103 protein-coding genes, 1 tRNA gene and 1 pseudogene (1 of these 105 running past the window's edge) are annotated in these 113,827 nt (G+C 63.8%); 44 read left to right on the top strand and 61 right to left on the bottom strand.

The genetic code is table 11. The features are described 5' to 3' along the window. Positions 1-54: 54 nt before the first annotated feature. Entirely contained in the window at positions 55-198 is a 144-nt protein-coding gene (locus EOD29_RS35950) for a hypothetical protein (protein WP_164763753.1), read from the bottom strand. A 173-nt stretch (positions 199-371) separates the two neighbouring features. Between EOD29_RS35950 and EOD29_RS13300 the strand changes: the two genes are divergently transcribed. Next, entirely contained in the window at positions 372-1,451 is a 1,080-nt protein-coding gene (locus EOD29_RS13300; RefSeq protein WP_067000691.1) for a substrate-binding domain-containing protein, read from the top strand. Between the two features lie 9 nt (positions 1,452-1,460). Here EOD29_RS13300 and opgC read toward each other — a convergent pair whose 3' ends face one another. After that, positions 1,461-2,633, bottom strand: coding sequence for an OpgC domain-containing protein (opgC, locus tag EOD29_RS13295; RefSeq protein WP_127246934.1), 1,173 nt, complete (start codon positions 2,631-2,633; stop codon positions 1,461-1,463). Between the two features lie 203 nt (positions 2,634-2,836). Between opgC and EOD29_RS13290 the strand changes: the two genes are divergently transcribed. After that, positions 2,837-3,499, top strand: a complete 663-nt coding sequence (locus EOD29_RS13290; protein ID WP_127246933.1) for an alpha/beta hydrolase — start codon at positions 2,837-2,839, stop codon at positions 3,497-3,499. 25 nt (positions 3,500-3,524) lie between these two features. Here the strand turns inward: EOD29_RS13290 and sthA are convergent, their stop codons facing one another. Beyond that, a complete protein-coding gene (gene sthA / locus EOD29_RS13285; RefSeq protein ID WP_067330000.1) occupies positions 3,525-4,913 on the bottom strand; it encodes a Si-specific NAD(P)(+) transhydrogenase in 1,389 nt (462 codons plus the stop codon). Positions 4,914-5,112: 199 nt separating this feature from the next. Here sthA and EOD29_RS13280 point away from each other — a divergent pair, with 199 nt between their 5' ends. The 3 genes from EOD29_RS13280 (at position 5,113) to EOD29_RS13270 (ending at position 7,504) form a co-directional block, all read left to right on the top strand. Beyond that, the gene (locus EOD29_RS13280; RefSeq protein WP_127246932.1) at positions 5,113-5,583 is read left to right on the top strand and encodes an RDD family protein; all 471 of its coding nucleotides are present in this window, start codon (positions 5,113-5,115) and stop codon (positions 5,581-5,583) included. Positions 5,584-5,722: 139 nt separating this feature from the next. Continuing rightward, on the top strand, positions 5,723-6,487 hold the full coding sequence (locus tag EOD29_RS13275; protein ID WP_095815147.1) for an arginyltransferase: 765 nt from the start codon (positions 5,723-5,725) through the stop codon (positions 6,485-6,487). 120 nt (positions 6,488-6,607) lie between these two features. Then, positions 6,608-7,504 carry a DMT family transporter gene (locus EOD29_RS13270; protein ID WP_095824752.1) on the top strand — a complete coding sequence of 299 codons (897 nt, stop codon included), beginning with the start codon at positions 6,608-6,610 and terminating at the stop codon, positions 7,502-7,504. Here the strand turns inward: EOD29_RS13270 and EOD29_RS13265 are convergent. Beyond that, a complete protein-coding gene (locus EOD29_RS13265; protein WP_067329987.1) occupies positions 7,492-8,691 on the bottom strand; it encodes an AI-2E family transporter in 1,200 nt (399 codons plus the stop codon). The two genes, EOD29_RS13270 and EOD29_RS13265, sit on opposite strands and share 13 nt — an antisense overlap. Before the next feature lie 243 nt (positions 8,692-8,934). Beyond that, entirely contained in the window at positions 8,935-11,190 is a 2,256-nt protein-coding gene (gene parC / locus EOD29_RS13260; protein WP_127246931.1) for a DNA topoisomerase IV subunit A, read from the bottom strand. 391 nt (positions 11,191-11,581) lie between these two features. On the opposite strand from parC, the gene EOD29_RS13255 reads away from it, so the two are divergent. Then, positions 11,582-12,772 (top strand): hypothetical protein, encoded by a 1,191-nt coding sequence (locus EOD29_RS13255; protein ID WP_127246930.1) that lies wholly within the window; start codon positions 11,582-11,584, stop codon positions 12,770-12,772. A gap of 309 nt (positions 12,773-13,081) precedes the next feature. Here EOD29_RS13255 and aspS read toward each other — a convergent pair whose 3' ends face one another. Continuing rightward, entirely contained in the window at positions 13,082-14,869 is a 1,788-nt protein-coding gene (gene aspS, locus EOD29_RS13245) for an aspartate--tRNA ligase (RefSeq protein ID WP_164763764.1), read from the bottom strand. A 117-nt stretch (positions 14,870-14,986) separates the two neighbouring features. After that, a complete protein-coding gene (locus EOD29_RS13240) occupies positions 14,987-15,268 on the bottom strand; it encodes a hypothetical protein (protein ID WP_245475333.1) in 282 nt (93 codons plus the stop codon). Between the two features lie 111 nt (positions 15,269-15,379). On the opposite strand from EOD29_RS13240, the gene EOD29_RS13235 reads away from it, so the two are divergent. The 3 genes from EOD29_RS13235 (at position 15,380) to rnd (ending at position 18,605) form a co-directional block, all read left to right on the top strand. Beyond that, a complete protein-coding gene (locus EOD29_RS13235; RefSeq protein WP_245475332.1) occupies positions 15,380-15,808 on the top strand; it encodes an MFS transporter in 429 nt (142 codons plus the stop codon). A gap of 238 nt (positions 15,809-16,046) precedes the next feature. Then, entirely contained in the window at positions 16,047-17,285 is a 1,239-nt protein-coding gene (locus EOD29_RS13230) for an MFS transporter (protein ID WP_127246928.1), read from the top strand. A 168-nt stretch (positions 17,286-17,453) separates the two neighbouring features. Then, entirely contained in the window at positions 17,454-18,605 is a 1,152-nt protein-coding gene (rnd, locus tag EOD29_RS13225; protein ID WP_127246927.1) for a ribonuclease D, read from the top strand. Between the two features lie 105 nt (positions 18,606-18,710). On the opposite strand, the gene EOD29_RS13220 is transcribed toward rnd, so the two are convergent. The 5 genes from EOD29_RS13220 to EOD29_RS13200 form a co-directional block, all read right to left on the bottom strand. Further along, positions 18,711-19,130: an MAPEG family protein gene (locus EOD29_RS13220; protein ID WP_067000646.1), complete on the bottom strand. Its 420-nt coding sequence runs from the start codon at positions 19,128-19,130 to the stop codon at positions 18,711-18,713. Between the two features lie 14 nt (positions 19,131-19,144). Continuing rightward, complete coding sequence (locus tag EOD29_RS13215; protein WP_245322393.1) at positions 19,145-19,693, bottom strand: hypothetical protein; 549 nt, start codon at positions 19,691-19,693, stop codon at positions 19,145-19,147. Between the two features lie 43 nt (positions 19,694-19,736). After that, entirely contained in the window at positions 19,737-21,239 is a 1,503-nt protein-coding gene (guaB, locus tag EOD29_RS13210) for an IMP dehydrogenase (protein ID WP_127246926.1), read from the bottom strand. Between the two features lie 142 nt (positions 21,240-21,381). Continuing rightward, positions 21,382-21,831 carry a PIN domain-containing protein gene (locus EOD29_RS13205; protein ID WP_127246925.1) on the bottom strand — a complete coding sequence of 150 codons (450 nt, stop codon included), beginning with the start codon at positions 21,829-21,831 and terminating at the stop codon, positions 21,382-21,384. Then, complete coding sequence (locus EOD29_RS13200) at positions 21,828-22,073, bottom strand: type II toxin-antitoxin system prevent-host-death family antitoxin (protein ID WP_127246924.1); 246 nt, start codon at positions 22,071-22,073, stop codon at positions 21,828-21,830. The genes EOD29_RS13205 and EOD29_RS13200 overlap by 4 nt, the downstream gene beginning before the upstream one ends. Positions 22,074-22,283: 210 nt before the next feature. Between EOD29_RS13200 and EOD29_RS13195 the strand changes: the two genes are divergently transcribed. Further along, positions 22,284-23,705: an MFS transporter gene (locus EOD29_RS13195; RefSeq protein ID WP_095801253.1), complete on the top strand. Its 1,422-nt coding sequence runs from the start codon at positions 22,284-22,286 to the stop codon at positions 23,703-23,705. Between the two features lie 45 nt (positions 23,706-23,750). On the opposite strand, the gene EOD29_RS13190 is transcribed toward EOD29_RS13195, so the two are convergent. Together EOD29_RS13190 and EOD29_RS13185 are read right to left on the bottom strand one after the other, a co-directional pair. Further along, entirely contained in the window at positions 23,751-24,446 is a 696-nt protein-coding gene (locus EOD29_RS13190; protein ID WP_067329957.1) for an RlmE family RNA methyltransferase, read from the bottom strand. Beyond that, complete coding sequence (locus tag EOD29_RS13185) at positions 24,443-25,777, bottom strand: Ppx/GppA phosphatase family protein (protein ID WP_067329955.1); 1,335 nt, start codon at positions 25,775-25,777, stop codon at positions 24,443-24,445. The genes EOD29_RS13190 and EOD29_RS13185 overlap by 4 nt, the downstream gene beginning before the upstream one ends. Before the next feature lie 248 nt (positions 25,778-26,025). Between EOD29_RS13185 and EOD29_RS13180 the strand changes: the two genes are divergently transcribed. Continuing rightward, entirely contained in the window at positions 26,026-26,958 is a 933-nt protein-coding gene (locus EOD29_RS13180) for a YbhN family protein (protein ID WP_095824756.1), read from the top strand. 143 nt (positions 26,959-27,101) lie between these two features. After that, a tRNA-Gln gene (locus EOD29_RS13175) sits at positions 27,102-27,175 on the top strand. Positions 27,176-27,865: 690 nt separating this feature from the next. On the opposite strand, the pseudogene EOD29_RS37155 reads toward EOD29_RS13175, so the two are convergent. From EOD29_RS37155 to EOD29_RS13145, 6 genes and pseudogenes are all read right to left on the bottom strand, one after another. Further along, positions 27,866-27,985, bottom strand: a pseudogene (locus EOD29_RS37155) (PilZ domain-containing protein); the annotation flags it as partial. 569 nt (positions 27,986-28,554) lie between these two features. Further along, positions 28,555-28,944 carry a hypothetical protein gene (locus EOD29_RS13165; protein ID WP_127246923.1) on the bottom strand — a complete coding sequence of 130 codons (390 nt, stop codon included), beginning with the start codon at positions 28,942-28,944 and terminating at the stop codon, positions 28,555-28,557. Positions 28,945-29,451: 507 nt separating this feature from the next. After that, on the bottom strand, positions 29,452-29,697 hold the full coding sequence (locus EOD29_RS13160; protein ID WP_067000612.1) for a hypothetical protein: 246 nt from the start codon (positions 29,695-29,697) through the stop codon (positions 29,452-29,454). Between the two features lie 100 nt (positions 29,698-29,797). After that, positions 29,798-31,267, bottom strand: a complete 1,470-nt coding sequence (locus tag EOD29_RS13155) for a winged helix-turn-helix domain-containing tetratricopeptide repeat protein (protein WP_245475331.1) — start codon at positions 31,265-31,267, stop codon at positions 29,798-29,800. Positions 31,268-31,441: 174 nt separating this feature from the next. Further along, complete coding sequence (locus EOD29_RS13150) at positions 31,442-33,397, bottom strand: HWE histidine kinase domain-containing protein (RefSeq protein ID WP_245475330.1); 1,956 nt, start codon at positions 33,395-33,397, stop codon at positions 31,442-31,444. A gap of 384 nt (positions 33,398-33,781) precedes the next feature. After that, the gene (locus tag EOD29_RS13145; protein WP_095824759.1) at positions 33,782-34,027 is read right to left on the bottom strand and encodes a hypothetical protein; all 246 of its coding nucleotides are present in this window, start codon (positions 34,025-34,027) and stop codon (positions 33,782-33,784) included. A gap of 155 nt (positions 34,028-34,182) precedes the next feature. On the opposite strand from EOD29_RS13145, the gene EOD29_RS13140 reads away from it, so the two are divergent. Both EOD29_RS13140 and EOD29_RS13135 read left to right on the top strand, forming a co-directional pair. Continuing rightward, positions 34,183-34,551 carry a hypothetical protein gene (locus EOD29_RS13140; protein WP_127246920.1) on the top strand — a complete coding sequence of 123 codons (369 nt, stop codon included), beginning with the start codon at positions 34,183-34,185 and terminating at the stop codon, positions 34,549-34,551. A 266-nt stretch (positions 34,552-34,817) separates the two neighbouring features. Further along, a complete protein-coding gene (locus tag EOD29_RS13135; RefSeq protein WP_067329930.1) occupies positions 34,818-35,711 on the top strand; it encodes a lipid kinase in 894 nt (297 codons plus the stop codon). A gap of 10 nt (positions 35,712-35,721) precedes the next feature. On the opposite strand, the gene EOD29_RS13130 is transcribed toward EOD29_RS13135, so the two are convergent. The 3 genes from EOD29_RS13130 to EOD29_RS13120 are packed head-to-tail and all read right to left on the bottom strand — an operon-like array spanning position 35,722 to position 37,014. After that, positions 35,722-35,943 carry a hypothetical protein gene (locus EOD29_RS13130; protein ID WP_127246919.1) on the bottom strand — a complete coding sequence of 74 codons (222 nt, stop codon included), beginning with the start codon at positions 35,941-35,943 and terminating at the stop codon, positions 35,722-35,724. Positions 35,944-35,987: 44 nt separating this feature from the next. Continuing rightward, positions 35,988-36,503: a metallophosphoesterase gene (locus EOD29_RS13125; RefSeq protein ID WP_067329925.1), complete on the bottom strand. Its 516-nt coding sequence runs from the start codon at positions 36,501-36,503 to the stop codon at positions 35,988-35,990. 46 nt (positions 36,504-36,549) lie between these two features. Further along, positions 36,550-37,014, bottom strand: a complete 465-nt coding sequence (locus EOD29_RS13120) for a hypothetical protein (protein WP_067329922.1) — start codon at positions 37,012-37,014, stop codon at positions 36,550-36,552. 1,375 nt (positions 37,015-38,389) lie between these two features. On the opposite strand from EOD29_RS13120, the gene EOD29_RS13115 reads away from it, so the two are divergent. Continuing rightward, on the top strand, positions 38,390-38,623 hold the full coding sequence (locus EOD29_RS13115) for a hypothetical protein (RefSeq protein WP_127246918.1): 234 nt from the start codon (positions 38,390-38,392) through the stop codon (positions 38,621-38,623). Between the two features lie 109 nt (positions 38,624-38,732). On the opposite strand, the gene EOD29_RS13110 is transcribed toward EOD29_RS13115, so the two are convergent. Both EOD29_RS13110 and EOD29_RS13105 read right to left on the bottom strand, forming a co-directional pair. Continuing rightward, positions 38,733-40,166 carry an aldehyde dehydrogenase family protein gene (locus EOD29_RS13110; RefSeq protein ID WP_127246917.1) on the bottom strand — a complete coding sequence of 478 codons (1,434 nt, stop codon included), beginning with the start codon at positions 40,164-40,166 and terminating at the stop codon, positions 38,733-38,735. A 122-nt stretch (positions 40,167-40,288) separates the two neighbouring features. Further along, positions 40,289-40,786 carry a GAF domain-containing protein gene (locus EOD29_RS13105; RefSeq protein WP_127246916.1) on the bottom strand — a complete coding sequence of 166 codons (498 nt, stop codon included), beginning with the start codon at positions 40,784-40,786 and terminating at the stop codon, positions 40,289-40,291. Positions 40,787-40,977: 191 nt separating this feature from the next. Here EOD29_RS13105 and EOD29_RS13100 point away from each other — a divergent pair, with 191 nt between their 5' ends. Further along, a complete protein-coding gene (locus EOD29_RS13100) occupies positions 40,978-41,874 on the top strand; it encodes a GlxA family transcriptional regulator (protein WP_245475342.1) in 897 nt (298 codons plus the stop codon). A 2-nt stretch (positions 41,875-41,876) separates the two neighbouring features. Here the strand turns inward: EOD29_RS13100 and EOD29_RS13095 are convergent, their stop codons facing one another. Next, entirely contained in the window at positions 41,877-42,224 is a 348-nt protein-coding gene (locus tag EOD29_RS13095) for a hypothetical protein (protein ID WP_067329908.1), read from the bottom strand. A gap of 198 nt (positions 42,225-42,422) precedes the next feature. On the opposite strand from EOD29_RS13095, the gene EOD29_RS13090 reads away from it, so the two are divergent. The 4 genes from EOD29_RS13090 to EOD29_RS13075 all read left to right on the top strand — a co-directional run bounded on the left by EOD29_RS13090 (position 42,423) and on the right by EOD29_RS13075 (position 46,873). Beyond that, a complete protein-coding gene (locus EOD29_RS13090; protein WP_127246915.1) occupies positions 42,423-43,718 on the top strand; it encodes a Xaa-Pro peptidase family protein in 1,296 nt (431 codons plus the stop codon). A 322-nt stretch (positions 43,719-44,040) separates the two neighbouring features. Beyond that, the gene (locus EOD29_RS13085) at positions 44,041-44,718 is read left to right on the top strand and encodes an isochorismatase family protein (protein ID WP_127246914.1); all 678 of its coding nucleotides are present in this window, start codon (positions 44,041-44,043) and stop codon (positions 44,716-44,718) included. 273 nt (positions 44,719-44,991) lie between these two features. Continuing rightward, on the top strand, positions 44,992-46,629 hold the full coding sequence (locus EOD29_RS13080; protein ID WP_127246913.1) for an ABC transporter substrate-binding protein: 1,638 nt from the start codon (positions 44,992-44,994) through the stop codon (positions 46,627-46,629). A gap of 43 nt (positions 46,630-46,672) precedes the next feature. After that, entirely contained in the window at positions 46,673-46,873 is a 201-nt protein-coding gene (locus tag EOD29_RS13075; protein ID WP_348630423.1) for a hypothetical protein, read from the top strand. A gap of 45 nt (positions 46,874-46,918) precedes the next feature. On the opposite strand, the gene EOD29_RS13070 is transcribed toward EOD29_RS13075, so the two are convergent. Further along, a complete protein-coding gene (locus EOD29_RS13070) occupies positions 46,919-47,701 on the bottom strand; it encodes a hypothetical protein (RefSeq protein ID WP_127246912.1) in 783 nt (260 codons plus the stop codon). A 255-nt stretch (positions 47,702-47,956) separates the two neighbouring features. Further along, positions 47,957-48,733 (bottom strand): hypothetical protein, encoded by a 777-nt coding sequence (locus tag EOD29_RS13065; RefSeq protein WP_127246911.1) that lies wholly within the window; start codon positions 48,731-48,733, stop codon positions 47,957-47,959. Positions 48,734-48,876: 143 nt separating this feature from the next. Between EOD29_RS13065 and EOD29_RS13060 the strand changes: the two genes are divergently transcribed. From EOD29_RS13060 to EOD29_RS13030, 7 genes are read left to right on the top strand one after another with little or no spacing between them, the layout of a single operon-like run. Next, complete coding sequence (locus EOD29_RS13060; protein ID WP_127246910.1) at positions 48,877-49,509, top strand: DUF4129 domain-containing protein; 633 nt, start codon at positions 48,877-48,879, stop codon at positions 49,507-49,509. After that, positions 49,506-50,720, top strand: coding sequence for a DUF4350 domain-containing protein (locus EOD29_RS13055; RefSeq protein ID WP_127246909.1), 1,215 nt, complete (start codon positions 49,506-49,508; stop codon positions 50,718-50,720). The genes EOD29_RS13060 and EOD29_RS13055 overlap by 4 nt, the downstream gene beginning before the upstream one ends. Next, positions 50,707-51,663: a MoxR family ATPase gene (locus EOD29_RS13050; protein ID WP_067000979.1), complete on the top strand. Its 957-nt coding sequence runs from the start codon at positions 50,707-50,709 to the stop codon at positions 51,661-51,663. Before EOD29_RS13055 ends, EOD29_RS13050 begins: the two co-directional genes overlap by 14 nt. Then, a complete protein-coding gene (locus EOD29_RS13045) occupies positions 51,660-52,964 on the top strand; it encodes a DUF58 domain-containing protein (RefSeq protein WP_127246908.1) in 1,305 nt (434 codons plus the stop codon). The genes EOD29_RS13050 and EOD29_RS13045 overlap by 4 nt, the downstream gene beginning before the upstream one ends. Then, positions 52,961-53,977 (top strand): stage II sporulation protein M, encoded by a 1,017-nt coding sequence (locus EOD29_RS13040; protein WP_127246907.1) that lies wholly within the window; start codon positions 52,961-52,963, stop codon positions 53,975-53,977. Before EOD29_RS13045 ends, EOD29_RS13040 begins: the two co-directional genes overlap by 4 nt. After that, entirely contained in the window at positions 53,964-54,827 is an 864-nt protein-coding gene (locus EOD29_RS13035; protein WP_067329877.1) for an RDD family protein, read from the top strand. The genes EOD29_RS13040 and EOD29_RS13035 overlap by 14 nt, the downstream gene beginning before the upstream one ends. A gap of 15 nt (positions 54,828-54,842) precedes the next feature. Further along, a complete protein-coding gene (locus EOD29_RS13030; protein ID WP_127246906.1) occupies positions 54,843-55,196 on the top strand; it encodes a hypothetical protein in 354 nt (117 codons plus the stop codon). Positions 55,197-55,205: 9 nt separating this feature from the next. Here the strand turns inward: EOD29_RS13030 and EOD29_RS13025 are convergent, their stop codons facing one another. Continuing rightward, positions 55,206-55,892 (bottom strand): D-lyxose/D-mannose family sugar isomerase, encoded by a 687-nt coding sequence (locus EOD29_RS13025; protein ID WP_067329872.1) that lies wholly within the window; start codon positions 55,890-55,892, stop codon positions 55,206-55,208. A 206-nt stretch (positions 55,893-56,098) separates the two neighbouring features. Between EOD29_RS13025 and EOD29_RS13020 the strand changes: the two genes are divergently transcribed. Further along, a complete protein-coding gene (locus EOD29_RS13020; RefSeq protein ID WP_127246905.1) occupies positions 56,099-57,157 on the top strand; it encodes a D-TA family PLP-dependent enzyme in 1,059 nt (352 codons plus the stop codon). A gap of 236 nt (positions 57,158-57,393) precedes the next feature. On the opposite strand, the gene EOD29_RS13015 is transcribed toward EOD29_RS13020, so the two are convergent. From EOD29_RS13015 to hutI, 8 genes are all read right to left on the bottom strand, one after another. Beyond that, a complete protein-coding gene (locus EOD29_RS13015) occupies positions 57,394-58,152 on the bottom strand; it encodes a heme ABC transporter permease (protein WP_067000549.1) in 759 nt (252 codons plus the stop codon). Between the two features lie 198 nt (positions 58,153-58,350). Further along, a complete protein-coding gene (locus tag EOD29_RS13010; RefSeq protein WP_067000546.1) occupies positions 58,351-60,120 on the bottom strand; it encodes a glucan ABC transporter ATP-binding protein/ permease in 1,770 nt (589 codons plus the stop codon). 376 nt (positions 60,121-60,496) lie between these two features. Continuing rightward, entirely contained in the window at positions 60,497-69,076 is an 8,580-nt protein-coding gene (locus EOD29_RS13005; RefSeq protein WP_127246904.1) for a glucoamylase family protein, read from the bottom strand. A gap of 270 nt (positions 69,077-69,346) precedes the next feature. Beyond that, positions 69,347-69,934, bottom strand: a complete 588-nt coding sequence (locus EOD29_RS13000) for a HutD family protein (RefSeq protein WP_095801236.1) — start codon at positions 69,932-69,934, stop codon at positions 69,347-69,349. Positions 69,935-69,938: 4 nt separating this feature from the next. Continuing rightward, positions 69,939-71,609 carry a urocanate hydratase gene (gene hutU, locus EOD29_RS12995; protein ID WP_127246903.1) on the bottom strand — a complete coding sequence of 557 codons (1,671 nt, stop codon included), beginning with the start codon at positions 71,607-71,609 and terminating at the stop codon, positions 69,939-69,941. Between the two features lie 37 nt (positions 71,610-71,646). Next, positions 71,647-72,462 (bottom strand): N-formylglutamate deformylase, encoded by an 816-nt coding sequence (gene hutG / locus EOD29_RS12990; protein WP_127246902.1) that lies wholly within the window; start codon positions 72,460-72,462, stop codon positions 71,647-71,649. A gap of 220 nt (positions 72,463-72,682) precedes the next feature. Further along, positions 72,683-74,218 (bottom strand): histidine ammonia-lyase, encoded by a 1,536-nt coding sequence (gene hutH, locus EOD29_RS12980; protein ID WP_127246901.1) that lies wholly within the window; start codon positions 74,216-74,218, stop codon positions 72,683-72,685. Then, entirely contained in the window at positions 74,215-75,444 is a 1,230-nt protein-coding gene (gene hutI, locus EOD29_RS12975) for an imidazolonepropionase (protein WP_164763751.1), read from the bottom strand. Before hutI ends, hutH begins: the two co-directional genes overlap by 4 nt. A 98-nt stretch (positions 75,445-75,542) precedes the next feature. Here hutI and EOD29_RS12970 point away from each other — a divergent pair, with 98 nt between their 5' ends. Both EOD29_RS12970 and hutC read left to right on the top strand, forming a co-directional pair. Continuing rightward, positions 75,543-76,898, top strand: a complete 1,356-nt coding sequence (locus tag EOD29_RS12970; RefSeq protein ID WP_127246899.1) for a formimidoylglutamate deiminase — start codon at positions 75,543-75,545, stop codon at positions 76,896-76,898. 5 nt (positions 76,899-76,903) lie between these two features. Beyond that, a complete protein-coding gene (hutC, locus tag EOD29_RS12965) occupies positions 76,904-77,650 on the top strand; it encodes a histidine utilization repressor (RefSeq protein WP_095824772.1) in 747 nt (248 codons plus the stop codon). Positions 77,651-77,701: 51 nt separating this feature from the next. Here the strand turns inward: hutC and EOD29_RS12960 are convergent, their stop codons facing one another. Continuing rightward, on the bottom strand, positions 77,702-78,046 hold the full coding sequence (locus EOD29_RS12960; RefSeq protein WP_095778583.1) for a RidA family protein: 345 nt from the start codon (positions 78,044-78,046) through the stop codon (positions 77,702-77,704). Between the two features lie 229 nt (positions 78,047-78,275). Here EOD29_RS12960 and aztA point away from each other — a divergent pair, with 229 nt between their 5' ends. From aztA to EOD29_RS12940, 4 genes are all read left to right on the top strand, one after another. After that, complete coding sequence (aztA, locus tag EOD29_RS12955; RefSeq protein ID WP_067330176.1) at positions 78,276-79,094, top strand: zinc ABC transporter ATP-binding protein AztA; 819 nt, start codon at positions 78,276-78,278, stop codon at positions 79,092-79,094. Continuing rightward, positions 79,094-79,969 carry a zinc ABC transporter permease AztB gene (gene aztB, locus EOD29_RS12950; protein WP_067000522.1) on the top strand — a complete coding sequence of 292 codons (876 nt, stop codon included), beginning with the start codon at positions 79,094-79,096 and terminating at the stop codon, positions 79,967-79,969. The genes aztA and aztB overlap by 1 nt, the downstream gene beginning before the upstream one ends. Positions 79,970-79,994: 25 nt before the next feature. After that, entirely contained in the window at positions 79,995-80,936 is a 942-nt protein-coding gene (aztC, locus tag EOD29_RS12945) for a zinc ABC transporter substrate-binding protein AztC (protein WP_127246898.1), read from the top strand. A 146-nt stretch (positions 80,937-81,082) separates the two neighbouring features. After that, on the top strand, positions 81,083-81,421 hold the full coding sequence (locus tag EOD29_RS12940; RefSeq protein ID WP_127246897.1) for a TIGR01244 family sulfur transferase: 339 nt from the start codon (positions 81,083-81,085) through the stop codon (positions 81,419-81,421). Positions 81,422-81,499: 78 nt separating this feature from the next. Here EOD29_RS12940 and EOD29_RS12935 read toward each other — a convergent pair whose 3' ends face one another. Next, positions 81,500-81,967: an Lrp/AsnC family transcriptional regulator gene (locus EOD29_RS12935; RefSeq protein ID WP_059187534.1), complete on the bottom strand. Its 468-nt coding sequence runs from the start codon at positions 81,965-81,967 to the stop codon at positions 81,500-81,502. A 138-nt stretch (positions 81,968-82,105) separates the two neighbouring features. On the opposite strand from EOD29_RS12935, the gene hppD reads away from it, so the two are divergent. Further along, positions 82,106-83,221, top strand: coding sequence for a 4-hydroxyphenylpyruvate dioxygenase (gene hppD / locus EOD29_RS12930; RefSeq protein ID WP_127246896.1), 1,116 nt, complete (start codon positions 82,106-82,108; stop codon positions 83,219-83,221). A gap of 29 nt (positions 83,222-83,250) precedes the next feature. On the opposite strand, the gene EOD29_RS12925 is transcribed toward hppD, so the two are convergent. The 4 genes from EOD29_RS12925 to hmgA form a co-directional block, all read right to left on the bottom strand. Next, the gene (locus tag EOD29_RS12925; RefSeq protein ID WP_095801227.1) at positions 83,251-83,571 is read right to left on the bottom strand and encodes a BrnA antitoxin family protein; all 321 of its coding nucleotides are present in this window, start codon (positions 83,569-83,571) and stop codon (positions 83,251-83,253) included. A gap of 321 nt (positions 83,572-83,892) precedes the next feature. Continuing rightward, positions 83,893-84,429 (bottom strand): DinB family protein, encoded by a 537-nt coding sequence (locus tag EOD29_RS12915; protein ID WP_127246895.1) that lies wholly within the window; start codon positions 84,427-84,429, stop codon positions 83,893-83,895. Between the two features lie 4 nt (positions 84,430-84,433). Then, on the bottom strand, positions 84,434-85,459 hold the full coding sequence (locus tag EOD29_RS12910) for a fumarylacetoacetate hydrolase family protein (protein WP_095824778.1): 1,026 nt from the start codon (positions 85,457-85,459) through the stop codon (positions 84,434-84,436). Between the two features lie 106 nt (positions 85,460-85,565). Further along, a complete protein-coding gene (hmgA, locus tag EOD29_RS12905) occupies positions 85,566-86,879 on the bottom strand; it encodes a homogentisate 1,2-dioxygenase (RefSeq protein WP_095801224.1) in 1,314 nt (437 codons plus the stop codon). 135 nt (positions 86,880-87,014) lie between these two features. On the opposite strand from hmgA, the gene EOD29_RS12900 reads away from it, so the two are divergent. Beyond that, complete coding sequence (locus EOD29_RS12900) at positions 87,015-87,458, top strand: MarR family transcriptional regulator (protein ID WP_164746692.1); 444 nt, start codon at positions 87,015-87,017, stop codon at positions 87,456-87,458. Positions 87,459-87,540: 82 nt separating this feature from the next. Here the strand turns inward: EOD29_RS12900 and tdh are convergent, their stop codons facing one another. The 3 genes from tdh to EOD29_RS12885 are packed head-to-tail and all read right to left on the bottom strand — an operon-like array spanning position 87,541 to position 90,274. Then, a complete protein-coding gene (gene tdh, locus EOD29_RS12895; protein WP_127246894.1) occupies positions 87,541-88,575 on the bottom strand; it encodes an L-threonine 3-dehydrogenase in 1,035 nt (344 codons plus the stop codon). A 40-nt stretch (positions 88,576-88,615) separates the two neighbouring features. Then, positions 88,616-89,059, bottom strand: coding sequence for an SRPBCC family protein (locus tag EOD29_RS12890; protein ID WP_095801221.1), 444 nt, complete (start codon positions 89,057-89,059; stop codon positions 88,616-88,618). A gap of 27 nt (positions 89,060-89,086) precedes the next feature. Then, on the bottom strand, positions 89,087-90,274 hold the full coding sequence (locus tag EOD29_RS12885) for a glycine C-acetyltransferase (protein ID WP_095801220.1): 1,188 nt from the start codon (positions 90,272-90,274) through the stop codon (positions 89,087-89,089). A 299-nt stretch (positions 90,275-90,573) separates the two neighbouring features. On the opposite strand from EOD29_RS12885, the gene EOD29_RS12880 reads away from it, so the two are divergent. Beyond that, a complete protein-coding gene (locus tag EOD29_RS12880; protein WP_095801219.1) occupies positions 90,574-92,643 on the top strand; it encodes an EAL domain-containing protein in 2,070 nt (689 codons plus the stop codon). On the opposite strand, the gene EOD29_RS12875 is transcribed toward EOD29_RS12880, so the two are convergent. Continuing rightward, complete coding sequence (locus EOD29_RS12875; protein ID WP_095801218.1) at positions 92,640-93,068, bottom strand: MarR family winged helix-turn-helix transcriptional regulator; 429 nt, start codon at positions 93,066-93,068, stop codon at positions 92,640-92,642. The genes EOD29_RS12880 and EOD29_RS12875 overlap by 4 nt on opposite strands. A gap of 168 nt (positions 93,069-93,236) precedes the next feature. Here EOD29_RS12875 and EOD29_RS12870 point away from each other — a divergent pair, with 168 nt between their 5' ends. Continuing rightward, on the top strand, positions 93,237-93,644 hold the full coding sequence (locus EOD29_RS12870; RefSeq protein WP_127246893.1) for a hypothetical protein: 408 nt from the start codon (positions 93,237-93,239) through the stop codon (positions 93,642-93,644). A gap of 123 nt (positions 93,645-93,767) precedes the next feature. Here EOD29_RS12870 and EOD29_RS12865 read toward each other — a convergent pair whose 3' ends face one another. Then, on the bottom strand, positions 93,768-94,505 hold the full coding sequence (locus EOD29_RS12865; RefSeq protein ID WP_127246892.1) for an HD domain-containing protein: 738 nt from the start codon (positions 94,503-94,505) through the stop codon (positions 93,768-93,770). Positions 94,506-94,609: 104 nt separating this feature from the next. Beyond that, a complete protein-coding gene (locus tag EOD29_RS12860; RefSeq protein ID WP_127246891.1) occupies positions 94,610-96,655 on the bottom strand; it encodes an NADH:flavin oxidoreductase in 2,046 nt (681 codons plus the stop codon). 199 nt (positions 96,656-96,854) lie between these two features. On the opposite strand from EOD29_RS12860, the gene queF reads away from it, so the two are divergent. Continuing rightward, complete coding sequence (gene queF / locus EOD29_RS12855) at positions 96,855-97,316, top strand: preQ(1) synthase (protein ID WP_067330169.1); 462 nt, start codon at positions 96,855-96,857, stop codon at positions 97,314-97,316. Between the two features lie 209 nt (positions 97,317-97,525). Here the strand turns inward: queF and EOD29_RS12845 are convergent, their stop codons facing one another. The 4 genes from EOD29_RS12845 to EOD29_RS12830 form a co-directional block, all read right to left on the bottom strand. Then, the gene (locus tag EOD29_RS12845) at positions 97,526-98,113 is read right to left on the bottom strand and encodes a hypothetical protein (RefSeq protein ID WP_067329810.1); all 588 of its coding nucleotides are present in this window, start codon (positions 98,111-98,113) and stop codon (positions 97,526-97,528) included. 4 nt (positions 98,114-98,117) lie between these two features. Beyond that, entirely contained in the window at positions 98,118-98,591 is a 474-nt protein-coding gene (locus tag EOD29_RS12840; protein WP_067000473.1) for a DUF3828 domain-containing protein, read from the bottom strand. 100 nt (positions 98,592-98,691) lie between these two features. Beyond that, on the bottom strand, positions 98,692-100,341 hold the full coding sequence (locus EOD29_RS12835; RefSeq protein ID WP_127246890.1) for an ABC transporter substrate-binding protein: 1,650 nt from the start codon (positions 100,339-100,341) through the stop codon (positions 98,692-98,694). A gap of 217 nt (positions 100,342-100,558) precedes the next feature. Next, entirely contained in the window at positions 100,559-101,599 is a 1,041-nt protein-coding gene (locus EOD29_RS12830) for a proline racemase family protein (protein ID WP_127246889.1), read from the bottom strand. Between the two features lie 247 nt (positions 101,600-101,846). Here EOD29_RS12830 and EOD29_RS12825 point away from each other — a divergent pair, with 247 nt between their 5' ends. Next, positions 101,847-102,530 carry a GntR family transcriptional regulator gene (locus EOD29_RS12825; protein WP_067000956.1) on the top strand — a complete coding sequence of 228 codons (684 nt, stop codon included), beginning with the start codon at positions 101,847-101,849 and terminating at the stop codon, positions 102,528-102,530. Between the two features lie 52 nt (positions 102,531-102,582). On the opposite strand, the gene EOD29_RS12820 is transcribed toward EOD29_RS12825, so the two are convergent. Further along, positions 102,583-104,133 (bottom strand): trimethylamine methyltransferase family protein, encoded by a 1,551-nt coding sequence (locus tag EOD29_RS12820; RefSeq protein WP_127246888.1) that lies wholly within the window; start codon positions 104,131-104,133, stop codon positions 102,583-102,585. A 90-nt stretch (positions 104,134-104,223) separates the two neighbouring features. Between EOD29_RS12820 and EOD29_RS12815 the strand changes: the two genes are divergently transcribed. Further along, a complete protein-coding gene (locus EOD29_RS12815; protein WP_067000463.1) occupies positions 104,224-105,126 on the top strand; it encodes a LysR substrate-binding domain-containing protein in 903 nt (300 codons plus the stop codon). 45 nt (positions 105,127-105,171) lie between these two features. Then, positions 105,172-107,049 (top strand): DNA mismatch repair endonuclease MutL, encoded by a 1,878-nt coding sequence (mutL, locus tag EOD29_RS12810; RefSeq protein ID WP_127246887.1) that lies wholly within the window; start codon positions 105,172-105,174, stop codon positions 107,047-107,049. Positions 107,050-107,233: 184 nt separating this feature from the next. Here mutL and EOD29_RS12805 read toward each other — a convergent pair whose 3' ends face one another. Beyond that, a complete protein-coding gene (locus EOD29_RS12805; RefSeq protein WP_095801347.1) occupies positions 107,234-108,127 on the bottom strand; it encodes a DMT family transporter in 894 nt (297 codons plus the stop codon). A 90-nt stretch (positions 108,128-108,217) separates the two neighbouring features. Here EOD29_RS12805 and EOD29_RS12800 point away from each other — a divergent pair, with 90 nt between their 5' ends. Further along, positions 108,218-109,144 carry a LysR family transcriptional regulator gene (locus EOD29_RS12800; RefSeq protein WP_127247007.1) on the top strand — a complete coding sequence of 309 codons (927 nt, stop codon included), beginning with the start codon at positions 108,218-108,220 and terminating at the stop codon, positions 109,142-109,144. A gap of 10 nt (positions 109,145-109,154) precedes the next feature. On the opposite strand, the gene EOD29_RS12795 is transcribed toward EOD29_RS12800, so the two are convergent. Further along, entirely contained in the window at positions 109,155-109,736 is a 582-nt protein-coding gene (locus EOD29_RS12795) for a hypothetical protein (RefSeq protein ID WP_127246886.1), read from the bottom strand. Between the two features lie 113 nt (positions 109,737-109,849). Here EOD29_RS12795 and EOD29_RS12790 point away from each other — a divergent pair, with 113 nt between their 5' ends. Then, complete coding sequence (locus EOD29_RS12790; RefSeq protein ID WP_067000947.1) at positions 109,850-110,083, top strand: DUF2093 domain-containing protein; 234 nt, start codon at positions 109,850-109,852, stop codon at positions 110,081-110,083. Between the two features lie 6 nt (positions 110,084-110,089). On the opposite strand, the gene lpxK is transcribed toward EOD29_RS12790, so the two are convergent. The 5 genes from lpxK to EOD29_RS12765 form a co-directional block, all read right to left on the bottom strand. Beyond that, complete coding sequence (lpxK, locus tag EOD29_RS12785) at positions 110,090-111,127, bottom strand: tetraacyldisaccharide 4'-kinase (RefSeq protein WP_127246885.1); 1,038 nt, start codon at positions 111,125-111,127, stop codon at positions 110,090-110,092. A gap of 62 nt (positions 111,128-111,189) precedes the next feature. Continuing rightward, positions 111,190-112,506, bottom strand: coding sequence for a lipid IV(A) 3-deoxy-D-manno-octulosonic acid transferase (gene waaA, locus EOD29_RS12780; RefSeq protein ID WP_095824794.1), 1,317 nt, complete (start codon positions 112,504-112,506; stop codon positions 111,190-111,192). Continuing rightward, complete coding sequence (locus EOD29_RS12775) at positions 112,503-113,279, bottom strand: lysophospholipid acyltransferase family protein (protein ID WP_095831408.1); 777 nt, start codon at positions 113,277-113,279, stop codon at positions 112,503-112,505. The genes waaA and EOD29_RS12775 overlap by 4 nt, the downstream gene beginning before the upstream one ends. A 5-nt stretch (positions 113,280-113,284) precedes the next feature. Then, entirely contained in the window at positions 113,285-113,530 is a 246-nt protein-coding gene (locus tag EOD29_RS12770) for a DUF4170 domain-containing protein (protein WP_040973997.1), read from the bottom strand. Between the two features lie 75 nt (positions 113,531-113,605). Further along, on the bottom strand, positions 113,606-113,827 hold the end of the coding sequence (locus tag EOD29_RS12765) for a 3'(2'),5'-bisphosphate nucleotidase CysQ (protein ID WP_095824796.1). The gene runs 573 nt beyond the window's last position; only the last 222 of its 795 coding nucleotides appear in the window; its start codon lies off the right edge, out of view; its stop codon occupies positions 113,606-113,608.

Genomic DNA, 113,827 nt, shown 5'->3' with positions numbered 1-113,827 from the left:
CTACTTCCTTGAATTGAATCGATCCAATAGACCGACGCGAAAAAGACGGGCTGCTCAGGCGCGCTTGCGCTCCACGATGAAGCGGGGCTGACGCTTCCACGGGCCTGTCTTGCCGCGGCGCCGCTCACCCTGCTCGGCCGAAGCAATGCCCCAATCGTTGCGGTAGACGTCCTCGAACAAAAAGTTGACCGGATGCACGGCACCCTCCTTCTCGAATCTTGCTTCATGTCAGAGACTTGGATCGATTCAAATCATAACCCCTGCACCGCCGTAGTCAAGCGAAAATTTGAATCGATCCAGTAAAAGTAGTAAGTGGACCGTCAGACATTCCGCGTCCATGTTCGACATTAGACCGGATTCGGAGAACAGACATGGCATCACTTATCGAAGGCCAGGCACGCCCCATCCGGCTGGCGGATATTGCCAAGGCGGCGGGCGTCTCGCATGGGACGGCCTCCAATGTCTTCAGTCGCCCGGAGGTCGTGCGCGCCGAGGTGCGCGAGCGGGTCAGGGCGGTGGCGGAGGCGATGGGTTACGCCGGGCCTGATCCGAAAGGCCGTCTGCTGCGCGCCGGCAAGGTCAATGCCATCGGCGTCGGCACGACCGAGCCCCTTTCCTACTTCTTCGAGGATCCCTTCGCCCGCGTCATGATGGCGGGCATTTCCGAGGCCTGCGACGCCACCGGCGCCGGGATCGCATTGGTTTCGGCGGCCAACCAGGAGAAGCTCGCCTGGAACATCCAGAGCGCGCTGGTCGACGGTTTCATCCTGTTCTGCATCGAAGGTGGCTCGCGTCTCGTCGAGCTGACGCGCGAACGCAGGCTGCCCTTCGTGGCGTTGGAGCTCGGCTTTCACGACGAGACGATCTCGGCGATCGGCGTCGACAACATCGCCGGCGGGCGGCTCGCCGCGCGGCATCTTGCCGAACTCGGACATCGCCGTTTCGCCGTGCTGTCGCTTACTCTCGGTGATGACCGCACCGGCTTCGTCACACCCGAAATGGTCCGCTCGGCCGTCTACACGGGAACGCGCGACCGTCTGGCCGGCTATTTCGAGGAACTGTCCGGCTTCGGTGTCGACACGAAGAGCATCCCGGTCTTCGAGACCGAGAACGAGCAAAGGAGCACCTGGGCGGGGCTCGAAGCGATCTTTGCCGGCGGCGAGCGGCCGACCGCCATCCTGGCAATGTCGGACAGGATGGCCATGATCGCCATCGACTGGCTGACTGCGCGCGGTCTGAAAGTGCCGGAAGACGTTTCCGTTGTCGGCTTCGACGGCGTGCCCGACGGCGCGCTCTGCGACCCGCCGCTGACCACGATCGCGCAGCCGATCACCGAGATCGGCCGGCGGGCCGCGCGCATGATCCTCGACTATGACGGCGCGGTGCGGCGCGAGACGATGGGCGTTGAGCTCGTCGTCAGGGCCTCAACGGGCCCTGCTCCCATATCCTAGAACCACATCTCAATATCCGCCGATCCGCGCCGGCATGGGCGGCGCAGCGAACCAGATGCGCGCCGGCTCCGCACGCGCCGGTTTGATGCGGGTCGGGCCGAGACCGGCGAGCCATTCGAGATAGAGCGCCAGTGCGAACTGCATGGCGATGCCGGCAGCGATCAGCAACGTGTCATAGGCGAGGCCGCCCGGATTGATCAGCTTGAGCACCTGAGCGGCCATGGCAATCAGCGTGCCGGCAACGAAGACGGGCAGCGAACGCTTGCCGAGTATCGCCAGCGGATTGTCGGGCTTGGCGCGGAAAAGGTTCGATACGGCCGGCAGGGCGACTACCAGATAGCTGACGGCCAAGATATGCAGCAGCCGCGGCAGCGACAGGAAGGTCTTGTCGAAGCCGCCGATCACCACTGGCAGATTGAACCAGGTGATCTGCCCCCAGAGTGGGCTGTGCACCCAGATCGCCGCGCCCACCACATAGACGCCGGCGAAACCCACCAGCCACCGGTTTACGGGGATGGTGCCGCCGCGCTTGACATGCAGCATGGCGGCAAGGCCGATGTTGAACAGGAACTGCCAGGACAGCGGGTTCAAGAACCAGAGACCCGGCTCGGGATAATTCGGCGGAGCGATCTGCCAGATGCCGGCGACCAGCCACAGCAGCCCGGACACGGTCAGTGCCGCCACGGGCCTGTAGCTGACGAACAGAACGAAGGCCGGCGCCGCCAGAAGCAGCGCCGCATAGACCGGCAGGATGTTGTTGTAGCCGAGCTGATGGCCGAGGGTGACGATGCCGAAAAGCACCTCCGGCGTGTCCTTCATCAGCGGCTCGATGTTGATCATCTTCAACAGCTCCGGGCGGTGGGCGAACACGGCCGTGGCGGAGAACAGGGCGATCACCAGCATGGTGATGACGATGTGGGTGACGTAGAGCACGCCGGCGCGCCGCCACATCTTGAGGGTCGCCAGCAGCCTGCCCCCCGGCTTGAACTTGGTGCCATAGGCGAGCGCCACCGAGATGCCGGAGATCAAAACGAAGGCCTCCGCCGCATCGGAAAAGCCGAGGTTCTTGTAGGTCAGGTTTTCGAAGACGGTACCCGGCACGTGGTCGACGAAAATTGTGAGCAAGGCGAGCGCGCGCAGCACATCGATACGCGTATCGCGTTGAGAAACGGGGATGGTCATCGACAAAAGGCCTCAGAGCTGGTGTTTCATGTCCAGCAATGCGACCCCCGACGCACCGCTTCGATTCCTCCCGTTCGGGAGTGTATCGGCGCAGAAACGGTCCGAAATGCGCCGGGTTCAATCAACTTTCGCGGAGCTTGAAAACATTCCGTTTTGAAGCCGGCAAATCAGCGAAATCACCGTAGAATCAAAAGGATCTGATCATGTCCGAACATGTCAGCAAAAACAGCGAGCTGCAGCATGATCTGCCTTTTTCCTATCGTCTGATCAGGCCGGCAAATGCGAGCGGCGGATGCCTTTTCGTGCTGCATGGATCGGGCGTGGACGAAACGACACTTTTGCCGCTGGCGAGGCAGATCGCGCCGCGCGCGGTGGTTGTCGCAGCACGCGGCCGCATCCGCCAGGAGGACGGTTTTCGCTGGTTCGAGCGAATCACGCCGATCAGCTTCGAGCAGTCGAGCATCCGCGCGGAGACGGCCGCTTTCGCCCAATTCGCAGTGGAAGCCGCACGGCTCCACCAGCTTGATCTCACCCGCGCGACCTTCCTGGGTTACTCAAACGGCGCCAATCTGGTTTCCACGCTGATGCTGCTTCATCCGGGCCTGGTCAGGCAGGCGGCGCTGCTCAGGGCGATGCCGGTGCTCGACGATGCGCCGGCGACGAACCTTGCCGGAACGCGGGTGCTGATCATCGCCGGCGCGGCCGACCAGACCTACGGCCCGTTCGCGCCAGCCTTGGTGACGCTCTTCAGCCAGCGCCGTGCCGAGGTCGATGCGCGCATCGTCGCCTCCGGCCATGAGTTCGGCGAAGCGGATGCCGCGATCGCCCGGCAGTGGCTTGCCGCGACCTCGAGGCCGGCCGCCTGACGAGACATAGACGCTGCTGCCAAGGCTAGCCCTGCCCCATCCGGTTCCAGGCATCCAGCCCGGCGATCTTGTAGGCTTCGGCCAGCGTCGGATAGTTGAAGGTGTTGTTGACGAAGAAGTCGACCGTGCCGCCGAGATTGATCACCGCCTGGCCGATATGGATGAGCTCGGTCGCACCCTCGCCGACGATATGGGCGCCGAGCAGGCGGCGCGTGTCGACCGAGAACAGGAGTTTCAGGAAACCTGAGTTGACGCCCATGATGTGGCCGCGCGAGGTCTCCCGGAAGCGCGCCACGCCGACCTCATAGGCGATCCCGCTCTCGCGCACCTGCTCCTCGGACTGGCCGACGGTGGAGATTTCCGGCACGGCGTAGATGCCGTAAGGAAACGTTTCCGGCGGCGGCGGCAGCGCCACGCCGAAGGCATGGCAGGCAGCCACCCTGCCCTGCTCCATCGAGGTCGAGGCCAGACTCGGAAAGCCGATGACGTCGCCGGTGGCATAGATATTGGGCGCGCTGGTCTGAAATGTCTGGGGATCGACCTTGATGCGGCCGCGGCTGTCGGCCTCGATGCCGACCATGTCGAGCCCGAGGCTGCCAAGATTGCCGCTGCGGCCTGCAGCGTAAAGCACGATTTCGGAGCGGATGGTGCGGCCGTCGGCAAGGGTCACTTCGGCATGATCGGGCTTGGAGGCGATTTCTTTTACCGTGCTGCCGAGGCGAATGGTCATGCCGCGGTCGCGCATCTGATGGATGAAGTCGTCGACGATTTCGCGATCGACGAAATCGAGGATGGTGTTGCGCGGCTCGACCAGCGTCACCGGCACGTCGAGCGCCGAAAAGATGGTCGCGTATTCGACGCCGATGACGCCGGCGCCGATGACGGTCAGCGTGCGCGGCAACCGGTCGAGTTCCAGCATCTCGTCGCTGTCGAAGACGCGCGTCTTGTCGAACGGCACGTCGCGCGGGCGGTGCGGCCTGGTGCCGACGGCGATCAGCGCATTGGCGAAACCGATCTCGCTATAGTCGCCATTGTCGGTGGTCAGGCTGACCTTGTTTGCGCCGATGAATCTGGCCGTGGCCCGCGCGCTTTTGACCGCGTTGCGCATGAACTGATGCTGCAGCACCTCGACTTCGTGATCGAGCGTCTTGTGCAGGCGCTCGACGAGGTCGCTGACCGAAATATCCTGCTTGACCCGGTAGCCGCGCCCGTAGAAGCCGCGCTCGCGCCAGCCGGAGAGATTGAGCACCGTTTCGCGCAGCGTCTTGGACGGAATGGTGCCGGTGTGCACGGAGACGCCGCCGAGACGCCGGCCCCTATCGACGACCAAAACCGACTTGCCGAGCTTGGCCGACTGCACCGCGGCGCGGCGCCCGGAGGGGCCGCTGCCGATGACCAGCATGTCGTAGTCCATATTCCCCATCCCCTCGGCGTCTTGTTGCGCCGCAGCAGGCTAACGCGATCCGCGCCATGAATTCAATCGCCGCAGCGCCGCTCGCCACAGCCTGCCGCGCCGGCGTCACGAGCAGTCCATCTTGATTCCGCCACCGGCTTTCACCATTTCAGTGGCGAATGGCCGAGACTTGTTTCCGGCCTGTTGCGAGGCATGACACATGAACACGCGCGTGCTGGACGGCGAGATTATCACCACAAGGCTCGAGGATACACGCGCCTACCGCGGCGTGCGCACCAGGCGCATCTTCGCCTTCATCCTCGACTATTTCTTCGTGGCGCTGCTCACCATCCCCTTCGCCATATTGGTCGCCCTACTCGGGCTTTTGACCTTCGGCCTGGGCTGGGCCCTGTTCTCCGTCCTGCTTCCGGCGGTTGCCATCCTCTACATCTGGAACACGCTGGGCAGCCGCGACCAGGCCACAACCGGCATGAAGATCATGGGCATCCGGCTTGAGAGGCTCGACGGCGCGCGCATCGACGGCCTGACCGCCGTCGTGCATTCGGTGCTGTTCTGGGCCGGCAACGTCATCCTGACGCCGCTGGTGCTGCTGGTCACGCTGTTTTCCGATCGCAAGCGCACGCTGCACGACCTGCTTCTCGGCACCGTCGTCACCCGCACCGATAGCTGACGCTATGTGCGGCCGCCGTCGCCGCGCCGGTTGTGCTAGATATGAACAGCTTGAGCCGGCCGCGACAGCACAATCCTGTTGAATTTTTCGCCGGCCGGGCCAAAGGTAGGGCGATTCGCAGGAGCGTGTCCAAGAATCGATGACGCAGCATCCGACCCAGTCGCCGCAGTTCTTCCTGACCGCGCCGTCCCCGTGCCCCTATCTGGAGGGCCAGTTCGAGCGCAAGGTGTTCACGCACCTTGTCGGCGACAAGGCGCCCGAGATGAACGATCTGCTCACGCAAGGCGGCTTCCGGCGTTCCCAGAACATCGCCTACCGGCCGGCCTGCGAATCCTGCCGCGCCTGCGTGTCGGTGCGTATCCTGGCGCAGGAGTTCACCGCCAGCCGCAACATGCGCCGCGTCACCCAGCGCAATGCCGACCTCATCGGCGCCATGCACGACGCGCAGCCTTCCACCGAGCAATATTCGCTGTTTCGCGCCTATCTCGACGCGCGCCATCGCCGCGGCGGGATGTCCGACATGACAGTGCTCGACTATGCGATGATGGTCGAGGACACGCATGTCGACACCAAGATCATCGAATACCGGCGCCGCGGCCCCGACACCTTCATCACCGGCAAGGGCCAGGGTGAATTGATTGCGGTGGCGCTGACCGACAAGATGGCCGACGGCCTGTCGATGGTCTATTCCTACTTCAATCCCGATTTCGAGGACCGCTCGCTCGGCACCTTCATGATCCTCGATCACATCGCCCGCGCCAAGGCGATGGGACTGCCCCACGTCTATCTCGGCTACTGGGTCAACGGCTCGCGCAAGATGAGCTATAAGATGCGTTTCATGCCGCAGGAGCATCTCGGTCCGAAAGGCTGGGAACGCTACGACCACGAAGCGGTCATTCGCTGACGTTTTTCCAAAGCCCGTTCTTAAACTGTTTCAAGGGGCAGGAAGCTGGTGTTTCCGCCACTCGCTGGAAGAGTGCGCCATCGATCCAGCCGCCGCCTGCAAATCATTGCGAGACCAATCATGTCTTCCCACCACGACCATCAGAAAGGCCTGCTGATCACCGCGATCGGCGGCCTGGTGCTCACCTTCGACATTCCCCTGATCCGGCTCGCGGATGGCAGCCCGTGGACCATCATGGCGCTGCGGACCGGGACAACGCTCGTCGCCACCCTGTTGATTTGGGTCGTCTGGCGAGCGGTGCGCGGCAACGTGCCGAAGCTCATCCCCGGCTGGTCGGGCCTGGCGGCGGCGATCTGCTACGGCCTGACTTCGATCACCTTCGTCACCGCCGTCTATCATACCTCGACCGCCGACCTCGTCTTCATCCTGGCCTTCAACACCGTCTTCGCGGCGCTGCTCTCCTGGCTGTTCCTCAGAGAACGACCGCGGCTGAGCACCGTGATCGCAATGCTGGCGATGATCGTCGGCGTGCTGATCATCGTCGGCGGTTCGGTCGGCACCGGAAAACTGTTCGGCGATTTCATGGCGCTCTGCTCGGCTTTCTTCGTCGCACTCGCCATCACCATCTCGCGCGCCAGCGGCAAGGACATGGGCTTCACCGCGCTGGTCGGCGTCGTCTTTCCGCTGGCCCTCGCCGCATTCATGGTCTCGGGTGAAGGACTGCACGTCAACGCGCCGTGGTGGATCATCTTCAACGGCGCGGTGATCATGCCGATCTCGTTCTTCTGTCTCGCCGCCGGCCCGAAATATATTTCAGGGCCGGAGGTGGCGATGTTCTACGTTCTGGAGACGGTGCTCGCGCCTGTCTGGGTCTGGCTGGTCTTTGCCGAGGCTCCGACACGAAACAGCCTGATCGGCGGCGCGATCCTGATCGTGGCGCTGGTAGCCCACTCGCTCTGGCAATTGCACGAAGGCCGCAGGCGCCGCGCGGCGCTCGCCGTCGCCTACCCGGCCTGAATTTTCCTGGTCTCAGGCGCCGTCTCGATCCGTGGCGGCCCGTTCCCTTCTTCAGCGGCAGGTGGAAGCTCATCCATCAGCTCGACCTCGCGCAGCCATTCGCGCCAGATGGCGACGAGCAGCGCCATCAGTACAGGGCCTATGAAGAGGCCGAGGAAGCCCATCGTCTTGACGCCGCCGATCAGGCCGAAAAAGGTCGGCAGGAAAGGCAGCTTGATCGGCCCGCCGACCAGCTTCGGGCGCAGCGTCTTGTCGACGATGAAAAGCTCGACCGCGCCCCAGACGAACAGCGCGAGGCCCGCAAACAACTTGCCGCTGGCCGCGAGGTAGATCGACACCAGCGTAAAGGAGAGCGGCGCCCCGCCCGGGATTAGTGCCATGATGCCGGTAAGCGCGCCGAGCGTGACCGGCGACGGCACGCCGGCCAGCCAATAGGCGACACCCAGCACCACGCCCTCGCCGATGGCGATGACGGTCATGCCGGTGACGGTCGATGAAATGGTAGCCGGCACGACGCGCGAGATGCGCTCCCAGCGAGTCGGCAGGATGCGCTCGCCGAGGCGATCAACCTGCGCCGCGAAGCCCTCGCCGTCGCGATAGGCAAAGAACAGCGCGATCAGCATGAAAAGCAGCGTGAGCAGCAGCCCGAAGGCGCTGCCGCCGGCGGCCAGCGCGCCGCGATAGATGGTGCCGATGTTGGAGCCGCTGACCATCTGGATCAATTCGCCGATGCCGCCGGGATGGCCGAGATTGGCCGTCCACTGCTGGTTCAGCCATTCGCCGACGACCGGCATGGTGGCGATCCATTGGGGCGTGGCAGAGCCGTGGCGGTTGGTCTCGATCGCCCAGACCACCCACTCGCGAAGCTCGTTGATGGCGTAAGTGCCGGCGAGCGCTATCGGCACCACCAGGAAGGTCAGGATGAACAGGATCGCGAGGGTCGCGGCGATCGTGCGGTTGCCGCCGACCCCGGCGAGCAGCCGGCGGTAGAGCGGCCAGCTGGCGAAGGCGATGACGAGCGCCGCCAGCACCGGGAACAGGAAGCCGTGAAAGAAATAGACGCCGGCGGCGACGATCAGCACCAGGAGCCAGCGCGCCGCCGACAGCGGCGGGATGACGGCAGCCCTCAGCGGCGCCGACAGACCGAACAGTCGCTGCCCTGGTTTCTGGATCTCAGCCCGCTTCAACGCGGCGGTTCTCCCCTGCCAGCTCCGATGGTTGCTTATGCACCATCATAGTGCAGCAATCGTGACGATAGTCCAAATGTTTGCGCCTAGCCTCCTCCCCGTGTGGGAGAAGGTGGATCGGCGCGTAGCGCCGAGACGGATAAGGGGTGTTCCAGCGGAGTGTGAGACGTCTGTGTTCCCTGGAACACCCTCGTCCGTCGCCTTCGGCGACACCATTTCCCACAGGGGAGAAGGGGAGCCTCGCTACCCGAACTTGCCCGTCCTCGGGAAACCCTTCGGCACCATGCGACCGGCGGCTGCGCGAGCGCCGATCCACTCGGCCAATTCCTCGCGCGACTTGGTGAAGGTGCGGTCGGCCGAATCCTGCCAGGTCAGCCCCGTTGCAATCGTGAAGGTCTTAAGGTCCAGCACGCCGCCGTCCTTGTATTTCTGCAGGCGCACACCCTTGCCTCGCGCCATTTCCGGGATTTCGGACAGCGGGAAGATCAGCATCTTGCGATTCTCGCCGACGATGGCGAGATGGTCGCCGGCAACCGGAATGCAGCGTTTGGCCTCGTCCGGCGCTTTGACGTTCATCACCTGCTTGCCCTTGCGGGTGTTGGCGATCACCTCTTCCTCGGAGACGACGAAGCCGTTGGCGTCGTAGGAAACCAAGAGCAGCTTGCGCTTCGGGTCGTGGACAAAGGCGGTGACGATGTCCTGGTCGTTCTCCATGTCGACGATGATGCGGATCGGCTCGCCATGGCCGCGCCCGCCCGGCAGCCGATCGGCGCCGATGGTGTAGAACTTGCCGCCGGTGGTGAAGACCAGGATCTTGTCCGTCGTCTGCGCGTGGAAGGCGAGCTTCAGGCTGTCGCCTTCCTTGAAGGCAAGCTGCGAATAGTCGGTCAGGTGACCCTTCATCGCGCGGAGCCAGCCCTTTTCCGAAACCACGACGGTGACAGGCTCGCGCTCGATCATGGCGTGCGCGATATCGGTGAGGTCATGCTCGGGCGCGTCGGCGAACTGGGTGCGGCGTTTGCCGAGCTCGGTCTCCGGACCGAACTTCTTACGAACCTCAGCGACTTCCCACTTGATCGTCGCCCATTGCTTGGCGTCGGAGGCAAGCAATGCCTCGATCTGCTTCTTCTCCTCGGTAAGGCCGTCGAACTCCTTGCGGATTTCGATCTCTTCCAGCTTGCGCAGGGCGCGCAGCCGCATGTTCAGGATGGCTTCGGCCTGATTGTCGGTGAGCGACCAGCGGGCCATCATCACCTGCTTGGGCTCGTCCTCCTCGCGGATGATCCTGATCACCTCGTCGATGTTCAAATAGGCGATCAGATAGCCGGCCAGGATTTCCAGCCGCTTCTCGATCTCGCCCAGCCGATATCTCGAGCGGCGGATCAGCACGTCGCGGCGGTGATCGAGCCATTCCTTCAGCACGCCCTTCAGCGACAGGACGTTCGGCACCTTGCCGCGCGACAGCACGTTCATGTTGAGCGGGAAGCGGCTTTCGAGCTCGGTCAGCTTGAACAGCGATTCCATCAGGATGCCTGGATCGACGCTGCGGCTCTTCGGCACCAGCACGATACGGATATCCTCGGCGCTTTCGTCGCGGACGTCCTCGAGCAGCGGCAGCTTGCGCGCCATCAGGAGCTCGGCGATCTTCTCGATCAGCCTGGCCTTCTGGACGCCATAGGGGATTTCGGTGACGACGATGCTCCAGGTGCCCCTGCCCTGGTCCTCCTGGCTCCATCTGGAGCGCACGCGGAAACCGCCGCGGCCGCTCTCATAGGCTTCGAGGATCGAGGCGCGGCTGTCGACGATGATGCCGCCGGTCGGGAAATCCGGCCCTTGGACGAAATCCATCAGCTTCGCCACCGGCGCGTCCGGATGCTCGATCAGATGAAGTGCCGCGTCGCAAAGCTCGGCGGCGTTGTGCGGCGGGATCGAGGTCGCCATGCCGACCGCAATCCCGGACGAGCCGTTGGCGAGCAGGTTCGGGAAGGCGCCGGGAAGAACGGAGGGTTCCTCGTCCTCCTCATTATAGGTCGGCCGGAAGTCGACGGCGTCCTCGGTGATGCCGGCAAGCAGCTCGGTCGCCACCTCCGTCATGCGCGCCTCGGTGTAGCGCATGGCGGCGGCGTTATCGCCGTCGATATTGCCGAAATTGCCCTGCCCGTCGACCAGCGGGTAGCGCATCGAGAATTCCTGCGCGAGCCGCACCAGCGCGTCGTAGATCGACTGGTCGCCATGCGGATGGAACTTACCCATCACCTCGCCGACGATGCGGGCGCATTTGGCGAAGCCCTGATCCGGGTTGAGCCGCAAGAGCCGCATGGCATGCATGATGCGGCGATGGACCGGCTTCAGTCCGTCCCGCACATCCGGCAGCGCCCGGTGCATGATGGTCGACAGCGCATAGGCGAGATAGCGCTTCTCGAGCGCTTCCTTCAGATCGACCGGTTCGATGTTGTCGCCGCCGCCACTGTCTTCAGGCGGCAAATGCCTTTTGCCCATGGATTTGGACTAGCCGAGCGGGTGATTCGCGGCAAGCGCCGGGTTGGCAGTCGGCGGATTCGTCGCAAATGGCGACGTGAAGGATTTCACGGAAGCGGCAAGTTGAACATTCCAGTTTGCCCATTCTGCAACCGGCCCCGGCAGCAAGCGGGCTAACCGGCCAACATCAATCTGTTACATGCGCCCTCTATCTGGGCAGGCAACGCGCCGGCGCAGGAGAGCCGCGGTCTTCATGACAAATTCACCGCATCATGCAATGCGTGCCGGCCGGGTTTGCTTTTCATCGCCGTTTTCGACAAATGTGCCGGGAAACGCCTTGTTCCCGACCCGTTCGTCGCGGAATGGTGATGGAGTAGAATTCAAAAACACTTTTCAGGACAGGGAACTCGCCATGAAAATTCAACGCTCAATGCTCAAGAAACTGGCTTTTTCAACCATTCTGCTGGCCCTGCCGCTCAACACCGCCTTCGCCGCCGATCCGGCGGTGGCCGACCGCGTCAAGGCGGCCCTTGCCGCCCAGGGCGTCGACATTTCCTGGACCGGCGTCTCCGGCGACAATTCGAACGCGGTGCTGCAGGGCGTCTCCATCAAGCCGGCAGCCGAGAAGCAAGCCCTGCCGATCGGCGACGTGAAGCTGGAGGGCATCACCGAGGCCAATGGCGGCTTCCAGATCGCGACCGTCTCGAGCTCGGCCTTCGAGCGCAGCCAGGACGGCGTGACGCTCAACCTCAGCCCCGTTGTCATTCACGGCATGAAGGTGCCGGCCGAAGGCAGCACCGACCCGCTCGGCTCGCTGATGATGTACAAGTCGGCCGAGCTCTCCAACATGACCGTCAAGGTCGGCGACAAGACGGCCTTCTCGATGGACGGGCTGGCCGTCCAGATCACCCCGCCGGCCGACGGCAAGGCGATGGACTTCACCGCCAACACGGAAAAGTTCAACGCCGACCTGACACTGGTCGAGGACCCGAAGTCGAAGGAGGCGATCCAAGCGCTCGGCTACCAGAATATCTCCGGTACGGTCTCGATGGCCGGCACCTGGCAGCCCAGCGACGGCAAGATGGAGCTGTCGAAATACGACATCTCGGTCGAGAATGCCGGCACGCTCGGCATGACCTTCAATCTCGGCGGCTACACCCTCGACTTCATCAAGTCGATGCAGGAGATGCAAAAGAAGTTCGCCGCACAGCCGGAGGGTGCCGACAATTCCGCGCAGGGCATGGCCATGCTCGGCCTCTTGCAGCAGCTGTCCTTCAACGGCGCCTCGGTGCGCTTCGACGACGATTCGCTGACCGGCAAGGTGCTCGACTATGTCGGCAAGCAGCAGGGCATGTCCGGCAAGGACGTCGCCAACCAGGCCAAGGCGATCGTGCCGTTCGGCATGGCGCAGCTCAACAATCCCGAACTGACGGCCGAGGTATCGGCCGCGGTCAACAAGTTCCTCGACGACCCCAAGAGCCTAGAGATCTCGGCCGAACCGCCGGCGTCGGTGCCGTTCGCGCTGATCATGGCCGGCGCCATGTCCAACCCGCTCGACCTGCCGAAGACGCTGGGCGTGAAGGTCAAGGCGAACGAGGACTGATCGGGGCGCTTCGCGCCTGCCAGCATTATCCAACGGCGGTTCGGATGATCCGGATCGCCGTTTTCGTAAGATCAGGGCCTGACCTCCTCGACGAAGGCGTTCGTCGCTCTTTACAAAGAGTATGTCGGACCACACCGGCCCGCCGTGACCCTCCTCGGGGTCTCGGGTTTGGCATTCCCGCAGCAATTGGTGGAAACCCGGGCGGTTGCCCACACGCTCTGACCCAATCCTTGAGAAAATGGCTCTGGGAGCGATGGCCAGCCGCCAATCGCTCCCAGGGCTACCATCGATTCAGGATGAGCCCCCGCGTCAGTCCTTCTTCGCGACGGCGACGCGCAGCGACAGCTCCCGAAGCTGCTGCGGGGTGGCCTCCGAAGGCGCGTTCATCAGCAGGTCATAGGCCTGCTGGTTCATCGGGAACATGGTCACTTCGCGCAGGTTCTTGGCGCCGACCAAAAGCATGACGATGCGGTCGATGCCGGCCGCCATGCCGCCATGCGGCGGCGCGCCATACTGGAAGGCGCGGTAGAGGCCGCCGAAGCGCTCCTCGACCGTCTGGCGATCGAGGCCGACCATCTCGAAGGCCTTGACCATGGTCTCCGGCAGGTGGTTGCGGATGCCGCCGGATGCGATCTCGAAACCGTTGCAGACCATGTCGTATTGGAACGCCTTGATGCCCAGCGGCTCCTGGCCGCCGAGCGCGTCGATGCCGCCCTGCGGCATGGAGAACGGATTGTGGGCGAAGTCGATCTTCTTCTCATCCTCGTTCCATTCGAAGAACGGAAAGTCGACGATCCAGCAGAGTTCGAAGCGATCGCGGTCGACGAGGTTCAATTCCTCGCCGGCGCGGGTGCGCGCGGCGCCCGCGAAAGAAACGAACTTCTTCGGGTCGCCGGCGACGAAGAAGGCGGCATCGCCATCGGCAAGGCCAAGCTGCTGGCGCACCGCCTCGGTGCGTTCCTCACCGATGTTCTTGGCGATCGGTCCGGCGCCTTCGAGCTTGTCGCCCTCCTTGCGCCAGAAGATGTATCCGAGGCCTGGCTGGCCCTCGCCCTGCGCCCAGGAGTTCATGCGATCGCAGAAGGCGCGGCTGCCGCCGGTCTTGGCGGGGATAGCCCAGACTTCGGCCTTCGGATCGTTGGCCAGGATGTTGGCGAAGACCTTGAAGCCGGAATCGCGGAAATGATCCGAGACCGCCTGCATCTCGATCGGGTTGCGCAGGTCCGGCTTGTCGGTGCCGTAGGTCCGCATCGCCTCGTCGAAGGGAATGCGGCGGAATTGCTGAGTCACCGGCTTGCCGGCGGCAAAGGTCTCGAAGACGCCGCGAAGCACCGGCTCCATGGTGGAGAGCACGTCATCCTGCTCGACGAAGCTCATCTCGAGGTCGAGCTGGTAGAACTCGCCGGGCAGGCGGTCGGCGCGCGGATCCTCGTCACGGAAGCAGGGCGCGATCTGGAAGTAGCGGTCGAAGCCCGAGACCATGATCAGCTGCTTGTACTGCTGCGGCGCCTGCGGCAGGGCATAGAAGGTGCCGGGATGGATGCGCGACGGCACCAGGAAGTCGCGCGCGCCTTCGGGCGACGACGCGGTCAGGATCGGCGTCGAGAACTCGGTGAAACCGACCTCGCCCATGCGCTTGCGCATCTCGGCGATGATCTTGGTGCGCGCAATAATGTTCCTGTGCAGCGTCTCGCGGCGCAGGTCGAGGAAGCGGTATTTCAGGCGGATGTCCTCGGGGTATTCAGGCTCGCCGAACACCGGCAGCGGCAGCTCCTTGGCCGCCGAGAGCACTTCGATCTCGCGCGCGAAAATCTCGATCTCGCCAGTCGGCAAATTGGCGTTGACGGTCTCCGGCAGGCGCGCTTTGACCTCGCCGTCGACGCGGATCACCCATTCGCCGCGCACGGTCTCGGCGACCTTGAAGGCCGGCGAGTCCGGATCGGCGACGATCTGGGTCAGGCCGTAATGGTCGCGCAGATCGATGAAGAGCAGCCCGCCATGGTCGCGCACGCGATGCACCCAGCCCGACAGGCGGACGGAATTGCCGACGTCGCTCTTTCTCAACTGGGCACAGGTGTGGCTGCGGTAACGATGCATTGTCATTGGTGGAGTCCGGAATTGCGGGCGAAAGCCCGGCTCGAAAATTGGCGCGAAAAGCGCATGAGAGGCCGGCTTTGTCAAGGCAAGCGGTCACACGCAGGCGGGTGCCGCAGATCAGGCAAAGTGGATTTCGACACCCAGGCGCTCGAAATCGGCAAGGATGGCTGAAGGCGCCGTCTTGTCCACCACCAGATGGCTTATCGCGTCGGGCGCGGCGACGCGATAAGGCGCCGCGGTGGCGAGCTTGTCGTTGGTGACGGCGATCACGATGCCGGCGCTATTCCTGGCCATGGCGCGCTTGACCTCCGCTTCCGCCGAATCGAAGGCGGTGACGCCACGCGAGGCATCGAGGCCGCAGGAGCCAAGGAAGAACAGATCGGCGCCAAGCTGCGCCACGGCGGCCAGCGTATCGCCGCCGACGCAGGTGCCGCGATCTTGGCCCTGGTCGCCGTGACGCTTTCGGCGATGCTCCTCGAAGGCGCCAGCATCGACTGGTCGGCGATCTACATGCGCACCGTCTTCGACTCCGGCCCCTTCGTCGCCGGCTTGACCGTGGCGCTGTTTGCCTTCTCGCAGGCAACCACACGCTTTTTCGCCGACTCCTTCGTCGACCGCCACTCGCCAAGCGGGGTCGCGCGCGTGCTCTTGGCAGCGATGGCGGCCGGCGTGCTCATCGTCTTCTTCTCGCCGCTGCCGGCCGTTTCGATGCTTGGCTTTGCCCTGTTGGGCATTGGCAGCAGCGCCCTCTTCCCGCTGGCGATCTCCGCCGCCGCGCAACGGACGGATCCCCGGCGGCGATCAACGTCGCGGCGCTCTCACAGATTTCCTTCATCGCTTTCCTGCTCGGCCCGCCGCTGCTCGGCTTCGTATCGGACCATTGGGGCATCCGCTCCGCCTATGGCATCGGCATCCCCTTCATCGCGCTCAGCCTGCTGACGGTAGGTTCACTTGGCCGGAGGCCGGCCGCGGAGGACATCCATGCGTTTCCGGGCGAGACACCTGCTACGGTCGAGCTGGAGATAGAAATACGGGCCGGCAAGGCTTAGGACACCCTACCCCAATTGGCAGCCCATCTCCTCGGCCGGGTGCAAGGATGTGAAGTTGCATTTGCCGCTGGCGTTGACAGGATCTATGGTCCAAGAAGAGGTCACAGATCCGTGATTGCCTCTCTTTAATGTCGTCCATCCGTCCGCTTATTCCGCTCCTGATTGCCGCAGGCATCCTGCTTGGCGGCAACGGGCTGCAGGGCACGCTGATTGCCTTGCGCGGCGCGCAGGAAGGCTTTTCCGCTTCCGATATCGGCCTGATGGGCACGTTCTATTTCGCCGGTTTCCTGCTCGGCTGCCTAGCCGTCACGCGTATCCTGAAGGCGGTCGGCCACGTCCGGACTTTTGCCGCGCTGGCCGCGATCGCCTCGGTCGGCACGCTGCTTCTGGTGCTCGTCATCGACCCCGTCATGTGGTGCGCGGTGCGCTTTGCCGGCGGCTTCTGCTTTGCCGGCCTGTTCACCGTCATGGAAGCCTGGCTGAATTCCGGCGTCGGCAACAAGGACCGCGCGCGGGTGCTTGCCATATATCGCATGGTCGACATCGGCTCCGTTACCGGCGCGCAATTCCTGATTCCTATCTTCGGCGCCGGCGGTTTCGCCATCTTCGCCGTCATGTCGATGATGATCACCTTTTCGCTGGTGCCGGTCTCGCTCGGGGACCGCTCGAACCCGGCGCCTCCGGAAGACGTCAAGCTCGACCTGCCGCGCGTCTGGCGGATCTCGCCGCTCGGCTCGATCGGCTGCATCGCCGTCGGCCTCACAAACAGCGCCTTTCGCACGCTGTCGCCGGTCTATGCCGAGGAGATCGGCATGTCGGTTGCCGATGTCGTGACCTTCGTCAGCGTCGGCATTTTTGGAGGCGCCCTCATCCAATATCCGCTTGGCTATCTCTCCGACCGCCGAGACCGGCGCTCGGTGCTGTTGGCGACGACGTGCTGCGCATTGCTTGCTGCGCTGGCGCTGGCCTTCGTGGCGCGCGCCGACCCGTTCCTCAACTTCATCATCGTTTTCATCTTCGGCAGCTTCGCCATGCCGCTCTATTCACTATCGGCCGCGCATGCCAACGACCGCGCCGGCAAAGGTGAGTTCGTGCTGATCAACGCGGCGTTGATGCTGTTCTACTCCTTCGGCGCGATCGGCGGTCCGATTGCGGCCTCGGCGGTGATGCAACATTTCGGGCCGAGCGCGCTGTTCGTTTTCAACGCCCTCGTCTATGCCGTTCTCATCATTGTGATCCTCTACCGCATGCAGGTGCGGTCGAGTGTGCCGGCCGGCAGCCGCAGCCGCTTCACCGCGCTTTTGCGCACGTCGACGCTATTCGCGCGGCTGGCGCGGCGGGGTGGCGATTCAGACAAGCAGGATTAGGCGTTTCAGCGTTTCGCGGACACGCCGAACCGCTCTATCTCTTTGATTTTACGCAATTACGGACGGAAAACTGTTCGTCACTTTTCCTGGAATTGCTCTAACTGCGGCTTGACGAAAGCGCTTGCGGCTGAAATTGAAGAGGCCTGATATGATGCCAAAAGCGAATTGATGCACGTCATCACCACCCAGAAAGAACTCGATAGCGTCATCGCGGCGTTCGAAAAGTCCGAATTCGTAACCGTCGACACCGAATTCATCCGCGAAACGACCTTCTGGCCGATCCTCTGCCTCATCCAGATGGCCGCGCCAGGCGTGACGGCGCTGATCGATCCGCTTTCGCCCGACATCGACCTCAAACCCTTCTTCCGGCTGATGGCCAACGAAGCGGTGGTCAAGGTTTTTCACGCCGCACGCCAGGACATCGAAATCATCGTTCATCTGGGCGACCTGGTGCCGCATCCGGTGTTCGACACGCAGGTGGCGGCCATGGTCTGCGGCTTCGGCGACAGCGTCTCCTACGATCAGCTGGTGCAGCGCATCACCGGCGCGCGGCTCGACAAATCCTCGCGTTTCACCGACTGGCGGCACCGGCCGCTCTCCGACAAGCAACTCGAATACGCGCTCGCCGACGTCACCCACCTGATCAAGGTATATGAGCACCTCAGCGCCGAGTTGAAGCGCGAGGACCGCGCCCATTGGCTCAATGAGGAGATGGACGTCCTCACCTCGCGCCAGACCTACGATCCGCATCCGGAAGATGCCTGGAAGCGGCTGAAGATGCGGTTGCGCAAGCCGCAGGAGCTGGCGATCGTGCAGGCGGTGGCGGCATGGCGCGAACGCGAAGCGCGCGAGCGCGACGTGCCGCGCGGCCGCGTGCTCAAGGACGATGCGATCTACGAAATCGCGCAACAGGCGCCGCGCGACGCGACTGCGTTGGGGCGGCTGCGGACGACGCCGAAGGGCTGGGAGCGTTCGGCGACGGCAACCGCGCTGCTCAGCGCCGTCAACACCGCCCTTTCCCTTCCGAAGGAAGCGATGCCCAAGCTGCCGAAGACGTTCCAGCCGCCGGAGGGCTCGAGCGCGGCGGCGGAACTGCTCAAGGTGCTGCTCAGGATCGTCGCCGAGAAGGAAGGCGTCGCCTCCAAGGTGCTCGCCTCGAGCGACGACATCGACCGCATCGCCGCCGAGGGTGATGCCGCCGACGTGCCGGCGCTGCAAGGCTGGCGGCGTGCCGTGTTTGGCGAACAGGCGCTTAGACTGGTGCGCGGCGAGATCGGCATCAAGTTCGACAAGCGCAGGATAGCGGTGTTCGACCTTTAAAGCGCGTCGCGCCGAAACGCATTCCGGCAACCGCTTCAAATACTTGAATTTCATGGCGTGTCGTTGTCCCAGAACCGCGCACGCTTCTGGGCGACATGCATCAATCTACACCGCCCCAAGCAGGTGCAGCGCGAACCAGATCCAGGCGACGAGAAGGATGCCCGCGCCGAGGAAGAAGGCGCGGCTGCGGTGCAGCAGATAGTTTCTGGTGAGATGCACCCAGGCGTGCACATAGCGCGTGACGACGAAGAGCCACATCAGCGTCAGCGTCAGGTAATTCACGCCATTGGTAACGAACAGCGCCAAGCATAGCACGTGAAAGAGGACCGGCAGCTCGAACTGGTTGATGAGGTTGTTGGCGACGGTAACGCTTGAGGCCGGCTCGGTCGAGCGGACCTTGTACTGGCTGATCTTGGCCTCGCCGGACTTCACGGCAAGATAACGCCGCTTCAGCATCACCAGATAGACGATGTAGACCAGCAGCACCTGCGCCAGCATCGGCCAGAAGATGGCGGTCTGGTTCATCTTGCCCCTACCGTTTAACGCCGCCGCTGCCCGGCAAGCGCCAGGACCGCAACGACCGCGAAGGGGATCGCCAGAAGCGTGAACTTTGTCACGGTCAGCGACGAGGCGAAGGCCAGCGAGTCGGGATTGGCCGACTGGAAATCCGACAAAAGCCGCGCCACGGCGAAGTTCTGCGCGTAGTCGGCGATCGTATAGGGCAACACCAGGACCAGTGCCGACAGCGCCTTCAATTGCGCGGGCATGGAGCGGAAAGTGCTCAGCCGCCTGCCGAAGGCCAGGATCAGGCTGAGCAAGGTGAGCGACAGCAGCGCCGGGAAGAGCAGATCAAACGTCAGATAATGCCAAACGATGATGATCTCGCTGCCGCGCCGGCCGAGCGCCGTCAGCCATGCCATGCCCTCATCCGGCGTGAAGCCGGTAACACGCATGTCGAGCGAAGGAAGCCCGCCGCTCAGGTGGCGGAAATAAAAGAACTCGAGCGCCGTCATGGCGATGAAGATCGCCGCGGACCCAATCGAGAGCGCCGCCGCGTGACGCGACAGGCGCAACACCGTGACGATCAGGTTGCGCCATAGCCCCAAGCGATCCGGCCGCTCGTCCGCCTGATCAAAGTCCGCCCGGATAGTTCGGGCTTTCGCGGGTGATCGTGACGTCATGGGCGTGGCTTTCACGAAGTCCGGCGTTTGATATGCGCACAAAGGTGGCGCGTTCGCGGAACTCGGCAAGATCGCGCCCACCGACATAACCCATAGCGGCTTTCAGGCCGCCCGCAAGCTGGTGCAGCACGCCAGCCACAGGTCCTTTGTAGGGAACCTGGCCTTCGATGCCCTCCGGAACCAGTTTCAAGGTGTCGCGCACCTCGGCCTGGAAGTAGCGATCGGCCGAGCCACGCGCCATCGCACCGACCGAACCCATGCCGCGATAAGCCTTGAAGGAGCGGCCCTGGTGCAGATAGACCTCGCCCGGGCTCTCGTCGGTGCCGGCAAGCAGCGAGCCGATCATGGCGGCACTTGCGCCGGCGGCGAGCGCCTTGGCGAGATCGCCCGAATATTTGATGCCGCCATCGGCGATGACGCTCACGCCCGACTTCTCAGCCGTCTCAACCGCCGACATGATCGCCGAGAGCTGCGGCACGCCGACGCCGGCGACGATGCGGGTGGTGCAGATCGAGCCCGGACCGATACCGACCTTGACGGCGTCGGCGCCGGCATCGATCAGCGCCTGCGTGCCCTCGGCGGTGGCCACGTTGCCGGCCAGGATGCGCACCGAATTGGAGAGCTTCTTCGCACGCGTCACCGCGTCCAGCACGCGCTGCGAATGGCCGTGCGCGGTGTCGATGACCAGAAGGTCGACGCCGGCATCGATCAGGCGCTCGGCGCGCTCGAAGCCGTCGTCGCCGACGCTGGTGGCGGCCGCGGCGCGCAGCCGCCCCTGAGCGTCCTTGGTGGCGTGCGGGTTGAGCTGCGACTTCTCGATGTCCTTGACGGTGATCAGGCCGACGCAATTGCCCTTGCGGTCGACCACCACCAGCTTCTCGATGCGACGCTTGTGCAACAGGCGCTTGGCCTCGTCCTGGTCGACATTCTCTTTCACCGTGATCAGGTTCTCACGGGTCATCAATTCGTAGACCTTCTGCGACGGATCGGAGGCGAAGCGCACGTCGCGGTTGGTGAGGATCCCGACCAGCCGGCCGACCGTATGACCGCCGGTGCCGCCGTTCTCGACCACCGGAATGCCGGAAATGCCATGAGCGCGCATCAGTGCCAGGGCGTCGGCGAGCGTGGCGTCGGGGCCGATGGTAACGGGATTGACCACCATGCCGGATTCGAACTTCTTCACCTGCCTGACCTGCTCGGCCTGCTCGGCCGGCGAGAAATTGCGGTGGATGACGCCGATCCCGCCGGCTTGCGCCATGGCGATCGCCAGCCTCGCTTCGGTGACCGTGTCCATGGCGGCCGAGAGGATCGGCACGTTGAGGTCAATGTCGGTGGCGATGCGGGTGCGGATATCGGTCTCGCCGGGCATGACCTCCGAATGGCCGGGCTGCAACAGCACGTCGTCGAAGGTCAGCGCCAATGCGCCGGTGGACGTCTCGATGATTTTTGCCATGGCCAGTCCTTTTTGAATGCGGAAAAGGCGCTGGGCCGAAATGGCCAGCGCCGACTCTCATCTTCCCTTTCAGGATTGGCGCTGGCTGGTAACACGTCCCGCAGGCGATGAAAAGCCGATCGTTGCGAGACGCTTCAGGTTCCTATTCCGCACCTAGGAGAGCATCCAGCAGAGCGTGCCGCGGCGATGCAAAAGGATTGACGACGGTTACACCGCCCCAGGTAAAGCCATCCTGCAGATCTTCCGACAGGAGTAGCCGGCAACCCGTTTGCGAAGCAGTCGAAAGAATGACAGCATCCCAGATGCCGAAACGATGGTCTGCCGCAAGATCGACAGCCTTCATCATCACTTCCGGCGTCGTTCCGGCAACCGCGAAGGCGTCGCTCCAGCTAAGCAGCTTATCCCGAGCTTCCTGGGAATGTCTTCCGGCCTTGCGGACGAGAACATTGAACAGTTCGCCCAGCACCTGGACCGGAATGACCGCGGCCTCTCGTGGAACGTTGCGTAGCAGTTCGATAACGGCGTCGCGCTTCTCCGCGTTGTTAACGCCCTCAGCATAGGCCAGGACGTTGGGGTCGATGGCGACCTTCACCGATCGTCCTCATAAAGTTCATCGCGGATCCAGTGTCCGGCATTGAGGATCGGCTGCCGTTCGAGGCGCGACAGCAATGCTGCGTGCGAGCGGGAGGCCACGCCCTCGTGCTTCTGCGCAGGCACGATCCGCGCCACCGGCCGCCCATGGGTGGTCACGACGTAGCTGTGGCCCTCGCGTACATCACGCAGGATGTGGGAGAACCTGCGATTGGCATCGGCTGCCGAAACGGTTTCGTCCATGGCTGCATAACCTGTAGTTATTTTCACTACAATAACCCAGAGGCTCTGTTTATCAAGCGGCGCGCGCGATGATTCCCAGCGAGGGTTGCGGTCGCACAAAAGTGACAGCAAATTAATGCGACATCCGGGCCAATTGGTGGTACCGCCCCGGCGTGCCGGCTCGCCCCCAAAGCCAGGCCCGGAATCGCGAAGTCAAATCAGGGCGTCCCCTTGAACCGCATCATCCCGCTCATCCTGGCGGTCGCACTTTTCATGGAGAACATGGATTCGACCGTGATCGCGACCTCGCTGCCGGCAATCGCCATCGACATCCACACCAGCCCGATCGCGCTGAAGCTGGCGCTGACGGCCTATCTCGTGTCGCTGGCAATCTTCATTCCGATTAGCGGCTGGATGGCGGACCGGTTCGGGGCCAAGAACGTGTTTCGCGCCGCGATCGCCGTCTTCATTGCCGGCTCGGTCGCCTGCGCCTTCTCCAATTCGCTGCCGGCCTTCGTGGTGTCGCGTTTCCTGCAAGGCATGGGCGGCGCCATGATGACGCCGGTCGGGCGCCTGGTGCTGGTGCGCGCGACGCCAAAAAGCGAGCTCGTCGCGGCGATGTCATGGCTGACGGTGCCGGCGCTCGTCGGGCCGTTGGTCGGCCCGCCGATCGGCGGCTTCATCACCACCTATTTCACTTGGCACTGGATCTTTTTGATCAACGTGCCGATCGGGCTTTTGGGCATCTGGCTTGCCACCCGCTATTTGCCGGAAACCGACCCCGCCAAAACGCCGCCGCTCGACTTCCCGGGCTTCGTGCTCAGCGGCCTCGCGGCGTCCGGCATCGTCTTCGGCCTCTCGGTGGTCAGCCTCCCCGCTTTGCCGCCGATCGCCGGCTTCATTACCGTTGCCGTCGGCCTGGTTTCGGGCGTGCTTTATCTGCTGCATGCTCGGCGCGCCAGGAACCCGCTGTTGGCGCTGGAGCTCTTCAGAAACCAGGTGTTCCGCTCCTCCGTGCTCGGCGGCTCGCTGTTCCGCATCGGCATCGGCGCGGTGCCTTTCCTGCTGCCGCTGATGTTCCAGATCGGCTTCGGGCTGACGCCGTTCCAGTCCGGTATGATCACCTTCGTCTCCGCGGTCGGCGCCATCGGCATGAAGTTCGTCACCGCGCTGCTCTTCAGGCTCGCCGGGTTCCGGCGGGTGCTGATCTGGGGATCGCTGATCGCCGCCGGCTCGATTGCCATCTACGGCCTTTTCACCCCCGCAACCCCCTATGCGCTGATGCTCGCGATCCTTTTGGTCGGCGGCTTCATCCGCTCGATGTTCTTCACCGGCGTCAACGCGCTGTCCTACGCCGAAGTATCGACCGCCGACACCAGCAAGGCGACGCCGATCGTTGCCGTGTTCCAGCAGTTGTCGATCGCGCTCGGCGTGGCGCTGGCCGGCGGCATCCTCGAAGTGTCGACTTCGATCCATGGCGGCCCGCTGACGCTTGGCGATTTCCACATCGCCTTCTTCATCGTCGCGGCGGTTTCGGCGGCGGCATCGCTGACCTTCATGCGGCTGGCGCCGGACGCCGGCAATGCGGTGTCGGGACATGGCAAATTGTCGACGCCGAAGACGCTGGAGGCGGTGGGGACCGCGGGGAAATGAGCGCCACCTTTCCCTTCTCTCCTGACAAAGGGAGAAGGTTAGGCGCTACCCCTTGAACTCCTTCGCCAGCAGGTAAAGCTCCACCGACTCGTCGCGCGAGGCCGGCGGCTTCACATGATGAACCGAGCGGAAATTCTGCTTGAGCCGCGAGAGCAGCTCGTTCTCGGCCCCGCCCTGAAAGGTCTTGGCGAGGAAATGGCCGCCGGGCTTCAAAACCTGCAGGGCGAAATCCGCTGCCACTTCGCACAAATGCATGGTGCGCAGATGATCGGTCCGGCGATGCCCGGTGGTGGGGGCAGCCATGTCCGACAGCACGACATCGGGCTGACCGCCGAGCGCCTCTGACAGCTTTTGCGGCGCGTCGTGATCGAGGAAATCCAACTGCAGGATGACAGCGCCCGGCACCGCGTCCATCTCAAGATAGTCGATGCCGACGACATGCGGGTTTTCCGCGCTCGATTTCGTGCGGGCCGCCGCCACCTGGCACCAGCCGCCGGGCGCGGCGCCGAGGTCGATCACCTTCATGCCGGGTCTCAAAAGATGATGCTTGTCGTCGATCTCGGTGAGCTTGTAGGCGGCGCGCGAACGGTACCCATCGGCCTTGGAGCGCTGCACATAAGGGTCGTTCATGTGCCGCTCGAGCCAGCGGCGCGAGGATTCCTTCAGGCCGCTCTTCTTCTTGATCCGGGTCTTCAACACGCGCATGCCGGCCGAGCCCGGCTTCTCTGGCTTCCTGCTCATTGTCGGCCGCGCCCGTCATGACGCCAGACGCCGTCATCGGCCATCAGTTCGCTCAATATGCCTTCGCGCAAGCCGCGGTCGGCGACCCGCAGCCGCTCCGACGGCCACACGCCGCGGATCGCTTCCAGGATGGCGCAGCCGGCAAGCACCAAGTCGGCGCGGTCGGCGCCGATGCAGGGATTGGCGACGCGCTGCTGGAAATCCCAGCCGATCAGTTTTTCCACCATGCGGTCGACGCTCTGACGGTCCATCCACAGCCCGTCGACGCGGCGGCGATCGTAGCGCTCGAGGTCGAGATGGACGCCGGCCAGCGTCGTCACCGTGCCGGAGGTGCCGAGCAGATGGAAATTCGGACTGGCGAGCACATGCGCGAGCCGGTCGCGCCCGTCGAAGGCTTTGAGCCGCACCGCAACGTCATCGACCATGGCGGCGAAGGTCTCGCGCGTCACCGTGCGACCGCCGAAACGTTCGGCGAGCGAGACGACACCCACGGGCAGCGACGTCCAGGAGACGATGTGGTTGGCAAGCTGCGGCGAGCGTTGGCCGCGCGTGAGGTCGATCAATGCGATCTCGGACGAGCCGCCGCCAATGTCGAACAGCACCACGCCGCGCGTTTCGCGCTCGACCAGCGAGCCGCAGCCAGAGACGGCCAGCCGGGCCTCGGTCTGGCGATCGATGATCTCCAGCTTCAGACCGGCCTCGCGCTCGACCCGTTCGAGGAAGTCGACGCCGTTTTCGGCCGAGCGGCACGCCTCGGTGGCGATCAGTCTCGCCTTCCTGATCTTGCGGTTGCGCAGCTTGTCTCCGCAGACCTTCAACGCCTCGACGGCACGGTCCATGGCCGCCTGGCCGAGCCGCCCGCTGGCCGAAAGCCCCTCGCCCAGCCTGACAATGCGCGAGAACGCATCGATGACGCGGAACTGGCCGTGGCGGGCGGGCACCGCGACCAGCAGCCGGCAATTGTTGGTGCCGAGATCGAGCGCTGCGAATACCGGCAGTTCCTGATGCGACGGGCGCGCGCCATTTGGAAGCGACGGTCGCGGCTGGGGGACGATCGGCGCGGGTTCAGGCGCAAGGCTGGCGGGAGCGGCGACGGGCCCCGGCGAGGGTATTCCGCCGTTCTCATCACGTGCGAAAACCTTGCGGCCTCGCCTGCGCTTGCGGCGCTTGCGCGTTTTGCCTTTCGGGTTCTCGCCTTGATTGTCGGCATGTCTTGCGTGCGCGCCCGCATGGCGGCTGAAACGCCCCGCGGGCGGGCCCGCCGGTACCGCCGGCGATGCCCCGGACACGCCCACTGCCGACGCGCCCGCGCCGGTATCGTGGTCTTCCACTTCAATTCCTTTCGGCGCCGCGCGAACCAGCAAGGACGCAGCAGGCACCTCGATTTGTTCAAGTTGAGAACAGACTAGCAGCGCGCTTTGCAATCACCAAGAGCGCATGGCCCGATTTTTGGCGCCGTCACGCAGGGGCCATCTCATGCCGGTTGAATAGCCGGCTTCAATCAGGCATGTCTCAATGAGACTTGGAACGGGTTTGGGCGACATCATAGCAATGAGCTTAATCGCATGACGACGACGCCATGAACTGGACGCGCTATTTCTGGCCGGTCATCGGCGTAGCGGCCGTGGTGTTCTCGCTCTGGCTGCTCATCCATGAGTTGCGCGGCATCTCACTCGACGATGTTTGGGCCGGTATCGTCGCCATCCCCCCGCGCGCCTGGGTGCTGGCGGCGCTGAGCTCGGTCGTCGCCTATGCCTCCCTCGCCGGCTACGACCACATTGCGCTGCTCCATATCGGCAAGAAAGTTTCGTGGCTGTTCGTCACGCTCTGCTCCTTCACCACCTATGCGCTGTCGCACAATATCGGCGGCTCGGTGCTGTCTGGCGCGGTGATCCGCTACCGCGCCTATGGCACCCGGGGGCTGACCGGCCAGGATGTCGGCGTGCTGGTGGCGATCTGCTGGATCACCTTCGTGCTCTCCAGCCTGCTTGTCGGGGGTCTCGTGCTGGTGCTGGAGCCGGAGATCGTCGACCGTTTCACCACGACCCCGCACCACGAGTTGGCAACAGCCGCCGGCCTCGCCATGCTGATCCTGGTTGCGGTCTATGTGTTCTGCAGCTGGCTGCATCTGAGGCCGCTCAAGGTCGGCAGCTTCCAGCTGCATTACCCGGCACTGCCGATCGTGGCGCGGCAATTGCTGATCGGCCCGGTCGAGCTGCTCGCGGCGGCGGCCATCATCTACTTTGCCTTGCCGGCGGCCGGCAATCCCGGCTATTTCGTCGTGCTCGGCGTCTTCATGATATCCTTTTCGGTCGGGTTGCTGTCGCATGCGCCGGGCGCGCTCGGCGTCTTCGAGGTGGTCTTCCTGGCCGGACTGTCGCACATGGATCCGGTCGGCGTGCTCGCCGCACTCCTGGTGTTCCGCCTGTTCTACCTGATCATCCCGCTGCTGATCGGGCTCGGCGTGGTGCTGTTCTTCGAGCATTCGCAATACAGCCGCGGCGAAGGCTGAGCGTCCCCGTGCGGCCCGCGATCGAATGAGAAAAAGGCTGCGGTTGAACTGCGGCGCGGGGTTGACTATTTTCGGATGGCGGCTACAAGGCAGCGCTCGCGGCGCTTGAGCCGCCCGCTTCGCGCGATACCGACCGCGCCTGCTGGGGAATAGGTTAACGGTAGACCAGCGGACTCTGACTCCGTTAGTCCTGGTTCGAATCCAGGTTCCCCAGCCAACGAAATATCCAAGCAGAACAATGCCTTAGATGAAAACATGGTCTCCGGACCGTGGTTACATCACATTTGCAACACGCTCTCACCTAAGCCCTTGTTTTCCGTGCATTGCAAAACATTCCCGCTCACACGGAATGGCGGTGATGTTCTCGGCACGTTCTTGAATTAGCAGGCACTAACGGGTCTGTGAATCCTGTCACAGACGCTCCTGGCGCATCGGCCTAGCTTGTGCAGCGGTGAAGGGAGTGCCCTGATGCTTGTGAACCTTCCTATGCTTATGAACCTTCCTCTAGTCGTAGCTGGTCCCGTTGTCGATTGGTTTGGTCGCCGAGCCGATCAGAGGGCGCTATTGAAGGCAACTGACGATCTGAGCGACTCACCGGACGACATGCTCAGCGACATGGGGATTTCCCGCGACGACATCGAGACCGCGCGCTGGCGGTCCAGCCGGAGAGTGAGCTGACAGAAAGCCCGGAAGCCGGATGCTAGCCCTGCTCTGGTGCACATCGCCATCGCTCCCATGCGAAGCGCCCGCTGCGTTGCCGCAGCGAGCGCTCCAGTGGTCCCCGCATCCCTCGCAGCCAAGACGGTACGCCTCGGTAAGAGGGATCATAAGCGCGCCCTAGTTGAAGCGCTGCATATTCAGATTGCGTGACATTTCTGCCACTAGAGACAGGAAGGCCGGCCGGCATTCAACCGTAATGGAACTTCGGCTTTGGCTCGGTGCCCTTGAATTCAACGCCTACGCGATCACTCTTGCGCCATCGAACAACAGTCCTGTAGGCGATCCCATCAACTGGTACGCAAAGCAGGCATTTATGGTCTGGCCCGAGCCGTTTCACCAGTGCGGCAACGTCCAATACCGCCGACCGCCGGCAAGTGAGGCAATAGACAGAAAGACCCGTCCCGGCCTCCAGCTTTTGCCGAGTGTGTCTTCCGTGAAGGGAAATTTCATTGTCATGGCGATCCTCGCAAATTGGGGTCGCCGCACCGGTGAGGATTATTCCTGATCGCCAGGGCGATTGCCAAAGAGGTTACGCGATCACACGATGTCCTTTTGAGGTAGAAATTAGCTATCTTGCATATGCGGCGGACCACTAGTCGCTAGGCCGGCGCCGGGCTCTCAGGCAATTCTCCCCCACGAGAAAAGGCGCCGGTCACCTTAGCCCGCCGCTGGGTGTGGGGGCACACCGAGCGCAGGGCCACGAGCGGCCGATGATCAGGATCAGCAGCGCCAACACGATGAAGGTGTAGGGCCGGCTGAGGGCAATGCGAACGAGTGCAATCATGAAATAATGCCTCAGGCGAACCAATGACGCGTGTAGGTCGCCTCAACCCTTCAGGTTTTCTTACTCACACCATTCGGCAACCGAACGGCTGCCTAGGCCGGCTCAGCGTAGATGCCACCAGGCGGAAGGGCCTTGAGCTTGGTTGCGTCGTATGTGTCGTCAAACGCAACGTAGAAGGTTCCAGACAGGATCGTCGCGAAGCGGGAATCGAGGTGCGACAGCGGCATGACGTGTTTGTGCGGCTCAAGCCGCAGCAACACGGCATGCAATCCAGGCTTCGTCGCATTCACATGGAGCACCGTACCGCTCTGGCCGTTGACCCGGGACATGCCGGTCGTCTCGGACGTGCTCGTGGTGATGGAGGGTTCCCGGGGCCTCGCAACAACGAGTGGCATTTGAGCGTCCGCTGCCTGGACTGCATTCATTCCCCCTGGCGACAGCAAGGCCATGGCGAACATCAGGTACCGGAAAGCCGACTTCATCGATCGCTCCTTGGTCGAAAGGCAACTCTTAGGGGAGCCGACCAACTCCCTATTCAACTTCCCTGGGCAAGCAGTGCCTTCTGCCTCCAGCCCGCAATCGAGGTCCGCTGCAGCGTGGGCCCGATCGCGCGTTCCCGACAGGCATCGATGTCTGCTCCATCGGTCGTCAGGCACGCAGCCCTGCTTCGCTGGTGGCGTTGAGAGCAGAGGCGTTCTGAACGAACCATCGCCCAAAAAGGTTGTACGCGGCCAATTTGGAAAACGCAGAAACACTCATCACCACGGTGAATAATGTGCGGCTTCAGGCTCAACCGGCTGGTCGGTCTTCCAAGCCAATATGCTGCAGAGGAACGCCACTCGCGTGCGCAGGGCGGCGAGCGGCCGGTGGATCAGCAGCAGGAAAGGCTCTCTTCCGCTGCCGTCTTTCCCCCACACTCATCAAACTACCAGTTCCGGCTTCGCTGCGACCGGGCGCGTTCCTGCCGCTGGAGGATGAGCGGACGACTCCTAGCCGTTGAAGGCGGGCAACGGCTGCGAGACGGTGAGACTTGCGGAATATACCGGCCTGCCGGCTTCGTCATGAACGGCAACGGTCACAGTCTCATCCAAGTCGCTTGAGGCGATTTCGTCTGCAGCGATATCGTGAAGCGCCTTCAGCGCTTCTCGTCGCAGGTCGGTGAGATTGCCGAGGTCGACCCAAGCATCGCCGAGGCTTTGCCCATTTCGGAAGACTTCGAACAGATAGTTCGGCATGCATTATTGTGGGCCGCACGAGCTGCACCCGCATTCAAATTTGAGAGATGGGAAAGCATCCACCCCTCCGAGTGTGAACGTAGCCTTCCCTCGGGTGCGTTCAGGCGGGAAAACCCGCCTTTCTGAAGCCTGATGTGAAAAGCCCGAGCGCGACATGGTCGGCGAACGGGAGATTTGAAATCAGCCGGAGAGTCAGGTCGTGTTTCCTGGTCAGTGCCTCCTCGACTTCAGCGCGCGCCTTCTCCGTCTCGCCCAAATGTGCGTAAGACGCTGCGAGGAAAGCATGGACGAAGAATTGGTCGCCAGCCTTCTGATACGAAGCGACGGCTTCGGAGTACCTTCCAAGCAGGAACAGGGAGCTACCCTTCACCTCCCAGAACCACATCGGTGGTACCGGGTCGCGCAGGAGCGCTGTTTCGAGCACGTCGAGCGCCGTCTCGGCCCGTCCGCCGTAGTTGAGCCAGCTTGCGTAATCCCCCGCTATGTTCACGTCCAGCGGGTTCAACGAGCGCGCTCGCTCGAAATGCACTCCCGCATCGCTGTGTTGGCGCATGTGGGTGAGCACCAGCCCCATGCTCTGATGACAGACGCCATCGCTCCTGTCGAGAGCGAGCGCCGTTCGAGCGGCGTCCCAGGCCTTCTGTAGCGTCCGCAGATCGTTGTCGTACCAAAATCTGCCGACGAGGGCCTGCGCCAGGAAGGCGTGACCTTGAGCGAATGCCGAATCGAGCTTGATACACTGCGCGAAGAGGGGCTCGGCCTTGTCCAGTTCATATCGGTAGAAGTGCGCGCGCCCCTGCAGGTAGTAGTCGTATGCGTCCCAATCGGTCGGACCCTTGCGTCTGCTGCGGCTCGCAGAATCGGCCTCGGCTTGGCCTTCGACCATCGAGGCGATAAGAGCCGCAACCTCGTCTTGCAATGCGAAGATGTCGTTGAGGGCCCGGTCGTACCGTTGGGCCCAAAGGTGGGTGCCGGTGGCGGCATCAATCAATTGTGTGGTGATCCGAATGCAATCACCGAGCTTTCGTATGCTGCCTGCGACGAGGTAGCGAACTCCGAGCTTGCGGTGGGCTTCGGCAGTGTCCAATGCGGGGTGACGGAACTGAAACGATGAATTGCGTGCGATGACGAGCAGGGAGCGGAACCTGGCCAGCTCCGTAATTATGTCCTCGGTTATGCCGTCGCTGAGATACTGCTGGTCCGGATCGCCGCCCGAGTTGACAAAGGGCAGCACCGCGATCAACGGCTTGCCGGGCGGTGGGATCGCTCCGTAGGACGCGCTCGCCACCGGCTCGACAGTCCCCGTGAAGCGGTACCCGAGGCGAGGCACTGTGGCGATCCACTCACCGCCGTTATCAGCCGGACCGAGTGCCTTTCTCAGCGTCGCGATTTGGACGGTAAGGTTGCCTTCCTCAACGGCGGTGCCCGGCCAGGCAGCGTCCATCAGCTCGGCCTTCGTCAGGATCTCACCGGGCCGTGCGGTAAGCGCAGCAAGCAGCGTCAGCCCACGATGCCCAACAGTGATCGGGATCTGGTCTTTAAGAAGCGTCCCCATGTCGGGATCGAGCACGAACGGACCGAAGGCGATGCGACACCGCTGCATTTGGGCATATTAGACGTTTGGAAGTTGTCGGAACAGGCAACCCCCTAAATTCCCGGGCCAAACTCTCCATTCTTCCTAGGTGGTAGTGCTGAAAGACGTCGCGGGTCTCGTCGCCGTCTGGTGTTTGCGTCGGCACTTATGCTACTTGCTGCGGTCCAATCCCACCTTAAAAATGCAACGCAGCCCGGAGCGATCGTAGACCAGCTCAACCCCGCCCGTTCTTTCGCTGTCGAACACTCGCTGCAGGAGTTGCGTACCAAAGCCGTGTTTGCCAGGCACGACCGGCGGGCCGCCTTCCTCGCACCATTCGAGGACCAGAATTCGGCCCCTATCTGCGTATTCCAACCGCCACGAGATCGAGACCGATCCGGTAGGATTGGAGAGCGCCCCATACTTGATGGCGTTCGTGGTAAGTTCATGAATGGCCAGCGCGAAGGAAAGCGCCACGTTCGAGGGCAACCAAACCGGCTCGCCTGTGAGATCGAACCGATCGAGAGAGGCATGCGGGTCGATCGAGGCGGCAATGAGCGTGCTGAGATCGGCACCGCTCCAATTCTCCCGGGTGAGGATATCATGCGCTTGTGCCAGCGAAACCAGCCGGGCCGAAAGCGCCTCCTTTGCGAGCGCGAGGCTGGTTGCGCTGCGCATGGTCTGGCTCGCGATTCCCTGAACTACGGCCAGCGTGTTCTTGACCCGGTGGTTTAGTTCATTGACCAACAGTTGGCGCTGCTCCTCACTCCGTTTGCGCTCGGAGATGTCCAGACTGATCTGGACAGCGCCTATTACCGCGCCTGCCGCATCGCGGACGGGCCGCGCGCTGGAAAGCAGGTAGCGTTGCACCCCGGATGGCAGCGTATAGGCGAATTCCTCACTGTCCGTTTCCTCGCCGCGCATGGCTCTGCTCAGCGGACGGTCTTCCCGGCTGATGGTCTGGCCGTCCTTGTACGCCAGCGTTTCGATCACCAAGTCGGGCGTCCCAAAGGATCTCCGGGACTCCGTCGATAGGCCCATCAGTTCCGCCGCGAACCGGTTGCGGATCACCTGTCGCGCTTGCGGATCATAGGTGAACCAGACCGCCACCGGCGCCGTATCCAGAACGGTTTCCAACTCGCGCGTGCGTTCCGCGATTGCACGGCCGGCTTTGATCATGGCTTGGGCAATCGTGTCGAACTCGGCGACAGACGTCGACATAGGTTTGACCTCGCTCCCTTTGCCGAGCGCATCGGCGCGCGCGGCGAGGTCGACTGTCGCCTTGGTGAAGGTTTTACCGACCACGTAGCCCAGAGTGAGCGAAAAAAGCAGCGCAGTTAGGCCTGTTGCGCCAATCTGTGCGAGAGACCACCAGAGAGGTGCCTGAACATCAGAAAGCGGAACATTGGCGGTGTAGAACCAGTCCGAATAGGGCGATCGATAGTACCCGGCCAGCAGCGTGGTGCCTTCGAAATTGCGAGATCGGAACGTACCGGAGCGGCCGACGACCTTTGCTAAATATTCCGGCAAACCGGGCTTGCCGGTCACCTCACCATGCAACTTGGACCTTGCAACGTAGTTGCCCTCACGATCACCGACAGCGACCGTCCACCCCGCTGGGACCGCGGGCAGCATAGCAAGGCGAATGCGTTCCGTCGGGACCGACATCGAAAGCAGCAACGACTGGCCTTTCGAGCCCGACACTTGTCTGGTGACCGCGATCCGGTATGCGTTCGATCGCGGCGCGGCGAACACGTTGCTGACCAGCACGCCAGCAAGATCCAGGTGCTCGCGCTCCTCGGGCGTCAGCGGTTCGGCCGAAGGCTCGGAGCCCTTGGCGGATTGAGTGCTTGCCAAGGCGCGGCCACCGAGATCACGCAGCGTGATTACCTGATCCGTACCCTGGACGAGGCGGCTCGCCTCGTTGCTAAAAGCCTGCAGATCATCATTGGCGAGAGCAGGCGACTTGGAGAGCCCTTCCAGAAGGGTCTTGAGATTGACGAGTTCGCCATCAACGACCAGCGACACCTGACGAGCAATCCAAAGCGCCTCCTGCTCGATACGAGACTGCTCATGCAGGGCGTAGGCAACGAACAGATAGGCAGCAAACAGCCAGACCGGCAACACGGCCGCTGCGATTAGTCCAAGCAGATGGGCTCGTACCGATCGACGAGGCAAATCTGTTTCCCTGTCTTCCCCAATACTGCAAGCTTAGCCGCAAGCTGGCGAACGACAAGCTTGGATTAACACTGCTGAACATGGCCAAGTTCGAAGGCAGCTTGGCGCCAGACAATGCGGCTAAGCGAAAATCACTGAGTTGCAAAGAGTCCCGCCCGAGGGGTGGACAGAGGAGCCACGCGGGAACCAGAGCTTGGTTTTGCCGTCATTTCCGGCTCGGCGGGCCAGCGTATCTCGTCGCCTTTCATTCGAGGGACGAAAAGGTGACGTACCCCTTCGCCGGCAAGACGGTACGCCTCCCTAGATGGATAATAAGCGCGCCCGAGCGCGGGGTCAGCCCGAGCGGTCTGCGCTACAGCGAACGCGATACCGTCGGGATGGCGGCAGACTGACAATTGCCGGCTTGGTCTTGCATGCGCCGCTGCGCTGAACCAACAGGAGTTTTCTGGATTGCTCGACCAGTCTGGAGCTCTTGGCAATCATCACTCGCGTCTGGTCGATCAGCTCTAGATAGCGCATCTCCTGCTGGCGGAGTTGGATCAGCAAGCGGCGACGATTTTCCCTCTTCATTGCCTTCATCAGATTCCCTTCTCATCATCCGACCGGCACCGACAAGCTTGAGCAGACTGCGGCCTTGCTGCATGTAAGCGGGCAAGAAACTCGCTGCATTAACCTTTGTGATTTGCGCCTCAAAACCACAACGGAACGACGCGGGGGATTTCGCGTTGTGGGCAATGCTTCTCCACGACCACATCAGCATGGCGCGGCGCCACGTCCGACAGGGCGAGCGGCGCATCGCACGTCAGCACGAGCGGATTGCCTGCCTCAGAACCAGCAGGCTGCCGATCGAGGATGCATTGAGGCTCCTGAGCCTGTTGGAAGAGGTTCACGCATTGCAGCGGCAGCACCTGTCGCGACTGCTATCGAAATCGGCCGGTAAAGCAGTCTCGGAGCTTTCGGCCGAGACGCAAGTGGTGGCGGGCCGGAATGACGTGATTGCGATTCCCGAGCCCATTATCGGGCTCGGGCTGGAGCTGGAGCAAGCGCTTAAAGAAATCTTGAGCGAGTCGGCCGCCAAACCTTCCAAGGACAAACTTCACTAGCCAAGGCGGCTCTCTCGCTCCTCGGGAGTCCTACTGCAAAAAGCGGATCGCTTCAGCCCGCCTTCTCAAGAAAGCGCTTCGCCATAGCCAATGTGGACCTTTTGCCCGCGAATTATCCGACGCCGCAGGCGCGCTACGCTCTCCGTCGCTTAGAAACCGCGCGCCATAGGCGGGGCAGGTGTGACGTTTCGCGTCGGTTTGCGGTCGAAATCCGGAAGCAGCCACCCTATTTGCGTTGAGCCATGATCAGTCGGACCGATCTTTGAATGAGCGAAGCAGCCAAAAGGCGCGCGTTGCTGCTCCTCAATCCCAAGGCTCGGCGCGGCCAGGAGATGCTCGCGCCAATTGTGGAGCGGCTGGGGCGAGGTCGGCTTTCCGTCACCGTTGAGATGTTCGAGGCGTTGCCTGAAATCGCTCGAGACATCGTTCGCTTACGCCATATGGCCGATCTTGTGGTCGTGTGCGGTGGCGATGGTTCGGTGTCCTCGGCGGCGACGGCGATCATGGAAAGCGGCCTGCCGATGGGCATCATTCCTATGGGGACGGCGAATGACCTTGCTCGTACGCTCAACATTCCGATGGATCTCCTGCAGGCCGCCGATGTGATCGCGCGAGGCCGAACCCGACTGATCGATGTCGGGACGGTCAACGGTCATGCCTTTTTCAATGTCGCAAGTATCGGACTCAGCACCGAACTGGCGCAGGGTCTTGACCCCGCACTGAAGAAGCGCTTCGGCAGGCTGGGCTATGCGCTGGCGGCGATGAAAGTGTTGACCCGGGCCGCGCGGTTTCACGCGAAGATTACCGAGAAAGGCGCGGCGATCGAGGTGGAAACCTACCAGATCGCGGTTGGAAACGGTCGGCACTACGGCGGCGGCAACGTCGTGGAAGAAACGGCCGAGATCGATGACGGACATCTCGATCTCTATAGCTTGGAAATGACGAACCTCTGGAAGCTGGCGCTGATGCTCCGCTCTTTCCGTTCTGGAACGCATGGCGCATGGCGTGAGGTGCGCACGGCCAGGTGCGTCGAGTTCGACATCGAGACGCGGAAGGCGATGCCGGTCAACACCGATGGCGAGATCGTCACGTCGACACCGGCCCATTTCAAGGTTCACCCAAAGGCGATCTCGGTCTTCGCGCCGGATCGCGCCGTGTGAGCGCCCCGTCTTACGGTTTGATCAGTTTCCAGTGCCTCGCCTTGCGCTCGATCAGCGGCAGAGCACGAATGTGCTCGCCGTTGAGGAGAGAAGGTCGAAAGCGACGAAGGCGAGCCTGGGCGTTCCAGGTCATGCGCGAATGGATGGCATGGAAGTTCGGCCGTCCGTCGGGATCCCGCGTGATCATCTCGCCGTCGATGAAGGACTCGGGTGTTCGGTTAGCGCGGTCCAAAAGAACGGCCGCCCCTGATGCTCTCGCTGGCCGGCTGACCTACTTTAAGCTAGCGAAGCTTGCGCCCGGGCACCGCCTTTTTGGATCAATGCTGGAAGCGGGACCGGCCGAAAGTTCCAAGCATCTACGCCAACGTCGTACTGGCGTGGAAGCGGCTTAAGCTTCCCATGCGAGTGACCGTGCAAATTGATCGACTTCTTGCCCATCTGATTCCAGGTGCGGAACGGATAGTGGCACAGGATGAGAAGCACCCCATTGAACCTGAGTTCCGCGTAATGCTGAATACTGGCCCATCCGTCGGCGGCGGTCGTTTCGTCCGGGTCATTGTTGCCGATGATCAGGTTCTTGCGCCCATTGAGGCGCGACAGAAGTGCCTCCCCGCCTGCTTTGCCGTGGCGCGCGAAGTCGCCAAGATGCCAGACCTCGTCGTCAGGCGTGACGGTCTCGTTCCAGAAAGAGATCAGCGCTTCGTCATGTTCGGCAAGCGATGCGAAAGGCCGCCGGTCAATCCGTAGGATGCGGGCATCATTGAAATGCGTGTCGCTCGTAAAAAATAGCATCAGGGCATGCCGGCAATGCAGATCGAAACCCACCCTGGGCCTAAGGCTAGCAGCCTTCGGCCCTTAAGGATCTTACCATTCGCACAATGATCCGATCATAAGGCGTTTTCTCCGATCTGCTGTAGTTGATCGTGAAAAGCGCGGCGCGGTCATCACAGACCCTGATGGCGCGAACATATCGGATCTCGCCGTTGTTGATCCCTGAATAGCTGGCCCAGGTCGATGTCAGGCGCCGGTACGTCAACTTCCAGCCGGCCTTTTCGTCTTCCAGCATGCGATGCTCGATCTCGGCCCGAAAGCTGGCTCTTCCAAGTCTGGCGCCCCACACGGCAAGAAACGCGTCTTGTTCGCCTTGGAATGCAGCACCCTGATCCGAATGCTGGGTGAGGACGAAACCAGGCGGAACATCGAATGTGAAGCCCAGTTGCCGGACCCCAAACGGCTGCCACTCCTGGGCCTGAAGAGAGGCGGTGCAAAAAAGAAAAGTAAATATACTGAACGCAACCCGCATCGGCTTGATTTAGCGCCGCTTCATAGGGCGTCCAGATCAGTTGGGGCCCCCCGGCCCACCATCTGGTGATCCATCGCAGAGCTGCAGCGGCGTTCGGGCCATGATCTCGACGGACAAGCCTGGCTTGGCGCAAGTGTGTCGCCGGACTTTGCGGGAAGCTGCCGTGGACCCGCAACCGTCGATGCGGCACACCAGCCGCCAAGCTAACTCCAAGCCTGAATCGGCCGCCGTTCAGGCCCGAGCGGAAAAACTGGGGCGCAGGTCTGCTTCAGGAAAAGCTGGGCGTATACGTCCCGTTCTTCGGCTGTGATGCCTTGCTCGCGAGTCAATTGCTTGAAGGCTTCTCGCAACTGATCGAGGTCGAACGTTGAAATGTGTTTGGAGGTAGTCATTGCGCACCTAGGGGTGATGTTCCACTCATTTCTTGGCAGCTCGCGAGAGGCCTTGCGAAGGCTTGGCTTCCTGTCGGGTTCGCTTGCGCTGCTGTCTCCCAATGCGACGGCAATAGCCGACGCCACGTCGCACCGAACTGCGTTCAGCGAGGCTTGTTCCGCTGAACGGCTTGTCTTCTTTCTAATATTAGCAAAGTCCTTATGAAGGTCCCGCCGGCCCATGACTCGTTAACCATGGCAAAGGGCTTGAGCATTTGGCGACGAAGTGCATCGATGCAACTATCATCAGGACCATCGACGGCCGGGCTGGTCTGTCGACCCGGGCATCGCCATCCCCATTCGATCCCATCGCCCCGCGAAAGAAGGCCAGAGACATGGTGGATCTTATCTGGGAGCCGGCAGCGTTTGCTGGTGATAGGAACGGGTAGACCAGCGGACTCTTAACTCCGCCGGTCCTGGTTCGAATCCAGATTTGCAGCTAGAACTTCGTGTGAGAATTCAATTGCTTGGGATATGTCGTTTGCCGGTATCGCTGTCCGCGGGCTTCGCCTATAGGACGATATATTAGCGAATTAACGAATCGTAGACCGCGCTGTCCTATTCTGGGACAGCGCGGACACTACCCATCGGCCGCGCAGGCGGCTCCGGCTTTCAGGCAACCCTACCCCTGGCCGGAGCCGCCACCTTTTACATACCAGCAAGGGTTGAATCAACCCTTACCAAGCATCCTTACTGGTGCATTTTGCCGATCGTTAGATTTTGAAATGCCGAGAACGTTAGCCGTACCGCGCGGGGATGATCTGCCTCCGCCGCATCCGATGGCATCCGGGAATCCGCCCAAAGGCTTCGCCGATCATATTAGCGATCAACGATGTATTAACGACTAAGGCGCAGCCTTGCCGGATCGGGGACGAGAACCGCCCCCTGATCGACGATCCGGCACTTTATGTGCCGAGACGTTCGACCGATGCGGAGCCAAACGCATGAGCGTCGAAACAGCGCTGGCGCAGCTGTTGCGCATGCTTCACCGTCGAGCCTTGAACCTGGCGGCGTTGCCGGACGATGAAAGACTTGCTCATTACGACCTCATCCGCCGCACGTGCTGCGGAGCAGCCGAGCAAATCGGCCAGAGCCCCGACAATGCTGCCATCACGGCAAACAGCGTGGTCGAATTCACCCGCGCCATGGTGGGCATCATCGAGGCAAGACGCGGGTAAGAAGGCGGCGAGGAAGAGCTGATCGGCTGTCGCGGCAAGCGGCTCATGGCAAATGGCGAAGCCGAGATCGCGCCCTTTCTCTATCCGCCTGCGCCGGCCTCTGCTCCGCCTACTCCGCCGCCGCGTATCCCGCGATGCCCTTGATCTCCAGAAAATCCTCGAGACCGTATTCGGCATATTCGCGGCCGTTGCCGGACTGCTTGTAGCCGCCGAAGGGCAGGCCGGCGTCCCACGTCGGATAGTTGATATAGACGTTGCCGGAGCGCATGCGGGCCGCGGCCTGGCGCGCCTTCTCGATGTCCTTGGCCTGGATGTAGGAGGCGAGGCCGAAGACGGTGTCGTTGGCCAGCTCGATCGCCTGCTCGACCGTGTCGTAAGGCATGATCGACAGCACCGGCCCGAAGATTTCTTCGCGCGCGATGCGCATGTCGTGCGTCACGTTGGCGAAGACGGTCGGGCGGACATAGTAGCCGCGGTTGAGCTCGGTCGGACGGCCGGGGCCGCCAGCGATCAGGGTCGCGCCTTCGTCGATGCCGCTCTGGATCAGGTCTTGAATCTTGTCGAACTGCAGCTGGCTTACCACCGGGCCGAGCTTCGTTCCCGGCGCATCGGCCGGCCCGACGGTGAGTTTCTCCGCCGCCGTCCTGGCATAGCCGGCGGCCTCGTCATGCCGGTCGCGCGGCACGAACATGCGGGTCGGCGCGTTGCAGGACTGGCCGCTATTGCCAAAGCAGCCGGCCACGCCCTTGGTCACCGCCCTTTGCAGATCGACGTCGGGGAACAGGATGTTGGCGGATTTACCGCCGAGCTCCTGATGCACACGCTTCACCGTGTCGGCGGCCGCCTTGGCGACGAGGATGCCGGCCCGCGTCGAGCCGGTGAAGGACATCATGTCGACATCCGGATGGCTGGCCAAAGCCTGCCCGACAGTTGGGCCATCGCCGTTGACCAGGTTGAAGACGCCCTTCGGCACACCGGCCTCGTCCATGATCTCTGCGAAGATGATGGCGTCGAGCGGCGCGATCTCCGACGGCTTCAGCACCATGGTGCAGCCGGCGGCGAGCGCCGGGCCGACCTTGCAGGTGATCTGGTTGAGCGGCCAGTTCCAGGGCGTGATCAGGCCGACGACGCCGATCGGCTCCTTGACGATCAGCGAGGAGCCTTTGACATGGCGAAACTGGAAGGTCTTCAGCACCTCGGCCATCTTCTCCAGATGCGCCTGGCCGGCGCCGACCTGGCTGTCCAGCGCCATCTGGCGCGGCGCGCCCATCTCGCGCGAGACGGCGAGCGCAAGGTCCTTGCTGCGCTTCTTGTAGACCTCGATGACGCGGTTGAGGATGTCGAGGCGCTCCTCGACTTCACTGAAGCCGAAAGTGGCGAAGGCGCGCCTGGCGGCAGCGACCGCCTTGTCGACATCGGCCTTGGTGCCCAGCGAGATCTGCGCGAAGGCGTCTTCGTTCGACGGATCGATGACGTCGAAATTGTTCGGCACCACCGGATCGACCCACACGCCTTCGATATAGAACTGCAGATTGTGCGACATATCTTCTTCCTTCGGCGCGCTTGGCGAGCGTCATATTCCGCCAGAGATAACGACGTGCGTATGGCAACGCAAGACAGGGCCGTTGAGCCAGCGGCGGAGCCGTACCGCAGTCCGCTAAGAGTTCAGTCCTCAAACGAACTGGCGGCCACATAGATCGCGGCAAGCTTCTCGATGCCGGCCTGGTCTTCCTTGTCGAAGCGGCCTGGCAGCGGGCTGTCGAGATCGAGCACGCCGAAGATGCCTTCGTCGTCGCGCAAGAGCACGACCAGCTCCGAGCGCGAGTCGGCATCGCAGGCGATGTGGCCGGGAAAATCGTGCACTTCCTTGATCAGCATCGACATATCGAGATCGACCGCCGTGCCGCAGACGCCCTTGCCGACCGCTATGCGCACGCAGGCCGGCTTGCCCTGGAAGGGGCCGAGCACCAGCTCTTCGTCGGATTGAAGGAAATAGAAACCCGCCCAGTTGAGGTCGGGCACCATCTGGTAGATGAGCGCCGAGGTGTTGGCGGCGTTGGCGATCGAGTCGCGCTCGCCTTCCAGCAGTGCTTTCAATTGCCTGGCCAGCTCACCGTAGAAGGCCGGCTTGTTGCTCGTGTCGATGGCCGTTGCCGCGAACATCCTGGTCGTTTCTCCGTTGCTAGGGCGCTGAAGCGCCCGCTACAGTTTGGCCTTATCTGCCACCAATGCTGCGCGCGGGAAATACACAAGTCGTGAGCGCCATTCTCGCCAACCGAAAACGCGACCGCGCGCAGCCGGAGGCACGCGAGACCCCGCTCACCTTCGCGGTGCTGGTCTTTCCCGGCTTTCCGATGATGGCGTTTTCTTCTGTCATCGAGCCGCTGCGCGGCGCCAACATTCTTGCGAAGCGCGACTGCTACCGATGGGTGATCGTCGGCGCGAACGAGGGCACGGTCGAAGCCTCCAACGGCGTCGTCATCCAGCCCGGCTTCTCGGCCGCCAATGCACCGAAGGTCGATCGCATCGTCGTCTGCTCAGGCGGCGATGCCGACCATGTCGTGGCCGACGAGGCGATGAGCTGGATCCGCAAAAGCCTGCGCGGTGGCGCGCATATCGGCGCCGTGGCGGATGCGGCGTTCTTCCTCGCCCGCGCCGGCCTGCTCGACGGCCATGCCTGCACCTTGCACTGGACCAGCCAGGCCGCTTTCACCGAGGCGTTTCCCGACATCGAGCTCAGGCGCGATCTCTTCGTCATCGACCGCAAGCGTTTTACCTCGGCCGGCGGCGTCGGCAGCCTCGACATGATGCTGGAGATCATCACGCGCGACTACGGCGCCGAGCTTGCCGCGGGTGTCGCGGAATGGTTCGTGCACTCTCCCCTGCGGTCGAGCGTCGACCGCAAGCTGATGCCGCTGCGCCTGCGCACCGGGGTGCAGAACGAGCTGGTGCTGTCGGCGATCGCCATCATGGAGGACGCGGTCGAGGAACGGCTCGGCATGGCGGAGCTGGCTGAGCGGCTTGGGGTCTCGCCCGACAAGCTCGAGCGCAATTTCCGCGCCGAGCTGGATATCTCGCCGAACGGCTATTACCGGCGGCTCAGGCTGAAGCGCGCCGCCGATCTGCTGGCGCATTCGACGCTGATGGTGCGCGATGTTGCGCTGGCCTGCGGTTTTGCTTCGATGTCGAGTTTCGCGCGGGCTTTCAAGGAGGAGCATGGGCAGGCGCCGAAGGCGATGCGGCGGCGGTAGGATCAGAGTTCAACGTCCGGTTTGCCAGTTTCCGACCGGACTTTGACAGGCGGCGATTTCTCGGCGGCGACGTTGGGCCTTGCCTCTTCATAGGTCGCCGCGACATCCCAGATCACCCCTTGGCGATTGGAAGAAGGCGGAAGGTCCAATGTCGGGAATGCTTTGTTGATTTTGTTGATAGCCCAAACCAATCCGACGATAATACCGAAATATGCCGCCAGACATGCGAGCATGGTTGTGTTGCCAAAATCGTCGGCCAGCCAATGCAGAATCGGCTGAATATAGGCCAGAAGGCAGAAGCTGAAAAAAAGCAGGATGTATAAGGGGCCAAGCGCTATTCGATAATCCACGGTGTGGTCCGCAATACCAGATTATTCAGCGACTTTACCACAAAGTCTCAAAGCTGATGAGGCATCGAGCAGAATTTTAGCGGTTGCAGTTCCACACGGCCAGCGGCATCCGGCACAGCACGAGCGGCTTTCCGCACAATACCTTCTCCCCTCCTGCGCAATGGTCGGCATTTACAACCTACTCAAGGCCAGGCACCCATGAGCATCGTCGTTTTCGATCCAGACAGCACCGAGGATGTGGACTTCAAGGACCGCATGCGCCATCCGGCCGCGGCCGATCCCGCCGGCGGCATGTGGCTCTCCGACACCGAGCCCTCCTTCATCGATGCGGACGCACTGCGCAAGGGGCGCCTCGCCAAACTGCGCGCCTGGATGCGCGAGGCGGGCTATGGCGGCGTGGTGCTGTTCGACCCCTATAACCAGCGCTACGCCACCGGCTCGCGCAACATGTTCGGCTATTTCCTGCGCAATTCGACCCGCTACTTCTTCATCCCGACCGAAGGGCCGATCGTGCTGTTCGAATATCCGCAGAGCTACCATGTCTCGATGGTGCTCGACACGATCGACGAGGCGCGTCCTTCCAAGCTCGTCTGGTCCTCCGTCTCCGGCCGCGACGACGAGACGGCGGGTCCGTTCGCCGACGAGATCACCGAGTTGCTCAAGAAGCATGGCGGCGGCTCGATGAAGCTCGGCCTCGACCGCTGCAGCCATCTGCAGGCGCTCGCCCTGGAAAAGCGCGGCTGCGAGGTGAAGGACTGCCAGGGCGAGATTCTTGCCGTGCGCGCGGTGAAAACGCCGGAGGAGGTGAGATGCCTGCAGGCTTCCATGGCCGGAGCCGAAGCCGCGGTGGCCGCCGTGCGCGAGGCGATCAAGCCCGGCGTTTCCGAAAACGAGCTCTTCGCCATTATGTATCACGAGGTGATCCGCCAGGGCGGCGAGTTCATCGAGACCCGGCTGCTGACTTCAGGACAGCGCACCAATCCGTGGTTCAACGAGGCGAGCGGCCGCAAGATCAGGCCGGGCGAGCTGGTCGCGCTCGATACCGACACCATCGGCTGCTACGGCTATTATTCCGACTTCTCGCGCACCTTCCGCTGCGGCCCGGGCAAGCCGACGCCCTACCAGAAATCGCTCTACCGCATGGCGCACGACCAGGTGCAGCACAACATTTCCATCGTGAAACCCGGCATGGCCTTCCGCGAGATCGCCGAGAGGGCCTGGAAAATCCCGGATCGCTTCGTCGACCAGCGCTACACCTCGGTCATGCACGGCGTCGGCATGCATGGCGAGACGCCCTTCATCGCCCACGCGATGGATTACGAGACGTACGGCCGCGACGGCATGATCGTGCCGGGCATGGTGGTGAGCGTCGAAAGCTATATCGGCGAGAAAGGCGGCCGCGAGGGCGTCAAGCTGGAGGACGAGATTCTTATTACCGAAACGGGGACCGAGCTGCTTTCGCGGTTTCCTTATGAGGATGAGTTTCTGGAATGAGCGGTTTGATGCCGATACGCTCTGTTGGCGCCGCCCATACATTGTCGCAGGCGTTCGAGATTGGCCGCCGCACTCATGTCGTCGTCATCCTCGGGCGAAGCAAGGTGCGAAGCGACTCGGCGCAGACCCTAGGATCCATTCCGTTACGTCCGAGCGCCGCAACGGTGCAGAATTCTGTTGGGCCGCACTCTTCGGTTAAGGTAACGGAATGGATTCCAGGGTCTTCGCGACGCCGCTTCGCGGCTGCTTCGCGCTGGAATGACGAAGCTGATACGCTGCGGCACATTCCGACGCGCCGCCGCCCCCCTTTGAGAGCATCCGCATGAAATCCCCCATTTCCATCCGGCGCGGCACGGTAGCCGCGGTGTTCATCGATCTCCAGGAGGAGCATCGCAAGGACAAACGCTATCTGGTCGAGGGCTTTGCCGACATCCTCGCCAACGTCGAACGCCTGCAGGAGGCGGCGCGGCGCAATTTCGTGCCGCTCTATCATTGGGCCTATATCGTCGACCTCGCCGAGGCGCGGCCGTTCCATCCGCTCGACGAGAGCGGCAAGTCGGCCTTCTCCGACAAGGACGATCCGCTGACGGCGATCTGCCATGAAGTGGCGCCGCAAAACGGCGAAGCCACTCTGGTCAAGCAGGAAGCCAGCGTCTTCGGCAAGAACGATTTTGGCGACAAGCTCGAAGCAGCCGGCATCGAATGGCTGGTGATTGCCGGCGTGTGGACCGAAGCCTGCATCGACGCCACAGTGAAGGACGCGGTGGCGCACGGTTTTCGCGTGCTCCTGGTCAAGGATGCCTGCGGCAGCGGCAGCAGCGCCATGCACCAGACCGGCATCCTCAACCTCGCCAACCGCCTCTATGGCGGCGCCGTGACCAACACGCTCGACGCTTGCCGGCTGATGGCAGGCGACACGGTGAGCGTGTGGCAGGTCGAGGGATCGGTGCCGCTGCGCTTCACCTTCGAGAATGCGGCGCGACTTTACGCAGAGCTCTGACCGCGAAGACCGGAGACCCAGCCGCCCGGCAAGGCGCAGCAATTATGCGCGTCAGCCAACTTTAGCCTGCGGAACAGCGCACAAGAATTGCGGAAAACCAAACATTTCGCCGCGGAAAGCGGACCTATGATCCCCTCGCAGGCAACGGCGCCCGGCGGCCGTATCCACCTCCGCGCCTGACGGCAATCGGGGCCGCCCACCGGGTTTCGTGCAGGTCGTCGCCGCCAAAAGCCGCCGCGCGGGCGACCTGGACCAACAATAGAGGGAACGACAATGAAATTCATGCTGACCGACAGAAAACTGCACCCGCGGGCAAAGCCGACCGCGGAGGATTTCAAGAAGGGCGCGATCAGCCGGCGCGAGTATCTGGCGCTTATGGCCGGCTTGGGCGTCAGCGCCGCCGGCGCGCTGGCGTTGGGTGGGCTTGCCCCCTTGCCTGCCCGCGCCGAGGAGCCGAAGCGGGGCGGGGTCCTGCGCGTCGCCATGAACGTGAAAGGCTTCAAGGATCCGCGCACTTTCGACGGCGTCGAGATGTCGAATGTGGCGCGTCACTGCAACGAATATCTGGTGCGCTGGAAAACCGACTTCACCTTCGAGCCTTGGCTGCTCGAAAACTGGGAGACCAGCGACGATGCCAAGACGATCACCCTTCACGTGCGCAAAGGCATCACCTGGTCGAACGGCGACACTTTCAACGCCGACGACGTGATCCACAACCTCAACCGCTGGTGCGATGCCTCGGTCGCCGGCAATTCGGTCGCTGCGCGCATGGGCGCGCTGGTCAACGCCGACACCAAGAAGCCGGTCGACGGCGGCATCCAGAAAGTCGACGACTACACCGTCAAGCTCAACCTGCCAAAGCCCGACATCTCGCTGATCGCCGGCATGGCCGACTATCCGGCGCTGATCATGCACCGCTCCTATGAAGGCGATGCCGATCCGAAGAAGGCTTTGGCCATCACCACCGGCCCGTGCGAGTTGGTGAGTTGGGACGCCGAGACCGGTGCGGAGGTGAAGCGCAAGGACAAGTGGTGGAAGGGCGAGTTCTATCTCGACGGCATCAAGTGGGTCGACTACGGCTCCGATCCCAACGCCATGCTGTCGGCTTTCGAATCCGGCGAGATCGACACCGACCACGAGACCGCCTCGGACGCCGTGTCGCAGACCGAGCAGATGGGGCTCGAAAATTCCGAGATCGCGACCGGCTCGACCATCGTCGCGCGCTTCAATGTCGGCAACGCGCCCTATGACGACGTCAAGGTGCGCCGTGCCGCCCAGCTTGCCGTCGACAATGCGGCCGTGCTGAAGCTCGGCCTCGACGGCAGGGGCAAGCCCGCCGATAACCACCATGTCGGACCGATGCATCCCGAATTCGCCGATATCGGCCCGGCCAAGCGCGATGTCGACGCAGCGAAGAAGCTGTTGGCCGAATCCGGCAAGGCCGAGCACGAATACGAGCTGATCTCGGTCGACATCGAATGGCAAAAGAGCACCGCCGACGCGATCGCCGCCCAGATCCGCGAGGCCGGCCTCAAGATCAAGCGCACCGTGCTGCCGGCCGCCACCTTCTGGAACGACTGGAGCAAGTTCCCCTACTCCTGCACCGAATGGCTCGGCCGTCCGCTCGGCGTCCAGGTGCTGGCGCTGGCCTATAAATCAGGCGCGGCCTGGAACGAAAGCGCTTATTCGAACAAGGAGTTCGACGAGCTTCTCGATAAAGCACTTGCGACGCCGGACGCCGCCCAGCGCAAGGAGATCATGGCCAAGATCGAGCAGAATTTGCGCGACTCCGGCATCATCATCCAGCCCTACTGGCGCTCGGTCTACCGCACCTACCGCAAGGGCGTGCATGGCTGCGAGCAGCACCAGGCGCTCGAGCAGCATTTCGAGACGGTTTGGCTGGAGTCCTGATTCCTCCCGGACCGATCGCGACGATCTGGGCCTGAGCGGCGCCGTGCAGCGCTGCGCCCAGCATCCGGACAATGTCTGGGCGCAGCACGGGCTGGTCGAATGCCTGAAGCGGCGCCGCGAGAGCGAGGAGCTGCCGGGCTTGCAGGCGAAACTTGCTTTGGCGCTGACCAAGGCGGACGTGCCGATCACTTCGTCATGCCTCTGCCGCACGAGCGTGCGGGCAGACCACTGCTGTTGTCGCTGAGACAGCGGGCGGCCGCCCTCAAAGTTGAAGGCGGCCCGGCCGTTGCTAAGAGAAGATTTTCGCCAATTCGTCGACGCTGGTGCCTTCCTTGACTTGGCGCAGTTCGACATAGCTGACCGCGGTGGCGACGGAGAGCACCATCGAGACGACGGCCTGCACCACGGCGGCTCCCAGTTCGGCGAGGATCCCGCCGAAGAGGAGCAGCACCACCAGGATCCCCCACTGGATGACCATCGCGATGATGACCAGGACGAGGAAGAGGCCGAACAGCGACCAGCGATTGCCTTTGGTCAGCGCTCGGCTGCGCGACATCGAGCCGAATACGCCCAGCCGCTCCTGGATGAGAACGGGAACCGACATCGACCAGCCGAGCCACAGGATGATGCCGGGAACGATCAGCGCGATCATAGCAAGCGCAGAGCCGATGCCGACGAGCAGGCCGATCGCAAGCGTCGGCAACAGGAAGCGGATGGCAATCTGCACGCTGTCGCCGAACGATGGCCGCCTTCCGTTCAGATCCTCGATTGTTGCCCGCACCAGCGACGACTGGAGCAGCAGCGTGAAGACGAAGGAAATCAATCCCGCGAGGATGCTGAGATAGGAGTTGCGCAGCACCGCGTTCGGATCCGCCATGGCACTCGGATCGCCATTCATCACCGCTTCCATCTGCGGTTGGGTCCATAACCTGATGAGCAGCGTCGGCAGGCCGGCAAACAAAAGCCCAAGCCCGACGCAGAGTCCTATGTTGCGCGTGATGACGGCAAAAGTGCTGTTAAACACCCTGCCGATTTCGAATCTGCCTGGTCGTCCCAATGTCGCAGTGGTCATGATAGCTTTCCCCCGAGCCGCTGCCGAATCCAATTCGGCAACTTCAAAGTAAATCTGCCAAGAACGGCGGGGCCCCGTCCAGTGGACTTGCAATTGTTTCGGGTATTCCCGGTGTCAGCCAGAACCGCCGACTGCAGCAAAAGCTCACGGTCGCGCTCTGATTTGAGGCTAGGAAGGCGATTTTGCAGGACAGGCAGGCTCTCAGCGGGGGCTGCCGCTCACCAGCACTTCGGCCGGCCTCGCCAGCATCCCAGACTACGAGAATATCTCCGCCAGTTCATCGACGCCGGTGCCTTCCTTGACCTGGCGCAGTTCGACATAGCTGACGGCGGCTGCGACGGAACCCACCATCGAGCCGATGCTCTGGACCATGGCGGCCACGACGGCGGCGACGATGCCATGGAATAGATAAACGACCACTCCGGTTATGGATTGAATCACGAGCCCCATGATGACCAGGATCACGAAAAGGCCAAACAGAGCCCAGCGGCTGCCTTTGGTCAGGGCGCGGCTGCGCGACATCGAGCCGAAAACGCCCAAGCGCTCCTGAATGAGCACCGGTATTGCCACCGACCAGCCGAGCCCGAGGATAATCCCAGGCACCAGCAAGGCAATCGAGGCCGCGCCAACGCCGAGCGCTACAAGCAGACCTATGGCGACCGTGGGCAACAGGAAGCGGATCGCTGTTGCGATGGGATCGCCGAAAGTCGGCTTCTTGCCGTTCATGTCCTCGATCGCCACCCGGACGAGGCTCGACTGCAACAGAACCGCAAGAACGAGATAGAGTATTACAATGACCGCAATTCCAACGATGAAGCCGAGCTTGTGGTTCGTGATAGCCGCGGCGAAATTCGCCGGATTTCCAGGATGGGGATTTAGACGCACGAGCTGGGTGACCAGTTGCGGTAGTCCTGAAAACAGCGCCGCAAGACCAACGCAGAGTACAATGTTACGACCGATCACGGAGAAAGTGTTGTTGAACACTCGGCCGATCTGAAAACTCTCCGGCCATACCAACGCGGCTGAAGTCATGACGCCCTCCCCTGCTTGGCCGCTCTGCGCCAGCCTATCGCCCCAAAGCAAATCTGCCAGTATTGACGAGACGCGTCCAATCACTTGCAATTGTCCTGCCGTATTGCCAGTGTCGAACCCGTGGGTAGCAGGGGAGCGAGTTGGTGACAGCGGCACAGCCGGCCACAGCGGACGCCGAATGGCTGGCCAAGATGCACAAGCAGCTGCTGGCTGACGATTCGATCCAGTTTGACCTGCCGGGGCTGGTGCGGCCGGAACCGCCGGAATGGCTGAAGCCTTTTCTGGAAGCCCTGGCAAAGCTAGGCCCTTACATGATCTATCTGTTCTGGGGCGCGGTGATCATCGGCGTCGCAATCATCGTGTTCCTGCTCGTGCTCGAGGCGAAGGGCATCGCCTGGCGGCTGCCATGGCGGCGCCCCGGCAAGGAGGACGAGACGAAGGAGGAATGGCGCCCGGATGCCGGCGCGGCTCAGATCCTGCTCTCCGAAGCCGATGCGCTCGCCGCGCGCGGCGACTATGACGAGGCGGTGCATCTTCTCTTGCGCCGCAGCGTTGCCGACATCGCCAGCCGCCTGCCCGACTTCCTGCGCCCGTCGCTGACCGCGCGCGACATCGCCGCCGCAGGTTCCATCCCGTCCCGCCCCCGCGCTGCCTTCAGTGAGATCGCGCGCATCGTCGAGGCTGCCTTGTTTGCTCGCCGGCCGGTCGGCGCGGAGGGCTGGCAGCAGGCGCGCGGCGCCTATGAGCGCTTTGCCTTCCGGGATGCCTGGGCATGAGCGCGGAGGCGACGGAGGCAGCACAAGAACCGTTCAGCCGCAGGACGCTGTTCTGGGGCATCTTCGCCAGCCTGCTCGCGGCTGCCGGATTCTTCCTGCTCTCGACCTACGCTCCCGACTTTCGTCAGCCCGAGGGCGGCGCAACACCGCTCTCCAAGGGCGGCACCGGCTATGCCGGGCTCGTGGAATGGCTGAAGCTCACCAACGGGCAGGCGCCACCCATGGCGCGCGGCGAGAAGGATCTGCAATCTCCCCTGGCATCCACCTTCCTGCTGATCGTCACCATCGCGCCCAACAGCGACCCGGCGGCGCTTCAGCGCCTCATCAAGCTCCGCTTGGGCAAGCACACGCTTTTCGTGCTGCCCAAATGGGTCACCTTTCCGCAGCCGGGCCAGGAGGGCTGGGAGACGAAAGTCGAGAGGCTGCCCGCAACGGCGGTCAACGACTGGCTCGGTCGCCTCGCCAAGGCCAAGCTCGGCGACGGCAAGCCATCGGTCGATCGGATCGATGTAGAGGGGCGCAAGATCGCCGTGCCCGAGGAGTTGCAATGGGTAGCCGACAATCATCCGCTGATTGCGGCGGGTGACGGCAAGGCTGTTCTCACCGAACTCGACAGCGAACCCTTCTACATCCTCACCGATCCCGATCTCATCAACAACGCGGCGCTGAAGGATCCGCAAAAGGCGGCAGCGGCGCTCGACATGATCGCCATGCTGGAGCCCGCCAAGGGCGCGGTCATGTTCGACCTGACGCTTCACGGCATCGGCCAGAACTACGATCTCGGCAAGCTCCTGGTCGAACCGCCCTTCCTGGCGCTGACGCTGTCGGTGCTGGTGGCGGCTGCCCTCGCCTTCCTGCACGGGCTCGGCCGCTTCGGGCCGCCGCGCACCGAGGGTCGCGCCATCGCCTTCGGCAAGCAGGCGCTGGTCGACACCACGGCAATGCTCCTGAAGCGGGCAGGACGGCTGCAGGAACTCGGCGACCGCTATGCCGCGCTGATGCGCCAGCGCGCCGCCGCGCTGCTTGGCGCGCCGCACAGGCTGCAGGGTGAAGCGCTGGACCGCTGGCTGGATTCCCGCGACAAAAATGAAGCGAACGGCTTCACCGTGCGGTTCAAGGCTGCGAACGGTTCCAACACATTGGCCGCAATGCATGAAGCAGCGGAAGAGCTGCATGACTGGACGGCAAGGAGGCTCGGTGAACGTCGATGAAGTGAAAGCCCTGGCGAGCGCGATCAGGGAAGAAGTGGCTAAAGCGATCACCGGGCAGCGCGACACGGTCGATCTGATGCTGACGGCGCTGTTCGCCGGCGGGCATATATTGCTCGAAGGTCCGCCCGGTACCGCAAAGACCATGACCGCGCGCTGCTTCGCGCAGGCGCTCGGCGTCGCCTATGGGCGCATCCAGTTCACGCCCGACCTGATGCCCGGCGACATCGTCGGCGCCAACATCTACAATTTCCAGACCGGCCAGTTCACGCTGACGCGCGGCCCGATCTTCTGCGATCTGCTGCTTGCCGACGAGATCAACCGAACGCCGCCGAAGACGCAGGCTGCACTGCTCGAAGCCATGCAGGAGCACGCTGTCACATTCGACGGCACGACCCATTCGCTCGGCAAGAACTTCATGGTGGTGGCGACGCAGAACCCGATCGAGCATCAAGGCGTCTATCCGCTTCCCGAGGCCCAGCTCGACCGCTTCCTGTTCAAGCACCGGGTCAGCTATCCGGACGCGCAGGAAGAACGTGCCATCATCATCCACCACGGCGGCGGCTCCGCCTCGCACAATATCGAGCAATACGGCATTAAGGCGCAGACCGACCGCAAGACGCTGGAGGCGGCGCTTGCCACAGTGGGCGCCGTCACGCTGGTCGACGACGTCGTCGGCTACATCGCGGCCCTCGTGCGCGGCACGCGCGAAAGCCCGGATCTGGAGGTCGGCGCAAGCCCGCGTGCCGGCGCCATGCTGGCGCGCGCGGCGCGAGCCCGGGCCGCGCTCGACGGCCGCAACTATGTCATCCCCGACGACGTCAAGGCTTTAGCCGTGCCGGCGCTGCGCCACCGCGTCATCCTCTCGCCGGCGGCGCAGATCGATGGACGGCTGGTCGAGCAGATCGTGTCCGACCTCGTCGACCAGACGGAAGCGCCGCGTTGATCTATCCGAGCGGCAGAGCGGTATGGGCGGCGGCGGCGGGAGCGATTCCCGCCTTCCTGATCGCGCTCGCGCTGCCGCATGTCTGGTATCTCGGGTTGCTCTGGATTTGCGCATTGCTTGCCTTCCTGGCGGTCGATGCGGCGGCCGGGCGCGGACGCGCGTCGCTCAGCGCGACGCTCACCGCGCCGCCGCAGGTCGGCGTCGGCGGACGTTTCACGCTGCACATCGCGGCCGGTCTCGGGGCGCGAACGCGGTGGCTGCAGGCGCGCGTCGGGCATGACCAGCGGCTGGCGCCGGTCAACGGCACGGGCGGCACGCTGCCGGCGAATGGCGGCACGCTCGATCTCGAATTCGACGCCGTTCGGCGCGGCATCGCCAGCTTCGATCGGCTATGGCTGCGCTGGCAAGGGCCGTTCGGATTGGTCTGGAACCAGGCCGTGCTGCCGGTGGACCGCAAGATAGCGGTGCTGCCCGATGTCAGCCGCGCGCGCGACGAGGCGATCACGCTGCTGCAGCGTTCCGCTCTTGCCGACGGGCATGCCCAGAAGCGCGCCGGCCAGGGCCGCGAGTTCGAGGCGCTCAAGGACTACCAGCCCGGAATGGGCCGGCGCATGATCGACTGGAAGCGCAGCGCCCGCCACGGCAAATTGCTTGCCCGCGAATTCCGCATCGAAGAGAACAACAACATCGTCTTGGCCATCGATAGCGGGCGGCTGATGTGCGAGCCGGTCGAGGGCGTGCCGAAAGTCGACCGTGCCGTGACGGCGGCGCTGTTGTCCGCCTTCATTGCGCTCAAGGGCGGCGACCTCGTCAGCCTGTTTTCTTTCGACGCCAGGCCACGCGTTTCCAGCGGTGCCGTGCGCGGCTCGCCAAGCTTCACCATGATCCAGAAGCGCGCCGCCGAGATCGACTATTCGCCCGAGGAGACCAATTTCACCCTGGCGCTGACGACGCTCGCCGCGAAGCTCGACCGGCGCTCGCTGGTCATCGTGTTCACCGATTTCGTCGACCCGATCAGCGCCGAGTTGATGCTGCGCACCGTCGGGCGGCTGACCGAGCGGCATTTGGTGCTGTTCATGCTGATGAAGGATGTCGAGCTGGAGACCTTGGCCGATATGGTTCCTACCGCCCCGGAGGACGTGGCCCGCGCGGTCACCGCCGGCGACCTGCTCAGACAGCGGCAGGTGGTGATCGGCAGGCTCAGGCTGCTCGGCGCGCATGTCATCGAGGCCGACCACCAGCGGCTCGGCCCGGCGCTGGTCGAGCGCTATATCCAGCTCAAGGAGGAAAACCTCTTATGACGCTGCCCGCCGGCACCGATGCCGTCCGCCAGTCGCTGGCAAGCTTCCGCCAGGAGCGCGAGGCCGACTGGAAGGCGTTCGAGGCGCTGCTTGCCCGCGTCGAGAAGCGCGCGCCGCGCGCCCTGTCGGAAGAGGAGCTGCTGTCGCTGCCCCTGCTCTACCGCTCGGCGCTGTCCTCGCTTTCGGTGGCACGTGCCACTTCGCTCGACAGCGCGCTCGTCGCCTATCTCGAAGCGCTCTGCCTGCGCGGCTATTTTTACCTCTATGGCGTGCGGCGATCCTTGAGAACGCGCATCGGCGACTTCTTCCTGCACGACTGGCCGGCGGCGATCCGCGACTTGTGGCGCGAGATGTGGGCATCGGTCGCCCTGACGGTGATCGGTGCCGCTGCCGGATACTGGCTGGTCGCCTCCGACAAGCGCTGGTACGACGCCATCATCGCGCCGAGCCTCGCCGGCGGGCGCAATCCGGATTCGTCGGCCGAGATGCTGCGCAGCGTGCTCTATGGCGGCGGCGACCACTTTCTCTCGGGCTTCGCAGCTTATCTCTTCACCCACAACACGCAGGTGTCGATCCTGGCCTTCGCGCTCGGCTTCGCCTTCGCGGTGCCCAGCGTGCTGATCATCCTGATGAATGGCTGCATGCTCGGCGCCATCTTCCAGATCTATGCCGCCAAGGGGCTCGGTTTCGAGCTCGGCGGCTGGCTGTCGATCCACGGCACGACGGAGCTTTTTGCCATCGCCATCGCGGGCGCGGCCGGCATGCGCATCGGCACCAGCATCGCCTTTCCCGGCGAGCTGACGCGCATGGCCGCGGCCTCACGAGCGGGCCGCGTGGCGGCGACCGCGATGGTCGGCGTCGTCGTGATGTTGCTGTTTGCCGGCCTGCTCGAAGGCATCGGCCGGCAGACGATCACAAGCGATATCGCCCGCTATTCGATCGGCGGCGGCATGCTGGCGCTCTGGATTTCTTATTTTTACCTGTTCCGGATGGTGCGGCATGGCAACGGCTAGGAATCCCGCCGCGCTGGTGCGCCCGCTGGTCACGCCGGAGGGCGTGGACCTGCGCGTCAAGCTGGCGGATGCCGGGACGCGGGCTTCGGGATTCCTGCTCGATGTGGTGATCATCGTCGTCGCCGCCGTCGCGGTCAGCCTTGTCGCGATCTTCGGCCTGGGCGGGCTCGGCGTGAAGGACGCCGAACCGCTCTTCATCGTCTGGATCATTTTCATCTTCCTGCTGCGCAACGTCTATTTCATCGCCTTCGAGGCGGGCCGGCGGGCGGCGACGCCCGGCAAGCGGATGGTCGGCGTCCGCGTCGCTTCGCGCAGCGGCGCCGGCCTCAGCCTCGACCAGGTCATCGCGCGCAACCTGATGCGCGAGATCGAGGTGTTCCTGCCGCTGTCGATCCTGGCGGCGCGCGGCAGCGCCGGCGTCGCCGACACGCTGTCGACCATCTTCGGCCTGGTGTGGGCGCTGCTGTTCTCCTTATTCCCGCTCTTCAACCGCGACCGGCTGCGGATTGGCGACCTGCTCGCCGGAACCTGGGTGGTCGAGGCGCCGAAGGTGGCGCTGCTCGAGGATCTGTCGCTGCGCAAGGATCCGGTCGCGACCCGCTTCCAGTTCAGCGCCGCGCAGCTCGACGCCTATGGCATCGCCGAGCTGCACAAGCTGGAGGAAGTGCTGCGCCGCGACGACTATTTCGCGATGAAAGCGGTGGCGGAAACGATAGGCCGCAAGATCGGCGCCAGGGTCGAGCCGGTCGATTCACGGGCATTCCTCACCGCCTATTACGGCGAGCTGCGCGCGCACCTGGAGCGCAAGCTGCTGCTGGGCAATCGGAAGGCGGACAAGTACGCGCGGTAGATTGGAACTCTCAGTATGTCTGAAACAATCAGCCAAGCCGAGAGCGCCAGAATAGAAAGCGCCATTCAGGCAGCAGTTGCCGGGTCGTGGGAGGTTTTTGCAAAACTCACCGATGAACCGTTTCCAAACGATGCGTCGATGAGGGAGCAGTTCGAAGATTCCACTCCCCGACTGCAGCAGGCCGGAGGAAATTGGGAAATGAAATGGGGCATAGGCATCGTACCCGACGACGGGACGCGCGTGATCACAGCCATGATCAAAGCGCCGCCCACCGTGGATATTGTCCTCACGCTGCACAGCACGAGCGACCGGGACGACAGCACTATCAGTATCTGGACCTTCTTTCAGCAGCGAAATTGGGACGACTAGGCCCTCGCCCTACCCCACCCATTTTTCATAATCCGACACCAGAAGGTGAACCGGCGCCACATCCTCCTCGATGTTGGAGAAGCGGCCGATCGGATCGCGGAAGACGTTGTCGGTGAGGTCGTCATTGACGGTCGAGACCTCGCCGATCAGCACGTCCTTGCCCTCGGCCCAGAAGGCGTGCCAGACGCCCGGCAGCAGCGTCACGCTCTGGCCCGGGTCGAGCTTCAGGAGCCCGCCGGCGGGCAATCTGGTGATGGTGCCGTCGACCGGCACCGACACTTCGGCCTTCGGGTCGATGCCGCCGTCGCGGTCGTGCATGAACAGTTCCAGCACCAGCTTGCCGCCGCCGCGGTTGATGATGTCCTCGGCCTTGATGTTGTGGCGGTGCATGGGCGACAGCTGGTCCTTGCGCGAGATCATGATCTTCTCGGCGTAGAGCATGCCCATGCCGAGCTTCATGTCCGCGTAGCGGCCGTTGCGGACGGTAAAAAGGAAGAGACCAAGCTCATCGAACTTCTCCTGGCCGTAGTCGGTGATGTCCCAGCCGAGACGCGAGCTGAAAATGGCCGAAGAGTCCGCCTTGTGCGCCTTCATCTCTTCCGGCGACCAGTAGGCGAAGGGCGGCATGATGTAGCCGAACGAGCGGATGAAGGCGTCGGCTTCGCGGATGATGTCGTTGATTTTGGAGCGCTTCATGGTCGTTTTCCTTCCGGCCGCTGCCTGCTGAAATCTGCCAACCCGAATATCGCAATGCCGGTCCGCTGTCGACGCAAACTGACGGCTCTGGCCCCGTGACATCCGGCCCGATCAAGCCCATAACCCCAACGGGTTTTGATTGCGCATGTCTTTATCCCGAAACCGGTTCCCACTTTCGGGAGACATGCTTTTGAACGGTGATCTTCATGGCAAGCATAGACGATCTCGACACGCCGGCGATCCTGATCGACGCGGCCCGCGCCGAAGCCAACATCGCAAAGGCGCAGGCGCATGCCGACCGCCACGGGCTGAAGCTCCGCCCGCATATCAAGACGCACAAGCTGCCCTACTGGGCGAAGAAGCAGGTCGCGGCTGGCGCGGTCGGCATAACCTGCCAGAAGATCGGCGAGGCCGAGGTGATGGCCGATGCCGGGCTTGAGGACATTTTCTTGCCCTACAACATTCTCGGCCGCGCCAAGCTGGAGCGGCTGAAGGCACTGCATGGCCGCGTCACGCTGTCGGTCACGGCGGACAGCCACGAAACGCTGTCAGGGCTAGCCGCGACCTTCACCGATACCGGCCACCCGCTGCCGGTGCTGGTCGAATGCGACACCGGCATGGGCCGCTGCGGCGTGCAGAGCCCGGCCGAAGCGGTTGCACTGGCGAAAGTGATCGACCAGGCCAGAGGACTAACCTTCGGCGGGCTGATGACTTATCCGGCGGCGGGCCGCGCCGCCGAAGCCGAGGCGTGGCTGCGGAACGCGCGCGAGACGCTTGCGGCGGCCGGGTTCGAATGCCGGCGCATCTCCAGCGGAGGCACGCCGGACATGTGGCGCTCGGGCGAGGACAGCGTCGTCACCGAATACCGGCCCGGCACCTACATCTATCTCGACCGCTACCAGGTCGCCAAAGGCGTCGGCACGCTCGACGATTGCGCGCTGACGGTGCTGGCCACCGTGGTCAGCCACCCGACGCCCTCCCGCGCCATCCTCGACAGCGGCAGCAAGGCTTTGTCCTCCGATACGCTAGGACTGCCGGATTTCGGCGAGCTGCTCGGCGTGCCCGGCGCGCGAGTGACTGGACTGAGCGAGGAGCACGGCAACGTCACGCTTTCAGACGGCGGCGCCCTGCGCATTGGCGAGCGCGTGCGCGTGGTTCCCGATCATTGCTGCGTGGTGACGAATTTGTTCGACCAGGTGCATCTGATCGACGGCGACAAGGTGCTGGAAACGCTGCCAGTGGCGGCGCGGGGGAAGATGGCTTGAGGATCCTGAGACGCACGCAGATGTTTTAAGTTCGTCTAGGCTGGCGGGACAGCGCCCCCCGTGTCCTGCCGGACATCTCCCCCCCACTTTGGGGGGAGATTGGCGGCTCGGGCGTCGCGCCCTCCTCCAAACGCTGAAAGTTGCCGAAAGCAATCGCACCATCCTTGTGGGGGAGATGTCCGGCAGGACAGAGGGGGGCGAGAAGGAACGCGACAGACCGCTATTGGTCCGAAAATCTACTGCCGTTCCGCCTGCCGCGCCGCAACCCTGCGCATCGCGATCACGCGGCGCCTGAAAATCTCCGTGCGGATCGCCATCAGGTGCAGCGCGAAGAACAGCACGGTGAAGCCAAGCGCCATCACGGCGAGCGGCCACAGCATCGAAGGGTCGATGGTCGGGCCGCCGAGGCGGAAGACCGAGGCCGGCTGGTGCAGCGTGTTCCACCAATCGACCGAGAATTTGATGATCGGGATGTTGATGAAGCCGACCAGCGTGATGATGGCGGCGGCCCAGGCGGCGCGGCCGGCGTCGTCCAGTGCGCGGGTCAGCGCGATAATCCCAAGATACATGAGGAAAAGCACGAAGACCGAGGTCAGCCGAGCGTCCCACACCCACCAGGTGCCCCACATCGGCTTGCCCCAGATCGAGCCGGTGATCAGCGCGAGCGCGGTGAAGGTGGCGCCGATCGGAGCCGCTGCCTTCAGCGCCACGTCGGCCAGCGGGTGGCGCCAGACCAGCGTGCCGAGCGCCGAGATCGCCATGATGGTGTAGCACATCATCGCAAGCCAGGCGAAAGGCACGTGGATGTACATGATGCGCACCGTGATGCCCTGCTGGAAATCCTCCGGCGCGGTGAAGCTCATATAGAGGCCGACGCCGAGCAGTATCGCCGCGGTCGCCGCGAGCCACGGAATAACCTTGTCGGCCAGCCCGACGAAGCGCGTCGGGTTGGCGAGATCGATCCAGCCGGCGAGGCGTGAGGTGGTGTCGCTCATGCCGATCTAAATAGACCGGCGATGCATCAGGGGCAATCGGACGGTTGTCGCACTCTCTCCTTCTCCCCTTGTGAGAGAAGGTGGATCGGCGCGCGAGCGCCGAGACGGATAGGGTGCGCGACGGAGTGAGACGCTGATCTTCCTGGAACACCTTCATCTGTCGCCTGCGGCGACACCTTGTCCCACAGGGAAGAAAGCTTACGCCGCTTCCGTCACCGGACGGCTGAGGCGACGGACCTCCTCGTCGTTGAGCAGGCCGCCGGCGCGCAGCAGGGCTGCGAAGCGGCCGTTGCGCAGCGACAGCTCGGTGAAGCCGCCGTATTCGACCACCTTGCCCTTGTCCATGAAGACGACCAAGTCGGCGTCGCGCACGGTGGTCAGGCGGTGGGCGATGATGAAGGTCGTGCGGTTGCGGCGCAGTTCGTCGATCGCTTCCTTGACTCGGTCCTCGGTCTCGACGTCGAGCGCGCTGGTCGCCTCGTCGAGCACCAGGATCGGCGCATCCTTCAGCACGGCGCGGGCGATGGCGATGCGCTGGCGCTCGCCGCCCGAGAGCTGGCCGCCGCGCTCGCCGACGACGGTGTCGTAGCCGCTGCTCTTGGCCAGGATGAAGTCCTGTGCGGCGGCGGCATTGGCGGCGGCGTGCACCTCGTCATTGCTCGCATCGGCGCGGCCGACCCGGATGTTATCCTCGATCGAGCGGTTGAGCAGGCCGGCGTCCTGGAAGACGGTGGCGATCGAGTGGCGCAGCGACTTGCGGGTCACCGTGCGAGTGTCGATGCCGTCGATCAGGATGCGGCCGCTGGACGGCGTGAACACGCGCTGCAGCAGGTTGATAAGCGTCGTCTTGCCGGCGCCGGTCGGGCCGACGATGGCGACGGTCTTGCCGGCCGGCACCTCGAAGGAGACATTCTCGATACCATGGCCCGAATTCGCGAACTCGAAGCTGACGTCCTCGAAGCGCACACGGCCGGTGACGTTGGTCAACTCGCGCAGGCCGTCCGGCTCGGCGGTTTCGGCGGCCGAGTCCTCGAGGCGATAGAAATCCTCGAGCTTGGCGCGGGCCTCGGAAATCTGCGTCGTGAAGGCCGACATCTGGTCGAGACGGGCGATCAGCATTCCGGCAAAGCCGGTGAAGGCGACGACGTCTCCGACACGGAGCTGGCCACGGGTGACGAGATAAGCCCCAATCGAGAGCACGATCATCATCGAGATGGTCGACGACAGGCGGTTCAGCGCATTGGCGATAGCCCACCAGTCGAGCACCGGGTTCTGCGCGTCGAGCAGGTCCTTGACGTAGCGCTTCAGCGTCGCGGTCTCATGGCCGATGCGGTTGTAGCTCTGCAGCACGGCGACGTTGCTGACGCTGTCGGTCACATGGGCAAAGACGGTGTGGTAGTGGCGCTCGACGGCGGTCTGCCCCGACTTGGTACGGCGCATGACAATACGGCCGATTCCGACGTAAAGCACGCCGAGGCCCAGCAGCACGATGGACATGCGGATGTCCATGGAAAGCGCGGTCGGCACCAGCAGCACCAGCGCAATGGCCGTCGAGAGATGCACGCGCATGAATTCGAGCCACAGGCTGAACAGGGTTTCGACGGCGCGCAGCAGCGTGTGCAGCGAATTGGACGTGCCGCGCTGGTGGTGCCAAGCGAGCGGCATGGTGATGACGCGCTCGAAGGACTGGCACAGCACTTCCGAACGCCGGGCATGGGCGAAGCGGTCGGCGCCGCGCGACACCAGCACGAAAGCTATGACATTGAAGACACCGAGAGCGGCCCAGACGGCGAGCGTCGAAAACACCGGACCTTTTTCGGAAATGGCGCCGATCACCCGGCCCAAAAGGATCGGCTCGAGAATAGCGATCGCGGCAAGCGCGACGTTGGCGCCGCAGATCAGCGCGACGCGCTTCTTGTCCGCAGCCAGATAACTCAGCGCTCTAAAGTAGATCTGCAGAAGTGACACTTCAGCTACTCCGCCAAACTCTTGTCCGTGCTCAATGTCGGTATTGTGCGCCGCACCATTTTTTGACACGTACCGGTTTATGTGTCGCGAAACAATGCGTCGTCTATCCCTTCCGTTCCCATTTAGCGAACAAAAGATGACGACGGTGCGAAATCTGACGTGATCACCTAACGGTTTGAGATAAAAGGTGAAATGTCAGCCTTGCGGCAAAACAATGGCACCTGCCCAGCGCTGCCACATTTTTAATCACTTGGCGCTTGCTTAGCCGTGCCGGAAGCAGCGTGGGCGCACGCTGCCCGGCCCATTGGCAAAGTAAAACGCCAAGCTCGGCCGCGCATCCCGAGAGATGCGCGGCCTGCAAGGCAAACCGTTGATCCTACGCAGGTATCTTGACGACGACGTCGGTCATCTCGCCGGCCTTCGGTTCGAAAGACCATGATTTGGTCTTCGAACCATTGACTTCAAGCGCGATCGACTTGGTCTTTTTGTCGCGGATGACGCGAACCTTGATTTCGCCGCCGAACATCTTGAGTGTGGCGGCGTAGCCATCCCAGTGGCCGGGCAGCTTCGGCCTAAACGTGATCTGCTTGCCGCGCCGCTCGATGCCGAGGATTCCTTCCACCGCGGCCCGGTAGAGCCAGCCGGCCGACCCCGTGTACCAGGTCCAGCCGCCGCGGCCGCCTTTTCCTTCGCCGGCGTAGATGTCCGCCGCCACGACGTAAGGCTCGACGCGGTAATGCTCGGCCGCCGCCTCGTCCGAGGCGTGGTTGACCGGGTTCAGCATCGAGAAGCAGCGATAGGCTTCGTCGGTGCGTCCCATCTCGGCCAGCGCGATAACGAACCAGGTGGCGGCATGGGTGTACTGGCCGCCGTTCTCGCGCACGCCCGGCGGGTAGCTCTTGATATAGCCGGGATCCTTGTCGCTGTTCGAGAAGGGCGGCGTGAACAGCTTGACGATCTTGTGCTTGTCGTCGACGAGCATCTTCGTCGCCTGCTCCATGGCCGTGGTCGAGCGGGCAGGATCCCCCTCGCCCGACAGCACGCTCCAGGACTGGGCGATGGAGTCGATCTTGCATTCGTCCGAATTGCGGGAGCCGAGCGGGCTGCCGTCGTCGAAGCTGCCGCGCCGGTACCACTGGCCGTCCCAGGCCGTGCTCTCCAGCGCCCGCTTCAGCAGGTCCGCGTGCTTCGTCCAGGCCTGCGCCCGCTTGCCATCGCTCTGTCCCTTGGCGATGGGGGCGAAGTCACCCAGCGTCTTCAGCAGGAACCAGCCTAGCCAGACGCTTTCGCCCTTGCCGCCCTCGCCGACACGGTTCATGCCGTCGTTCCAGTCGCCGCCGAGGATCAGCGGCAGGCCGGCCGGGCTGCTGCGCTTGATCGCCAGATCGAGCGCCCGCGCGCAGTGCTCGTAAAGCGAGGCTGTGGTCTTGGTGATCTCGGGCGTGAAGAAGGCGTCGTGCTCGCCCTCGCCAAGCTCCTGCCCGTCGATGAACGGTATCTGCTCCTTGAGGATGGCGGCATCGCCCGTCACCTCGATGTAGCGGGCCGTCGCGTGCGCCAGCCACACGACATCGTCCGAGATCATGGTGCGCACGCCGGCATCGGTGCGGGGCAGCCACCAGTGCTGCACGTCGCCCTCCTGGAACTGCCGGCGGGCGGCGTTGAGAATCTGGTCGCGCGCCAGCTTCGGATCATGCGCCAGCAAGGCCAGCGTATCCTGCAACTGGTCGCGGAAGCCGAAGGCGCCGCTCGCCTGGTAGAAGGCCGACCGCGCGCGGATGCGGCAGGCCAGGCTCTGGTAGGGCAGCCAGTGGTTGACCATGGCGTTGAGCGCCTTGTCCGGCGTTTCGACCTGAATGGTGTCGAGGAAGCCGCGCCAGACGCGCTCATTGTCGGCCAGACGCCGGTCGAAATCCTTGTCCCTGTGGGTCTGGACCAGGGCGCTCGCCTCGGCGGCCGTGGCGGCGTCGCCAAGCAGCCAGAACAGCGTCACGTCGCCGCCAGCCGGAATGTCGATATCGCTGGCGATCACCGCGCACGGATCGTCGCCTGCCTCGACGCGGCCGGACAAAGCAACTCCGCCAAGCACGGCCTGCGGATATTCGGTCGTGCCGTGCCTGCCGACGAACTCGCAGCGGTCGGCGGTCACCGAATGAACAGGCGCCGTCGCGGCGAGGAAAGCCACCCGTTCGCCGAAGTCGAGCCCGTAGGGGTTCTGCGCAAGCATGGCGCCCGTCGCGGCGTCCCTGGTCGGCACGATGGTTGCCGCCGTGCGCGAGCGATGGCCGCCGAGCACCCACTCGGCATAGGCATAGACGCGCAGCCTTGCCGGCGCGGGGCCGGCATTCTGGATGCGCAGCCGGGTGATCTTCACCGGATCCACCGGGTCGACGACCTGCGTCAGATCCATCGACAGCGGCCCGCGCTTCGAGCGGAAGGTCGAGAACCCCTGCCCGTGCCAGGTCTCGTAGGTCATCGAGGGATCGCGCACCACCGCGGCCATCGGCGAGAACGCCTTGCCGCTCAACTGGTCGTAGATATAGAAGCCCTCGCCCGGCCGGTTCGACACCGGGTCGTTCGACCACGGCGTCAGCTGGTAGTCGCGGCTGTTGCGGCTCCAGGTGAAGCCGGCGCCCTCGGCCGAGACGTGGAAGCCGAAGGAAGCGTTGGAGATGACGTTGATCCAGGGCTGCGGCGTCACACGACGGCCGGTCAGCCGCGTCACGTAGTGGCGGCCGTCGCCGTCGAAGCCGCCAAAGCCGTTCCAGAGGCTGAGGCCGGTGCCGTCGGCGGCAATATCGGCTCCCCCCTCGCTTGCCCGCGTCGGCTCAGGCAAAGGCGGCGACGGCTGGCGGGCCGGAACGCCTTCCGCCTGCTGCAAAGCGTCGCGAGCCTGCAATGCCGCCGTCTCGGCCCGCTCGAGCTGGTCGAAGATGGTGCCGTTGCGGGTGTGGAGAGCGACACGCGCGACCGACAGCAGGGTCTTGTAGGTCGGCTCGTCCATCAGGTCGCGGCGCACGGCGAAGATGTGCTGACGCGGGCCAAGCTCGCGACCACGCAGGCGGCTGTTCTCGCACAGCGTCTCCACTGCGCGCTGCAGGTCCTGCACGTAGGAGGATGCCTGCTCGTTGACGACGACGAAGTCGATCATCATGCCGCGGGCGCGCATGTATTCCTGGAAGCGCAGCGCCTGGGCGACGATCTCGAGATCGGCGACGTCGCCGATGCGCACCAGGAAGATCGGGAAATCGCCGGAGATGCTGGTCGGCCAGAGGCTCGACTGGCGGCCGAGGCCCGAGGCGATGGAGTCGGCGGGCAGACGCAGGAACGGATCGGGATAGATCAGGTAACGCGCCAGCTTCTGCACATTGGCGGCATCGGTCAGGCTGAGGCCGAGATGGCGGGTCTGCACCTGGCTGCGCGTCCAGGCGAGCATAGCCTGGCGGGCGAAGCTCTCCTGATGGTCGAGGCGGCCGATCGCCTCGTCGAGCTCGCCGCGGTTGGCGCCGACGACGGTCCAGAAGGTCAGCGAGATCTTCTTGTTGGCCGGCACGCGCACCTGGCGGCGAAGTGCCGCCACCGGGTCGAGCGTGAAGCCGTGGCTGCCGGAGAGCCGGGCGCCGGGGTCGAAGGCGGCAGCGTCGGCGATGGTGCGGCCACGGCCGATGAAGGCGCGGCGATCGGTTTCGGCCTCGGCGTCGCGCGAGGGACCCGACGGATCGGTGACGAAATGCACCATGGTTAGGTCGGGCTCGTTCTTTTCGCGCTTGCGCCTGGTGGCGAAGATCGCGCCGTTGTTAGCGGAGATCTCGGTCTCGACGAACATCTTCGAGAACGCCGGATGGGCGTTGTCGGAGGCTTCGTTGCCCAGCACCAGCTCGGCAAAGGACGTCACCTCGATGTGCCGGTCGGTGGGGCCGTCATTGTAAAGCGTGACGCGCCGGCCTTCGCCGTTCCCTTCGGAGATGACGATGCACTCGACCTCCGAACGCAGCGAGCCGATCGATTTGGTAAAGCTCGCCTTGTCGTCGGCAAACAGCGTCTGCACGCGCTCGCCCTCGGCGCGCTTCGGCTCGGCGGTGGCCGACCACCAGTCGCCGGTCGCGGTGTCGCGCAAGAAGATATAGGAGCCGAGACGGTCTTCGCTCGGGTCCGGCTGCCAACGGGTGATGGCAAGCTCGCCGAAGCGGCTGTAGCCGGAGCCGGTGGCGGTGACCATGACCGAGTAACGGCCATTCGACATGACGTTGGTCGCGCGCAGCGCCTTGATCGGGTCAAGGATGATGCGGCTGTCCGGGCTCTCGGTCTCGGTCTCGTCCTTGGAGCGCTCGTCGGCCTCGGTCCTGACGGTGGCGGTCGGGATGTCGCGCGGCGCCTTCTCCTGCAAGAGGAGTTCGGCCGACTCAATCACCGGATCGCTGTGGAAGCGTTCGCGCAGCCGACCCTCGAAGATGGCGTCCGCCACGGCGGCGATCGACATGCCGGAATGGTGGGCCATGTAGTTCTGGACGACGGCATGGTCGGTGCCTTCCGGCACGCGCTGCGGCGTGAAGTCGACCGCATCGTAAAAGCCGTGCCGGCCGAGCGCGCCGATCGCGCGCAGCCGCATCAGGTTCTGCACCGCCTCACGCGGATTGAACTGCGCCGCCAGGATGGTGGCGTAAGGCGCGATCACGGTGTTCTGGCCGAGACCACGCTTCAGGCCGAGGCCGGGCACGCCGAAGTTGGTGTACTGGTAGGTGAGCTCGCGGTCGCGGGCATTGTAGGCCGCTTCCGAGATGCCCCAGGGCACGTTCTTCGAGCGCGCATACTGGATCTGGCGCTTGATGATGAGCTTGCTGGTCTGGTTGAGGATCGAGCCCTGCGGCTCCTTCATCACCAGCGGCGGCATCAGGTACTCGAACATCGAGCCCGACCAGGACATCAGCGCGCCCTTGAAACCGATCTCGACAATCGGCCTGCCGAGCCGGAACCAGTGCTCGGTCGGCAAGTCGCCCTTGGCGATGCCGAACAGGCTGGTCAGCCGCGCCTCGGAGGCGAGCAAGTCGTAGCAGCTCTCGTCGAGCTGGTGCTCCTCGACGCGATAGCCAATCGACAGGAGCTTGCGCTCCTGCCGCATCAGGAAGGAAAAATCCATCTCGAAGGCGTAGCGGCGGCAGCGCCCGCGCAGCGCGAGCAGCTTGGTGCGGAGCGCCGAGACCGCGCTTTCGTCATTGTGCGAATCGTGCACATGGGCCTCGCAGGTCGCTTCCAGCCTGGCCGCCCAGTCGGCGATGACGTCGCTCTTGGGCGACGCCGCCTCGACGTGGATGGCCGTGGCGAGCTTGCGGATCTCGCCGGCCAGCACCGCGAGATTGATCGTGCGGATCGAGGCCATCTCGGGCTGCGCCTTGATGGTCATCACTGCCCGGCGCATGCCGTCGAGGCGGTCGGCAAGACGCTGGCGCAGCGGCCGCAGCTGGCGGCGGTCGTCGGGCAGTTCCTCCAGGCTCTCGTCGAGGATGGTGACGGTGTCGAGGATGCCCTCGAAATCGCCCTGCAGGTGGACGGAAGGCGCCTCGGCCCATTCGGCGCAGGCCGCGGCCACGGCGACCAGATGGCCGGCGAGATTGCCGCTGTCGACCGCCGAGATATAGAGCGGATAAAGCGGCTTCAGCGTCGTCGTGTCGTACCAATTGTAGAGATGCCCGCGATCGCGCGGCATGTTCTCGATGGTCGTCATCGTGGCGTCGATGCGGGTGATGGCATCCGACAGGCTGATCCAGCCGAAGTCGCGCGCCGACACCACCGAGAGCAGGTAGACGCCGATGTTGGTCGGCGAGGTACGCGGCGCCACCACCGGGGCCGGGCTTTCCTGGAAATTGTCGGGCGGCAGATGGTGATGCTCGGCCGTCACGAAGGTCTCGAAATAATGCCAGGTGCGACGCGCCACGGTGCGCAGCGCATGGATGTCAGCGGCGGAAATGCGCAGCCTGTCCTCGGTCTCGGCCGAGCGGCTGATCCAGCAGGCGACGGCGGGCGAGCCGATCCAGAAAATCGCGAAGAAGAAGGCGACGAACGCGCCGGTGGAATCGGCCAGCACCGGAACGGCAAGGCCGACGACGCCGATGATCACGGCGCCATACATCATGCTGTAATAGGCGCCGAGATCGCTGCCGCCGGTCTTGTGCGCCTGCGAGGCGGTGCGCCACTCCAGAAGGTTCTGGCGGCTGACGAAGAGCCGGTAAAGAGTGCGGACGATGGCATCGCCCATCATCCAGGCAAGGTGCGCCATCAAAAGCACCTTCAGCGCCACCAGCGCGGTGCCGAACACAGTGTCGCGCGCCAGCGCCGAGAAATGGCCGCGCGGCGTCTGGTCGCCGCTCTTCGGCAGGATGCCGTTGACGATGTCGAAAGTCGGGGCCATGAACAGGCTGAGGATCATCAGCGCCTGCCACTGCGCGGCCTGCGTGAACGGCAGCAGCGTCCAGCCGGCGATACAGGCCATCACCCAGAAGATCGGGGTCACCGAGCGGCGGAGGTTATCGACCATCTTCCAGCGCGACAGTGCCGGAACGCCAGAGCGCGGATCGAACATGAAGCCGAGCAATTGCCAGTCGCCGCGCGCCCAGCGGTGGTGGCGTGAGGCGTCGACCGAGTAGCGGGTCGGATAGTCCTCGACCAGTTCGACATCGGTGACGAGCGCGGCGCGCGCCAGGGCGCCTTCGAGCAAATCGTGGCTGAGGATGGTGTTTTCCTCGATGCGGCCCTTCAGCGCCGTTTCGAAGGCGTCGATATGGTAGAGGCCCTTGCCGGTGAAAGTGCCGTCGCCGAAGACGTCCTGATAGACGTCGGACACGGCAAAGACGTACGGGTCGAGACCGCGATTGGCCGAGAAGACGCGCTGGAAGAAGGAGGCATCGTCGCCGCTGGTGAGCGAGGCGGTGATGCGCGGCTGCAGGATGGTGTAGCCGGCTGTGACGACGCGCTTTGCCGGATCGAAATGCGGACGGTTGAGCGGATGCGCGATCTTGCCGACAAGGCTCGAGACGGCGTCGCGGGTGGTGCGCGTATCGGCGTCGAGCGTCATCACATAGGTGACTTTGTCCGGCAGCGGCACATCGAGCGGCAGGAAGGTGGTATCGCTGTCGCCGCGCAGCAGAAGGTTGAGCTCGTGCAGCTTGCCGCGCTTGCGTTCCCAGCCCATCCAGCAGCCCTGGGCCTGATTGTAGAGCCGGCGGCGATGCAGAAGATAGAAGCGCGGAGCACCTTCCGACGGGTAGCGGGCGTTCAGCCTGGCGATCTCGTCGCGGGCATATTGCAGGATCTCGATGTCGGCTGCGTCGATTTCGGTTTTGGAATCCGGCCAGTCGGACAAAAGCGCGAAATGGATCTCTTCTGCCGTGTTGGCGAGATGATGCACCTCGATGTTGCGGATGTTTTCCTCGACGTCGTCGCGCGACCCGATGAGCGAAGGCACGACGACCAGCGTGCGCGCTGAGGTGGGGATGCCGTGCTTGTAGTCATAGCCGACTAGCCGCGTCGGCTTGAGGAAGAGCGCCACGACGGTGTTGAAGAAGGCCAACGCGCCTTCGCTCGCCGGCACCGCGAACAAAGCCAGCATCAGCGTGATCGCCCCCGCCGAGAGGCCGAGATTGGCAAGCGCGTTGCCGGACAGCACAAGCAGGAGCACCGTCAGCAGGAAGACCGGCACGACGATGCCGAGCCAGCCGGTGGCGGCAAAGGCGCGCTTGAAAGTCACATAGAAGGGAGCCCGGTAGCCGATCGCCTGTTCCAGCTCCGGCCGACGCGGTCCGACCAGGAAGAAGCCGACATCGGTATGCACGGAGGGGTCGGCAGTTTCCGGCACGCCGGACGCATCGGTGACCCCAGGCATGTGGCCTGCAAGCTCGATCGCCGTTTCGGCGACGCGGAATTCGGAAAGGTCGGAGCGGCGCGCAAGCTGCTCGATCGCGGTGCGATACTGATCGCGCGAGAAGAAATCGAGCGCGGCGAAATCGGTCTTCTCGCGCAGCAGCGTGTCGATGCGGCTGACGCCCTCGAACCAGACCGTCCAGTCGACGTCGTTGATGAGGCGCAGGCCGCGGATGATATTGCCGGTGGTGACGTTGCCGCTGGACAGCGTCTGATGCTCGGAGATGATGATCTCCTCGGCGTCGGAGCCGGTCTTCTCGAGCTCGCCCTCCAGCCATTCCAGCGCGCGGCCGGCGTTCTGCGAACCGTCACGCAGGCGATAAAGGAGCTGGGTGGCGAAAGTGGTATCCTGCGCATGCGCGGCGTAGCTCGACAGGATCCTGGTCCGGTCGGCATTGTCGTCGGTCGCCAGCACCCGGTCGGCGACCTCGTTGGCGATCTGGCGCATCTCTCTGGTACGGTTGACGCGCACTGCGATGCGTCGGAGGTTTTCGATCAGCACGAACCGCAGCAGCGACGGCAACGCCCAGAGCTCGCCGATCTTCAGCGGCTCGACCGATTGAAAGCCCTCGACGATGGCCTTGAACATGGTCGCCGAGACGGCGCTGTCGGAATGCTCGACATAGCTCCAGGCGACGACGAAGGCGCGCGGCAACGCCGTGCCGCCCGCAAGCTTGAGCGTCGGCAACTGGCGGTAGAAACGGCGCGGCAGATCGCGCTTGACCTGAAATATGGTCTCTTCGACCAGGTAGTTGTTGTCGAGCAGCCATTGCGCCGCGGGCGTGATCGTCTCGCCCTTGGCCTGGGCGGCGTTGGTCGAACGGTAGACTTCGAGAATCTTCTTGGCGCTATCGCGGATGCGGGCCTGGAATTCGAACGGCGAAAGCCCGAACAGGTCCCTGACATCGCCCTTGGCGAGTGCTGCGCCCAGCGCGCGCAGCCGGTCTTCCGGCAGGAAATTGGAGCGTATCGGCGCTTCCGTGACGGTCGGGAAGCCGGCACTAGTTTGTTCAATCTTGGCGGGATTCGTCTGGATGTTCATTGATTATTCCGTAAGGCGGGGCGCGATGCGGCGTCACCGCCACGGCAATGGCCCTAAAACCGGTTCAAATGCAATCTGTTGCATGGCAGGTTCGGCCGAAAGTTTGTTTGCGCTCCATGACAGGGGCGTCCCCTTTCGACAACTCAAGGGCGAACGCCCCTCGCTTCCCGCCCCGGGTCCGATCAGGGAAAGGATTCAGGCTTTTTCGTGATACATGCAAGGGCCCAGGCGATATTTCGCCCGCGCCGCGATCATGTTTGGCAACAGCCGTTAACCATTGGCGGCGGTGACGCGCAGGCGGATCACAAAAATCAGCTCATGCCCTTCAGGCTGGAGGCGCAGTTTCCGGCTCTGCTGATCGAGGACGAGCGCATCAAGCGGTCCGAGGCTGGCAGCGGTGTCCGTGAGGACTGTGACGCCACCGCCAACCGGCAAGATAATCGTCGTGCCGTCGGTCGACCTTATCTCGACTTCACCCGAAACAGGCAAGCGCTCGACCGTATGGCTGATGCAGCCGCGGCGGCTCATGACGTTGAGATCGGTGATCGGGCCGCCCATCAACGTGGCGCGGGTCGGCACGTCGCCGGGAAAAGGAAGCGGCGCCGAGGCTGGCGTCAGCCGCGCCGGCGGTCGAGCGGCGATGTCGAGCATAATGCCGTCGCCTTCCAGCACCGACAGCGTGCGGTCGACCCCGGCGAAGCTGGAGAATGGCCCGCTGGTCTCGACGCGCGCCATGGAGATGCGCCAGTCGAAATCCTCGAGACCGGCGCCATCAGGCGAGACGGCGATCTCGGTGGTCGTGCCGCCGCCGTTCTTCCACGGCATGACGCGATAGCCGGCGGCACGAAGGATGCGCATCGCCTCAACCCAGTATGCCCGGCAGGTTGAGCTGGTGCTCCTTCGCGCACTCGATGGCGATGTCGTAACCGGCATCGGCGTGACGCATGACGCCGGTCGCCGGGTCGTTCCACAGCACGCGCTCCAGGCGCCTGGCCGCGTCAGGCGTTCCGTCGGCGACGATCACCATGCCGGCATGTTGCGAGAAGCCCATGCCGACGCCGCCGCCGTGATGCAGCGAGACCCAGGTGGCGCCGGACGCGGTGTTGAGCAGCGCGTTGAGCAGCGGCCAGTCGGAAATGGCGTCGGAGCCATCCTTCATCGCCTCGGTCTCGCGGTTCGGCGAGGCGACCGAGCCGGAATCGAGATGGTCGCGGCCGATGACGACCGGCGCCTTGAGCTCGCCCTTGGCCACCATTTCGTTGAAGGCGAGCCCCAATCGATGTCGGTCGCCAAGCCCCACCCAGCAGATGCGCGCCGGCAGGCCCTGGAAGGAGATGCGCTCGCGCGCCATGTCGAGCCAATTATGCAGATGCGTGTTGCCGGGGGTGAGTTCGCGCACCTTGGCGTCGGTCTTGTAGATATCTTCCGGATCGCCCGAGAGCGCAGCCCAGCGGAACGGGCCGATGCCGCGGCAGAACAGCGGACGGATGTAAGCCGGCACGAAGCCGGGGAAGGCGAAGGCATTTTCGAAACCCTCGTCCTTGGCGACCTGGCGGATGTTGTTGCCGTAGTCGAGCGTCGGCACGCCGGCGTTCCAGAACGCCACCATCGCCTCGACATGCTCCCGCATCGACGCGCGCGCCGCCTTCCCCACCGCCTTCGGATCGCTGACGCGCTTCTCGCGCCATTCGGCCATGGTCCAGCCCTTGGGCAGATAGCCGTTGATCGGGTCATGCGCCGAGGTCTGGTCGGTGAGGATATCGGGGCGGATCCCACGCCTGAACATCTCCGGCACGATCTCGGCGGCATTGCCGAGCAGGCCGACGGACTTCGCCTCGCCGGCCTTGGTCCAGCGCTCGATCATTTCCATCGCCTCGTCGAGCGTTTTGGCCTTCTCGTCGAGGTAGCGAGTGCGCAAGCGGAAGTCGATCGAGTCCGGATTGCATTCGATGGCGAGGCAGGAGGCGCCGGCCATGACAGCGGCCAGAGGCTGGGCGCCGCCCATGCCGCCGAGGCCGGCGGTCAGGATCCACTTGCCCTTGAGATTGCCGCCATAGTGCTGGCGGCCGGCCTCGACGAAGGTCTCGTAGGTGCCCTGAACGATGCCTTGCGTGCCGATATAGATCCAGGAACCGGCCGTCATCTGGCCGTACATCATCAGGCCCTTCCTATCGAGGTCGTTGAATTTTTCCCAGGTCGCCCAGTGCGGCACGATGTTGGAATTGGCGATCAAGACGCGCGGCGCGTCCTTGTGGGTGCGGAAGACGCCGACCGGCTTGCCCGACTGCACCAAGAGCGTCTCGTCCTCGCCGAGCGTCTTCAGTGACGCGGCGATGCGGTCGAAATCGTTCCAGGTGCGCGCCGCCCGGCCGATGCCGCCATAGACCACGAGCTCGTTCGGGTTCTCGGCGACCTCCGGATCGAGATTGTTCATCAGCATGCGCAGCGGCGCCTCGGTCGTCCAATAGCGGGCGTTGAGCTTATCGCCGCGCGGCGCGCGGACTTCACGGATGTTGTGGCGAGGGTCGGTCATGTCGGCAGTTCCCTTTCGATCAGGTGCGGCGGGAGCGTCAGCGCGCGGCCCAGGCAATCGCGGTTTCGAGAATGGTTTTCAGCGTGGCGCGGATCGGCGCCGCGTAGGTTGGGTCGTAAGGCACCGGCCAGTTGTCTGGCGCGCCCTTTTCCGACGGCTCGCGCATATAGCCGCGGTTCGAGAGCTCCATCTGCAGCGCATGGACGCCGCACTGCGGCCGGCCGAAACTTCTGGTGATCCAGCCGCCCTTGAAGCGCCCATTGACTACCCAGGACTGGCTGCTCGCCGCGAGGATGGCGGCTACCTTTTCCTGCAGCGATGGTTCGGTGCTCTTGCCGTCATTGGTGCCGAGATTGAACACCGGCAGCGTGCCTTCGAACAGGCGCGGCAGCACCGAGCGGATCGAATGGCAATCATACAGCACGATCTTCTCATGCATGCCGCGCAGCCGGTCGATCTCAGCCTGCAGTGCGGCATGGTAAGGCGCGAAGTAAGTCTCGCGGCGCCGGTCGATCTCGGACGGCGGCGGCTCCTCGCCCATGCGGTAGAGCGGGTCGCCATCAAACGTGTCGGTGGGGCAGAGCGTGGTCGTCGCCTGTCCAGGATAAAGCGAGACGCCGGAGGGGTCGCGGTTGACGTCGATGACGGTGCGCGAGATGGCGGTGTGGACGACCGTGGCGCCAAGATCGTTCGCGAAGTCGTACAGCTTGTCGATCCACCAGTCGCAGTCGCGGCGGCCGAGCCACGGCGACACCAACCGGCTGTCGAGGCCCGCAAGATCTATGCCGGTGTGCGGGATCGAGACCAGCAGCGGCGCCGTACCGCGTGTGATGGTGAGCCAGGGCGTGGTCATTGGAGCTCTCCACGGGTTGGAGCTCTACGGCGCCCCCCTCTGTCCTGCCGGACATCTCCCCCACGAGGGGGGAGATCAGATATCACGCCGGCTTTCGCCAATCGTCCACGTTGCAAGAAGGAGCGGGGCGCCAAAGTTGCCAATCTCCCCCCTTGTGGGGGAGATGTCCGGCAGGACAGCGGGGGACGTGAAGGATCGCGACCTATCAGAGCATTCAATCTCATGACGCAATCCCCGGCAGCGCCACCGCAGCCGCCGCCTTCACCGCCGCGCCGCTGCGCACCAGGGCGATCGCCTTTTCCATGTCGGGGTGGAAATGCCGGTCGTTGTCGAGATGCGGCACCTCGGCTCGGACCAGCTTGCGCACCGTTTCCAGCGCTTCGCTCGAAGCGAGCGGGGCATGGAAATCGCAACCTTGCGCGGCTGCCAACAGCTCGATGCCGATGACGGCCGTTGCATTCTCGATCATGCCGAGCAGGCGGCGCGCGCCGTGGGCAGCCATCGAGACATGGTCTTCCTGGTTGGCCGAGGTCGGGATGGAATCGACGCTCGCCGGATAGGCCTTCTGCTTGTTTTCCGAAACGAGCGCCGCCGCCGTCACCTGTGGGATCATGAAACCGGAATTGAGGCCAGGCTTCGGCGTCAGGAAAGCCGGCATGCCGGAGAGCGCCGGATCGACCAGCATGGCGATGCGGCGCTCAGACAGCGAGCCGATCTCGCAGACGGCAAGCGCGATCATGTCGGCGGCAAAGGCCACCGGCTCGGCGTGAAAGTTGCCGCCCGAGAGCGCGGTGTCGTCCTCGGCGAAGATCAGCGGGTTGTCGGTGACGCCGTTGGCTTCGGTCTCGAGCGTGTCGGCCGCCTTGCGCAGGACGTCGAGCGCGGCGCCCATCACCTGCGGCTGGCAGCGCAGGCAGTATGGATCCTGCACGCGCTCGTCACCGACGCGGTGCGATTCACGAATGGCGCTGCCGGCCATCAGATTGCGCAACGCGTCCGCGGTCTCGATCTGGCCGCGATGCTTGCGCAACAGATGGATGCGCGGATCGAAAGGCGCGTCGGAACCGCGGGCAGCATCGGTCGACAGCGCGCCGGCGACCAGCGCCGACTGGTACAGTGTCTCGGCTTCGAACAAGGCGGCGAGCGCGAAGGCGGTCGAGAACTGGGTGCCGTTGAGCAGCGCCAGGCCTTCCTTGGCGCCGAGCGCGACCGGTTCCAGCCCATGCGAGACGAAGGCAACCTTGGCCGGGAAGCGGCCATGCGGGGTAAAACATTCACCGACGCCGATCATGACGGCCGTCATATGCGCGAGCGGCGCAAGGTCGCCCGAGGCGCCGACAGAACCTTGCGCCGGCACCACCGGGATGACGTCGTTGGCGAGCATCCCCTGGAGCAGGTCGATGGTCTCGGCGCGCACGCCGGAAGCGCCCTGGGCGAGGCTCGCCAGCTTCAACGCCACCATCAGCCGCACCACGGGGGCCGGCATCGGTTCGCCGACGCCCGCGGCATGGGAAAGCACGATGTTGCGTTGCAGCGTTTCAAGATCGTTTGCCGGAATGCGAACGCTGGCGAGCTTACCGAAGCCGGTGTTGATGCCGTAGACCGGCTCGCCTTTGGCGACGATGCGGGCGACGGCTTCGGTGCTGGCCTTAATCTTCGGCCGGCAGGCATCGTCGAGCTTCGGCACGGCGCCGCGATAGATGGCGCGCCAGTCGGCAAGCGTTGCGCTGCCGGGCTTCAGGATCAGTTCGGTCATTGTCCTCTCCAGATGCGGGCATGGAGCGGATTGAAGCCCATGCGGTAGACAAGTTCGGCCGGACGCTCGATGTCCCAGACGGCAAGGTCGGCCGATTTGCCGGCTTCCAGCGTGCCGGTCCTGTCGAGAAGCCCCAGCGCACGCGCGGCCTCGCGGGTGACGCCGGCGAGGCATTCGTCGACGGTCAGGCCAAAGAGCGTCGCGGCCATGTTCATGGTGAGCAGCAGCGAGGTGAGCGGCGAGGTACCGGGATTGGAGTCGGTGGCGACCGCCATCTTCACGCCATGCCGGCGGAACAGCTCGACCGGCGTCCTCTTGGTCTCGCGGATGAAGTAGTAGGCGCCGGGCAGGATGGTCGCGACCGTGCCGGACCCGGCCATCGCCGCGGCGCCCTCCTCATCGGTGTATTCCAGGTGATCAGCCGACAGCGCGCCGTAGCGCGCGGCAAGCGCCGCGCCATGCAGGTTGGAGAGTTGGTCGGCGTGAAGCTTCACCGGCAGGCCGAGCGCTTTCGCCTTATCGAAGACGCGCGCGATCTGTTCCGGTGAGAAGGCAATGCCCTCGCAAAAGCCGTCGACGGCGTCCGCGAGCTTTTCGGCGGCAACCGCCGGGAGGATCGTGCCGGCGACGAGATCGATGAAAGCGTCCTTGTCGCCCCTGGCTTCGGGCGGCAGCGCATGGGCGGCGAGACAGGTCGTGAGGATCGTGATTGGACGCTCACCGGCCAGACGGCGGGCAGCGCGCAGCGACTTTTTTTCATTGTCGGCATCGAGGCCGTAGCCCGACTTGACCTCGACGGTCGTCACGCCTTCGGCCATCAGCGCGTCGAGGCGGGGCAGCGTCTGGGAGACGAGCTCGTCTTCGCTCGCGGCGCGCAGCGACTTGACCGAGGAAACGATGCCACCCCCTGCCCTCGCCACCTCCTCATAGGTGGCTCCGGCCAGGCGCATCTCGAATTCGTTGGCGCGGTTGCCGGCGTAGACAAGGTGGGTGTGGCAATCGATCAGGCCGGGGGTGATCCAGCGGCCCTGGCAATCAACCGTTTCGGCGCCCTGCCCGACGGCTGCCGGCAAGTCGGCCTCCGGTCCGGCATAGACGATCAGCCCGTCGCGCGCGGCGATCGCACCTTTCTCGACGATGCCGAGACCGGCAGCACCCTCGGCCATGGTCGCCAGGCGCGCATTGCGCCACAGACGAAGGCCGCTCTTTCCGTTTGCTCCACCCATCATCTTTTCCATTTGAAAGGATGACGATTATGTATATACATATTGGAACGCGACGCAAGTGTTAATGTCGCTCGGGCATTCGGATTGGGAGTTTGGACGTGATGGCGATCTTTGCGGAACAGGCGCTGCTGCCCGGCGGTTGGCGGGGCAATGTGAGGATCGCATTCGAGGGCGGCCGTATCTCTACCGTCGAAGCGGGCTCTTCGGCACACGTCGGCGACGAACGCCACGCCATCGTCCTGCCCGGCATGCCCAACCTGCATAGCCACGCCTTCCAGCGCAGCATGGCGGGGCTTGCCGAACTGCGCGGTCCCTCGGCCGACAGTTTCTGGAGCTGGCGCGAGGTGATGTACCGCTTCGCGCTGTCGATGACGCCGGACCAGGTCGAGGCAGTCGCGGCGCAGCTTTATGTCGAGATGCTGGAAGCCGGGTTTTCGCGCGTCGGCGAGTTTCACTATCTGCACCACGACCGCGACGGGCAGCCTTATGCCAACATCGCCGAGATGGCGGAGCGCATTGCTTCTGCCGCCGCCGACACCGGCATCGAGCTGACCCTGCTGCCAGTCTTCTATGCCCATTCGGCCTTCGGCGGCGCTGCTCCCAACGAAGGCCAGCGGCGATTCATCAATGATGTCGAACGCTTCAGACGTTTGCTTGAGAAAACTCGCGAGGGCGTTCGCTCGCTTGAGCAAGCCGTCGTCGGCGTCGCGCCGCACAGCCTGCGCGCCGCAACGCCGGACGAACTCAACGCCGTTGCCGCAATGGCGCCGAACGGGCCGATCCACATCCATGTCGCCGAGCAGGTGAAGGAGGTCGAGGACTGCATCGCCTGGTCGGGCAAGCGCCCGGTCGAATTCCTGCTGGCAAACGCCAAGGTCGACAGTCGCTGGTGCCTGATCCACGCCACGCATATGACCGAAGCCGAGACGATCGCCATGGCCAAGGCCGGAGCCGTCGCTGGCCTCTGCCCGATCACCGAGGCCAATCTCGGCGACGGCACTTTCGCCGCCCCCCTGTTCATCGAACATGGCGGCCGCTTCGGCGTCGGCTCCGACTCCAATGTGCTGATCGGCCCGCCGGACGAGCTTCGGCAGCTCGAATATTCGCAGCGCCTCGCCCACCGCGCTCGCAATGTGCTGGCGCGCGCCGGCGGCTCTACCGGTCGTGCGCTGTTCGATGCCGCGCTCGATGGCGGCAGCATCGCGCTCGGCGACGGCCCCTCAACCCTCGCCGTCGGCAGGCCCGCCGATTTCGTCTCGCTCGACGCCGGTCATCCCTCACTTGCCGGCAAGGCGGGCGATGCCATCCTCGACGCCTGGATCTTTGCCAATGGCAGCAAGGTCGATTGCGTCTGGGTGCATGGCAAGAAGCAAGTCAGCGGCGGCAGGCATGTCAAACGCGAGGCGGTCGCCGGGCGCTTCCGCAAAGTGATGATGGCGCTTTCCGAGGGCTGATCCCGATGAGCATGACCGAAACGGCAGAGATGGAAGACGGCGAGACCCTGTCGCTGCACCAGCGGATCCTGTCCGACATCCGGGAAAAAATCCTGTCGGGTGCATGGGCGCCCGGCCACCGCATCCCGTTCGAGCACGAGCTGACGGCTCAGTATGATTGTTCGCGCATGACTGTGAACAAGGCGCTGTCGCAGCTCGCCAAGGCGGGGTTGATCGAGCGCCGCCGCCGCTCGGGCAGCTTCGTGCGCCAGCCGCAGTCGCAGGCGGCGGTGCTGGAACTGCACGACATCAGGATCGAGGTCGAGGCGCTTGGCCTGCCCTATCGTTATGAACGGCTGGAGCGCATGAAACGACGCGGCAATGCCGAGGATCGGTCGCTGCTTGGGCTATCTGCCACGGGTCCAGTGCTTTGGCTGGAGGGGCTGCATTTTGCCGGCGAACGGCCATTCGCGCTCGAGCAGCGCCTGATCAATCTTTCGGCGGTGGGCGAGGCCAGCGAGGAAGAATTTCTCGACATCGCGCCCGGCCCCTGGCTGATCGGCCGCGTGCCGTGGAGCGAGGCCGAGCACCGTATCCGCGCCATGGCGGCTGACGAAACTATCGCCGACACGCTCGACATCGATCCCGGCGCGCCCTGCCTGGTGGTCGAGCGCCGCACCTGGAGCGCCGAGCATCCGGTCACGCATGTGCGCTTCATCTATCCGGCGGAAAGCCACACGCTTGTGGCGCGGTTCACGCCTTCGCAGGGATGAGCAATCTTCCCCTCGCGGGCCCACGAGGGGAAGATTGGCGGATCCAGCGCCTTACAGCGCCGCCGTGATAATGATCTCGACCAGATATTCCGGGGTGGCGAGCTTGGCTTCGCCGGTGGCGCGGGCGGGCGTGTGGCCTTGCGGCACCCACTTGTCCCACTCCGAATTCATCTCGGCGAAGGTGCCCATGTCGGCCAGCCAGATGATCGCCTGCACGATCTTGGTCTTGTCGGTGCCAGCCTTGGCCAGCAATTCGTCGATGGTCTTCAGGATGTCGCGAGTCTGCGAGGCGACGTTGCCGCCGGGCTCACCGACTTGGCCGGCCAGATAGACAGTGTTGCCGTGAATGACGATCTGGCTCATGCGCGGGCCGACATCGATACGACGAATGCTCATGGGAGGTTCCTTCTTTCTAGGGTCGCGCCTGTTTAGAGTTCGTGCCGGCTCCGGGCAAGGCCGACCGGCGCGAAACCGATTGAGCCAATTTACCGGCTCCGGACCGCTTCCGTGTACACGGCGAGTTGACCGATCTGGACACAATTCTGCCGAACCGGCATGTTGACTAATGTAATAACATCACATATCGACGAGTGCTCTCGAATTCGTGTCCGATCCGGAACGCCTGATGACAAATGCCTGCCTGACCTTCCGCGACCTGACGCTCGGTTACAACAGCCATCCGGCCATTCATCACCTCAACGGCACGGTCCGAAAAGGCTCGCTGACTGCCGTTGTCGGCGCCAACGGCTCGGGCAAGTCGACGCTGATGAAGGGCATTGTCGGCGTGCTGAAGCCGATGGAGGGCACGGTTGTCCGCGCGCCCGGCGTGCGCACCGCTTATCTGCCGCAGCAGTCGGAGCTCGACCGCAGCTTCCCGGCGCGGGTGGTCGACCTGGTCTCGCTTGGCCTGTGGCCGAAGCGCGGCATGCTCGGACGCTACACCAAAGAGGATCGCGAGTCGGTCAGCAAGGCGCTGATGGCGGTCGGGCTCGGCGGCTTCGAGAAGCGGCCGATCGACACGCTCTCCGGGGGTCAGCTGCAGCGCACGTTGTTTGCCCGCGTGCTGTTGCAGGATGCCGACCTCATCCTGCTCGACGAGCCGTTCAATGCCGTCGACGCCAAGACCGTCGGCGACCTCATCCAGCTGATAAAGCGCTGGCATGGCGAGGAGCGCACGATCATGGTGGTCGTCCACGACCTCGATCTCGTGCGGCGGAATTTTCCCGAGACGCTGCTGCTCGCCCGCCAGCCTGTCGCCTGGGGCGACACAAAACAGACGCTCAGGCCTGAAAACCTGCTCAAGGCGCGGCGTTTTCACGAGGCCTGGGAAGAGAACGCGCCCTGGTGCGAGCCCGATGACCATGGCCATGACCACGAACATCATGACCACGCGCACGCGCATGATCATCATCACGGCCATGGCTCCGGACCGAGGGCGGCGTGATGGAGTTTCTCTACGGCCTGTTCATCCAGCCCTTCGCCGATTTCGCCTTCATGCAACGGGCGCTGTTCGGCTCGCTGATGCTGTCGCTCGGCGCCTGCCCGGTCGGCGTCTTCCTGATGCTCAGGCGCATGAGCCTGTCGGGCGACGCAATGGCGCACGCCATCCTGCCCGGTGCCGCCGCGGGCTTCCTGTTCTATGGCCTCGAGATCCTGCCGATGACCGTCGGCGGGCTGATCGCCGGCATCATCGTCGCGCTCGGCGCAGGGGCGGTTTCGCGCTTCACCATCCAGCGCGAGGACGCCTCGATGGCGGCCTTCTATCTGATCTCGCTCGCCATCGGCGTGCTTATGGTGTCGATCCGCGGCTCGAGCGTCGACCTGATGCATGTGCTGTTCGGCACCGTGCTGGCGCTCAACAACGAGGCGCTGATCCTGATCTGCGGCATCGTGGTTGTGACGCTCGCCTGCCTCGCCATCTTCTGGCGGGCGCTGGTCGCCGAATGCCTCGATCCGCTGTTCCTGCGCTCGGTGAGCCGCATGGGCAGCCCGGTCCATTTCATCTTTCTTGGGCTGGTCGTGCTCAACCTCGTCGGCGGTTTCCAGGCGCTGGGCACGCTGCTCTCGGTCGGGCTGATGATGCTGCCGGCCGCCGCCGCCCGCTTCTGGACGGTTCGCGTCGAGCCGATGTGCGCGCTGGCGGTGCTGATCGGCTTTGCCTCCTGCATAGCCGGACTGCTTTTGTCCTATCACGCCTCACTGCCGTCCGGCCCGGCTATCATCCTTTCGGCCGGCGTCGTTTATTTCTGCTCGATCCTGTTCGGCACGCGCGGCGCGCTGCGCGCCCGTATCGTGCATCACCGCCACCGCACAGCTTAATCCCCAAGCAAGGAGACTCTTCCCAATGTTGAAATCCTTCCGCGCCGCCCTGGCGCTGAGCGTTATAACATTAAGCGCTTTCGCCACATCGTCCGCTTTTGCGGCGCCGCTCAAGGTGGTGGCGAGCTTCACGGTGATCGCTGACTTTGCGAAAAATGTCGGCGGCGACCGCGTCAACATCACCACCATCGTCGGCCCGGACGGCGACGCGCATGTCTACGAGCCGACCCCGGCCGATGCGGTGGCGATGGCCGGCGCCGATGTCGTGCTGGTCAACGGTCTGCATTTCGAAGGCTTTTTGCAGCGCCTGGTCGACACCAGCACCACCAAGGCGACGATCGTGACGCTGACCAAGGGCGTGACGCCAATCGCCTTCAAGCCGGAATTCGCCGATGCCGACGCGGCCGAAGGCGCCGGCACCGGCGGCGGCAAGACGGTCAACGACCCGCACGCCTTCCAGTCGATCGCCAATGCCAAGATCTACGTGAAGAATATCGCCGATGCATTCTGCGCCGCCGATAGCGCGGGCTGCGACAGCTACAAGGCCAATGCCGCCGCTTACACGCAGAAGCTCGACGCGTTGGAGGGCGAAGTGACCGCGGCGATCCAGGCGATCCCCGAGGCCAAGCGCGTCGTCATCACCTCGCACGACGCCTTCGGCTATTTCGAGCATGCATACGGCCTGACCTTCCTTGCTCCGCAAGGCATCTCGACCGATTCCGAGCCTTCGGCGGCCGACGTGGCCAAGCTGGTCAACCAGGTCAAGGAGGACAAGGCGGCGGCGATCTTCATCGAGAACATCACCAACCCCAGGCTCATCGAGCAGATCGCCAGCGAGACCGGCATCAAGGTCGGCGGCACGCTCTATTCCGATGCGCTGTCGCCGCCCGACGGCCCGGCCTCGACTTATATCGACATGATGCACAACAACATCGAGCAGTTCAAAGGCGCGCTGCTCGGAAGCTAAGCGGCATCATCCAACCGGGCTAAAATCGGCCCGGTTGGATTTTCCGCCCCGCACTCTCTATTTGGCAGAGAGATCCGGTGCTACGGATTGCCGCTAATGCCGCGCGGTGGCATGACTGCGGCCAAAGAGATTGCGAGGACGATGCCATGGAATACCGCCAGATCAGCGAAGACTATTCGGTCTCCGGCCAGATCCAGCCTGAGGATATCGTTGCCATCAAGGACGCCGGCTTCAAGAGCATCATCTGCAACCGCCCGGACGACGAACAGCCCGGCCAGCCCTCGGCCGACAGCGTCAAGGCGGCCGCGGAAGCCGCGGGGCTCGCCTTCCGCTACATTCCGGTGATCAGCGGCCAGCTCACCATGGACAATGTCGAGGATCAGGCCGAGGCGCTCGACGAGCTCGAAGGCCCGGTCTTCGCCTATTGCCGCTCCGGCGCGCGCTGCACCAACCTCTATGGGCTGATCCAGCAGCAGCGGGGGTGAAAGCTTGGCGCATTGGCGAGAGCCAATTCCGCAGGTTCCCGTTCCGTCGCCGTCGCATCCAACAAAGATCTCCGCAAACTAAATCGGCAGCGCGCCGGTCTCTTTCAGCGTCTCCAGCACGATCGCTGTCTTGACGTGCTGCACCGATTCATGCGGCAGCAGCACGCCGTTGACGAACTCGGACAGCGATTTGAGATCGGGCGTCACCACCTTCAGGATGTAATCCATCTCGCCGGTCAGCGCGTGCGCTTCCTGCACCTCGGGCAGCCGCGCCACCAGCTCGCCGAAGCGGCGGGCATTGTCGCGGTTGTGGGTGGCCAAGGTCACCGAAATCACATTGACCAGCGAAAAGCCGAGACGGTCGCGGTCGAGCACGGCGCGATAGCCCCTGATATAGCCATCTTCCTCCAGCCGCTGGCGGCGGCGCGAGCATTGCGAGGCCGACAGGTTCACACGCTCCGAAAGGTCGTTGTTGGTGAGCCGCGCATCGCCCTGCAGGAGCGCCAGTATCTTGCGGTCAAATTGATCAAGGCGCGCATCATCCATGATTTTCTCCCCAATCATGCACAATCTACGCACATGATGGGCATTCCAGGCGGTTGAATGCAAGCACCATGCAGCCGTCCAGCGTTATTATGGTGAAAACTGGCCAAGCACGGCCGCACCAGCTTTCGGAGGACTGCCATGGGCCCCTTCCCGCATGACGCCCCGCCTGCCAAGATCAGCAAGGCGAATCCCGCCGGCACCGACGGCTTCGAATTCGTTGAGTTCGCGCATTCAGACCCGGCAAAACTCGCCGAGCTCTTTGCCCGCATGGGCTATGTCGCGGTGGCGAAGCACCGCACCAAGGACATTACCGTCTGGCGCCAGGGCGACATCAACTATGTCGTCAATGCCGAGCCAGGCTCGCATGCGATGAAATTCGTCGAAAAGCACGGCCCCTGCGCCGCCTCGATGGCGTGGCGCGTGGTCGATGCCAAGCATGCCTTCGACCATGCCGTGTCGAAGGGTGCTGTGCCCTATGAGGGCACCGACAAGGCGCTCGACGCGCCGGCGATCGTCGGCATCGGCGGATCGCTCCTCTATTTCGTCGAAATCTATGGCGAGAAGGGCTCGGCTTACGATGCCGAGTTCGAGTGGCTGGGCGAGCGCAATCCAAAACCCGACGGCGTCGGCTTCTACTATCTCGACCACCTGACCCACAATGTCTATCGCGGCAACATGGACAAGTGGTGGGATTTCTACCGTGACCTGTTCGGCTTCAAGCAGATCCATTTCTTCGACATCGACGGCAGGATCACCGGACTGGTCAGCCGGGCGATCACCTCGCCCTGCGGCAAGATTCGCATTCCGCTCAACGAGTCCAAGGACGAAACCAGCCAGATCGCCGAGTATTTGAAGAAGTACAATGGCGAGGGCATCCAGCACATTGCCGTCGGTACGGACGCGATCTACGATGCCACCGACAAGCTCGCCGCCAACGGGCTGAAGTTCATGCCCGGCCCGCCCGACACCTATTACGAGATGTCGCATGAGCGCGTGCACGGCCATGACGAGCCGATCGAGCGCATGAAGAAGCACGGCATCCTGATCGACGGCGAAGGCGTCGTCGACGGCGGTATGACCAAGATCTTGCTGCAGATCTTCTCGAAGACGTTGATCGGGCCGATCTTCTTCGAATTTATCCAAAGGAAGGGCGACGAAGGTTTTGGCGAAGGGAATTTCCGCGCGCTGTTCGAATCGATCGAGCAGGACCAGATCAAGCGTGGCGTGATCAAGCTGGATGGCAGGGCGGCGTAGTCAGCCGAAAGACCAAGCCGCCGGCTACTCTAAAGGCCGGCGGCCTTCCTCAGAATTTCGTTGATTCGGCTCTGCCAGCCGGGCCCGCTGGCACGGAAACGAGCAACCACATCGCTGTCGAGGCGCAGCGTTACCTGCTTCTTCGGATTGTCGAGTGCCGGCCGACCACGTGAGCGGCGAATGCTTTCGGCAAGGTCCGGAAACACGTCGGCGAAGGGACGAGCATTCCGAAAATCCTCCTCGGTCCATTCGGGATTGTCCGAAACCGCATCCCAATCTTCCTCGGTGAATCCCTTGCCTGACTTGAATCCGTTGTCCAGCTTTGTAGTGTTCAGCTTAGCTTTCGCCATCGAACAATCTCCTTTCCGTCTGGTTGGCCGCCCGCATTGAAATAACCGAGATGCCTTCGGAGCCAAGCCGGGAAAAGACCACTGCACAACGCCGCCGCCGACTACCCGACCAATCGCCATGAAACGGCCGGATTTGGCCGCCCGGATCGCCGAGGCAAGGAAAAACTCCTCGTCTAGCGCCGCGAAATCCAAGCCGTGTTTGTCAATGTTGGCCAACCGTTTAGGTTCATCCCAGACGATCTGCATCTGAATTTATGTACCTACATGAATTAAGTCAATAATTTTCGTAACTACAATAATTCCCGAAGCGTTCTCACTTGTTCACAACCCAAGCCGCTCGACCTCGTCCTTCCTGAGCTTAATGTCGTAATCGAGCAAGAACTCATCCAATTGCGGCGGTGCAACCGAGGTGCCCGACAGCATCGCGTGCACTTGGCCGCGATGGTGGATGTCGTGCAGGAAGACATGGGCGAGGATGTCGCCGATCCTTTCGGGGATCATGCCGTCCTCGCGGCGGTCGGTGATGACGCGGCGGTCGAGATCTGCCTCCGACAGGCCGTCGCAGAAGGCGACAAGCCTGCGGTCAAAATCGGTCTGTGTAGCGGCCAGGCTTGACGCATCGTCAAACGGTATGAAGTCGTCATAGGCCGCAGCACCGAGGCCGCCACCGGTCAGAAAATCGAGATAGAGACAATCGACCGCAAGGATGTGGTTGAGCGTCTCCTTGATCGAGGGAAAGAAACTGGTTCGACCGGCCTCGAACTCGCCGGGCTGAAGCTCCAGCACGGCGCGGTAGAGCCGGTCGTTCGACCACAAATTGTTGCGCGCCATCCGGCGCAGGTGCTCGAGCAAGGTCACCCTTTCAGGTTCCTTTCTCCCCCTCGTATTTCTCGACCTTCTGCTCGATGGCGCCGAAGATCGAATGGCCGGCCTTGTCCTTCATCTCGATCCGCACCGTGTCGCCGAAGCGCAGGAACGGTGTCTTCGGCTCGCCGCTCTCGATGGTCTCGATCATGCGCAGTTCGGCGATGCACGAATAGCCGGCGCCGCCTGCCGCGACCGGCTTGCCTGGCCCATCATTCAGCTTATTGGAGACGGTGCCGGAGCCGATGATGGCGCCGGCGGCGAGCGGCCGCGTTTTCGCGGCATGCACGATCAAGGCCGGGAAATCGAAGGTCATGTCGATGCCGGCATTGGCACGGCCGAACGGTTTGCCGTTGAGATCGGCGAGCAGCGGCAGGCTGACCTTGCCGCCGTCCCAGGCATCACCAAGCTCGTCCGGCGTCACCGCGACCGGCGAGAAAGCAGAAGACGGCTTCGACTGGAAGAAGCCGAAGCCCTTTGCCAGTTCCGGCCCCGTGATGGCGCGAAGCGTCACATCATTGACCAGCATGACGAGGCGGATGGCCTCGCGTGCCTCGCCCAGCCCGGCGCCCATCGGCACATCGCCAACGATGACGGCAACTTCCGCCTCCATGTCGATGCCGAAGGCTTCGTCGGCCATGCGGATCGGATCGCGCGGCGCAAGGAAGGAGTCCGAGCCGCCCTGGTAGATCAGCGGATCGGTCCAGAAACTCGCCGGCATCTCGGCGCCGCGTGCCTTCCGCACCAGCTCGACATGGTTCACATAGGCGGAGCCGTCCGCCCATTGATAGGCGCGCGGCAGCGGCGAATGGGCGTCATGCTCGTGAAAGCGGGCCGAGGGCACCGCGTTGGTCTCGAGCGATTCCGCCATCGCCGCCAGATGCGGCGCCAAGCGCTCCCAATTGTCGAGCGCAGCCTGCAGCGTCGGCACCAGGAAAGAAGCGTCTGTGAACCGCGTCAGATCGCGCGAGACCACGACCAGTTTTCCGTCGCGCGTCCCGTTCTTCAAAGTGGCAAGCTTCATGCGGTTTCCTCTCCTCGCGGGCTTCGTGCCGCTCGTCCCACAACAAGGCCGTGGCGAGTGATCGTCAAGCCACCCGCCGATGTTTTCCTGACTCTGACCTCACCAATCAGGGCCAGTCGCCTTCCGGCGTGCCATTGAAGCGCTTCTTCAGGTCGGCCCAGCAGTCGATGTAGTTCTCCTGCAAGGTTTCGAGCTCGGCGGCGTAGCGCGTCAGCATCTGCGGAAAGCGCGTCTCGAACATGAAGGCCATGGTGTTGTCGAGCTTGACCGGTTTCAGGTCGGCGCGGGAGGCCTTCTCAAAGCCGGAGGCGTCGGGTCCGTGCGCCAGCATCTGGTTATGCAGGCTGATGCCGCCGGGGACAAAACCTTCCTCCTTGGCATCGTACTGGCCGTGGATCAGGCCCATGAACTCGCTCATGATGTTGCGGTGGTACCAGGGCGGCCGAAAAGTGTTTTCCGCCACCAGCCAGCGCGGCGGGAAGATGACGAAGTCGACATTGGCGGTGCCCTCCTCGCCGCTCGGCGCCGTCAGCACGGTGAAGATCGACGGGTCAGGGTGATCGAACAGGATGGCGCCGACCGGCGAAAACGTCGCCAGATCATATTTATAGGGCGCGTAGTTGCCGTGCCAGGCGACGACGTCGAGCGGCGAATGGCCGAGCTCAGTGACGTGGAAAGTGCCGCACCATTTGACGATCAGCCGGCATGGCGTCTCCTTCTCCTCGAACCAGGCGCAGGGGGTCTTGAAGTCGCGCGGATTGGCCAGGCAATTGGCGCCGATCGGGCCGCGGTCGGGCATGGTGAATTTTGCCCCGTAGTTCTCGCAAACATAGCCGCGCGCCTGACTGTCGGCGAGCTCGACCTTGAAGACGAGGCCCCGCGGCAGCACCGCGATCTCGCCGGGGCGAAGCTCGATGACGCCCATCTCGGTGACAAAGCGCAGCGTGCCGACCTGCGGCACGATCATGAGCTCGCCGTCGGCATTGAAGAAATGGTCGTCGACCATCGAGCGGTTGGCGACATAGACATGCGCCGCCATGCCGGACTGGCCGACCGCGTCGCCGGCGGTGGTCATGGTGCGCATGCCGGAGATGAAGTCGGTCGGCTCGGTCGGGATCGGAACAGGGTTCCATCGGTATTGGCCGAGCGCCAGCTCGTGGTCGCCGACGTTGGGCGCCGTCTTCCACATGGGATAGCTCGCGCCCTTGAAGCGGCCGGTGTGTTTCACGCTGGGACGGATGCGGTAAAGCCAGGAGCGCTCGTTGGTGCCGCGCGGCGCGGTGAAGGGCGAGCCCGAAAGCTGCTCGGCATAGAGCCCGTAGGCCGGCCGCTGCGGCGAGTTGCGGCCCTGCGGCAGCGATCCCGGCAGCGTCTCGGTCTCAAAATCATTGCCGAAGCCCGGCATATAGGAAAAGGCCATCCGATCCTCCCTGATCCCGGGCTGCCGCCCTCAGCGTTGAGGAAGGCTTTCCGGTGATGTTGACCAAACTGGTTTCATTTGTAACCATCGAAAATGTAACTATCAACGCCGAACCCCGCATCGATGGTGCGCCAAATGAAACCGGAAATTCTCGAGCTAGAAAACTTCCTGCCCTACCGGCTCTACCGGCTGGCCGACACCGTGAGCCGCGAATTCTCGCGCATCTACAAGGAGCGCCACGGTCTGACGCGGCCGGAATGGCGCACGCTCTCAGGCCTCGGGCAGCGCGGGATGATGACGGCGACGGAACTCGGCGAGCAGTCGGCCATGCACAAGACCAAGGTGTCGCGCGCGGTCGCCGAGCTCGAACGCCGGCGCTGGCTGACAAGAGCGCCGGACGAGAACGACCGCCGCGTCGAGCATCTGACGCTGACCAAGGCGGGGCTCGCCGCTTACCGGGAAATGGTGCCGCTGGCGAAGGCGTTTGAAAGGGAGCTGCTGGCGAGGCTGAGCGAGGAAGAGAGAGCGGCGATTGTCAGGGGGGTGGCAGCACTGGAAGAGGCTTTATCTTCTTCGTAGCGATCCTTCACACCCCCTCTGTCCGGCAGGCCAAAGAGGGAGCTGTCCCGCAGCATTGCCAGGATGCTGCTTCAACCAAACCCTACCAGTCCATCACCACTTTGCCGGAACTGCCGCTGCGCATCGCATCGAACCCAACCTGGAAATCGTCGATGCCGATGCGATGCGTGATCAGACCCGAGACATCCAGCGGCCCCTGCACCAGGGCGATCATCTTGTACCAGGTCTCGAACATCTCGCGGCCGTAGATGCCTTTGAGATGCAGCATCTTGAAGATGACCTTGTTCCAGTCGATCTCGAAGCCGGCGGGAGCGATGCCGAGGATGGCGATCTTGCCGCCATTGTTCATGGTGTCAATCATGTCGCGGAAGGCTGGCGCGGCGCCCGACATCTCCAGCCCGACGTCGAAACCTTCGGTCATGCCGAGTGCGGGCATCACGTCGCGCAGCTTCTCCTTCGAGGCGTCGACCACATGCTGGACGCCGAGCTTGCGCGCCAGTTCCAGCCGGACCGGGTTGATGTCGGTGATGACGACTTTCCGCGCGCCGACGCATTGCGCGACCAGCGCGCCCATGATGCCGATCGGGCCGGCGCCGGTGACCAGCACATCCTCGCCGACCAGGTCGAAGGACAGTGCGGTGTGGACGGCGTTGCCTAATGGATCAAAGATCGCCGCGATCTCGTCCGGCACGTCGTCGGGGATCGGCACGACATTGTGCTGTGGGATCGCTACATACTCGCCGAAGGCGCCGGGCCGGTTGACGCCGACGCCGAGCGTGTTGCGGCAGAGATGCCCTCGCCCCGCGCGGCAGTTGCGGCAGTGGCCGCAGACGATGTGACCCTCGCCCGAGACGCGCTGTCCGACCTTGTATTCGGTGACGGCCGCGCCGAAATCCGCGACGGTGCCGACAAATTCATGGCCGGTCACCATCGGCACCGGCACGGTCTTCTGCGCCCACTGGTCCCAATTGTAGATGTGGACGTCGGTGCCGCAGATCGCGGTCTTCCTGACCTTGATCAGCACGTCGTTGGGGCCGATTTCCGGCACCGGCACTTCTTCCATCCAGATGCCCGGCTCGGCCTTGGCCTTCACCAGCGCCTTCATCACGTTGGACATCGAACACTCTCCAGAAAATCTTCCCTGTCCTGACGGATCATCAACCTGCCGCTTCCAGGATGCTCTTCAGTCGCAGCAGATCGCGATCGGTCGAACGCCGGACAGCCACGGCTATGAGCGGGGTCATGAGACGGGAAAAGCCGGCCGGCGAGCCGCGATTCCGGAGCGTCATATGCGTGCGGCCTTCGCCGGAATCCCGCCATCCATAGCTCGTCTCCATCGGAAACGGTCCTTCGTCGGATCGCATCACCAGCCTCTCGCCCGGCACGAGATCCAGGATCTTGTAGGTATAAGCGAGCCGCCGTCCGAGGAACTGCGCCTCGAATGCAATTCTCGATCCTATCTGGGCCGGTCGGGGAGTCTTCCATTCCACCGACTTGATGTTGACGTACCAGCGCGGAACATTGTCCGGATCGGAAGAAAAGGCGGCGACAACCGCGCGCGGCCTGGCGATCTCGATACTCCTCGTTACATCGATCGCCATGGCCCTTTTCCATTGCCGGCGGTAGCGTCAAGCGATTACACCCAGTTCCTTCCCGACCTCGCCGAACGCCTCGACGGCGCGATCGATATCGGCGCCGGAGTGCGCCGCCGACATCTGGGTGCGAATGCGCGCCTGGCCCTTCGGCACCACCGGGAACGAAAAACCGATGACGTAGATGCCACGCTTCAGCATGCGAGCCGCCATCTCCTGCGCAAGGGCGGCGTCGCCCAGCATTACCGGGATGATCGGATGATTCGCGCCGGCAAGCGTAAAGCCGAGCTTGCCCATTTGAGACCGGAAGCGTTCCGCATTGGCATATAGGCGGCGGCGCAGCGCATCGCCATTGCGGATCAGCTCGAAGACTTTCAGCGAGGCGCCGGCGATCGCCGGCATCAGCGTGTTGGAGAAGAGATAGGGCCGCGAGCGCTGACGCAGCCAGTCGACCACCTGTTTCTTCCCCGCGGTATAGCCGCCGGACGCGCCGCCCAGCGCCTTGCCGAGCGTGCCCGTGATGATGTCCACCCTGCCCTCGACGCCGCAGTGCTCGGCCGAGCCACGGCCGTTCTTGCCGACGAAGCCGACGGCATGGCTGTCATCGACCATGACCATGGCGTCGTATTTCTCGGCGAGGTCGCAGACTCCTTGCAGGTTGGCGATGATGCCGTCCATCGAGAACACGCCGTCGGTGGCGATCAGTCGGAAGCGGCAGTCCTTCGCCTCCTTCAGCCGCGCCTCGAGGTCGGCCATGTCGTTGTTGGCGTAGCGGAAGCGCTTGGCCTTGGAGAGCCTCACCCCGTCGATGATCGAGGCGTGGTTCAGCGCGTCCGAGATGACGGCATCCTCCTCGCCGAGCAGCGTCTCGAACAGGCCGCCATTGGCGTCGAAGCAGGAGCCGTAGAGAATGGTGTCGTCCATGCCGAGGAAGGATGAGATGGTGGCTTCGAGCTCTTTGTGTTCTTCCTGGGTGCCGCAGATGAAGCGCACCGACGCCATGCCGTAGCCGTAGCGGTCGAGCGCCTGCTTCGCCGCATCGCGCAGCTCGGGGCTGTCGGCGAGGCCGAGATAGTTGTTGGCGCAGAAATTCACGACCTTCTGGCCGGCAACATCGATCAGGGCCGACTGCGTGGAGGAAATCACGCGCTCGGACTTGTAGAGCCCGGCCGATTTCAGGCCTTCAAGCTCGTTGTCGATGTGGGAGAGAAACGCTGCGCTCATGGTCTGGCCCTGTTTGTTCGATGCGGACTGTCGCGCTGCGGACAAGAAAAATCCATCGCAAAAACGACCGCTTCGGTGGCGTTGCGCAAGCCGCGCCGCAGCTCCTTCAGCGCAGCCGGACAAGGATGTGTTCAAATGCGACGATCTGCGAAAGGACATAATAACCATCCTCTCAGCTTTGTCGCGCCGCCGGCTCCGGCACCGCGCCGGTTTGCCGAGCTGTTAACCCTTTCACGTCAAGGGTTCTGGCGCCGCATATTCATGGCAGGAATCCGTCGATCGGGAGGGGTCACTCAGTTATGTCGCAGCAGCCGGTGCACAGCGTTTCGCGCAAGCTGATTCTGCTGATCAAGAGCGGCTACTGGCTGGCCTTGCTGATCATCGCCGCCATGGTGATGGCTTCCTTCATCCTGCTGCAGCAGTTGATGGCGCAGCAGCAGCACAATGACGCACTGCTCAACATCGTCTCCACGCAGAAAGCGCTGTCGCAGCGCATCGTTTTCCTGGCCAGCGCGACCGGTGCCGCCCCGCGCGACAAGCAGCCGGCGCTGGTCACAGCGCTCAAGCAGGCAACGGGCGAGTTCGAGACCAATTACGACCGGCTGCTCAAGGAGACCGGCGCCGATCCGCTATCGCCGTCGCGCAACGATCCGCAATCGATCGAATATGTGCTGTTTAGCAAGCCGTTCCATCTCGACTATTTCTCGGTCGGCCTTATCGCCAACGGCGATCGACTGGTTTCATCATTTGCATCCCAGCTTGGCATGCAAAGCGACGGCTATAAGGGCGGCGGCGAGCGCGTTGGCCTCGACGCCTCCGTCGCCAATGCGACTTTGTCCGGCTATGCCGCGCTCGGCCAGCGCATCAGCGCCTTCGCCACCGAGCGGTCGGATGAGATGCTCAGCCTGCACCGCACGCTGTTCTTTGCCACCATCGGCGTCATCGTGCTGGTCGCGCTATTCATCTTCCGGCCGATGTCCAAGGCCATCCTGCGCAAGACGCATGAACTGGTCGACGCCCGCAATTCGATGGCCTTCATCGCCGTGCATGACGGCCTGACCGGCTTGCACAACCGCACCTTCCTCACCGATCATTTCGACACGCTGATCAAGGGCGCGCATCGTCGCCGCGAGCGGCTGGCGGTGATCCAACTCGACCTCGACCGCTTCAAGCAGATCAACGACACGCTGGGGCACGCGGCGGGCGACTATGTGCTTGTCGTCACCGCGCAACGCATGCGCGATTCCTGCCGCGCATCGGATCTTTGCGCCCGTCTCGGCGGCGACGAGTTCGTGATGATCCTCAACGGCGCCGGCAGCACCGAGGACATCCATGCACTGGCCAAGCGCATCATCGCCAACATCAACGAGCCGATCACCTTCCAGGGCACGACCATAATGCCTGGCGCCAGCGCCGGCATCGCCGTCTATCCAGTCGACGCCGACAACGCGCAGGACCTGCTCGTCCATGCCGATCTCGCCCTCTATTCGGCCAAGAAGCTCGGCGGCGGCAGCTTCTCCTTCTTCTCCGAAGAGCTGCGGCGCGAGCTCGACTACCGCAAGCAGCTCGAGCAGGACATCCGCACGGCGATCGCGGAAAAGACCTTCGAGGTCTATTTCCAGCCGCAAGTGTCGCTCACCAGCGGCAAGATCAGCGGTATCGAAGCACTGGTGCGCTGGAAACACGCCACGCGCGGCATGATCTCGCCCGGCGAATTCATCCCGGTGGCGGAGAAGTGCGGCTTCATGCCGGATATCGGCCGCATCGTCATCAGCAAGGCGATCAACGAAGCCGCCGAATGGGATCGCGCCGGCATCGATTTCGGACGCATCGCCGTCAATGTCTCGGGCACCGAGCTGCGCGAGCCGGATTTCGACAATTTCCTGTTCGGAACGCTGGAGCGGGCAGGGCTTGCGCCGCAGAAGCTGTCGCTGGAAATCGTTGAATCCGTCATCCTCGACGACGAGAAGACCGGCATCGCCGCCAAGCTCAGGCATATCCGCGCGGCGGGCGTCCATCTCGAGCTCGACGATTTCGGCACGGGCTATGCTTCACTCAGCCATGTCAACCCGAACGAGATCGATCGGCTGAAGATCGACCGCCGCTTCGTCCAGAACATCAACGAGAACGGCGACAACACCAAGATCGTGCGCGCCATCACCGAGCTTGCCCGCGGGCTCGGCATCTCGATCGTCGCCGAGGGCGCGGAAACGGAGGCCGAGCTTGACTCGCTTATGGCGATCGGCTGCGACCAGGTGCAGGGTTATTCGATCGCCTTCCCGATGCCTCAGGACAAGGCGCGCGAATGGCTTACCGCGCGCAGCCCGAAGAAGGCGAAGCTCAAGGTGCTGCAGGGCAGCCGGGCTTAACCTCCCACATTCGCCCGAAGCGCCGCCAGCACCCCGGCGAATTCCGCAAGCCGTTCGTCCGGCAGTCCAGCTCTCAGCCTTTTGTCGAAGGCGACGGCCGCGAGGCGCAACTTTTCGAACAGCGCTTCACCGGTTTCGGTCAGCGCCACCTGATGCACCCTGCGGTTCTGCGGATCGCGGCGGCGCGTCAGCAGCCCTTGCGCCTCCATGGCGTTGAGGTGATGCGTCAGCGTCGCGCCCTGGATGCCGATCATGCCGGCAAGCTCGCGCTGGTTGGCCAGTTCCTTCGACTTGACCGATAGCAAGGTCACCCAGACCGGCAGCGTTCCGCCGACTTCCACCAAGGCAGCGTCAAAGGCCTGCGCCACCAGTTTGGCGGTGCGAGCGAGATTCATGCCGATGGGCGGGCGATCAAATGGCGTCATGGCTGGACACTAGAACAAGCAATGGATTGGCGGAACTCCGCATGAAGCATTGACATCTAACTATTAGATATCTAACTTTGCCTTATTAACGTTGTCGACCCAGCCGATAGGCAAAACCGACAGGCAAAGCGTCACACCGGTGGCGGGGCGAACGAGAGGAATGCAGTCATGCAATATGTCTACATCGTCGTCATCGGCCTGCATGTTATGGCCGGCGTCTTCTGGGCCGGCACGACCATTGCGGTTGCCCGTGATCCGGAGATCAAGGCGGAGCGCTTTATCCGGCCGCAACTCGGCGCCTCCGGCATGGTCTTCTTGACCGGTCTGCTGCTTTGGTATTTCTTCCACGAAGGCGCTTTCGGCCCGATGGAAATGGTGCTGGCGCTGGGCATTGCGACGGCGCTGATCGCCGCCGGCGTGCAGGGCGCCCTTGTCGCCTCTTCCAGCGGGCGATTGGCGGGCGCCGATGCGGCGACGCAAACGCAGTTGCGCGCGAAAATGACCAAAGGCGAACGCCTCGCCGGCGGGCTGCTGGTCATCACCGTGTTGTGCATGGCCACGGCCAGGATGTTCTGACCCGTCAACAGCTCGCGCGGTACCGGTGCAGGCCGGCGGCCGCGCGCGGCGCACCGGACCAGCTCGGCAGGTGGCTTCCTTGAAGGTCCGGTGCGTTTCCGTGGTGCGGCCGTCACCGGTGCATCAGATCACCTCAACGGAACCGCCGCGTAGTTTTTCCCGTCGCAGCTTTATATAGGTCCGCATATTCGGCGCTATGCGAAAACCTTCCAGTCTGACGTCCTGAAGCGCTGCCGCCCAGCCAAGCGCTTCATAACGGCCGCCATATGTGTCGATCGTCGCGGCGAGATCCTCGCGGCCCAGTTGCCTGGCCAAGATGGCGCAGGCCGCGACCCGCGTTTCGATCGAGCGGCCATATTTGGGTGCGAATGCCAAGCCGCCGTCGGCGAGGTCGTCGACCTCGTGCGCAAGCTGCAGGAACAGGATGTCCTCATCGCCGGCCGGCACGCCCTCCTGCAGAAGGCGCTCGGGGTCGCCGGTGTCGAATTTCATGGCGCCGACGCGGGCGACGAGGCCTTCAGCCCTCGGCCCGATCCGCGCCTCCAGCCATTTCCGGTGCGCCTCGCTGCGCCTGCTGGACCTGCCGTCCGGATACTGGCCGCTATCATAGGCAGCATGGAACATCGCCGCGAGGACGAAATCGAGATCCCTTTCGAAATGCGCCACAGACGAGGCGGCGCCTACCGCATGGCAGATAAAGGGCCGTCCCGACTTTCGATAGCGGCCGTTGAACATCGCGCATGCCACGCGATAGGCCTTCTGCACGCGTAGAAGATCGCCCAACGAGTGCCCGGACTCGTGCAATTGGATATAGAGCGCCGTATTGGTCTGGCGCGGAACGAACAGATCTTTTCCGGTCAAGCAAGCCCCCGACTATGCGACCCGGGTTGCAGCCCTCCGAATCCGCGCCCGAAAATTGCAAATAAGATCTGTCAGGTCTAGCCTGGCCATTGGAGGACCGAGGTTCAGATCCGGATGCCGAACCTGATGCCGTCATAGATGGCGGCGTGGATGTTGCGCGAGGCGACTGCGTCGCCGATGCGGAACAGGACAAAGCCGCCTTCCGGATTGCGCGGCGGAAAAATGTCGCCGCCGCTTACCAGCCGCTCGTAGTCGACCGCGCCGCCATTCTTCGACAGCGGCTTCAGCGCGAGGTAGAGATCGTCGAGCGGCGCGGTGCCATGCTCGACCACCACCTGGTCGACGCGCCGCTCGCCGCGCCAGCCATCGGCGAAGTCCGACGCCAGCTCGGCGATGAGCTGGTTACCCTCGCGTCGCACGGAGCGCAGACGAGTGTTGATGGTGACGGTGACGCCTTTCTCGTGGAAAGCGCGCATATAGGGCACGTGGTTCAGGCCGCCCATTTCCGGCGCGAAGAAGCGCTCCGGTGAGACCAGCTCCAGCTTCGAGCCGCTGTTGGCAATCAATTCCGCCGCGCCCATGCCCTGATGGCCGCCATTGTCGTCATAGAGCAGCACGTTCTCTGCCGGCTTGACGCTGCCGGCCATGATGTCCCAGCTCGAGGTGACGAGATTGTCGCCCGCTGCCAGCGGCGGGTTCTGCGGCAGGCCGCCGGTGGCGACAATCACCACATCCGGCGAAAGTGCGAGGACATCGTCTTTTTCGGCCCATGTGTCGTAGCGGATCTCGACGCCGAGGCGATCGAGCTCGGCAAGCCGCCAGTCGATGATGCCGATCAGCTCCTTGCGGCGCGGATTTTGCGTCGCGAGCCGCACCTGGCCGCCGGCCTGGCTGGACGCTTCGAGGACCGTCACCTGATGGCCCCGTTCGGCGGCGACACGCGCGGCTTCCAGACCGCCCGCCCCGGCGCCGACGACCACCACCCGCCTCTTCGGCCCTTCGCTTTTCGCGATGACATGCGGGATCGTCGCTTCGCGGCCGGTGGCGGCGTTGTGGACGCAGAGCGCCTCACCGCCTTCATAGATGCGATCGAGGCAGTAGGTGGCGCCGACGCAAGGCCGGATCTCGTGCTCGCGCCCTTCCATCACTTTCCTGATGATATGCGGATCGGCGATGTGGGCGCGCGTCATGCCGACCATGTCGAGCTTGCCGGAGGCGATCGCATGACGCGCCGTGGCGACATCGGAGATCCGCGCCGCGTGGAAAGTCGGGAATTTCGTCGCCGCCCTCACCTCGCCGGCGAAATCGAGATGCGGCGACGAGCGCATGCCGGTCACCGGGATGACCTTGGTCAGCGCCGCGTCGGTCTCGATCGAGCCGCGGATGATGTTGAGGAAATCGACCTTGCCGGAGCGAGCCAGACGTTTCGCGATCTCGACGCCCTCCTCCTTCGACAGGCCTTTTTCGAAATCCTCGTCGGCGACCATGCGGATGCCGACGACGAATTTCTCGCCGACCGCGGCGCGAACCGCATCCAGCACCATGTTGGTGAAGCGCAGCCGGTTGTCGAGCGAGCCGCCGAAATCATCGTCGCGATGGTTGGTGGCGGGCGACCAGAAGCCGTCCATCAGATGGCCGTAGGATTCGAATTCGATGCCGTCGAGGCCGGCCGCCTGGCAGCGCTGGGCGGCGGAAGCATAATCGGCAACGATGCGCTCGATGTCCCAGTCCTCGATGGTCTTGGGAAAGGCGCGATGCGCCGGCTCGCGCACCGGCGAGGCGGAAAGCACCGGCAGCCAGTCGGCCTTGTTCCAGCCGGTGCGGCGACCGAGATGGGTGATCTGGATCATGACCTTGCAGTCATGCTCATGACAGGCATCCGCAAGTTCGGCGAGCCACGGCACGATGGCGTCGTCATAGACATGCAGGTTGCCGAAGGCGGCCGGGCTGTCGCGTGACACGATGGCAGAGCCCGCTGTCATCGTCAGCGCCATGCCGCCCTTGGCCTTCTCGGCGTGGTAGAGCCGGTAGCGCTCCTTCGGCATGCCGTCCTCGGAATAAGCCGGCTCATGGCTGGTCGACATCACCCGGTTCTTCAGCGTCAGGTGCTTGAGCGGATAAGGTTGGAGAAGCGGGTCGTTGCTGGTCATCGTCTTCCTGCCGTATCAAATTGCGCGGGCGCTGCTCCCGCTTCCATTTCACGCATCGGATTCATCCGAAAACCGCTGCGCGGCTTTCGCTCCAATGCTAATGAGCCGCCAAACACGCCGGGTCCGTTCGATCGCGGCGCACTTTCAACTGATTGCACCTGCCGCCCTTGCAATCATCGGCGGCAGCGAGGAGCCATCGATGACCGACGCCAAAAACCTGACCCAGCTCGGCAAACACGTCGAGACGCCGCAGAGTCCCGAACAGGCAGTCCTGGAAACCGTGCCGTTCGAGCGAGGCGACGGCCCGCCCGCGATCGTGCGCTTCACCTGCCCGGAATTCACCTCGCTCTGCCCGGTCACCGGCCAGCCCGACTTCGCCCACATCGTCATCGACTACGCGCCCGACAAGACGCTGGTGGAATCGAAGTCGCTGAAGCTGTTCATGACCTCGTTCCGCAACCATGGCGCCTTTCACGAGGAATGCACCGTCATGATCGGCCGCCGCATCGTCGAAGCGACCAAGCCGCTCTGGCTGCGCGTCGGCGGCTACTGGTTCCCGCGGGGCGGCATCCCCATCGACGTCTTCTGGCAGACCGGCGCGCCGCCCGAAGGCGCCTGGCTGCCCGACACCGGGGTCGCGCCATATCGCGGGCGCGGGTGAAAAAAGGCTGGCGGGACAGCGCCCCCCTCTGTCCTGCCGGACATCTCCCCCACTTGGAGGGAGATCGGACGTCACCCCGGCTTTCGCCAATCTCCATCGTGGCAAAGTAGGCGGGTCGCCGAAGCTGCCAATCTCCCCCCTTGTGGGGGAGATGGCCGGCAGGCCAGAGGGGGGCGCGAAGGATCGCCGGCGCCGAAGTTCAATCATATTCATTCGCACTGGTACTGACTGAGCGCCCATTCGCCGGTGACCGACAGGAGGTCGGAGATCTTCCAGTCGCCGCCGACCTTCTTCAGCTTCCATTCGAGACGGTGCTGGTGGCCTTCGACGACGAAGACGACCACCACCTTGGCCTCGTCACCATTGATCGCTTCGATGGTGCGCAGGCTCTTGTCGATGGCGAGCTTGTCGTAATCGGCATTGTCGAGCGCCATGTTGGGATCGAGGCACTCGCCCTGACCCGAGGCGCGCAGCGCGTCGGCTTTGTCGAGTACGCTCTTCGCCGGATCGCTGAAGTTCTTGCGCTGGCTGGGGTCCAATTCCAGCCCGAGATGCTCGTAGAAGGGCTTCACCACCGCCGTCGGCGATCCGGGCAGGACGGGCGCAGCTGGCGCCGGTTCGGCCGGCTTGCTTTCAGGCGTTGTGGCCGGCGCCGACTTCTCGATCGCCGGCGCATTGTCGCCAGAGGACGCGTTCGGCGGCGGCGAGCCGAACAGTCCTTGCCCGTAGGCGCCGCCGTTCAGCCCCGCGGTCAGCATCGACAAGCTCGACAGCGCGAGGACCAGACGCCGAAGCACGGCGTCACTCCGTCGAGGAGCCGCATTCCAGCGCGCTGAGCGTCCAGTCGCTGGTTTTGGAGGTGATGTCGGCGATCTTCCACTTGCCGTCCACTTTCTTCAGCGACCACACCATTTCGCGTTTGGAGTCATCGCCTTCCGGGAAAAGATTGAAGCTTGCCGTCACCTCGGCGGTGTCGCCATTGACGGCCTCGGCAAGCTTCAGCGTCTTCGACACGGTCTTCTGGTCGAAATCCTGGGCGTCGAGGCCTGGGTCGAAGTCGATGCAGGATACCTCGTCGGGCTTCTCCTTGCGGGCCTTGTCGTTGGCTTCGAAGAGCTTGGTGACCGGCTCGGTGAAGCGGTCGCGGTATTTCGCGTCCGCCTCGAACTTCACTTCAGGCACATAGAAGAACTTCACGGCGTTGGAAGCCGGCCCGGCGAGTGCCGCGGCAGGCAAGGCGATCGAGATGGCAACTGCCAGCATCATCGGTCTCATGCAGGATCTCCGGATGGTCGGCGGCGTGGTGGCACGATCACCACCACGCATCCTGCATATCGGCTTTTTCGCGGCGCATGAAGTCCTTGCGCTGCGCGCCTTAAGTTTCCAGCCAGACGTTCTGGAAGTCCATTTGATAGGTCTGGTGCATGGCGTAGTTCTTCACCTTCTTGTTCATGTGGCAGTAGAGCTTCTGCCAGAACGGCTGGATGATGACGCCGGAGTCCTGCAGGATCTGCTCGACGTCCTTCATCACCTCCTTGCGCTTGGCGACGTCGATCTGCGACAGCGCCTCCTTGAGCTTGGCGTCGAAATCCGGGTTCGAGAACGCGGTCTCGTTCCAGGCCTCGCCGGTGCGATAGCCCAGCGCCAGCACCTGCACGCCGAGCGGGCGCATGTACCAGATGGTCATGGAATAAGGATATTTCGTCCAGTCGTTCCAGAAGGTCGAACCGGGCAGCACCGTGCGCTTCACCTTGATGCCGGCATCGCGCAACTGGCCGGCAATCGCGTCGCCGGTGTTCTTCTGCCATTCGTCCTCGACGGTGATCAGTTCGTGCTCGAAGTCGGCCTGCCCGGCGTCGGCCATCAGCTTCTTGGCGCCCGCCGCGTCCCGTTCCTTCTTCGGCAGCGGGTAATATTCCGGATGGATCGGGCTGACATGATGGTTTTCGCCGACCGTGCCGCGGCCGGCGTAGCCGAGCTGCATGACCTGGTTGTTGTCGACGGCCATCTGCAGCGCATTGCGCACTCGTTTGTCATCGTAAGGCTTGTGGGTGATGTTGGTGCGCGCAACGAGCGTGGTCGCCGTCGCGACTTCCGATTTCACCAGCTCCATCTTGTCGAGGGGGTCGATGAAGTCGGCCGGCGTCTCGAAATCGAGGTCGATCTCGCCGGAATCGAAGGCATTCAGCGTGGCGTTGAAGTCGGTGCCGTAGTCGATGAACTCGACCCCGTCGAGCGGCGCTTCGCCACCCCACCACTTGCCGTTCTCGCGGCGCTTGACCACGGCTTTCTGGCCGACATCGTAAGACACCAGCTCGAAAGCCCCGGTGCCGATCGGCTTCTTGATCGGATCGGCGCCGTCCTTGTCGAAGTTGCGATGCACGACCAGCGCCGGATAGTCCGTGAAACCCGGGATAATCGCGATATCGGCCTCGGACAGCTTCAGCTTGACCGTATGGTCGTCGACCTTGGTGATCGCGCCATCCCTTGCCTTGCCGGTCTTGGCGTCGACCAGCGCGCCGACGCGGGCGGCCATGGAATTGCCGGAAGCCCCCTTCTCGCACCAGCGATTGAGGTTGAAGACGACGTCATCGGCGTTGAAGGCATCGCCGTTGTTCCAGGTGACGCCTTTGCGCAGATGCAGCGTGTATTCGGTGGCGTCGTCGTTGACGTCCCAGCTTTCGAGCAGCACCGGCTCGAAAGTGAACTGGTGCGTGTAGCGCACGAGCGGCTCTAGCCAGGTGCGGGTGACGTTCGCCATCTCGGTCCAGTCATACGTGCGCGGGTCCTTCTGCGCCTTGACCGACATCGCGACATGCAGCGTTCCGCCTTTCTTCGGCTCTTGCGCCAGGGCTTTTGTCGGCGCGGCAAGGCCGATCATGCCATAGGCGAACGCCGTCGACGCGCCGAAGGCGCTTGCCAGCGCCAGGAATTCGCGCCGGTCCACGCGGCCCGCGCGCGCTTCTTTAGCCATCGCCTCGATGGCGGCAGGAACGCGATCACCGTTGCTTTTGAAGATTGTCATTTTTTCCTCCCATGTTGCGAAACATTGGCCATCCTGGTGCACTTTTTTCAGCTGTAGATGGCGCCTGCAGCGTGAGCGTGCGTCCAGACGCTGCCTTGCCTGAGATAGTGAGAACTCGCTCCATCCTGCGGCATTTCGAATATCGTATACGAGCCTTGTTAAGCGTCAAGCTTCTTGGGGCATGAGCTGGAGAAAGATGCCGGGCGAAGAACCACCTTCACACCTTCGCACGCTTCATCGGCCAGGTGTCCGCCACGCGATAGCCCGCCGGCCAAGGATCTTCAGGATCCAGCATGTGCTGATGGATGCCGGTGATCCAACCGCGACCGCTGATCTGGGGGCGTATTGCGGGCATACCGACAACCTGCGTGGTGCCGAGAATCTTGCCGTGAAATTCTGACCCGATGATGGACACACCGGTGAACCAATCCTCGGCTGTCATTTGACCCTTCGCGTGCAAGAGCGCCATGCGGGCCGACACCGCCGTTCCGGTCGGCGATCGGTCGAGCTTGCCAGGTTTTATCGAAACGACCGATTTTGCGCGGAGGCGGTTGCCATCCTGGGTGATGGCGCCGGCAAAAAGACAGAACGAATGGTGGCGCCAATCGGGACGCTCAGGGTGGGAGAACGCCATTTGTCGATTGGCCGCATCGGTGATGCGCACCCCAAGTTCGGCGAGATCACGAGCCTCGTCGGTTTCAAGCGCTAACCCTAGGGCAGGTGCGTCCACGACGACGAAACTGTCGCCTCCATAGGCCGTGTCGACCGTGATGGTACCGAGGCCATCGACCTCAAGCGGCACACCGACCCTGTTGGCGAATGATGGTACGTTTTCGACCGTGATGCGCTGGGCTTTTCCTCCGGCACAGTCGGCCCGCACGCGTACCAGACCGCCCGGCGCCTCGAGCACCATTTCGGTTACCGGCTCCTGCATGGGGATGATCCCGGTGTCCAGAATTACCGTCGACACGCAGATCGAATTGGAGCCGGACATCGGGGGCGTATCTTCCGGTTCCATTATGATCCAAGCCATCTGCGCATCGGGATGCTTCGGAGGGACCAGAAGGTTGACGTGCCGGAAGACGCCGCCGCGCGGTTCGTTAAGAACGAAGTTACGAAGTCGGTTGTCTTCTGCGATCCATTTTCGCTGGTCCCAGACAGTGTCTCCCGGCGGAGGAGACACCCCGCCAACGATGACATCCCCGACTTCGCCCTCCGCGTGGCAGGAAACAACATGGATGACTTTCGTGCTTCGCATTCGGGAGTCCCCAGAGCCGCGGCTTCCGATTGGATATCGTATACGATCTTCGGCTCTCGTCAAGGCTCGATTGAGGGGAAATGCGCCAGTCGCTGCTGATCGGCCGGGCTCAAAAGAGCCCACGCCGGACGGCATCTCAGGCCATTCAGACACTCGGGTTGAGCAGAATCGCGAGCGTATTTGATCGCGAACATCGTCTACGATATCTATGTTTGCAGATCTGACGCTCCGTGCGGAGACTCTACACGTGCCATTTGCATTTGCTGACATTCCCGATTTGGGTGCCGCCCCCACCGCTTCCGACGTGGTTTTGAAGTTCATCCGCGGAGCAATCATATCCGGGTCGCTTGATGAGGGCGAACCGATCAGGCAAGACGACGTCGCCCGCATGTTCAACATCAGCAAGATTCCGGTGCGCGAAGCTTTGAAGCGGCTCGAGGCAGAGGGATTCGTGGCATTTCAGCGAAACAAGGGCGCAATTGTCGCCAGCATGTCGGAACCGGAGATCGTGCAGATTTTCGAGGTCCGAGCCATGCTGGAATCGAACGCAATTCGGCTTTCCCTCCCCCACATGAACGAGAAGACCTTCGATAAAGCGCAAGCAAGTTGCGACTCCTTTGCGAAGGAAACCGACGTCGGCCGCTGGGCGGAACTAAATTGGGAGTTCCATTCCAGTCTTTATCTAGACGCCGGGCGACCATATCTCCTCCGCATGATCCGGTCGGTTAACGATCGCATCGAACGCTATCTGCGAGTTCAGCTGACGATTTCCGGCGGTCATGAGCTTGCGGATCGAGAACATCGCGAAATCCTGGCCGCCTGCCGCGCTGGCGAGACCGAACAGGCCGCAAAGTTGGTCTACGATCATATTATGAACGCCTGTCAATCGCTTCAGAAACACCTTGCGAACGGCAAGGTGCGCGCTGGCTGAGCCATTGGCTTGCTGTCAGTCACGATTGCCGACGGCCTTTGCCCATATTTTGTCAACTAACGGTATCAGGCAGCTTTTCCTCGCGCCGCGCGATCAAATCCTTGAGACCATCGGCGATGCCTTCGTCGAGCTTCGGCTCCTGGTAGTCGGCGAGCATGTTGCGCGCCCTTTCGCGGCCGCGCGTGTCGTGATCCTTCGCGCCCTCGGCTGTCCATTGTTCGAAGGAATTGAAGTCCATGATGCTCGGCATGAAGAAGGCGCGCTCGAAATGCTCGAGCGTGTGCTGCGTGCCGAGAAAATGCCCTTGCGGACCGACCTCGCGGATCGCCGCCATGGCCTCCTTGAAATCGTCGAAGGGAACGCCGCCGGCATATTTGTACCAACCGACGAGCTGTTCGCAGTCGGTGGCGAATTTCGAATAGCCGCAGGTAAGGCCGGCTTCAAGCCAGCCGGCGGAGTGCCAGATGTAATTGGCGCCGGCGAGGATCGCGGCATGCATAAGCATGTTCGCCTCGTAGCCGGCCTGGGCGTCGTTGAGCTTGGAGCCGACATGGAAGCCCGAGGTGCGCCATGGCAGCTTGTATTTCCGCGCCAGCGCACCCATCAGATACATCATCTGCGCGGCCTCCGGCGTGCCGCCCATCGGGGCGCCGGTCTTCATGTCCACCGTCACCATGAACTGGCCATAGATCTGCGGCGAGCCGGGACGGATCAGTTGGGTGAATGCGACGCCTGCCAGCGCCTCGGCATTGACCTGCGCGACCGCGCCGACGGCGGAGGCCGAGGTCGAGGCGCCGCAGAGCGCGAACGGTGCCAGGATCAGCGGCTGGTTGTGGCGGGCATAGACCCGCATCGCGTCAAGCATGGTGGCGTCCCACACCAGCGGCGAATTGCAATTGGTGATCGCCACCAGCACCGGATTGTCGCGCACGAACTCCTCGCCGAACACGATCGCAGCCATCGCCATCGTGTCTTCGGCCCGCTCCTTCGACGTCACGATGCCCATGAACGGCTTGTCGGAGTGCTTGAGCGCCGAATGAATGATGTGGAGGTGCCGCTTCGGCACCGGGATCTCCATCGGCTCGCAGATGATCGAGCTCGACGAATGCAGCGCCGGCGCCATGTAGGCGAGCTTGTGGAAATTGTTGAGGTCGTTCAGCGTGCCGTAGCGCCGCTTGTTGTCGAGGTCGCGCACATAGGGCGCGCCATACATCGGCACGAAGATCGAGTTCTTGCCGCCGACGCGAACCGTACGCTCGGGGTTGCGCGCATTGAGCGTGAATTCCGGCGGGACCTTCGAGACGAGCTCCATCAGCAGCGCGCGATCGATGCGGACGCGTGTGTCCTTGACGTCGGCGCCCGCAGCCTTCCAGAGCGCGATCGCCTCGTCGTCGCGAAACTCGCAGCCAACCTCCTCAAGGATTTTGAGCGACTCTTCGTGGATCAGCTCCACAGCCTCGTCGGGCACGATCTCATAGGCCGGAATCTGGCGAACGAGCGTCGGGAAAGACGCGACCGGCGCGCTTCTCAGCGCCTTGCGCCCAAGGCGGCCGCCGCCGCGACGGTGGGTCGGCTCAGTCAATTCAGCGGCCGGTGCGTTCATGTTGTCTCCTTCATCCCGCCCGACCAAGTTAGCGACACGAAATATGGATGTGACGCTGGAAAATCCTGATCTCTTGTATAAGCTGCGCTTATGCGAAGCCTGCGCCACCTCCTGCCCTCGGCCGGCAGCCTCGTCGTCTTCGAGGCGGCAGGCCGGCTGTCGAGCTTCACCGCGGCCGGGCGCGAGCTCGGCATGACCCAGGCGGCCGTCTCCTATGCGGTGCGCGGACTGGAGGAACAGCTCGGCGCCAAGCTGTTTCAGCGCCGCCACCGCCAGGTGCTCCTGACCGAGGCCGGCGAGCGCTTCCACGCGGACGTCTCGCTGGGGCTGTCGCATATCCGCAAATCTGCCGAGGACCTTCGCCTGCAGGCGACCGGCGGCCATGTCACCCTTGCGGCCTCGACCGCCTTCGGCTCGTTCTGGATGATGCCGCGCCTGCAGCAGTTCCGCGACCAACTGCCGGGCATCGATCTGCGCATCCAGACCGCCGACCGCGACCTCGACATCATTGCCGAGGGTATTCCGCTCGGCGTGCGCGGCGGTGTGCCGCGCGACTGGCCGGACTATCACTCGCTGTCGCTGTCCGACGAAGAGATCTTCCCCGTCGCGGGACCGAGCTATCTGGCCAAATTCGGCATGCCGAAGACGGTCGAGGAACTGGCCACGCACCGGCTGATCCATCTCGAGGAGCCCTATCGCGAGGCGCCGAACTGGGACGAATGGTTCGCGTCGGCCGGAACCAGCCTGCGCAATGCCGAGCGCGGCCTGCGCATCAACGACTATGCCCTGGTGATCCAGGCGGTGATGGAAGGGCAAGGCATCTCGCTTGGCTGGCGGCATCTGGTCGAGCGGCTGGTCGCATCAGGGCTGCTGGTGCCGGTGACCGACCATGTGATGAGGACCGGCATCGGCTTCCACGTCATCTGGCCGAAGAACCGCGAGCTCAGCGACAACGCGCGCAAGGTCAGGGACTGGCTGGTGGCGCAGGCATGAAGTAGCCCCTCCCCCACACCGTTCGAATCCGCCTATAATCCTCGGATGCCCATTCGCCAGCTTTCCGAAACGATGATCAACCAGATCGCCGCCGGCGAGGTCATCGAGCGTCCCGCAAGCGTGGTGAAGGAGTTGGTCGAGAATGCGCTCGACGCCGGCGCGTCGCGCGTCGAGATCGTCACCGCCGGCGGCGGGCTCTCGCTCATCCGCGTCACCGATGACGGCTCGGGCATTCCCGAGCGCGAACTGGCGCTGGCAGTTGCCCGACACTGCACATCGAAGCTGTCGGACGACATCCACGACATCCGCTCGCTCGGATTCCGCGGCGAGGCGTTGCCGTCGATCGGCTCGGTGGCCAGGCTTTCGATCCGCTCGCGCACGGCCGCCGGCGACAGCGCGGCCGAGATCAGCATCGAGGGCGGCCGGGTGTCGGCCGTCAAGCCGGCGGCGGCCAACCGCGGCACCACCGTGGAAGTGCGCGACCTGTTCTTCGCCACGCCGGCACGGCTCAAATTCATGAAAGGCGAGCGCGCCGAAAGCTCGGCCACCGGCGACGTGGTGAAGCGCATCGCCATTGCCTTCCCCGCCGTGCGCTTCACGCTTGCCGGATCCGACCGCTCGACGCTGGAGCTGCCGGCGACCGGCGACACGCCAGAGGGCCGGCTCGCCCGCGTCGCGCAAGTGATGGGCGCCGACTTTCCCGACAATGCCATTGCGATCGATGCCATGCGCGACGGCGTGCATCTTGCCGGTCATGTCTCGATCCCTTCCTACACCCGCGCCAACGCGCTGCAGCAATATGCCTATGTCAACGGCCGGCCGGTGCGCGACAAGCTGATCGCCGGCGCGATCCGCGGCGCTTTCGCCGACGTGCTGCCGCGCGACCGGCATGCGGTGACCGTGCTGTTCCTTTCGCTCGATCCGGCAACCGTCGACGTCAATGTCCACCCGGCCAAGGCCGATGTGCGCTTCCGCGATCCGGGCCTGGTGCGCGGGTTGATTGTCGGCGCCATCCGCGAGGCGATGGCCGGCGCCGGCATCCGGGCCGCGACCACCGGCGCGGCCGGCATGATGGCGGCTTTCCGGCCCGGCGCGGCGTCCTATTCGCATCCCGGACCGGCCAATGGCCACCGCAGCTATGAGGCCGCTTTTCGCGCCTCCGGCTCCAGCTTCGACCACGGTTCGAATTTGGCGCGCTCGCCGCAGCGGCCGCTCGACATGGGCGAAGCGCGGCCGGCGCGAGGCGGCTTCGCCGAGAACGATCAGGCTGCCTTCGACACCGGGCCGCTGGCAAGCGCCGACGCGCGGGCGGGCATCGCCAAGCCGGCCGAGGCGCTGCTCGGCACTGTGCTGGGCGCGGCGCGCGCCCAGGTGCATGAGAACTATATCGTCGCCCAGACCCGGGATTCGCTGATCATCGTCGACCAGCATGCCGCACATGAGCGCCTGGTCTACGAGGCCTTGAAGAACGCGCTGCACTCGCGCGCCGTGCCTTCGCAGATGCTGCTTTTGCCCGAGATCGTCGACCTTCCGGAAGAGGATGCCGAACGGCTGGCGATGCATTCCGAGACACTGGCCAAATTCGGCCTCGGCCTGGAGCGCTTCGGCCCGGGCGCGGTGGCGGTGCGCGAGACGCCGTCGATGCTCGGCGAAACCAATGTGCAGCAACTGGTGCGTGACCTCGCCGACGAGATCGCCGACAACGACACGGTCGAGACGCTGAAGGAACGGCTGGACAGAATAGCCGCGACCATGGCCTGTCACGGCTCGGTGCGCTCGGGCCGCCTGCTCAAGGCCGAGGAGATGAACGCGCTGCTGCGCCAAATGGAGGCGACTCCCGGCTCCGGCACCTGCAACCATGGCAGGCCGACCTATATTGAGCTGAAACTCGCCGACATTGAAAGATTGTTCGGGCGAAGGTGAGCGCACCAAAGCCCTCACCCAGCCTCCGCTTCACTTCCGCTGACTTCTCCCGATGGGAGAGGAGACCTTCAGCGCCAGCACCAACCTGTTCTCGTGGCCGCGTAGCGGCCGGATGAGGGGCAAGAAAAGGGCCGCTCGAGGCGGCTCTTTCCTTTACTCAAGGCACCGGCCTCAACCCTTTGACTTACCGCTTCAAATTCACCACGATCACACCGCCGAGCGCCAGCGCGCCGCCGAGCATGCCGAGCAGAGTCGGTACTTCGCCGAGCCAGAAGAATCCAATCAGAGCGGAGGTCGGCGAGACCAGATAGAGGAAGTTCGAGGCGCGCGCGGCCGGCAGGCGCGACAGCGCGGTGGCCCAGGCGGCGTAGGCGATCAGGCTGGGCACAATGCCCAGATAGATGACGGCGCCGAGGCCGGCCATGTCGGCGACCGCGGCCTGCGAAAACGCTTCCGCCAGGAAGGGCGACAGGCAGAGCGCGCCGAGCACCATGTTGGAAGCGGCGATCGTCAGCGGATGGTGGCGGGCAAAGAGCGGCTTCTGGACGATGGTGTTGACGGCCGAGCAAAGGGCGGAGCCCAGCACCAGCAGCGCTCCGGTGTTGAAATGCAGGCCATGGCCGTCCGCCACCGCGATGATGCCGATGCCGGCAAACGAGATCACCGTGCCAAGCCAGGCCATGCCGGAAAAGCGCTCGCCGAGCAGCGCCATGGCCATGATGGCCGTGAAGATCGGGCTGACATTGATGATGAAGCCGGCGGCGCCCGCCGAGACGGTGAGCTCGCCGAAATTGAGCATGGCGGTGTAGAGCGCGACGAAGATGGCACCGCCGAAGCCGAAACGCCACAGCTCATCGATCCTCGGCAGCGCCGGACGCTTGACCGCAAGGAAGATCGCTGCCGGCACGGCCGCGATGGCGAAGCGCAGCGCCCCGAGCTCCAGCGGCTGGAAGGCGGCGAGGCCAGCGCGGATCGCCGGGAAGGCAGACGCCCAGCCGACCACCGTCAGCGCCACCGCGATCGCGGCCGTGGTGTCCATGCGCTGTGTCTCATTCAACGTGCCGGTGTACGCGCTCATTGCCGAATCCTCGTCTCTCAGTGCCATAGAGTGAGAAAACGCCATTGCCCGCCGATTGACAAACGAGCAATTCGAGGGTCACCTGTGAGCATGCTTCACAGCTCTGACCAGCTATTGCCGCTCGAGACTTTGCGCGCCTTCGACGCGGCGGCGCGGACCGGAAGCTTTTCCGCGGCGGCCGAAAGGCTCAACCTCACCCATGGCGCGATCAGCCGTCAGATCGCCAAGCTGGAGGACTGGCTCGGGCTCAAGGTGTTCGAGCGCAACGCGCGCGGCGTGACGCTGACCAATGAGGGCAACCGGCTGCACCTGCGCACCACAGAGGCCTTCGCGCTGATCTCGGTCAATTCCGATCGCTGGGTCGAGCCGCGCGGCACCGCGGTGGTGCGGCTGGCTTCGATCCCTTCGGTCAGCGGCCTTTGGCTGATGCCGCGCATGGCGGCGCTCGAAAACAACCCGACGCGGCTGCGCATCGTGCTCGACGTCGACAACCGCCAGGCCGACCTTGCCGACGAAGGCATCGACCTTTCGGTGCGCTGCGGGCGCGGCCGCATTCCGGGCCGCGTCTCGGTCCAGCTTTTCGAGGAGCACATCTTCCCGATCGCCTCGCCGGAGCTGGCGGAGGAGATCGGGCACGGCGACCCGGCTCGGCTGCTCAAATTCCCGCTGATCAACGATTCCGACGCGTCCGCCTGGCGCGCCTGGTTCGCGGCACAGGACGTCGACTATCGCCCGCGCCCGCAGGACCGGCGCTTCGAGGACTACAATCTGGTGCTCGACGCGGCGGCGCACGGCCTCGGCATCGCGCTGGCACGGCCGCCGCTGACGGCAGATCAGTTGAAGTCGGGCCGGATTGTTCCCGTTGACGAGCGGGTCGCGCTCAATCCGGTGTCCTACTGGCTCGACCGCCCGGTCGGACGGCCGCGCGCGGCCGCCGCCGATCTCGCCCGACGCATCGCCGAACAGGCGGGGCTGGCGCCGGAGAAGCTCGAAGCCTTCCTGCAGGACGAGGACTAGATCGCCCGGATCAGCGAAGCAGCATCAGCAAGATCGTGGTGGTCGCAGCCGAGACGACGGCCGTCACGATCGATATCATCCACAGCGGCGTCTGGCCGGGTGCGGATCGCGGGGCATGGCCGGGGCGGCGAACGCCGCCGCGCGGCGGGGCATTGGCGTTGGCCGCTACCAGCACTCCGGACGCAAGCGCCGGCGAGAACGAAGAGGGCGCCGCCACGACCCTTGCGGTGCCATCGGCGGCCGGCGGTGGAACCTGGGGCAGCGCCCGCGAAAGCTGATCGGCGTCAGCCGCCGACCTGCCAACCGGAGACTTCGTCGAGGCGCCATCAGGGCCGGCATCGGATTCCAGGACGGCTCTGTAGGCGTTCTCGATCTCGGCCGAGGACAGACGCTGAGTTGGTCGAGCGGCCGGCAACGTGCCGTTCAGCGCCTGCGCGGCCACCTGTGCGGAGGACACGACGGAGGGCGCCGGCGGCTGGACGAGCGCCTTGACCAGCGCCGCGGTCACAGGTTCGGCCTTGGGCGACGGCACCGGCCGCGGCGCCAGCGCCTCTTTCAGCAGCGACGTCACGCTGGCGTTGGTGATGTCCATGGCGCTTCCCGACAACCATTGTGCCAACCGGCATACTACATGAGCATTGCGCCAAGCTTGACCTTGCCTTCGATTTGTGGCGATTGAACCCCTATGAACCTATGCGCCATTCCATGATGAACCGTTTTGAAGGCCCCGGCGGCAAGGAAGCGCGCATCCGCTATCTCGACGGCGACTTCCAGGTGACGAGCCCCGGCGCGTTCGTGCGCTGCGCGGTGACCGGCGAGAGCATCCCGCTGGACGAGCTCAAATACTGGAGCGTCGCCAGGCAGGAGCCATATGTGAACGCGGCAGCGTCGCTGCGGCGTGAGATCGAGGCGCATCCGGAGCTGCGCAAGCGCGGGTAGAACCTCCTAGGATGAGGACGGTCTCATCTTGCGCTGCCGCCATGCATCCAGCGTCTCATTGATGATGCGCTCCGGCACGTGGTCGATCTCGAACACGGCGTCGATCTCAAGCACGTCGAGCTGCTCCAGGAAGCCGGCGGGTGCGGCGCCGTGGCGAAGCCGCGCGGCATCCTTTGCCGTGGTGACAAGCCGAAGCCCCTCGCGCTTGGCAAGCGCCGCCAGATCGGCAAGCTCGTCCGCGGCGTAGAAATGATGATCGGGAAAAGCGCGCGACAGCGCGACCTCGCCGCCGGCGCCGCGCAGCGTATCAAAGAATTTTTCCGGATGGCCGATGCCTGCAAAGGCAAGGAAGCGCCCGCCGGCGAAGCGCGCCGGGTTCGCCGGCTCGACATGGGCCAAAAAGATCGGCCGGCCGGCGCGCGCCGCCTGGCGCACCACCGTATCGGCGGCGCTCCCCTCGCCCATCTTCAGCAAGCCGCCGGTGAACACCAGCTGATCGACGATCTTGGCCCGGAGCGGGCCGCCCGGAATGACGCGGCCATTGCCGATGCCGAAACGCGCGTCGACCACGACCAGCGCGTAGTCGATGTGGATGCGCGCCGACTGGAAACCGTCATCCATGATCAGGAAGTCGCAGCCATGCTCTGCCATCAGCAGTTTGGCGCCGGCGGCGCGGTTGGCCGTCACCGCGACCGGCGCATGTTCGGCAAGCAGCAGCGGCTCGTCGCCGACATGCTTGGCCGCGTCGTGATGCGCATCGACGACATGCGGCTTGGCGAAGGATCCGCCATGGCCGCGCGACAGGAAGCCGGGCGTGAGCTGCATGCGCTTTGCCTGTTTCGCCAGCGCGATGGCGACCGGCGTCTTGCCGCTGCCGCCAACGGTGAAGTTGCCGACGCACAGCACAGGTGCCGCGACCTTCTCGCGCGGCGCGCGCCGCATGCGGCGCCCAGCCACCATTCCATACATCGCGGATACCGGCGAAAGCGCCAGCACGCGCCAGTCCGGCTTTTCCCACCAGAAGGGAGGCGCTTCGCTGGTCATGGCGCGACTTCCATGGCGCATGACCCTTTCCAAAGATCGGATCCGAATTTTTGGGCCATGCGCTAGCGCCCGTTGGCGCCTTTCAGGCGCGCCTTGACGACCAGCGGCTGGATGTAGGGTTCGAGCGACTTCAGCGTGCGCTGAAGCGCGCCGCGCATCTCGTCGACGGTCGCCGCGCCCGCCGCCATCATCTCGTGGCGCACCGCCTCGTTGGTCAAAAGGAAATTGACGGCGCCGGCCAGCATGTCGCGGTCGCGCACCAGCTTGGCGCCGCCGCGATCGAGCAGGCGCTGATAGGCTTCGCGGAAATTCTGCACGTTGCGGCCGGCCAGCACCGCCGTGTCGAGCATCGCCGGCTCCAGCGGGTTCTGGCCGCCCTCGGAGGTCAGCGAGCGGCCGACGAAGGCGATCTCGGTCAGCCTTAGATAAAGTCCCATCTCGCCGATCGTGTCGCCGAGCAGGATATCGGTGTCGGACGTGATGCGGTCGCCCTTGCTGCGGCGCGCGACTTTCAGCCCCATGCCGGATATCTGCGCGGCCAGCGCGTCCGCGCGGTCGGGATGGCGGGGCACGACGATGGTCAACAGTCCAGGGTGGCGCTTGTGCAGGGTCGCATGGACTTCCGCCGCGGCGACCTCCTCCCCGTCATGGGTCGAGATCGCCGCCCAGGTCGGGCGCAAGCCGATCTGGCGCTGCAGGATCGCCAGCGCCCGCTCGTCGACCGGCGGCGGGTTGGTGTCCACCTTGAGATTGCCGGAAACGGTCACCGGCCGGGCGCCGAGGACGCGGAACCGCTCGCCGTCGACATCCGACTGGGCAACGACATGGGCAAGATTCTCGAACAGCGCCTCGGCGACGCCGGCGCGCTTCTTCCACGACCGGAAGGAACGGTCCGACAGCCGCCCGTTGACCAGGACCTGCGGCACGTTGCGCGCGCCGAGTTCCAGGATGGTCATCGGCCAGATCTCCGATTCGGCTATGATGGCCAGCTCCGGCAGCCAGTGATCGAGGAAGCGGCTTACCGCGGGCTTGAGGTCGAGCGGCACATATTGGTGGATGATGCGACTGCCAAGCCGCTCGTCGGCGACCTTGGCCGAGGTCACGGTGCCGGTCGTCAGCACGATGTTGACGCCGTAATCGAGAATGCTTTCGACCAGCGGCACGACGGCGATCGTCTCGCCGACGCTCGCGGCGTGGATCCAGATCACCGGTCCTTCCGGACGCGGACGGCCGGCGACGCCGTAGCGCTCGCGGCGGCGAACGCGGTCTTCCTTGCCGCGCGAGGCGCGCCAGGCGACATAGGGTCCGATCAGCGGATAGGCGACGGCCCCGGCGTAACGATAGGCGGTCAGGGCCGCGCGCGCCCAGCGCTCGCTCATTTGTCGCCGTCCACGAGGCGGTAGGCCTCGGCGGTTGCGGCGTTGAGCGAGGCCGTGACCTCCTGGCGCTTGCGCTCCATCTCGGCGTCGTCGGCGTTGGACGGCACGAAGACCGGCTGTCCGACAATAACGGCGGAGCGGCCGAACGGCAGGTTGATGGTGGTCTTGTCCCAGCTCTTTTCCAGCACCTTGCGGCGGCTGGTGGCGATCGCCGAGGGCAGGATCGGGCGCCCGGAAAGCCTGGCCAAAAGCACGATGCCCAGCCCCGCGTCGCGCGGCGTGCCGTGTGGAATGTCGGCGATCATCGCGACATTCTTGCCCGCCACCAGCGCTTTCTTGAGCGCGATCAAGGCTTTGGCGCCGCCTTTGTCGAGATGCCTCGAACTGTCGCGGCCACCCGAGCCGCGCACCGCCTCGATGCCGAATCTGTTCAGCATCAGCGCGTTGAGCTCGGCGTCGGCACTGCGCGAGACCATGGCGACCAGCGGCCGGCCCTTGGGATAATAAGCCGGCGTCAAGAGATGCTGGCCATGCCACAGCGCGATGATGCCCGGTTCGAGATGCGCATAGGCGCCGCCGGCGACCTGCGTCGACCCTTTCACCAGCGGGCTGGTGATGCGAATCAGCCGCACGAACCAGGCGAACAGGCTGGCGATGAAATTCTTGACGAATCGCGACTGGGCGAGCGGCTCTCGGATGCGGCGCCACAGCGTGCGAGTCCCGCCCCGCCCGGCGGCGCGCCCCGTCGCTCCTTTCACCGCTTCATGCTCCATCGATGTCAACCGGCTGCCTTTGTTTCCGGGTCGAGCAACCGGTGCAGGTGAACGACGAAATAGCGCATATGGGCATTGTCGACGCTGGCCTGCGCCTTCGCCTTCCACGCGGCGTGCGCCGATTGATAGTCGGGGTAGATGCCGACGATGTCGAGCGCATCCAGATCACGGAACTCGGTTCCACCCAGCTTTTTCAGCTCGCCGCCGAACACCAGGTGCAAAAGCTGTTTCTTTCCGTCTTCCACGGCCATGCCGATCCTTCGCAGATTCATGAATTTTGTGAAACGTTTAGACCAAAGCCGCCGATTTTGAAACCGTGGGCCGACTCACCCTTGGTCAGCTCCGGCAATGACGCCGGCCAGGACACCCAGCAGTTCGCCGCTGCCGGCGGCGAGCGCGCCATGGTTGATCACCTCGCCGGCATAGCGCGGCGGCTTGCCGGTACGGTCGAGCAAGGCGCCGCCCGCTTCGCGGAGGATAAGGTCGGCGGCGGCGATGTCCCAGTCATGGGCGTTGGGCTTGACGAAGGTCGCGTCGAGCTTGCCGTT

Source organism: Mesorhizobium sp. M1A.T.Ca.IN.004.03.1.1 (assembly GCF_003997555.1).
In the GTDB taxonomy this organism is placed as follows: Bacteria; Pseudomonadota; Alphaproteobacteria; order Rhizobiales; family Rhizobiaceae; genus Mesorhizobium.
Note: the sequence above shows the minus strand (reverse complement) of the source record. Positions and strands in the feature narration are given on the sequence as shown.

Excerpts from the sequence above, each read along its gene's own strand:
- EOD29_RS13030 (WP_127246906.1), top strand. The coding sequence starts at position 54,843 with ATGTCTGAAACAATCAGCCAAGCCGAGAGCGCCAGAATAGAAAGCGCC.
- EOD29_RS12805 (WP_095801347.1), bottom strand. The coding sequence starts at position 108,127 with ATGAGCGCGTACACCGGCACGTTGAATGAGACACAGCGCATGGACACC.
- hutG (WP_127246902.1), bottom strand. The coding sequence starts at position 72,462 with ATGACCACGCCCTGGCTCACCATCACACGCGGTACGGCGCCGCTGCTG.
- EOD29_RS12900 (WP_164746692.1), top strand. The coding sequence starts at position 87,015 with ATGAAACCGGAAATTCTCGAGCTAGAAAACTTCCTGCCCTACCGGCTC.
- hutU (WP_127246903.1), bottom strand. The coding sequence starts at position 71,609 with ATGACCGACCCTCGCCACAACATCCGTGAAGTCCGCGCGCCGCGCGGC.
- EOD29_RS13070 (WP_127246912.1), bottom strand. The coding sequence starts at position 47,701 with ATGACCACTGCGACATTGGGACGACCAGGCAGATTCGAAATCGGCAGG.
- hutI (WP_164763751.1), bottom strand. The coding sequence starts at position 75,444 with ATGGGTGGAGCAAACGGAAAGAGCGGCCTTCGTCTGTGGCGCAATGCG.
- EOD29_RS13160 (WP_067000612.1), bottom strand. The coding sequence starts at position 29,697 with ATGCCGAACTATCTGTTCGAAGTCTTCCGAAATGGGCAAAGCCTCGGC.
- EOD29_RS13290 (WP_127246933.1), top strand. The coding sequence starts at position 2,837 with ATGTCCGAACATGTCAGCAAAAACAGCGAGCTGCAGCATGATCTGCCT.
- EOD29_RS12885 (WP_095801220.1), bottom strand. The coding sequence starts at position 90,274 with ATGAGCGCAGCGTTTCTCTCCCACATCGACAACGAGCTTGAAGGCCTG.
- EOD29_RS13230 (WP_127246928.1), top strand. The coding sequence starts at position 16,047 with ATGTCGTCCATCCGTCCGCTTATTCCGCTCCTGATTGCCGCAGGCATC.
- EOD29_RS13165 (WP_127246923.1), bottom strand. The coding sequence starts at position 28,944 with ATGAAGTCGGCTTTCCGGTACCTGATGTTCGCCATGGCCTTGCTGTCG.
- sthA (WP_067330000.1), bottom strand. The coding sequence starts at position 4,913 with ATGGACTACGACATGCTGGTCATCGGCAGCGGCCCCTCCGGGCGCCGC.
- EOD29_RS12880 (WP_095801219.1), top strand. The coding sequence starts at position 90,574 with ATGTCGCAGCAGCCGGTGCACAGCGTTTCGCGCAAGCTGATTCTGCTG.
- EOD29_RS13005 (WP_127246904.1), bottom strand. The coding sequence starts at position 69,076 with ATGAACATCCAGACGAATCCCGCCAAGATTGAACAAACTAGTGCCGGC.
- EOD29_RS13065 (WP_127246911.1), bottom strand. The coding sequence starts at position 48,733 with ATGACTTCAGCCGCGTTGGTATGGCCGGAGAGTTTTCAGATCGGCCGA.
- EOD29_RS13220 (WP_067000646.1), bottom strand. The coding sequence starts at position 19,130 with ATGAACCAGACCGCCATCTTCTGGCCGATGCTGGCGCAGGTGCTGCTG.
- EOD29_RS13055 (WP_127246909.1), top strand. The coding sequence starts at position 49,506 with ATGAGCGCGGAGGCGACGGAGGCAGCACAAGAACCGTTCAGCCGCAGG.
- EOD29_RS12800 (WP_127247007.1), top strand. The coding sequence starts at position 108,218 with ATGCTTCACAGCTCTGACCAGCTATTGCCGCTCGAGACTTTGCGCGCC.
- hutC (WP_095824772.1), top strand. The coding sequence starts at position 76,904 with ATGAGCATGACCGAAACGGCAGAGATGGAAGACGGCGAGACCCTGTCG.
- EOD29_RS12840 (WP_067000473.1), bottom strand. The coding sequence starts at position 98,591 with ATGAGACCGATGATGCTGGCAGTTGCCATCTCGATCGCCTTGCCTGCC.
- EOD29_RS13180 (WP_095824756.1), top strand. The coding sequence starts at position 26,026 with ATGAACTGGACGCGCTATTTCTGGCCGGTCATCGGCGTAGCGGCCGTG.
- tdh (WP_127246894.1), bottom strand. The coding sequence starts at position 88,575 with ATGTCCAACGTGATGAAGGCGCTGGTGAAGGCCAAGGCCGAGCCGGGC.
- EOD29_RS13190 (WP_067329957.1), bottom strand. The coding sequence starts at position 24,446 with ATGAGCAGGAAGCCAGAGAAGCCGGGCTCGGCCGGCATGCGCGTGTTG.
- EOD29_RS12835 (WP_127246890.1), bottom strand. The coding sequence starts at position 100,341 with ATGACAATCTTCAAAAGCAACGGTGATCGCGTTCCTGCCGCCATCGAG.
- EOD29_RS13140 (WP_127246920.1), top strand. The coding sequence starts at position 34,183 with ATGCTTCTCCACGACCACATCAGCATGGCGCGGCGCCACGTCCGACAG.
- EOD29_RS13110 (WP_127246917.1), bottom strand. The coding sequence starts at position 40,166 with ATGTCGCACAATCTGCAGTTCTATATCGAAGGCGTGTGGGTCGATCCG.
- aspS (WP_164763764.1), bottom strand. The coding sequence starts at position 14,869 with ATGCATCGTTACCGCAGCCACACCTGTGCCCAGTTGAGAAAGAGCGAC.
- EOD29_RS12875 (WP_095801218.1), bottom strand. The coding sequence starts at position 93,068 with ATGACGCCATTTGATCGCCCGCCCATCGGCATGAATCTCGCTCGCACC.
- EOD29_RS13105 (WP_127246916.1), bottom strand. The coding sequence starts at position 40,786 with ATGTTCGCGGCAACGGCCATCGACACGAGCAACAAGCCGGCCTTCTAC.
- EOD29_RS13080 (WP_127246913.1), top strand. The coding sequence starts at position 44,992 with ATGAAATTCATGCTGACCGACAGAAAACTGCACCCGCGGGCAAAGCCG.
- EOD29_RS12960 (WP_095778583.1), bottom strand. The coding sequence starts at position 78,046 with ATGAGCATTCGTCGTATCGATGTCGGCCCGCGCATGAGCCAGATCGTC.
- guaB (WP_127246926.1), bottom strand. The coding sequence starts at position 21,239 with ATGGCAAAAATCATCGAGACGTCCACCGGCGCATTGGCGCTGACCTTC.
- aztA (WP_067330176.1), top strand. The coding sequence starts at position 78,276 with ATGACAAATGCCTGCCTGACCTTCCGCGACCTGACGCTCGGTTACAAC.
- lpxK (WP_127246885.1), bottom strand. The coding sequence starts at position 111,127 with ATGACCAGCGAAGCGCCTCCCTTCTGGTGGGAAAAGCCGGACTGGCGC.
- EOD29_RS12820 (WP_127246888.1), bottom strand. The coding sequence starts at position 104,133 with ATGAACGCACCGGCCGCTGAATTGACTGAGCCGACCCACCGTCGCGGC.
- hppD (WP_127246896.1), top strand. The coding sequence starts at position 82,106 with ATGGGCCCCTTCCCGCATGACGCCCCGCCTGCCAAGATCAGCAAGGCG.
- hutH (WP_127246901.1), bottom strand. The coding sequence starts at position 74,218 with ATGACCGAACTGATCCTGAAGCCCGGCAGCGCAACGCTTGCCGACTGG.
- EOD29_RS12775 (WP_095831408.1), bottom strand. The coding sequence starts at position 113,279 with ATGGAGCATGAAGCGGTGAAAGGAGCGACGGGGCGCGCCGCCGGGCGG.
- EOD29_RS12790 (WP_067000947.1), top strand. The coding sequence starts at position 109,850 with ATGATGAACCGTTTTGAAGGCCCCGGCGGCAAGGAAGCGCGCATCCGC.
- EOD29_RS13200 (WP_127246924.1), bottom strand. The coding sequence starts at position 22,073 with ATGGACGAAACCGTTTCGGCAGCCGATGCCAATCGCAGGTTCTCCCAC.
- EOD29_RS12795 (WP_127246886.1), bottom strand. The coding sequence starts at position 109,736 with ATGGACATCACCAACGCCAGCGTGACGTCGCTGCTGAAAGAGGCGCTG.
- EOD29_RS13125 (WP_067329925.1), bottom strand. The coding sequence starts at position 36,503 with ATGCTATTTTTTACGAGCGACACGCATTTCAATGATGCCCGCATCCTA.
- mutL (WP_127246887.1), top strand. The coding sequence starts at position 105,172 with ATGCCCATTCGCCAGCTTTCCGAAACGATGATCAACCAGATCGCCGCC.
- EOD29_RS12890 (WP_095801221.1), bottom strand. The coding sequence starts at position 89,059 with ATGGCGATCGATGTAACGAGGAGTATCGAGATCGCCAGGCCGCGCGCG.
- EOD29_RS13085 (WP_127246914.1), top strand. The coding sequence starts at position 44,041 with ATGAAATCCCCCATTTCCATCCGGCGCGGCACGGTAGCCGCGGTGTTC.
- hmgA (WP_095801224.1), bottom strand. The coding sequence starts at position 86,879 with ATGGCCTTTTCCTATATGCCGGGCTTCGGCAATGATTTTGAGACCGAG.
- rnd (WP_127246927.1), top strand. The coding sequence starts at position 17,454 with ATGCACGTCATCACCACCCAGAAAGAACTCGATAGCGTCATCGCGGCG.
- EOD29_RS13300 (WP_067000691.1), top strand. The coding sequence starts at position 372 with ATGGCATCACTTATCGAAGGCCAGGCACGCCCCATCCGGCTGGCGGAT.
- EOD29_RS12860 (WP_127246891.1), bottom strand. The coding sequence starts at position 96,655 with ATGACCAGCAACGACCCGCTTCTCCAACCTTATCCGCTCAAGCACCTG.
- EOD29_RS13235 (WP_245475332.1), top strand. The coding sequence starts at position 15,380 with ATGCGCACCGTCTTCGACTCCGGCCCCTTCGTCGCCGGCTTGACCGTG.
- opgC (WP_127246934.1), bottom strand. The coding sequence starts at position 2,633 with ATGACCATCCCCGTTTCTCAACGCGATACGCGTATCGATGTGCTGCGC.
- EOD29_RS13020 (WP_127246905.1), top strand. The coding sequence starts at position 56,099 with ATGGCAAGCATAGACGATCTCGACACGCCGGCGATCCTGATCGACGCG.
- EOD29_RS13115 (WP_127246918.1), top strand. The coding sequence starts at position 38,390 with ATGAGCGTCGAAACAGCGCTGGCGCAGCTGTTGCGCATGCTTCACCGT.
- parC (WP_127246931.1), bottom strand. The coding sequence starts at position 11,190 with ATGGGCAAAAGGCATTTGCCGCCTGAAGACAGTGGCGGCGGCGACAAC.
- EOD29_RS13275 (WP_095815147.1), top strand. The coding sequence starts at position 5,723 with ATGACGCAGCATCCGACCCAGTCGCCGCAGTTCTTCCTGACCGCGCCG.
- EOD29_RS13120 (WP_067329922.1), bottom strand. The coding sequence starts at position 37,014 with ATGCGGGTTGCGTTCAGTATATTTACTTTTCTTTTTTGCACCGCCTCT.
- EOD29_RS12935 (WP_059187534.1), bottom strand. The coding sequence starts at position 81,967 with ATGGATGATGCGCGCCTTGATCAATTTGACCGCAAGATACTGGCGCTC.
- EOD29_RS13145 (WP_095824759.1), bottom strand. The coding sequence starts at position 34,027 with ATGAAGGCAATGAAGAGGGAAAATCGTCGCCGCTTGCTGATCCAACTC.
- waaA (WP_095824794.1), bottom strand. The coding sequence starts at position 112,506 with ATGAGCGAGCGCTGGGCGCGCGCGGCCCTGACCGCCTATCGTTACGCC.
- EOD29_RS12940 (WP_127246897.1), top strand. The coding sequence starts at position 81,083 with ATGGAATACCGCCAGATCAGCGAAGACTATTCGGTCTCCGGCCAGATC.
- EOD29_RS13270 (WP_095824752.1), top strand. The coding sequence starts at position 6,608 with ATGTCTTCCCACCACGACCATCAGAAAGGCCTGCTGATCACCGCGATC.
- EOD29_RS13040 (WP_127246907.1), top strand. The coding sequence starts at position 52,961 with ATGACGCTGCCCGCCGGCACCGATGCCGTCCGCCAGTCGCTGGCAAGC.
- EOD29_RS13255 (WP_127246930.1), top strand. The coding sequence starts at position 11,582 with ATGAAAATTCAACGCTCAATGCTCAAGAAACTGGCTTTTTCAACCATT.
- EOD29_RS13015 (WP_067000549.1), bottom strand. The coding sequence starts at position 58,152 with ATGAGCGACACCACCTCACGCCTCGCCGGCTGGATCGATCTCGCCAAC.
- aztB (WP_067000522.1), top strand. The coding sequence starts at position 79,094 with ATGGAGTTTCTCTACGGCCTGTTCATCCAGCCCTTCGCCGATTTCGCC.
- EOD29_RS13000 (WP_095801236.1), bottom strand. The coding sequence starts at position 69,934 with ATGCGCATCCTTCGTGCCGCCGGCTATCGCGTCATGCCGTGGAAGAAC.
- EOD29_RS13035 (WP_067329877.1), top strand. The coding sequence starts at position 53,964 with ATGGCAACGGCTAGGAATCCCGCCGCGCTGGTGCGCCCGCTGGTCACG.
- queF (WP_067330169.1), top strand. The coding sequence starts at position 96,855 with ATGACCGACGCCAAAAACCTGACCCAGCTCGGCAAACACGTCGAGACG.
- EOD29_RS13100 (WP_245475342.1), top strand. The coding sequence starts at position 40,978 with ATGATGGCGTTTTCTTCTGTCATCGAGCCGCTGCGCGGCGCCAACATT.
- EOD29_RS13135 (WP_067329930.1), top strand. The coding sequence starts at position 34,818 with ATGAGCGAAGCAGCCAAAAGGCGCGCGTTGCTGCTCCTCAATCCCAAG.
- EOD29_RS12870 (WP_127246893.1), top strand. The coding sequence starts at position 93,237 with ATGCAATATGTCTACATCGTCGTCATCGGCCTGCATGTTATGGCCGGC.
- aztC (WP_127246898.1), top strand. The coding sequence starts at position 79,995 with ATGTTGAAATCCTTCCGCGCCGCCCTGGCGCTGAGCGTTATAACATTA.
- EOD29_RS12910 (WP_095824778.1), bottom strand. The coding sequence starts at position 85,459 with ATGAAGCTTGCCACTTTGAAGAACGGGACGCGCGACGGAAAACTGGTC.
- EOD29_RS12925 (WP_095801227.1), bottom strand. The coding sequence starts at position 83,571 with ATGGCGAAAGCTAAGCTGAACACTACAAAGCTGGACAACGGATTCAAG.
- EOD29_RS12815 (WP_067000463.1), top strand. The coding sequence starts at position 104,224 with ATGCGAAGCCTGCGCCACCTCCTGCCCTCGGCCGGCAGCCTCGTCGTC.
- EOD29_RS12770 (WP_040973997.1), bottom strand. The coding sequence starts at position 113,530 with ATGGCCGTGGAAGACGGAAAGAAACAGCTTTTGCACCTGGTGTTCGGC.
- EOD29_RS13090 (WP_127246915.1), top strand. The coding sequence starts at position 42,423 with ATGAGCATCGTCGTTTTCGATCCAGACAGCACCGAGGATGTGGACTTC.
- EOD29_RS13025 (WP_067329872.1), bottom strand. The coding sequence starts at position 55,892 with ATGAAGCGCTCCAAAATCAACGACATCATCCGCGAAGCCGACGCCTTC.
- EOD29_RS13280 (WP_127246932.1), top strand. The coding sequence starts at position 5,113 with ATGAACACGCGCGTGCTGGACGGCGAGATTATCACCACAAGGCTCGAG.
- EOD29_RS12830 (WP_127246889.1), bottom strand. The coding sequence starts at position 101,599 with ATGCGAAGCACGAAAGTCATCCATGTTGTTTCCTGCCACGCGGAGGGC.